The organism is Novispirillum itersonii (assembly GCF_014205675.1).
Classification (GTDB): domain Bacteria; phylum Pseudomonadota; class Alphaproteobacteria; order Rhodospirillales; family Rhodospirillaceae; genus Novispirillum; species Novispirillum itersonii_A.
Genome location: NZ_JACIIX010000001.1, coordinates 226,966 through 341,232, shown reverse-complemented (window position 1 = coordinate 341,232; position 114,267 = coordinate 226,966). Strand labels below are relative to the sequence as shown.

92 protein-coding genes, 1 pseudogene and 1 riboswitch (2 of these 94 cut by a window edge) are annotated in these 114,267 nt (G+C 66.9%); of the genes and pseudogenes, 43 read left to right on the top strand and 50 right to left on the bottom strand.

The features are described from left to right. Positions 1-3,448 carry the 5' portion of an alpha-2-macroglobulin family protein gene (locus FHS48_RS01515; RefSeq protein ID WP_184260537.1) on the bottom strand. 1,511 nt of this gene lie to the left of the window's left edge, so 3,448 of the gene's 4,959 nt are visible here — the first part of the coding sequence; the start codon lies at positions 3,446-3,448; its stop codon lies off the left edge, out of view. A 304-nt stretch (positions 3,449-3,752) separates the two neighbouring features. On the opposite strand from FHS48_RS01515, the gene FHS48_RS01510 reads away from it, so the two are divergent. The 3 genes from FHS48_RS01510 to FHS48_RS01500 all read left to right on the top strand — a co-directional run bounded on the left by FHS48_RS01510 (position 3,753) and on the right by FHS48_RS01500 (position 8,059). Next, positions 3,753-5,906 carry an AsmA family protein gene (locus FHS48_RS01510; protein ID WP_184260534.1) on the top strand — a complete coding sequence of 718 codons (2,154 nt, stop codon included), beginning with the start codon at positions 3,753-3,755 and terminating at the stop codon, positions 5,904-5,906. Between the two features lie 128 nt (positions 5,907-6,034). After that, complete coding sequence (locus FHS48_RS01505; RefSeq protein WP_184260531.1) at positions 6,035-6,751, top strand: ATP12 family chaperone protein; 717 nt, start codon at positions 6,035-6,037, stop codon at positions 6,749-6,751. 171 nt (positions 6,752-6,922) lie between these two features. Beyond that, positions 6,923-8,059, top strand: coding sequence for an ABC transporter substrate-binding protein (locus FHS48_RS01500; RefSeq protein ID WP_184260528.1), 1,137 nt, complete (start codon positions 6,923-6,925; stop codon positions 8,057-8,059). A gap of 7 nt (positions 8,060-8,066) precedes the next feature. Here the strand turns inward: FHS48_RS01500 and FHS48_RS01495 are convergent, their stop codons facing one another. Then, positions 8,067-8,744 carry an MBL fold metallo-hydrolase gene (locus FHS48_RS01495; RefSeq protein ID WP_184260525.1) on the bottom strand — a complete coding sequence of 226 codons (678 nt, stop codon included), beginning with the start codon at positions 8,742-8,744 and terminating at the stop codon, positions 8,067-8,069. A 388-nt stretch (positions 8,745-9,132) separates the two neighbouring features. Here FHS48_RS01495 and FHS48_RS01490 point away from each other — a divergent pair, with 388 nt between their 5' ends. The 5 genes from FHS48_RS01490 to FHS48_RS01470 all read left to right on the top strand — a co-directional run bounded on the left by FHS48_RS01490 (position 9,133) and on the right by FHS48_RS01470 (position 15,496). After that, positions 9,133-10,776 carry a helix-turn-helix domain-containing protein gene (locus tag FHS48_RS01490; RefSeq protein ID WP_184260522.1) on the top strand — a complete coding sequence of 548 codons (1,644 nt, stop codon included), beginning with the start codon at positions 9,133-9,135 and terminating at the stop codon, positions 10,774-10,776. Between the two features lie 131 nt (positions 10,777-10,907). Continuing rightward, on the top strand, positions 10,908-11,303 hold the full coding sequence (locus tag FHS48_RS01485) for a response regulator (RefSeq protein ID WP_184260519.1): 396 nt from the start codon (positions 10,908-10,910) through the stop codon (positions 11,301-11,303). 13 nt (positions 11,304-11,316) lie between these two features. Beyond that, positions 11,317-11,577, top strand: a complete 261-nt coding sequence (locus FHS48_RS01480) for a hypothetical protein (RefSeq protein ID WP_184260516.1) — start codon at positions 11,317-11,319, stop codon at positions 11,575-11,577. After that, positions 11,570-14,341 carry a sensor histidine kinase gene (locus FHS48_RS01475; RefSeq protein WP_184260513.1) on the top strand — a complete coding sequence of 924 codons (2,772 nt, stop codon included), beginning with the start codon at positions 11,570-11,572 and terminating at the stop codon, positions 14,339-14,341. The genes FHS48_RS01480 and FHS48_RS01475 overlap by 8 nt, the downstream gene beginning before the upstream one ends. Positions 14,342-14,611: 270 nt before the next feature. After that, on the top strand, positions 14,612-15,496 hold the full coding sequence (locus FHS48_RS01470; protein WP_184260510.1) for a protein phosphatase CheZ: 885 nt from the start codon (positions 14,612-14,614) through the stop codon (positions 15,494-15,496). Positions 15,497-15,511: 15 nt separating this feature from the next. Here the strand turns inward: FHS48_RS01470 and FHS48_RS01465 are convergent, their stop codons facing one another. Continuing rightward, complete coding sequence (locus FHS48_RS01465) at positions 15,512-16,654, bottom strand: cobalt-precorrin-5B (C(1))-methyltransferase (RefSeq protein ID WP_184260507.1); 1,143 nt, start codon at positions 16,652-16,654, stop codon at positions 15,512-15,514. A gap of 129 nt (positions 16,655-16,783) precedes the next feature. Here FHS48_RS01465 and yfcF point away from each other — a divergent pair, with 129 nt between their 5' ends. Beyond that, positions 16,784-17,401 (top strand): glutathione transferase, encoded by a 618-nt coding sequence (yfcF, locus tag FHS48_RS01460; protein ID WP_184260504.1) that lies wholly within the window; start codon positions 16,784-16,786, stop codon positions 17,399-17,401. A 4-nt stretch (positions 17,402-17,405) separates the two neighbouring features. Here the strand turns inward: yfcF and FHS48_RS01455 are convergent, their stop codons facing one another. Beyond that, positions 17,406-18,074, bottom strand: a complete 669-nt coding sequence (locus tag FHS48_RS01455; protein ID WP_184260501.1) for a DsbA family protein — start codon at positions 18,072-18,074, stop codon at positions 17,406-17,408. Positions 18,075-18,190: 116 nt separating this feature from the next. Between FHS48_RS01455 and FHS48_RS01450 the strand changes: the two genes are divergently transcribed. Further along, a complete protein-coding gene (locus tag FHS48_RS01450; RefSeq protein WP_184260498.1) occupies positions 18,191-19,090 on the top strand; it encodes a LysR family transcriptional regulator in 900 nt (299 codons plus the stop codon). Here FHS48_RS01450 and FHS48_RS01445 read toward each other — a convergent pair. After that, positions 19,050-19,985 (bottom strand): LysR family transcriptional regulator, encoded by a 936-nt coding sequence (locus FHS48_RS01445; protein ID WP_260402283.1) that lies wholly within the window; start codon positions 19,983-19,985, stop codon positions 19,050-19,052. The genes FHS48_RS01450 and FHS48_RS01445 overlap by 41 nt on opposite strands. 106 nt (positions 19,986-20,091) lie before the next feature. Here FHS48_RS01445 and FHS48_RS01440 point away from each other — a divergent pair, with 106 nt between their 5' ends. Continuing rightward, on the top strand, positions 20,092-21,297 hold the full coding sequence (locus FHS48_RS01440) for an MFS transporter (RefSeq protein WP_221443308.1): 1,206 nt from the start codon (positions 20,092-20,094) through the stop codon (positions 21,295-21,297). Between the two features lie 86 nt (positions 21,298-21,383). Here FHS48_RS01440 and FHS48_RS01435 read toward each other — a convergent pair whose 3' ends face one another. The 5 genes from FHS48_RS01435 to FHS48_RS01415 form a co-directional block, all read right to left on the bottom strand. Further along, on the bottom strand, positions 21,384-22,619 hold the full coding sequence (locus tag FHS48_RS01435) for an MFS transporter (protein WP_184260492.1): 1,236 nt from the start codon (positions 22,617-22,619) through the stop codon (positions 21,384-21,386). A gap of 111 nt (positions 22,620-22,730) precedes the next feature. After that, positions 22,731-26,090, bottom strand: coding sequence for a sensor histidine kinase (locus tag FHS48_RS01430; RefSeq protein WP_184260489.1), 3,360 nt, complete (start codon positions 26,088-26,090; stop codon positions 22,731-22,733). Then, the gene (locus FHS48_RS01425; RefSeq protein WP_184260486.1) at positions 26,087-27,187 is read right to left on the bottom strand and encodes a COX15/CtaA family protein; all 1,101 of its coding nucleotides are present in this window, start codon (positions 27,185-27,187) and stop codon (positions 26,087-26,089) included. Before FHS48_RS01425 ends, FHS48_RS01430 begins: the two co-directional genes overlap by 4 nt. Before the next feature lie 272 nt (positions 27,188-27,459). Beyond that, positions 27,460-28,149: a cytidylate kinase-like family protein gene (locus FHS48_RS01420; RefSeq protein WP_184260483.1), complete on the bottom strand. Its 690-nt coding sequence runs from the start codon at positions 28,147-28,149 to the stop codon at positions 27,460-27,462. A 309-nt stretch (positions 28,150-28,458) separates the two neighbouring features. Continuing rightward, the gene (locus FHS48_RS01415) at positions 28,459-29,241 is read right to left on the bottom strand and encodes a protein phosphatase CheZ (protein ID WP_184260480.1); all 783 of its coding nucleotides are present in this window, start codon (positions 29,239-29,241) and stop codon (positions 28,459-28,461) included. Positions 29,242-29,620: 379 nt separating this feature from the next. On the opposite strand from FHS48_RS01415, the gene FHS48_RS01410 reads away from it, so the two are divergent. Together FHS48_RS01410 and FHS48_RS01405 are read left to right on the top strand one after the other, a co-directional pair. After that, positions 29,621-32,275 carry a sensor histidine kinase gene (locus tag FHS48_RS01410; protein WP_184260477.1) on the top strand — a complete coding sequence of 885 codons (2,655 nt, stop codon included), beginning with the start codon at positions 29,621-29,623 and terminating at the stop codon, positions 32,273-32,275. A gap of 573 nt (positions 32,276-32,848) precedes the next feature. Next, complete coding sequence (locus FHS48_RS01405; RefSeq protein WP_184260473.1) at positions 32,849-34,543, top strand: methyl-accepting chemotaxis protein; 1,695 nt, start codon at positions 32,849-32,851, stop codon at positions 34,541-34,543. A gap of 63 nt (positions 34,544-34,606) precedes the next feature. Here the strand turns inward: FHS48_RS01405 and FHS48_RS01400 are convergent, their stop codons facing one another. Then, positions 34,607-36,598: a methyl-accepting chemotaxis protein gene (locus FHS48_RS01400; RefSeq protein WP_184260470.1), complete on the bottom strand. Its 1,992-nt coding sequence runs from the start codon at positions 36,596-36,598 to the stop codon at positions 34,607-34,609. A 297-nt stretch (positions 36,599-36,895) separates the two neighbouring features. Here FHS48_RS01400 and FHS48_RS01395 point away from each other — a divergent pair, with 297 nt between their 5' ends. Genes FHS48_RS01395 through FHS48_RS01380 form a run of 4 tightly spaced genes read left to right on the top strand, consistent with a single transcriptional unit; the run spans position 36,896 to position 41,644 of the window. Continuing rightward, positions 36,896-38,458: an ABC transporter substrate-binding protein gene (locus tag FHS48_RS01395; RefSeq protein WP_184260467.1), complete on the top strand. Its 1,563-nt coding sequence runs from the start codon at positions 36,896-36,898 to the stop codon at positions 38,456-38,458. After that, positions 38,446-39,405: an ABC transporter permease gene (locus FHS48_RS01390; protein WP_184260464.1), complete on the top strand. Its 960-nt coding sequence runs from the start codon at positions 38,446-38,448 to the stop codon at positions 39,403-39,405. The genes FHS48_RS01395 and FHS48_RS01390 overlap by 13 nt, the downstream gene beginning before the upstream one ends. Then, on the top strand, positions 39,402-40,217 hold the full coding sequence (locus FHS48_RS01385) for an ABC transporter permease (RefSeq protein ID WP_260402282.1): 816 nt from the start codon (positions 39,402-39,404) through the stop codon (positions 40,215-40,217). Before FHS48_RS01390 ends, FHS48_RS01385 begins: the two co-directional genes overlap by 4 nt. Then, a complete protein-coding gene (locus FHS48_RS01380) occupies positions 40,214-41,644 on the top strand; it encodes an ABC transporter ATP-binding protein (RefSeq protein ID WP_184260461.1) in 1,431 nt (476 codons plus the stop codon). The genes FHS48_RS01385 and FHS48_RS01380 overlap by 4 nt, the downstream gene beginning before the upstream one ends. A 60-nt stretch (positions 41,645-41,704) precedes the next feature. Here FHS48_RS01380 and FHS48_RS01375 read toward each other — a convergent pair whose 3' ends face one another. From FHS48_RS01375 to FHS48_RS01360, 4 genes are all read right to left on the bottom strand, one after another. Beyond that, positions 41,705-42,460, bottom strand: a complete 756-nt coding sequence (locus FHS48_RS01375; RefSeq protein ID WP_184260458.1) for a proteasome-type protease — start codon at positions 42,458-42,460, stop codon at positions 41,705-41,707. Positions 42,461-42,587: 127 nt separating this feature from the next. Next, positions 42,588-43,460, bottom strand: coding sequence for a transglutaminase family protein (locus FHS48_RS01370; protein WP_184260455.1), 873 nt, complete (start codon positions 43,458-43,460; stop codon positions 42,588-42,590). 22 nt (positions 43,461-43,482) lie between these two features. Next, a complete protein-coding gene (locus FHS48_RS01365; RefSeq protein ID WP_184260452.1) occupies positions 43,483-44,409 on the bottom strand; it encodes an alpha-E domain-containing protein in 927 nt (308 codons plus the stop codon). Next, the gene (locus FHS48_RS01360) at positions 44,390-45,853 is read right to left on the bottom strand and encodes a circularly permuted type 2 ATP-grasp protein (protein ID WP_184260450.1); all 1,464 of its coding nucleotides are present in this window, start codon (positions 45,851-45,853) and stop codon (positions 44,390-44,392) included. The genes FHS48_RS01365 and FHS48_RS01360 overlap by 20 nt, the downstream gene beginning before the upstream one ends. A gap of 264 nt (positions 45,854-46,117) precedes the next feature. Here FHS48_RS01360 and FHS48_RS01355 point away from each other — a divergent pair, with 264 nt between their 5' ends. Then, positions 46,118-47,080, top strand: coding sequence for an MBL fold metallo-hydrolase (locus FHS48_RS01355; protein ID WP_184260447.1), 963 nt, complete (start codon positions 46,118-46,120; stop codon positions 47,078-47,080). Positions 47,081-47,245: 165 nt separating this feature from the next. Next, a complete protein-coding gene (locus FHS48_RS01350; RefSeq protein ID WP_184260444.1) occupies positions 47,246-48,235 on the top strand; it encodes a hypothetical protein in 990 nt (329 codons plus the stop codon). 16 nt (positions 48,236-48,251) lie between these two features. Here the strand turns inward: FHS48_RS01350 and cobJ are convergent, their stop codons facing one another. The 8 genes from cobJ to FHS48_RS01310 all read right to left on the bottom strand — a co-directional run bounded on the left by cobJ (position 48,252) and on the right by FHS48_RS01310 (position 58,039). Continuing rightward, positions 48,252-49,958: a precorrin-3B C(17)-methyltransferase gene (gene cobJ / locus FHS48_RS01345; RefSeq protein ID WP_184260441.1), complete on the bottom strand. Its 1,707-nt coding sequence runs from the start codon at positions 49,956-49,958 to the stop codon at positions 48,252-48,254. A gap of 5 nt (positions 49,959-49,963) precedes the next feature. Further along, positions 49,964-50,704: a precorrin-2 C(20)-methyltransferase gene (locus FHS48_RS01340; RefSeq protein WP_260402281.1), complete on the bottom strand. Its 741-nt coding sequence runs from the start codon at positions 50,702-50,704 to the stop codon at positions 49,964-49,966. Next, the gene (locus tag FHS48_RS01335) at positions 50,701-51,327 is read right to left on the bottom strand and encodes a precorrin-8X methylmutase (RefSeq protein WP_184260438.1); all 627 of its coding nucleotides are present in this window, start codon (positions 51,325-51,327) and stop codon (positions 50,701-50,703) included. Before FHS48_RS01335 ends, FHS48_RS01340 begins: the two co-directional genes overlap by 4 nt. Before the next feature lie 148 nt (positions 51,328-51,475). Then, positions 51,476-51,681: riboswitch (cobalamin riboswitch) on the bottom strand. Positions 51,682-51,796: 115 nt separating this feature from the next. Beyond that, positions 51,797-52,528, bottom strand: coding sequence for a phosphate signaling complex protein PhoU (gene phoU / locus FHS48_RS01330; RefSeq protein ID WP_184260435.1), 732 nt, complete (start codon positions 52,526-52,528; stop codon positions 51,797-51,799). A 136-nt stretch (positions 52,529-52,664) separates the two neighbouring features. Further along, positions 52,665-54,077 (bottom strand): sensor histidine kinase, encoded by a 1,413-nt coding sequence (locus FHS48_RS01325; RefSeq protein WP_184260432.1) that lies wholly within the window; start codon positions 54,075-54,077, stop codon positions 52,665-52,667. Between the two features lie 132 nt (positions 54,078-54,209). Continuing rightward, the gene (locus FHS48_RS01320; protein WP_311769054.1) at positions 54,210-56,498 is read right to left on the bottom strand and encodes an NADP-dependent malic enzyme; all 2,289 of its coding nucleotides are present in this window, start codon (positions 56,496-56,498) and stop codon (positions 54,210-54,212) included. Between the two features lie 57 nt (positions 56,499-56,555). Further along, positions 56,556-57,068, bottom strand: a complete 513-nt coding sequence (locus FHS48_RS01315; protein WP_184260429.1) for a hypothetical protein — start codon at positions 57,066-57,068, stop codon at positions 56,556-56,558. A gap of 185 nt (positions 57,069-57,253) precedes the next feature. Then, a complete protein-coding gene (locus FHS48_RS01310; protein WP_184260426.1) occupies positions 57,254-58,039 on the bottom strand; it encodes an AraC family transcriptional regulator in 786 nt (261 codons plus the stop codon). 115 nt (positions 58,040-58,154) lie between these two features. Between FHS48_RS01310 and FHS48_RS01305 the strand changes: the two genes are divergently transcribed. After that, the gene (locus tag FHS48_RS01305) at positions 58,155-58,568 is read left to right on the top strand and encodes a DUF7709 family protein (protein ID WP_260402280.1); all 414 of its coding nucleotides are present in this window, start codon (positions 58,155-58,157) and stop codon (positions 58,566-58,568) included. 171 nt (positions 58,569-58,739) lie between these two features. Next, the gene (gene mutS, locus FHS48_RS01300) at positions 58,740-61,415 is read left to right on the top strand and encodes a DNA mismatch repair protein MutS (RefSeq protein WP_221443332.1); all 2,676 of its coding nucleotides are present in this window, start codon (positions 58,740-58,742) and stop codon (positions 61,413-61,415) included. Between the two features lie 10 nt (positions 61,416-61,425). Here the strand turns inward: mutS and FHS48_RS01295 are convergent, their stop codons facing one another. Both FHS48_RS01295 and FHS48_RS01290 read right to left on the bottom strand, forming a co-directional pair. After that, positions 61,426-62,367, bottom strand: coding sequence for a hypothetical protein (locus FHS48_RS01295; RefSeq protein ID WP_184260420.1), 942 nt, complete (start codon positions 62,365-62,367; stop codon positions 61,426-61,428). A 155-nt stretch (positions 62,368-62,522) separates the two neighbouring features. Further along, positions 62,523-63,290, bottom strand: coding sequence for a DUF2066 domain-containing protein (locus FHS48_RS01290; RefSeq protein ID WP_184260417.1), 768 nt, complete (start codon positions 63,288-63,290; stop codon positions 62,523-62,525). A gap of 102 nt (positions 63,291-63,392) precedes the next feature. On the opposite strand from FHS48_RS01290, the gene FHS48_RS19975 reads away from it, so the two are divergent. The 3 genes from FHS48_RS19975 to FHS48_RS01275 are packed head-to-tail and all read left to right on the top strand — an operon-like array spanning position 63,393 to position 65,811. Beyond that, positions 63,393-64,052, top strand: a complete 660-nt coding sequence (locus FHS48_RS19975) for a CGNR zinc finger domain-containing protein (protein ID WP_184260414.1) — start codon at positions 63,393-63,395, stop codon at positions 64,050-64,052. Beyond that, on the top strand, positions 64,049-64,750 hold the full coding sequence (locus FHS48_RS01280) for a DUF1007 family protein (RefSeq protein WP_184260411.1): 702 nt from the start codon (positions 64,049-64,051) through the stop codon (positions 64,748-64,750). The genes FHS48_RS19975 and FHS48_RS01280 overlap by 4 nt, the downstream gene beginning before the upstream one ends. Beyond that, positions 64,747-65,811, top strand: coding sequence for a nickel/cobalt transporter (locus tag FHS48_RS01275; RefSeq protein WP_184260408.1), 1,065 nt, complete (start codon positions 64,747-64,749; stop codon positions 65,809-65,811). The genes FHS48_RS01280 and FHS48_RS01275 overlap by 4 nt, the downstream gene beginning before the upstream one ends. Before the next feature lie 31 nt (positions 65,812-65,842). Here FHS48_RS01275 and FHS48_RS01270 read toward each other — a convergent pair whose 3' ends face one another. The 4 genes and pseudogenes from FHS48_RS01270 to thiS all read right to left on the bottom strand — a co-directional run bounded on the left by FHS48_RS01270 (position 65,843) and on the right by thiS (position 70,300). Then, positions 65,843-66,421: a DUF924 family protein gene (locus tag FHS48_RS01270; protein WP_184260406.1), complete on the bottom strand. Its 579-nt coding sequence runs from the start codon at positions 66,419-66,421 to the stop codon at positions 65,843-65,845. Between the two features lie 2 nt (positions 66,422-66,423). Next, the gene (locus FHS48_RS01265) at positions 66,424-67,614 is read right to left on the bottom strand and encodes a GNAT family N-acetyltransferase (RefSeq protein WP_184260402.1); all 1,191 of its coding nucleotides are present in this window, start codon (positions 67,612-67,614) and stop codon (positions 66,424-66,426) included. 95 nt (positions 67,615-67,709) lie between these two features. Beyond that, positions 67,710-69,002, bottom strand: coding sequence for a flagellar hook protein FlgE (locus FHS48_RS01260; protein WP_184260399.1), 1,293 nt, complete (start codon positions 69,000-69,002; stop codon positions 67,710-67,712). A 294-nt stretch (positions 69,003-69,296) separates the two neighbouring features. Continuing rightward, a pseudogene (thiS, locus tag FHS48_RS01255) lies at positions 69,297-70,300 on the bottom strand (sulfur carrier protein ThiS). A gap of 245 nt (positions 70,301-70,545) precedes the next feature. Here thiS and aroQ point away from each other — a divergent pair. From aroQ to accC, 3 genes are read left to right on the top strand one after another with little or no spacing between them, the layout of a single operon-like run. Beyond that, a complete protein-coding gene (gene aroQ / locus FHS48_RS01245) occupies positions 70,546-71,004 on the top strand; it encodes a type II 3-dehydroquinate dehydratase (RefSeq protein WP_184260391.1) in 459 nt (152 codons plus the stop codon). 44 nt (positions 71,005-71,048) lie between these two features. Next, complete coding sequence (locus tag FHS48_RS01240; protein ID WP_184260388.1) at positions 71,049-71,495, top strand: acetyl-CoA carboxylase biotin carboxyl carrier protein; 447 nt, start codon at positions 71,049-71,051, stop codon at positions 71,493-71,495. A gap of 23 nt (positions 71,496-71,518) precedes the next feature. Continuing rightward, a complete protein-coding gene (gene accC / locus FHS48_RS01235; protein ID WP_184260385.1) occupies positions 71,519-72,859 on the top strand; it encodes an acetyl-CoA carboxylase biotin carboxylase subunit in 1,341 nt (446 codons plus the stop codon). Positions 72,860-73,053: 194 nt separating this feature from the next. Here the strand turns inward: accC and FHS48_RS01230 are convergent, their stop codons facing one another. After that, positions 73,054-73,941 carry a LysR family transcriptional regulator gene (locus FHS48_RS01230; protein WP_184260382.1) on the bottom strand — a complete coding sequence of 296 codons (888 nt, stop codon included), beginning with the start codon at positions 73,939-73,941 and terminating at the stop codon, positions 73,054-73,056. A 162-nt stretch (positions 73,942-74,103) separates the two neighbouring features. On the opposite strand from FHS48_RS01230, the gene bla reads away from it, so the two are divergent. After that, entirely contained in the window at positions 74,104-75,033 is a 930-nt protein-coding gene (bla, locus tag FHS48_RS01225) for a class A beta-lactamase (RefSeq protein WP_184260379.1), read from the top strand. A gap of 11 nt (positions 75,034-75,044) precedes the next feature. Here bla and FHS48_RS01220 read toward each other — a convergent pair whose 3' ends face one another. Further along, positions 75,045-75,950 carry a LysR family transcriptional regulator gene (locus FHS48_RS01220; RefSeq protein ID WP_184260376.1) on the bottom strand — a complete coding sequence of 302 codons (906 nt, stop codon included), beginning with the start codon at positions 75,948-75,950 and terminating at the stop codon, positions 75,045-75,047. A gap of 157 nt (positions 75,951-76,107) precedes the next feature. Here FHS48_RS01220 and FHS48_RS01215 point away from each other — a divergent pair, with 157 nt between their 5' ends. The 4 genes from FHS48_RS01215 to FHS48_RS01200 all read left to right on the top strand — a co-directional run bounded on the left by FHS48_RS01215 (position 76,108) and on the right by FHS48_RS01200 (position 81,135). Next, positions 76,108-76,737: a glutathione S-transferase family protein gene (locus FHS48_RS01215; protein ID WP_416046493.1), complete on the top strand. Its 630-nt coding sequence runs from the start codon at positions 76,108-76,110 to the stop codon at positions 76,735-76,737. Positions 76,738-76,767: 30 nt separating this feature from the next. Next, the gene (locus FHS48_RS01210; protein ID WP_184260373.1) at positions 76,768-78,774 is read left to right on the top strand and encodes a 2Fe-2S iron-sulfur cluster-binding protein; all 2,007 of its coding nucleotides are present in this window, start codon (positions 76,768-76,770) and stop codon (positions 78,772-78,774) included. 76 nt (positions 78,775-78,850) lie between these two features. Then, on the top strand, positions 78,851-79,477 hold the full coding sequence (gene aat, locus FHS48_RS01205; protein ID WP_184260370.1) for a leucyl/phenylalanyl-tRNA--protein transferase: 627 nt from the start codon (positions 78,851-78,853) through the stop codon (positions 79,475-79,477). After that, on the top strand, positions 79,474-81,135 hold the full coding sequence (locus tag FHS48_RS01200; protein ID WP_184260367.1) for a glycosyltransferase family 4 protein: 1,662 nt from the start codon (positions 79,474-79,476) through the stop codon (positions 81,133-81,135). Before aat ends, FHS48_RS01200 begins: the two co-directional genes overlap by 4 nt. A gap of 30 nt (positions 81,136-81,165) precedes the next feature. Here FHS48_RS01200 and FHS48_RS01195 read toward each other — a convergent pair whose 3' ends face one another. Together FHS48_RS01195 and FHS48_RS01190 are read right to left on the bottom strand one after the other, a co-directional pair. Further along, positions 81,166-83,055, bottom strand: coding sequence for a monovalent cation:proton antiporter-2 (CPA2) family protein (locus FHS48_RS01195; RefSeq protein WP_184260364.1), 1,890 nt, complete (start codon positions 83,053-83,055; stop codon positions 81,166-81,168). 30 nt (positions 83,056-83,085) lie between these two features. Beyond that, positions 83,086-83,919 (bottom strand): universal stress protein, encoded by an 834-nt coding sequence (locus tag FHS48_RS01190; RefSeq protein ID WP_184260361.1) that lies wholly within the window; start codon positions 83,917-83,919, stop codon positions 83,086-83,088. Between the two features lie 213 nt (positions 83,920-84,132). On the opposite strand from FHS48_RS01190, the gene FHS48_RS01185 reads away from it, so the two are divergent. Together FHS48_RS01185 and FHS48_RS01180 are read left to right on the top strand one after the other, a co-directional pair. Next, positions 84,133-85,812 (top strand): ATP-binding protein, encoded by a 1,680-nt coding sequence (locus FHS48_RS01185; RefSeq protein WP_184260358.1) that lies wholly within the window; start codon positions 84,133-84,135, stop codon positions 85,810-85,812. After that, positions 85,809-86,414 (top strand): response regulator transcription factor, encoded by a 606-nt coding sequence (locus tag FHS48_RS01180; RefSeq protein WP_184260355.1) that lies wholly within the window; start codon positions 85,809-85,811, stop codon positions 86,412-86,414. Before FHS48_RS01185 ends, FHS48_RS01180 begins: the two co-directional genes overlap by 4 nt. Before the next feature lie 78 nt (positions 86,415-86,492). On the opposite strand, the gene FHS48_RS01175 is transcribed toward FHS48_RS01180, so the two are convergent. From FHS48_RS01175 to FHS48_RS01145, 7 genes are all read right to left on the bottom strand, one after another. Further along, positions 86,493-86,903 carry a HesB/IscA family protein gene (locus tag FHS48_RS01175; RefSeq protein WP_184260352.1) on the bottom strand — a complete coding sequence of 137 codons (411 nt, stop codon included), beginning with the start codon at positions 86,901-86,903 and terminating at the stop codon, positions 86,493-86,495. Between the two features lie 14 nt (positions 86,904-86,917). Next, complete coding sequence (locus tag FHS48_RS01170; protein ID WP_416046497.1) at positions 86,918-87,310, bottom strand: SUF system Fe-S cluster assembly protein; 393 nt, start codon at positions 87,308-87,310, stop codon at positions 86,918-86,920. 38 nt (positions 87,311-87,348) lie between these two features. Further along, entirely contained in the window at positions 87,349-88,605 is a 1,257-nt protein-coding gene (locus FHS48_RS01165; RefSeq protein WP_184260349.1) for an aminotransferase class V-fold PLP-dependent enzyme, read from the bottom strand. Continuing rightward, positions 88,602-89,933, bottom strand: coding sequence for a Fe-S cluster assembly protein SufD (sufD, locus tag FHS48_RS01160; RefSeq protein WP_184260346.1), 1,332 nt, complete (start codon positions 89,931-89,933; stop codon positions 88,602-88,604). Before sufD ends, FHS48_RS01165 begins: the two co-directional genes overlap by 4 nt. A 10-nt stretch (positions 89,934-89,943) precedes the next feature. Then, entirely contained in the window at positions 89,944-90,699 is a 756-nt protein-coding gene (sufC, locus tag FHS48_RS01155) for a Fe-S cluster assembly ATPase SufC (protein ID WP_184260343.1), read from the bottom strand. Between the two features lie 166 nt (positions 90,700-90,865). Further along, positions 90,866-92,314, bottom strand: a complete 1,449-nt coding sequence (sufB, locus tag FHS48_RS01150; RefSeq protein ID WP_184260340.1) for a Fe-S cluster assembly protein SufB — start codon at positions 92,312-92,314, stop codon at positions 90,866-90,868. 54 nt (positions 92,315-92,368) lie between these two features. Continuing rightward, positions 92,369-92,812, bottom strand: coding sequence for an SUF system Fe-S cluster assembly regulator (locus FHS48_RS01145; RefSeq protein WP_184260337.1), 444 nt, complete (start codon positions 92,810-92,812; stop codon positions 92,369-92,371). A gap of 195 nt (positions 92,813-93,007) precedes the next feature. Here FHS48_RS01145 and FHS48_RS01140 point away from each other — a divergent pair, with 195 nt between their 5' ends. Continuing rightward, on the top strand, positions 93,008-94,303 hold the full coding sequence (locus tag FHS48_RS01140) for a glycoside hydrolase family 2 TIM barrel-domain containing protein (RefSeq protein ID WP_184260334.1): 1,296 nt from the start codon (positions 93,008-93,010) through the stop codon (positions 94,301-94,303). A 21-nt stretch (positions 94,304-94,324) separates the two neighbouring features. Here FHS48_RS01140 and FHS48_RS01135 read toward each other — a convergent pair whose 3' ends face one another. After that, a complete protein-coding gene (locus FHS48_RS01135; RefSeq protein WP_184260331.1) occupies positions 94,325-96,283 on the bottom strand; it encodes a methyl-accepting chemotaxis protein in 1,959 nt (652 codons plus the stop codon). A gap of 288 nt (positions 96,284-96,571) precedes the next feature. On the opposite strand from FHS48_RS01135, the gene FHS48_RS01130 reads away from it, so the two are divergent. From FHS48_RS01130 to FHS48_RS01120, 3 genes are all read left to right on the top strand, one after another. Continuing rightward, positions 96,572-97,447: a CbiX/SirB N-terminal domain-containing protein gene (locus FHS48_RS01130; RefSeq protein WP_184260328.1), complete on the top strand. Its 876-nt coding sequence runs from the start codon at positions 96,572-96,574 to the stop codon at positions 97,445-97,447. Positions 97,448-97,577: 130 nt separating this feature from the next. Beyond that, positions 97,578-98,120, top strand: a complete 543-nt coding sequence (locus FHS48_RS01125) for a hypothetical protein (protein WP_184260325.1) — start codon at positions 97,578-97,580, stop codon at positions 98,118-98,120. A 279-nt stretch (positions 98,121-98,399) separates the two neighbouring features. Further along, positions 98,400-99,161 carry a hypothetical protein gene (locus tag FHS48_RS01120; RefSeq protein WP_184260322.1) on the top strand — a complete coding sequence of 254 codons (762 nt, stop codon included), beginning with the start codon at positions 98,400-98,402 and terminating at the stop codon, positions 99,159-99,161. A 115-nt stretch (positions 99,162-99,276) separates the two neighbouring features. On the opposite strand, the gene FHS48_RS01115 is transcribed toward FHS48_RS01120, so the two are convergent. The 4 genes from FHS48_RS01115 to FHS48_RS01100 form a co-directional block, all read right to left on the bottom strand. Further along, positions 99,277-99,735, bottom strand: a complete 459-nt coding sequence (locus FHS48_RS01115; protein WP_184260319.1) for a plastocyanin/azurin family copper-binding protein — start codon at positions 99,733-99,735, stop codon at positions 99,277-99,279. Between the two features lie 32 nt (positions 99,736-99,767). Then, complete coding sequence (locus FHS48_RS01110; protein WP_184260316.1) at positions 99,768-100,562, bottom strand: ABC transporter ATP-binding protein; 795 nt, start codon at positions 100,560-100,562, stop codon at positions 99,768-99,770. Next, positions 100,559-101,620: a FecCD family ABC transporter permease gene (locus tag FHS48_RS01105; RefSeq protein WP_311769053.1), complete on the bottom strand. Its 1,062-nt coding sequence runs from the start codon at positions 101,618-101,620 to the stop codon at positions 100,559-100,561. Before FHS48_RS01105 ends, FHS48_RS01110 begins: the two co-directional genes overlap by 4 nt. 85 nt (positions 101,621-101,705) lie before the next feature. Next, on the bottom strand, positions 101,706-102,842 hold the full coding sequence (locus FHS48_RS01100) for an ABC transporter substrate-binding protein (protein ID WP_184260314.1): 1,137 nt from the start codon (positions 102,840-102,842) through the stop codon (positions 101,706-101,708). 180 nt (positions 102,843-103,022) lie between these two features. Here FHS48_RS01100 and FHS48_RS01095 point away from each other — a divergent pair, with 180 nt between their 5' ends. Next, complete coding sequence (locus tag FHS48_RS01095; RefSeq protein WP_184260311.1) at positions 103,023-104,051, top strand: glycosyl transferase family protein; 1,029 nt, start codon at positions 103,023-103,025, stop codon at positions 104,049-104,051. A 777-nt stretch (positions 104,052-104,828) separates the two neighbouring features. Here FHS48_RS01095 and FHS48_RS01090 read toward each other — a convergent pair. Then, the gene (locus tag FHS48_RS01090) at positions 104,829-105,299 is read right to left on the bottom strand and encodes a RidA family protein (RefSeq protein ID WP_184260308.1); all 471 of its coding nucleotides are present in this window, start codon (positions 105,297-105,299) and stop codon (positions 104,829-104,831) included. Positions 105,300-105,492: 193 nt separating this feature from the next. Here FHS48_RS01090 and serA point away from each other — a divergent pair, with 193 nt between their 5' ends. Then, positions 105,493-106,728: a phosphoglycerate dehydrogenase gene (serA, locus tag FHS48_RS01085; RefSeq protein WP_184260305.1), complete on the top strand. Its 1,236-nt coding sequence runs from the start codon at positions 105,493-105,495 to the stop codon at positions 106,726-106,728. A gap of 85 nt (positions 106,729-106,813) precedes the next feature. Here serA and FHS48_RS01080 read toward each other — a convergent pair whose 3' ends face one another. Continuing rightward, the gene (locus FHS48_RS01080; protein ID WP_184260302.1) at positions 106,814-107,995 is read right to left on the bottom strand and encodes an acetyl-CoA C-acyltransferase family protein; all 1,182 of its coding nucleotides are present in this window, start codon (positions 107,993-107,995) and stop codon (positions 106,814-106,816) included. A 269-nt stretch (positions 107,996-108,264) separates the two neighbouring features. Between FHS48_RS01080 and FHS48_RS01075 the strand changes: the two genes are divergently transcribed. Continuing rightward, a complete protein-coding gene (locus FHS48_RS01075) occupies positions 108,265-110,460 on the top strand; it encodes a methyl-accepting chemotaxis protein (protein WP_184260299.1) in 2,196 nt (731 codons plus the stop codon). A gap of 92 nt (positions 110,461-110,552) precedes the next feature. Here the strand turns inward: FHS48_RS01075 and ppa are convergent, their stop codons facing one another. Beyond that, a complete protein-coding gene (ppa, locus tag FHS48_RS01070; RefSeq protein WP_184260296.1) occupies positions 110,553-111,086 on the bottom strand; it encodes an inorganic diphosphatase in 534 nt (177 codons plus the stop codon). A gap of 274 nt (positions 111,087-111,360) precedes the next feature. Here ppa and FHS48_RS01065 point away from each other — a divergent pair, with 274 nt between their 5' ends. Beyond that, complete coding sequence (locus tag FHS48_RS01065) at positions 111,361-112,374, top strand: glycosyltransferase family 9 protein (RefSeq protein WP_184260293.1); 1,014 nt, start codon at positions 111,361-111,363, stop codon at positions 112,372-112,374. A 137-nt stretch (positions 112,375-112,511) separates the two neighbouring features. Continuing rightward, positions 112,512-112,898, top strand: a complete 387-nt coding sequence (locus tag FHS48_RS01060; RefSeq protein WP_184260290.1) for a VOC family protein — start codon at positions 112,512-112,514, stop codon at positions 112,896-112,898. A 2-nt stretch (positions 112,899-112,900) separates the two neighbouring features. Here FHS48_RS01060 and FHS48_RS01055 read toward each other — a convergent pair whose 3' ends face one another. Together FHS48_RS01055 and FHS48_RS01050 are read right to left on the bottom strand one after the other, a co-directional pair. Further along, on the bottom strand, positions 112,901-113,554 hold the full coding sequence (locus tag FHS48_RS01055; protein ID WP_184260287.1) for a helix-turn-helix domain-containing protein: 654 nt from the start codon (positions 113,552-113,554) through the stop codon (positions 112,901-112,903). Positions 113,555-113,561: 7 nt separating this feature from the next. Then, a protein-coding gene (locus FHS48_RS01050) for a penicillin-binding protein activator (protein ID WP_184260260.1) crosses the window boundary here: on the bottom strand, positions 113,562-114,267 show its final stretch. Its footprint extends 728 nt past the window's final position; the window shows 706 of its 1,434 coding nt (coding positions 729-1,434); the start codon falls outside the window, past its right edge; its stop codon occupies positions 113,562-113,564.

Sequence of the window (114,267 nt, the reverse complement as noted above, 5' to 3'; positions counted from 1 at the left end):
CCGGCAGCATGCCATCCAGCACCGCCGGGGTCAGGGTTTCCGACTGGCCGGGGTGCAGGGCAACGGTGGTCTGCACGGTCTGCGGCAACTGGGGCGGCCGGATCTGAATCGGCCACGACCGGTCAACGGAGAAACCGCCGGGGCCGGACACGGCGAGGGAGACGGTCCCCAGCCCGCTGGCCCCACCGCTCAGGGGGACGGTGAACACCTCCCGCTTGCCCGCCGTCAGGGGGACGCTGCGGTCTTCCTTCAGGCCGGAAACGGCATCGCTGCCGGTCAGCCGGACCTGATAGTCGCCGTCGGCGCCGTCAATGTTGTGCAGCAGCACGGTGGCATGGCCGACATCCCCGGGGGCGAGGAAGCGCGGCAGAATCACTTCAGCCACCAGCGGGTCGCGCACGGTCAGGCGGGCCTCGGCGGACCCGACCTTGCGGGCGTCGAAGGCGACGGCCATCAGCCGCAGTTCTCCCTGAAAATCGGGGATATCCAGCGGGATGCTGGCAGTGCCATCGGCCCCCACCGCCACCACGCCGGAAAACAGCGCGACGGTGCGGGTCGGCACCACATCCAGCCCCTTGCCGCCGAACCCGTCCCCGCCCTGATCCTGCGACTGAGCGGCTTCGTTGCGGATCAGGCGGCCATAGTCATCGCGCATGTCCACCCCCAGCCGCCGCTTGGACAGGTAATGCGCGGCGGGGGACGGCGACGGAAAGCGGGTGAGTTGCAGGATGCCCTGATCGACGGCGGCCAGTGTCACAAAGGCCTTATCGCCGCCGGTGATGGTCACCGGCACGGTCAGGGTCTGGCGGGGGGTGATCCGGTCGGGGGCCTTGATCGAAACCCCAAGGGTCCGCTGCGCCGGGTCAAGGCCCAGCCAGGCCACGCCGACCGCCCGCACCGGGGCGTGATCGGCCTTGGTGGTCAGCGGGCGGTACAGGGTGACCAGCGCGTAGGCCCCGGCCCCCCAGTCGGCCTGAAGGGTGACCGGAATGTCGGTGCCCCCGGCCGGAACCGACAGGGTCCGGGTTTCATGGATCCGTTCGTTGGCGATCACCACCTGCGCTTCTCCGGCAAACTCGGACTCAATGCGCAGGCGGACGGTTTCCCCCACCGTGGTGGCGGGCTTGTCAATTGCCACCTTCAGGCGGTCAGGGCGGTCGGCGGCGGAGGTGCCGTACCAGCCGCCGGTGAAGCGGACCGAGGTCATGGCCCCGGACGCGTCATCCCGCACCAGCAGGCGGTAGCCGCCCCACTGGATGGCCTGCCGCAGGACGGCCGGGGCATCGGGGCCCGCCGACAGGGTGCCGGAGGTCAGTTCCTGTTCCCGCTCGATGCGTTCATAGCGCCACTGGTTGTCCCGCCGGAACCACTGCCAGGTCGAGCGGTCACGGAACAGCTGATATTTCAGGGCCGGGGCGGCCACCGGCTCCCCGGTTTCGTTGACGGCGATCACATCAAAGGCGGCGTCCTGCCCTTCGCGGACGCTGCCGTCAAAATGGGGGCGGATGCCGATGCTCAGTGGCCGCAGGGCCACCGGCAGATAAAGGTGGTCACTGGTCGGGCGGCCACCGGGTTCACGGATGGCAACCCGGAGGTCGGCCCGCAGCGGACGGGTGGAGGTGACGGCCTGCGGCACGCTGCCGGTGATGGCGGTGCGCCCGGCGCTGTCGGTGTCGGCCACCTCCAGATCGGTGCGGCTGCTGTCGAAGCGCTCGTCCGGAATCCCCCACAGGAAGCCCTTGTGGCGCGGGTAGGGGTTGGGATCGGGTTCCAGCGTCAGGTCAGCCTCGCCGCCAAGTTCGGCGGCCACGGCCCCGTAGAGGAAGCGGGCTTCGACCGGGATCGACAGACTGTCCCCCGGGTGCAGCACCTTGGGGCGGTCGCCGATGGTCAGGCCCAGCCGCTGCGGCACAAAGTCCTGCACGTCAAAGCTGATCCGCCCGACCGCCGGGCCTTCGGGGTCGATGGTGGCGACGGCTTCCCACAGGCCCCGGCTGGCGCTGGCGGGCAGCGGGATTGACAGGGCGGCAGCCCCCCGGCCCTGATCGGTGACGGTGAAGCGGCGGTATTCCTTCCCATCCGGGCGCAGGATCTTGATCACCGCGCTGCGGCCTTCCAGCGCCGTCACATCCGGGTCACGCAGCAGGGTTGTCAACTGAACGGTTTCGCCGGGGCGGTAGATCCCGCGTTCGGTATAGAGGAAGGCATCAACCGGCCCGGCCGGAGCCCGGCCATCAACGCCCCGGTCGGACAGATCGAAGGCCGGGCGGCGCAGGTCGAGGAAGGTGAAATCCCCGTCCGGGCCATAGGCCATCACCATCACCGGATGGCTGCCGCCTTCGCCGCGCATCAGCCCGGCCGGGAACCGGGCCTTGCCGTCGGCATCGGTGGTGACGGTTGCCAGTTCATCATTGTTGCGGGCGATCAGGCTCAGGCGCACCCCGGAAGACGGCTTGGCCGAACCGAGGGAACGGACCGTCAGGGTCAGGCCGTCGGCCCCGTCGAAGGAGGTGACGCCAAGATCAGACTGCACCACCCATTGCATGGCCTTGCGGGCACCGTAAGAATAGCCCCCGTCGTCTTCGTCCTGTGCGTCGCGGGCATTGCCGGCCAGCACGATATAGGCCCCGGGTTCCGGCTTGCCGATGGCCTCGGCCAGCGGGAACAGGCTGGTGACGGCGGTGTTGCGCGGCCCTTTGACCGGCATCGTGCCTTTCCAGACCAGCCGTCCGGTCTCGTTCTGGAACTCAGAGACGCTGTAGGACCAGGCGGTCCGCTCGTCGAGCAGGTCGCTGCGCATCTGCGACAGCAGGCGGTCGCCGACCCGGATCACCTTGATCTCCAGGGTGTCGACGTTGACGGTGGTGACCGGCAGCCCGTCGGCGGTTTCCCGTGGCAGGATGAAGCCGGACCCGAGGGCGACTGAGGGGGCACGGTCCCCGAAACTGAGGGGGAGTGCGGTGGATTCGCTGAGTTTCTCGCCTTTGGCCCCGGGCAGACCGGCCTTCAGCTCCAGCGTATAGTCGGCCCCGAAGCGCAGACCGGACAGGCACAGGCGGCTGCCATCCACCCGCACCACCGGGCGCAGGCCGGACGGCAGGGACAGATAATCGGTGTAACGGGTCGCCCCGGTGGCATCCAGCGGGGCGGAGAACAGCAGGCAGGCTTCCGGGGTGTCGGTCCCGGTTTCAATCAGGGTGCGACGGTACCGCAGCTCTCCGGCGGGGACGGCTTCCGCCTCGGTGTGCAGCGCCGTTCCGGCGGGCTGGACTTCGCCGGGTCTGGCCGGGGCCGCAGGCTGGGGGGTGGTTTTCGGCGCGGCCGCTGTGACAGCCGCCACCACCGGGGGCGTTGCCGCCGGGGCAGGCAGGCGGGGGGCCCCGTAAAACCCGGCAACCCCGGCCCCGATGGTGATGGCTGTGGCAAGGCCGATAACAAGCCGCTGCATGGTCTGACCCCTCATCGCGTTGTCCGCTGCTGTCGCACCCTGCGCCTGTAAGCGGGGTGAGGCAACGGAAATTTCTGCCGGTTTTCCGGCTGGCCGTGACGCCGCCGGATCGGGCCGGAGGACCCTTTTTTCTTAGGAGACACAAAGCGTTCTGCCGTCGCAAAACCGCCATTTTCTTCGGTTGAAAATGCCCTTTAACACGCCGGATCCGGGCTGTCTGTGATGGCGGGGGGATGCAATCCCCCGGGTGTGGTATAAGATAAACCGTGAATGCTCTGGGTTCAGATAAAGAAGGGGATCAGACATGCGTCCGATGACCGTGATCAAGGCCGTGGGAGGACTTCTCATCGCCTTGGTGCTGGCAGCCGTCGCTATTCTGCTGACGCTGGATGTCAACCGTTACAAGGGGACGATTCAGGAGGAAGTGCAGCGGCTGACCGGCCGGAAGCTGGTTCTGGAAGGGGACCTCAGCCTGTCGGTCGGGCTGACGCCGAAGCTGATCATCAACAAGGCCCGGTTCGCGAATGCCGCCTGGGGCAGCCGCCCCGATATGGTGACGGTGGAACGGGTTGAGGCGGCGATTGAGCTGATGCCCGCCCTGCATGGCGACATCCGCCTGACCCGCGTCGTGCTGATCAAACCGGATATCCTGCTGGAAACCGACCGCAAGGGCACCGCCAACTGGGATCTGGGCGGGGAGGCTGTTGCTGTGGCCGCCCCTGCGGCGACCCCGGCAGGAGGGACCGCCCCCGCTCCGGCCCCGGCTGTGGTCCCGGCTCCGGGCAAGACGACGGTCCCCTTCGTCGGGGCGCTGGATATTGAGAAAGCGCATATCACCCTGAAGGATGCCGCCAAGGGCACCACCACCACCTTTGATTTTGATGTGCTGACCCTGTCGGCCGCCTCTCCCGCCGCGCCGCTGGCGCTGACGGTCAAGGGGGCCTACAACGCCATTCCCTATCAGGTGGCGGGCACGCTCGGGCCGCTTCAGTCGCTGCTGGGGGCGGCGTCGGCACCGTTCCCGGTCTCGCTGAAGGGGGATTTCGGCGGGGTTGCGCTGTCGGCGGACGGGGCCATCAAGGATCCGAAGGCGGTGCAGGGGGTGGAGCTGAAGGTCAGCATCAAGGCTGACAGCTACGCCGGACTGAAGGGGCTGGTGCCGTCGGACGGCGTGCCGCCGGTGACCCTGACCGGGGATCTCAGCGGTGGCGGATCGGCGTGGAAGATTGCCGGGCTGAATGCCACCGTGGCCAAAACCGCCCTGACCGGGGCGGTGGCGGTGAACACCGCCGGGGCCCGCCCGAAGATTGATGCCACCCTGAAGTCGCCGTCGGTGGATCTGCGGGAGTGGCTGGGGGCGACGGAAACAGTTCCCCCGGCTCCGTCGAAGGGCGGCAAGCCGTCGCAGCCCTCCACTCCGCCCGGCGGGCAGGCCAAAAAGGTGTTCCCGTCCGATCCGCTGCATCTCGATGCCCTGCGCACGGTGGATGCCCGGGCAGACCTTCAGGTTGCCCGCCTGACCCTGCCCAACAGCATGGTGCTGGAAGCCGTTGCGGTGCAGGGAGGGCTGGACAATGGCCGCCTGAAGCTGACCCCGGCGCAGGCGAAAGTCGGCGATGGGATCGTTGCTGTGGCGCTGGACCTGACGGCGGCCCCGGCCGGATCGGCAGGCATCTCCGCCCTGACGGCGGAGGTGAAGCTGGATAAGGTCAGCCTTGGCCGCCTGTTCGAGCAGGCCGGAAAGGGCGATCTGCTGTCGGCGGTGCCGACCAATGGCACCATCACCGCCAAGGGGCAGGGCGCTTCGGTGGCGGCGGTGCTGGCATCGCTGGATGGGGCGGTCAACCTCTCCATGGGGCAGGGGCGGATCCATAATTCGGTCATTGACTGGATCGGCGGTGATATCTTCGCCCAGCTGGGCGAAGCGCTGGACCCGTCCAGCCAGCGCCCGCCCTATACCGAACTCAGCTGTGGCGAAATCCACATGAAGTCGGCCAAGGGGCTGATGGACTGGAACAAGCAGATCGCTTTTGAGACCACCCGGATGAACGTGGTGTCCTCCGGGTCGCTGAATCTGGGCACGGAAGGGCTGGACGTCGGCGTGCAGCCCTATACCAAGAACGGAGTCGGCCTGAGTGCGGGCAAACTGGCGGAGCTGCTGCGCCTTCAGGGCACGCTGGGCCAGCCGCGGGTCGGCATTGATGCGGCGGCGGCGATCGGGGCGGTGGCCTCGGTCGGGGCGGCTGCGGCCACCGGTGGCCTGTCCACCGTGGTCGGGGCGCTGATCGGCGGGGCCACCGCCGATACCGCGCCCTGTGCCACGGCGCGGGGCGAAAAGAGCAAAGGCGGCGCATCGCAGAATTCTTCTTCCCAGAGCGGGACTCAACCGGCTAAACAGGCGCCGTCAGGGCCTGCGGGCGTTCTGAACGGGATTGGCGGTCTGTTTAAATCGAACTGAGCCGGGGTGGAGACACCACTGGAATCAGATCCAAACCCGGGCAGGACCCTCCTGCCCGGGTTTTCTGTTCTGTCTGCCCCCTTCCGCTCAGGATCCGGCGGGGCTTTAGCGTTCACGGGAGAAGAGTGATGGCATCGCAGGCTCCGCGCCGCTTCTGGAAAGAGGTCAGTGTTGTCGAAGGGGGCTCCGGCCTGTTCACCGTGGCGCTGGACGGGCGGACCCTGAAGACCCCCGGCAAGCGCGATCTGGCGGTGGCGTCCCGCCCGCTGGCGCAGGCGGTGGCGGAGGAATGGGCGGCGGTCGATAAGACGGTTGATCCGTCGCTGATGCCGATGACCCAGCTGGTCAACACCATGATTGAACGGATCGGCGAGCAGCGGGCGGGCATCATCGATGAGCTGATGCGCTACGTCGATGCCGATGCCCTGTGCTACGAGGCGGCGGAGCCCGCCGATCTGGTGGCCCGCCAACAGGCGGAGTGGGGGGCGCTGCGGGGCTGGGTGGAAACCCGGCTGGCGGTTCTGCTGACCGTCACCTCCGGCCTGATGCCGCAGGACCAGTCCCCGGCGGTGCATGTGGCCCTGCGGCAGGCACTGGAGGCGATGGACGCCCCGACGCTGACCGCCTTTCAGGCGGTGGCCGGAGCGGTGGGGTCGTGGTGTGCGGCGCTGGGCTTTGTCTTTGGTTTCGGGGATGCCGGTCTGATTTTCCGGACGGCCCTGCTGGAGGAGCTGTTTCAGGCGGAACTGTGGGGGGAGGACTGGGAGGCGCAGGACCGCCGCGATGCGCTGTTGGCCGATCTGCTGGCAATTGAACGCTTTTTGACCCTCAGCCGTCAGGGTTAAGCCTGTCTGTGCCGGGGTGTGAACGTTTTCAGCGGGCAGGATCCCCGACTTTACCCCTGAAAATAGCCCTATTCTTTTAAATCAGAGCAATTTTTGCCGCGAAGCGGTATGCCTTTCTTCTGAAAATCCTCTAAGGTGGCGTCGATATTATAAAAGTTGAATGGACGGGTTATGATCACGCGCCGCCGTTTTCTGAGTCTGACGGGAGCAGCCGGTCTGAGCGGCCTGCTGCCCGGGGCTGTCGCCGGGGTGTCCCCCGTGCGGGCGGCGGGACGGCCCCTGCGGATCGGTTTCATCAATCCCGGCCGCAGTGATGAGGATTTCTGGGTCTCTGTCGGCAGGCTGATGGGCCATGCCGCCGCCCGGCTGGACATGACCCTGACCATGACGGTGTCGGAGCGCAGCCGCCGCCAGTACCTTCAGCAGGCGTCCGATCTGCTGCGGCACAGGCCTGATTATCTGATTGCGGTGAATGAGGAAGGCGTCGGCCCGGCGGTGGCGGAACTGGCCGAAGCCTCCGGTGTGCCGCTGTTCATGCTGCTGAATGCCATGCCCTTCACCGGCGGGAACCCCCGCATCGGTCAGCCCCGCTATCTCGGGGCCCTGCTGGCCGACAATGAGCAGGCCGGGTTTGTCTTGGCCAACCATCTGATCGGGGCCGCCCGGCGGCGGAAACCGGGCCGGTTTCTGCGTCTTCTGGCGCTGGACGGGGTGCAGGCGACCCCGGCCGCAGCTGACCGGGCCCGGGGGCTGGACCGGGCGTTGTCCCTGATGCCGGATGTGATGCTGCTGGACCGTCTGGAAGGGGAGTGGCGGCAGGACGTTGCCGAGCAGCGGCTGGAAGCGGCCCTGCGCCGGAATGCCGATGTCGATGTGATCTGGTGCGCCAACGATCCGATGGCGCTGGGGGCGGCAGCGGCGGTGATCCGGCGGGGGAGGGTTCCCGGCGAGGATGTGGTCATCGGCGGTTTCAACGGCAGTGTGGCGGCGCAGGCGGCGATTGCCGCCGGGCGGATGGAAGTGTCGATGACCGGGCACCTGTTTGCCGGGGCCTTGGCGCTGGTGATGCTGCGGGACCACGCCGACGGCCTTGATTTCGCAGATGCGGGCGGGGCGGTGCAGTCGGTGGTGTTCGGTGCCCTTGACCGCCGCACCCTGCCGGACTGGCAGACCCGTCTGGATCCGGCCAACGCCGGACGTCTGGGGTTTGAACAGCTCCGTGCCGCCGGACCGGCGGGGCCGGGCCGCAAACCCTATCCGTTTGTCGTGTCCGGTTCGACGTTGTCCACCATTCCGGTGAGTTCGTAACCCGCCCTTACAGCCCTGCGGACGTGGCCTGCCACCACTGCCGGGCTTCGCGGGCCGTCCACGCCGGGCCATGGCCGGAGAACAGCAGGGTGTCCGGGGGAGCGATCTCCAGAAAACGTGTGATTGAGGCCGCCAGAGCCCGACTGTTGCCGCCGGGAAAGTCGCTGCGCCCGATGCCGCGCAGGAACAGGGTGTCGCCGGTGAAGGCAACCCCGTCGAACAGATAGCACACCCCGCCCGGCGTATGGCCGGGGGTGGCGATCGCCCGTGACCGGCCAACCGTGGTCAACTCCGGCTCACCGCTGAAGGCTTGGACGGACGGCACCGTCAGCGGGCGGCCCAGCAGCATCTGCCCCCATTGTGGGGCGGCGTCGATGATCGGCTGTTCATCGGTATGGGCGAAAACCGGGGCAGCGGTGGCGGCAGCAACGGCCTCCAGCCCGGCAATGTGGTCCGGGTGGGCATGGGTCAGCAGAATCGCCCGCACATCCCCGCCCAGATGATCCACCACCGCCAGAATATCCGCCGCTCCGTCGCCGGGGTCGAGAATGGCAATCGCGCCGCTGGGCCGGTGCCGCACGATGTAGCTGTTCTCCCGGTATGGCGGGGCGGTGACCACCGGGCAGACGTCATAGTCGCCGCAGGTCAGAACCGGGAGCGGGGCGGTGGGAGGGCTGGTGGTCATGGTGCGGGGTCCGTTGGGCTGGTCAGGTCCGGGGGCGGTGGCCGTACGGCCTGCCCGGGGGGCAGAAACGAAGACACCGCACCCTTGCCGCAGCTCCGGTCCGCCGGGGCGGTCAGGAACGGTACGGTAAGGAAGCGGGGTCTCGGATCGCGGGTCCCATCTGGGAGGACGGCCGGTTGATTTGTCAACTCTTGCCGGGTCCTCCTGCACACGCAATGACGGTACTGATCCGGCGGCATCGGGTCAACGCATGGTGGCAGGCGGGTGAAAAGATTTGTAAATTTTATCGGGAAAACCATGTAAAAAAGTAAATCTGTAAACCGTTTTTCCCCGGCATGCCGCGCCCCTTGGGGCGGGTCAAGGATGCCGTAAGGAGGCAGGCCCGGCTATGACGCAGTCTTCTTCTCCCCCGTCCCCTCCATCCGGGGCGGGGGGCGGGCATCCGCACAGCCTGTCAGCCTCGGCGGCCCTTCAGGCCACCGGCCCGCGCATCCGGGCCCGGCGCAAGGATCTGGGGATCACGCAGGCGGCGCTGGCCGGGCAGGTCGGGGTGTCTGCCAGTTATCTCAATCTGATCGAGCACAGCCGCCGCAGCATCGGCGGCACCCTGCTGCTGCGTATTGCCGCCCATCTGGAAACCACGGTCGATGCCCTGTCAGGGCGTGAGGAAGGCCGCCTTGCCGCCGACCTGACCGAGCTGGCGGCGGATCCGGTGCTGTCGGCCAGCCCGTTGCCGGTGCAGGACATTCCGCATCTGGTCGGGGCCGCCCCGGATCTGGCGCGGGCAGCGGTGACGGTGTACCGCGCCTATCTCGATGCCCGCAGCCAGACGGAAACGCTGGCCGAGCGGCTGGCGCAGGACCCCTACCTGATGGAGACCAGCCACCAGCTGCTGACCCTGATCACCTCGATCCGCTCTTTCTCGGAAATTCTGGAGGACTACGGCGATATCGACGAGGTGCAGCGGCAACGCTTCATCACCGCCATTGCTGATGAAAGCCAGAAGCTCAGCGGGCTGACCGGGCAGATGTTCGACTTTCTGGAAGGCCGGACCTCCCGCCGCCCGCGCCAGAGCCCGGAGGAGGAGGTGGACGACCTGATCCACGACCACGGCAACCATTTTCCGGCGATTGAGCGGGCGGCGGAACAGGTGCGGGCCAGCCTGCACCCGGAACATACCGCGCTGTTTGCCGCACTGGCGGAACGGCTGCGGGACCGGCATGGGATCTCCATCCGGTTCTGCCCGGAAGCCGATCTTGGCGGAGCTGACAGTCAGTATGATCCGGCGGGCCGGACCCTGCTGCTGGCGGAAAGCCTGCCGATTGCCTCGTGGCGGTTCCATGCCTCCCGCATTCTCGGGCAGGAAGAGGCGGCGGAGCAGATCGAGGCGGTTGCCGGGGATCCCCGCCTGTCCAGCGACGCCGCCCGCGACCGGGCCCGCGATGCGATGACCCGCGCCTTTGCCGCCGCGCTGCTGCTGCCCTACCGCCCGTTTCTGGCGGCGGCGCGGGAGGTGCGCTATGACATTGAACGGCTGCAAAGCCGGTTCGGGGCCAGCTTTGAGCAGGTCTGCCACCGCCTGACCTCGCTGCGGGTGACGGAGGATGACGCGATCCCGTTCCACCTGCTGCGCACCGATATCGCCGGAAATATCTCCAAACGCTTTTCCGCCTCGGGCCTGCGCCTGCCGCGTTACAGCGGCACCTGCCCGCGCTGGGTCAGCCATACGGCGTTCCTCAGCCCCGACCGGGTGGTGACGCAGCTGGCCCGCCTGCCGGACGGGTCCAGCTGGCTGTTCATCGCCCGGGCCGCCTCCCGCTCCGGCGGGGGATACCGGGCGGCGCGGACCCATCACTGTGTGATGATCGGCTGTGATGCCTCCTATGCCCGCCACATGGTCTATGGCGACGGGCTGGATGTGGCCTCGGCCCAGACCGGCGATCCGGTGGGGATTTCCTGCCGCCAGTGTCCGCGCGGCGACTGCCGCCAGCGGGCGATGCCGATGCTGCGCCCGGACGGCGGGGCGGCCTGACCGGGCCGGTGTCCGCTTTTCCCGTTCCGTTTGATCGGGAAACCTTTTAGTCTGGGAAGCGGGGAGACCCGGGGGGGTATGCCAAGAAAAACAACCGGGGAGCGCTGACTGTCCGGCATGGAGGAACAGCCGTGACCCAGTTGATCCTGGTCGCGGAAGACGAACGCAATATCGTGGAATCGCTCAGCTTTCTGATGAAACGGGCGGGCTACGAGGTGCAGGTTGCCTATGATGGCCGCACCGCGCTGCGTCTTCTGGAAAAGATCCGTCCCGATCTGCTGCTGCTGGATGTGATGATGCCCGGCTGCGACGGCTTCGAGGTGGTGCAGGCGGTGAAGGCCAATCCGGCGCTGGCGTCGATGCGGATCGTGATGCTGACCGCCAAAGGGCGGGAGGTGGACCGCCGCCGGGGTCTGGAATTCGGCGTCGATGATTACATCACCAAGCCGTTTTCAACGCGGGATGTGGTGTCCCGGGTCAAGGCGCTGCTGGAAGGCCCGGCAGAGGCCGGACAGGTTCCGGCCTGACGGAACGGCGGCGATGGCGGCGGGACCGATCTATCAGCAGCGCAGTCTGGCCCTGACCCTGTCGGGGCTGGTGCTGTTCATGCCGCCGCTGGTGCTGCTGTTCATGACCGACCGTGTGCTGTTCGGGGTGCCGGTGGTGTACCTCTGGCTGTTTGGGGTGTGGCTGGCGCTGATTCTGGCCGGGCGGGTGCTGGCCCGGCGGCTGGACCGGGTGGCGCGCGGCACGCCCAAATCCGCCCCGAAACCGGCCCGCAGGACCGGCGCCGATGCTTGATCCGGCCCTGATCGTCCTGATTTCCCTTGGCTATGTCGGCCTGCTGTTCGCCATCGCCTGGTATGGGGACCGGCGGGCGGAACGCGGCCGCAGTGTGATCCGCAATCCGGCGATCTACACCCTGTCGATCGCGGTGTACTGCACGTCGTGGACCTTTTACGGCGCGGTGGGGTCTGCCGCCCGGCAGGGGCCGGAATTCCTGACCATCTACCTCGGCCCGACGCTGGTGTTTCTCGGCTGGTGGTTCGTGCTGCGCAAGATGGTGCGGATCACCCGGGTCCACCGCATCACCAGCATCGCCGACTTCATCGCCAGCCGGTACGGCAAATCAACCCGGCTGTCGGTGCTGGTGACGGTGATCGCCGTGGTCGGCGGCATGCCGTACATTTCCCTCCAGCTGAAGGCGGTGGCGGGCAGCTTTGCGGTGCTGACCGGCTTTGATGGCCTGAGCGGGCTGGATGCGATGTCGGGGGAGTTTCCGCTGCCGGACAGTCTGCCGCGCGATACCGCCTTCTGGGTGGCGGCGGCGATGGCGGCCTTTGCGGTGCTGTTCGGCACCCGGCATATTGATGCGTCAGAACACCATGAAGGGGTGGTGGCGGCGATTGCCTTTGAATCGCTGGTCAAGCTGCTGGCCTTTCTGGCGGTCGGGATCTTCATCACCTTTTTCCTGCATGACGGCTTTGCCGATCTGGTGGAGCGGGCGCGGGAGGTGTCGCTGGGCGGGCCGTTCATCCCGCCGGTGACCGGGGATTCCGCCGCCCGCTGGATCACCACGCTGGTGCTGTCGATGTGCGCGGTGCTGTGCCTGCCCCGGCAGTTTCAGGTGACGGCGGTGGAATGCGTGGATGAACGCCACCTGTCGACGGCGTCGTGGCTGTTCCCGCTGTATCTGCTGATCCTCAGCCTGTTTGTGGTGCCGATTGCGCTGGCCGGGCTGGTCCATCTGCCGACCGGGGCCGATGCCGACGCCTTCGTGCTGACGGTGCCGCTGTCGCAGAACCGCCCGGATCTGGCCCTGCTGGCCTTTCTCGGCGGGCTCAGCTCCGCCACCGCCATGGTGATTGTGGCGGCGATCACGCTGGCAACCATGGTCTGTAACGATCTGGTGATGCCGTTCCTGCTGCGGCTGCGCTGGCTGCGGCTGACGGAGCGGGGCGACCTGACCGGCCTGCTGGTGGCGGTGCGCCGGGCCAGCATCGTCGGGTTGATTTTCATGGGATATGCCTATTACCGCGTCACCGGCACGTCGGAGGCGCTGGCCTCGATCGGGCTGGTCAGCTTTGCGGCGCTGGCCCAGCTGGCCCCGTCGATGCTGGGCGGGCTGTTCTGGAAAGGGGCGACCAAAGGCGGGGCGATCACCGGGCTGCTGCTGGGGTTCTGCGTGTGGTGCCATACCCTGCTGCTGCCGTCGTTCGTGCGGGCCGGGTGGCTGGGGGCCTCAATCCTGACCGATGGCCCGTTTGGGGTGACTTTCCTGATGCCGGAGGCCCTGTTCGGGATGACGACCCTCGACCCGCTCAGCCATTCCCTGTTCTGGAGCTGGCTGGTCAATATCGGCGGATTCGTCGCGGTCTCCTTGTTCGGCAAGCAGCAGGCTCTGGAACGGATTCAGGCAACCCTGTACGTCGATACCTTCCGCCGCGCCGACAGTGCCACTCCCCGGGTGTGGAGCCGCACCGCCACCGTCGGCGATCTGCTGACGCTGGCCCAGCGCTTTCTGGGGAAAGATGCGGCGGGCGAGGCCTTCCGGGAGTTTTCCCGTTCGCGGGGGCTGCCGCTGCGGCGGCTGGCCGAGGCCGACCCCGATCTGGTGCATCTGACGGAGCGGCTGCTGGCGCGGACGCTGGGCGGGGCCTCGGCCCGGGTGATGGTGGAGTCGGTCGCCAAGGGGGAAATGGTCTCGCTGCGCGAGGTGATGACCATTCTGGAAGAAACCAGTCAGGTCATCGAATACAGCCAGCGGCTGGAACAGAAATCGGCGGAGCTGGAGCGGCTGACCGCCGACTTGCGCGAGGCGAACCGTCAGTTGCAGGAACTGGACCGGTTGAAGGATGACTTTCTGTCGACGGTGTCGCATGAGCTGCGTACCCCGCTGACCTCGATCCGTTCCTTCTCGGAAATCCTCAGCGATAACCCGGAGCTGGACAACGCCCAGCGCCAGCAGTTTCTGGCGATCATCGTGCGGGAGACCGAGCGCCTGACCCGCCTGATTGACCAGCTGCTGGATCTGGCGCGGCTGGAAGCCGGGCATGGCGACTGGCATATGGACTCGGTCGATGCCGCCGCCGCCCTGCGGGAAGCGGTGGCGGTGACCGCCTCCCTGTTCGCCGAGAAGAAGGCGGTGCTGGATGTGGAAATCCTGCTGCCGGAGATGCCGGTTCATGCCGATGGCGACCGCCTGATTCAGGTGTTCGTCAATCTGCTGTCCAATGCCGTCAAGTTTGTGCCGCCGCAGGACGGACGGGTGCGGGTGGAAGCCCGGGAACACGGGCGGACGTGGCTGTTCACCGTTGCCGACAACGGCCCGGGCATTCCGGAAGGCCAGCGCGATAAAATCTTCGGCAAGTTCGTGCAGGCCACCGGGGGCGGGCAGGACCGTCCGGCCGGAACCGGCCTCGGGCTGGCGATCAGCCATCAGATCATCGAGCATTTCGGCGGCAGCATCTGGGCCGATGCCAGTCCCGGCGGCGGGGCGCGGTTCTGCATTCTGCTGAACCGCCTGTCGCAGGCCCTGCCGGGGCGTCCGCCGCCGCTGGCGTAAGGCTGGTAAGACCTTGATCTTACGACCCGATACGGTTCTTTCGCACTGCTACCCCGGCGGCGTCATTTGCCGTAAGGTGTTGCGATGGGTATGGCTTTGGGCGGTGCCACCAATCTGTCCATAGGGGTGTGGACCGGTGGCTGCGGGCGCTGAAAGCTGGGGACAGGCTGCTGTGGCGGCTGTCCTGCAACGGGGGGCAGAATGATCCGTGTGGTGTCTGCCGTGGCCGTCCGGCTGCGGGGGCCGCCACCCTGTCCGATGAGGTTTTCGATGTCTTTTCGCAGCTATGCCGCTGAAACCCGCCCGGATCAGAAGAGCCGTCAGGATCTGGCTGATCTGACCGCCACCAGCCGCCGGATCGAAGATCAGGTCGGGGGACTGGCGACGGCGATTCTGTCGATGAGCGGCGAATTGCAGGAGGTGGTGAAACGGGCCATCCGCAATGAGGTGATGCGCATGGCCGAGGAAGGTCATCTGGCCGCAGGCCCCGCCGCGATGGCCCCTTCTCCGGCCCCTTCTCTGGCTCCTGACGCCGGTACGGCCCCGTCGGAAGATCCGTCTCCCGCCCTGCAATCGGCGATGCTGGCACTGGCGGAGCAGGGGGATGATCCCAGCCTGCTGAAGGTCGGCAACTTTGGCCTGATCCGCGACAGCCTGAAGGAGCTGGTGGACCGGATCGAGCTGACCCGGGATCATGTTTCGGCCCTGACGCCCGCCGCCGGGGAAACCGACCAGATTCTGGTCGCCACCTCGGAACTGGGGTCGGTGGTGGAGGCCACGGAACAGGCAACGCAGGTGATTCTGGAAAGCGCGGAAGCGATACAGGCGATGATTGACCTGTCGTCCAATACCGGGGATCTGGATCCGCTGCTGTATCAACAGCTGGCCGATCAGGTGATCCAGATCATGACCGCCTGTAGTTTTCAGGACCTGACCGGCCAGCGGATTTCCGCCTCGGTCAACACCCTGCTGCATGTGGAAGCCGAGCTGAAGCGTCTGGTCGAGCTGTGGGAGATTGAGGAGGGCACCGCCCGCGCCGATATCATCCGCAACCGCCCCGATGATACCCGCGAAGACAAGCACCTGTTGCATGGCCCGCAGGTGGATGGGGCGGGCATGTCGCAGGGCGATATCGACAGCATGCTGTTCGGCTGAGGGCGGACGGGGACTTCAGATCTGCGGCAGCCCGCTGTCGCCGACCAGCCGCCCCTTGCGGTCAAACACCAGCACATCAATCTGCACCGCAGCCGGGGCGACCACGCTGCGGGCCACGGTGGCGGCGGCGGCGGCAACGGCCCCGCCCAGCGGCAGGTTATGGGCCTGTGCCAGCTCCAGGATTTCCAGCGCGGTATTGGCCTGCCGGGCGTGATCGGTCACGCTGGCCGGGGCACCGAGGTCCGCCAGCCGGTCCGCCAGCCAGCCGCGATCAACCTGACTGCGTTTGGAATGCAGGTCGAGATGGCCACAGGCCAGTTTCGACAGTTTGGCGAATCCCCCGGCGATGGTCACCCGCTCCACCGGATGCTGGCGCAGGTACTTCAGCATGCCGCCGACAAAATCCCCCATGTCGATGATGGCCTCTTCCGGCAGGCTGCGCAGGGCGCGGGCGGCCTTTTCCGAAGTGTTGCCGGTGCAGCCCGCCACATGGGTCAGGCCGGTGGCGCGGGCGACATCAATCCCGCGCTGGATGGAGTGAATCCACGCCGAGCACGAATAGGGCACCACCACCCCGGTGGTGCCCAGCACCGACAGCCCGCCGAGGATCCCCAGCCGGGGATTCCACGTCTTTTCCGCCAGCCGGTCGCCGCCGGGGATGGAAATCTCGATCACCACATCGGCCGGTCTGCCGAACCGGGCCGCCAGCTCCAGCACTTCGGCGGTCATCAGCTGGCGGGGTACCGGATTGATTGCCGGTTCGCCCACCGGCAGCGGCAGGCCCGGCTTGGTGACGGTGCCCACCCCCGCCCCGGCGCGGAAGGTGACACCGCTGCCCGCCGGACCGGGGCGGACGGTGGACAGGACGGTAGCGCCATGGGTGACATCGGGGTCGTCCCCGGCATCCTTAACGATTCCGGCCCGGGCCCAGGGCCCCTGCGCGTCGGTGCCGCTGTCCTGCACCGCCAGTGGAAACACCGGCTGCTGGCCCTTTGGCAACAGGATCTGCACCGGGTCGGGGAAGGAGCCCCCGAACAGGGCGCTGACGGCGGCCCGGGTGGCGGCGGTGGCACAGGCCCCGGTGGTCCAGCCGGAGCGCAGCGGGGCACCGGTCTCGGGGTGAATCCCGGTTTCGGAGGGGGCAGAGGTCTCAGTCATCGGGCAGGCCGTCTGGCAGGGGGAACAGTGGCGGGTTTTTACCGCAGTTTGTCACATCCGGCATCCTGACAGGTCGGGCCGGACCTGTCACTGTCGGTGGGCAAGACACTGGTGTGATGTGAGGATGCCATGAAGCTGACCGTTGATTCCGGTTACCTGTCCCCGTGGGCGCTGTCGGCCTTTGCCGCCCTGACCGTCAAGGGGGTGCCGTTCACGCTGGAAACCATTGACCTGTCGGTGCCGCGCCGCCCGGAGTATGCGGCCAAATCGCTGACCGGTCTGATTCCGCTGCTGGAAGACGGTGACTTTACCCTGATCGAATCGACGGCGATCACCGGATATATCGATGAGACCGTTCCCGGTCCGGCCCTGTATCCGCAGGATGCCCGGCAGCGGGCCCGGGCCCGGCAGGTCCAGTCGTGGATCCGCAGCAGCCTGCAACCGCTGCGGAAGGAACGCCCGACCGAGGCGGTGTTCCTTGGCCAGAGGTTCGCGCCGCTGTCAGCGGAGGCAGAGGCCTGCGCCCGTCAGTTCCTTGGCATTGCCGGGCGGCTGCTCGGCCACGGCGGGGATCATCTGTGCGGGGACTGGTCTCTGGCGGATATTGATCTGGCCCTGATGATCAACCGCCTGCATCTGCATGGCGACCATCTGGACGGAACCCCTCTGCCGGAGCGCCTGACCGCCTATGCCGACCGTCAGTGGCAGCATCCGGCGGTGCAGGCGTGGCTGGCCCTGCGCGGCTGAGGACTCAGCCGGTCAGGGTTTCCAGATGGGCGAACAGGGCTTCCGGTCCGCCGTACAGGGCGGCCCCGGACACGGCATGGCGCTGTTCGCCCCGATGGACCAGCAGCTGCGGGACCCCGCTGCCCGGCATCAGCCGCAGCAGCTGCCGGGCGGTGGTGATCCGGCGGTCGGTGTCATAAATCAGGCTGGCGTCGTCTTCCAGCTGTTCCGCCAGCGCGGTGGCGTTCACCGTTATCCCGGCTGCCGCCGCAACCGTGGTGGCGATGTCTGCCAGCACCGCCGGGCGGGCGGTGTCGGCCCCGTCCTGATAGCGGCGGATCTGGATGGCGTGCAGGAACGCCGGTTCCAGTGCGCGGTTGAGTTTTCCCAGAAAGATCAGGGTCTTGGTCGCCGGTCCGGAATCAAAACGGATCTCCGGGGCCGCCAGCAGACGGGTGCGGTAGGCTTCGGAAAACGGCTGACCGGTCAGGGTCTGGATCCGCTGATCGTTGGTCCATGCGTATTCGGCAAAGGCGGGAGACAGCGGCCGGGCCCCTTCCCCCATGAACAGGCCGACCGGCATCAGGGTCAGGCGGGGACCGGCACTGGCCGCCAGCGCCCGCAGGGCCGGGGCGGCGGCATAGCACCAGCCGCACAGGGGATCAAAAAAGTAATCGAACGTGGTCTCGGTCATGGTCTGGGATCAATGTTCAGTGGGGTGAAGCGGGGGGAATGAAAACCCTATTGCAAACTGATCCGGCGCAGTAGCCTGTAGTATGCGACAGATTGTTGCATGGAATGGACGGACCAATGGACCGGATCACAGCGGCGCGGGTGTTTGTCGAGGCGGTGGAGCGGGGCAGCCTGTCGGCGGCGGCGGAGCGGCTGGGCCTGTCGCGGGCGATGGCCTCCCGCTATCTGACCCGTCTGGAAGACTGGGCTGGCGTGCGGCTGCTGCACCGCACCACCCGCCGCCTCAGCCTGACCGGGGCCGGGGACAGGATTTTGCCGCTGTGCCGCGAGATGCTGGCACTGGAGGGGGCGGTCACCGCGCTGGCGGCCCCGGCGGAGCAGCCGGAAGGACTGGTGCGGATCGCCGCCCCGCCGATGTTTGCCCAGACCCGTCTGGTGGCGGTGGTGCTGGAGTTTCTGCGGCGCTATCCGGCGGTGCGGGTGGATCTTCAGGTTTCTGATCAGGTGGCGGATCTGGTCGAGGAGCGGATTGATGTCGCGGTCCGGATCAGCAACCGGGTTGATCCGGCGCTGATTGCCCGGCCGCTGGGGTGGTGCCGGTCGGTGCTGTGTGCGGCCCCGGCCTATCTCCGGCGTTGCGGTATTCCGCAGAGTCCGCAGGATCTGCCCCGATACAGTTGCCTGTCCTACAGCGGCTTCGGCGGGAATCGCTGGACGCTGGACGGGCCACGGGGGTTCTGTACCGTTGATGTGTCGGGCGGCTTCAGTGCCAATGATTCGCTGACCGTGTTGCAGGCGGCGCTGGGCGGGGCAGGGATCGCCATGCTGCCGGTGTTTGCCGCCGCCGGTCCGGTGGCCCGGGGGGAGCTGACGGTGGTGCTGCCGGACTGGCAGCCGGAGGTTCTGGCAATACAGGCCCTGTACAGCAGCCGCCGCCATATGCCGGCGGCCCAGCGGGCGCTGATTGATTATCTGGTCACGGCCCTTGCCGATCTGACCGGGCCGCCTCAGGGGTGATCCTGGCGGTCTCCAGCGCGATCCGGCGGAAAGTGGCGGCGGTGACGGCGGGGTTGTGGGCCGGAATCACCACCGCCAGCCCGATCGTCGGTTCCGGGGCGGTCAGGCGGCGGTAGCGGACTCCGGCCACCCGCAGCTGTTCCACCGAGGCCGGGACCAGTGAAAACCCCAGTTCGGCGGCGACCAGCGACAGGATCGAGGCAATCTGCGGTGCCGGTTGGCCGAGGGTGGCGGTAAACCCGGCCCCGGTGCAGGCATCCAGCGCGGCCTTCCGCAGGCTTTCCCCCACGGTCGGCGGGGTCAGGATAATCGGGTGGTCCCGCAGGACCGGCAGGGACAGCGGGGTTTCCGCCGGGCACAGCACCTCGGCGGTGGTATCGGGCAGGGCGGCGATCAGCGGTTCGGCATACAGCAGATCCAGCTTCAGATCCGGTGCATCGCCGCCATTGGCGCGGATGATGGCAATGTCGAGATCGCCGGACCGGATCTGGTCCAACAACACCATCGAATTCTGTTCCTGCACCCGCAGGTCAACCCCGGGGTAGGACCGCCGGAAGGCACGGATGGTGCCGGTGGTGATCGGGTTGAGGGCGGCGGTGCCGGTAAAGCCAAGGCGGAGCTGCCCGGTTTCCCCACGGGCGGCGCGGCGGGCGGCCTCGGCGGCCTCGCTGACCCGGTCGGGCAGGGTGCGGACCAGATCATGGAAGGCTTTTCCGGCATCAGTCAGCTCCGCCCCGTGCGGCAGGCGGTAGAACAGCCGGGCGCCGATCTCCTCTTCCAGATCACGGATCTGGGTGCTGAGGGGCGGCTGACCGATGCCGATGCGCTCGGCAGCGCGGGTGAAATTGCGCTCTTCCGCCACCGCCAGAAAATACCGGATGTGCCGCAGATCCATTGCCATATCCAAAACAGATGAAGATTGCCGGTGCGATATATTAGACCCGTTCGCAGGCGCGGTATACACCGGAAGGACCTCCCCCACTCATCAGAGTGCTTCCAAAATGGCAACGATGACGGCAACCGCTCCCCAAGTTCCCCTGACCCGGTCCTCCTCCTTCGGCCGGACGCTGGTGGCGATGTTCTGCGCCGGGTTCTCCACCTTTGCCACCCTGTACTGTGTGCAGCCGGTGCTGCCGGACATCGCGGCGGAATTCCGGATCAGCGCCGCTCAGAGTTCGCTGGCCCTGTCGCTGTCGACCAGTTTTCTGGCGCTGGCGATCATGGCGTCCAGCGTGGTGTCGCAGGCGCTGGGGCGGCGGGGGCTGATGTTTACCTCGATGCTGCTGGCCTCGGTGCTGAACACGGCGCTGGCCCTTGTCACCGACTGGCCGCTGCTGCTGGTGATCCGGGCGCTGGAAGGGTTTGTGCTGGGCGGGGTCCCGGCGGTGGCGATGGCCTATCTGGGCGAGGAGATTGATCCCGCCCGGCTGGGTAAGGCGATGGGTGTGTATGTTGGTGGCACCGCGCTGGGCGCGATGATCGGCCGGGTCGGGCTGGCCCAGCTGACCACGGTGATGAGCTGGCATCAGGCGCTGGGCGTGATCGGGGTGTTCTGCATTCTGTCGTCGCTGGCGTTCTGGGTGCTGCTGCCGCCGTCGCGCAATTTTACCCCGACCAAGGGGGCCGGTCTGGCGGTGCACCTTGGCCTGTGGGGCGGCCGGCTGAAGGATCCGTCGCTGCGGGGCCTGTATTTTCTGGGGTTCGTGCTGACCAGCGTGTTCGTGTCGGTGTTCAACTACAGCACCTTCCGCCTCAGCGGTGCGCCGTTCGGGCTGGGTCCTCGGGAAATCGGGCTGGTGTTTCTGGCCTATGTGTTCGGGGTGTTCTCGTCGTCGCTGTCGGGGCAGGTCACCGCGCGGCTGGGGGTGATGCCGACCCTGCTGATCAGCTTCGGGCTGATGGGGGGCGGGGCGCTGCTGACCCTGCCATCCTCGCTGCCGCTGACGGTGACCGGGATTGTGCTGATCACCGCCGGATTTTTCATCGGCCATTCGGTGGTCAGCAGCTGTGTCGGGCGGCTGTCGCCGACCCACAAGGGGCACGCGGCCTCGCTGTATCTGCTGTTTTATTACATGGGGGCCGGGATTTCCGGCACCGGCGCCGGGTGGCTGTGGCAGCACGGCGGCTGGGAGGCGGTGGCCCTGACCACCCTGCTGTTCTCCCTTGCCGGGGCCGGGACGGCGGTGTGGATGCGGCGGCGGTTTTAAGAAGCAGGTCCTGAGACGGAAATGGGGGAGGTCATGGCCTCCCCCATTTTTCTGTTGTGCCGGGCCGGGTGTATCCCGCCGCAGGATCAGGCGGGAACCGCCTGTTCCTTCCGCGCATCGGCGATCGGCAGATGCAGCACGGCGGCAACCACCCCAAGGCCGATGGAACCCCACCACACCAGATCGTAGGACCCGGTGGCGTCAAACAGCAGTCCCCCGGCCCACACCCCGGTGAAGGACCCGATCTGGTGGCTGAAGAAGACGATGCCAAACAGGGTACCCATGTAGCGGGTGCCGTAGAGGGTGGCGATGATCTGGCTGGTCAGCGGCACCGTGCCCAGCCACAGCAGCCCCATCGAGGCGGCAAACAGGATCACGCTGACCTCGGTGGTCGGCAGGGTGATGAACAGCGCGACGACGATGCCACGCAGCAGATAGATCAGGCTCAGCACCTTGCGCGGGCGCTGGCTCTGGCCCAGAACCCCGCAGCCCCAGCTGCCGATGATGTTGAAGCCGCCGATGATCATCAGCGCGGTGGCCCCCAGCGCCGGAGGCATGTGGCACAGGGCCAGATAGTTGGGCAGGTGAACGCCGACAAAGGCCACCTGAAATCCGCAGACAAAAAAGCCAAGGGTCAGCAGCTGGAAGCTGCGGTCATTCCACGCCCCGCGGATGGCTGCCCCCATCGACTGGGTCGGTCCGGCCTGCGGATGGTTCAGGCTTGGCTCGGTCAGTGCCAGTGCCAGCGGCACCATCAGCAGGGCAACAACGGCAAGGATCAGCATCGCCTGCACCACCCCGACCGAGGCGATCAGGCCGGAGGCCACCGGAATCACCGCCATCTGGCCGAAGGAGCCGCCCGCACTGGCAATCCCCAGTGCCATTGACCGCTTTTCCGGCGGGGCGGCGCGGCCGATGACACCGAGAACGGTGCCGAAGGTGGTGCCGGACAGGGCCAGACCGATCAGGATCCCGGTTCCGGCAAAGGCACCCCCGGCTGTGTTGGCCCACGCGGTCAGGGCCAGACCGGCGGCATAGGTGACACCGCCGGCAATCGCCACGCGGTGCGCACCCCAGCGTTCCGCCAGTGCCGAGGCGAACGGCTGCGCCGCCCCCCACAGCAGGTTCTGGACGGCCAGCGCGAAGGAGAAGGTGGCCACCGGCCAGGCATTCTGGGCCGACAGCGGGCCGATGATCAGCCCGAAGCTCTGGCGGACACCCATGGCCAGACTGACAACAAGGGCACCGCAGAGCAGGATCACCAGAAACGGGCGGCCTGAAGGGGGCGCAGTACCCGAGGGAGTCGCAGCAGGGGAGGACATGACGGAACACTCCGGACGGCATCCGGCCGGGCCGGATGGAAACAGGGGGATTGTCAGCCACTATGCCTGTTGTCTGCCATCATTTCGACAAAACTATCCGAAGGCTTTGTATTATGAAAACTTGCCCAAAACAGGGGCTGCCGGAGGAACCGACCCGGCGGCATCTGTGCCGGAGACCTCTGCCGCCGGAACAATCAGCCGCTCCGGCGGGAACCACACCGTCACCGTGGTTCCGGTTCCGGGCGTGCTGTGAACGGACAGGATCCCGTCATGCAGGGCCACCAGTGCCTTGGTCAGGGGCAGGCCAAGGCCGGTGCCTTCCTGCCGCCGGGCCAGACCGCTGTCCACCTGCCGGAACGGCGTCAGGGCAATGGTGATTTCCGCCTCCGTCATGCCGATTCCGGTGTCGGTGACGGAAATTGACAGCCCGTCTTCCCTCTGCCAGTCCACGCAGGCGGTGACCGCCCCCCCCGGCAGGGTAAATTTGATGGCGTTGGACAGCAGGTTCAGCAGCACCTGTTTCAGGCGGCGCTGGTCGGCGTACAGGCGGGGCAGGGCGGATCCGCAGGACAGCGACAGGCTGACCGATCCGGTCATCGCCCGTTCCCGCACCAGCCGCAGGGACGCCTGTAAAAGATCTTCCAGATCGACGGGTTCTTCGGCCAGAACCAGCTGTCCGGCCTCAATCTTTGAAACGTCGAGGATATCGTTGATGATGTCGAGCAGATGGCGGCCCGACTCGTGGATGCTGCCAGCGTAATCCTTGTATTTGGGGCTGCCGACCGGCCCGAACATCTCGCTGGCCATCACCTCGGAGAAACCGATGATGGCATTCAGCGGGGTCCGCAGTTCATGGCTCATATTGGCCAGAAATTCGGATTTGGTGCGGTTGGCGGCGTCGGCGTGGTCGCGGGCGGTGCGCAGTTCGGTCTCCACCTGCCAGTGGGCCAGTTCCGCCCCGGTCCACAGGGCCATCAGCTTGATGATCTCGGCATCGGTGGCGGAGAACGGCCGGGGGCGGGCGGCGTCGGCACAGAACCCCAGCACCCCGTAGACGGTGTTGCGGACCATGACCCGCATGCCGATGTAGCTGCGGACCGGCACCGGCAGATTCTCCGATTCTGCCCCACAGGCGGCGGCGACCTGCGCCTGCCAGAACGGATCCAGCGTGTCCGGAACGGCGATCGGCTCCAGGGTTTCCACCGCATACTGGCACAGGGTCTCGGCCAGCGGCATGGACATCCCCCGGGCGAGGGATCCTGCCGGGGCCATCACTTCCTCAAACACCGCCTGATCGCCTTCCACCCGCATCAGGAAAGCGGTGGTCATGCCAAAGCGCTGATTGCCGAAGCGCAGCAGGGCCGCCAGCTTCTCATCCAGCCCCCGGTTGGGGGCGCTGGTGATGCGGTGCAGGGTCCGCAGGTCGGCTTCCGAAGCTGACAGGGCCATTTCAGCGGCTTTGCGTTCGGTGAAGTCGGCGTAAACGCTGACGGTCAGCCCATCGTGGGTGCGGCGTCCGGTCTCCAGAATATACCGCTCCTGCGGGAAGGCCAGTTCGCGCACCACATAGCCTTCGCTGGTGTGCTGCGACAGCCAGCGGCTTTCCAGCGCGCTGCGTTCGGACAGCGTAAATTCATCGGTTTCCGGCAGCAGGGCGGCACTGAGGAGCCGCAGGAAGTCGGTGTAGGGCAGGCCGGGATGGCAGTGGTCGGCCAGAAACGGCAGCAGATCCAGCAGGGCCCGGTTGTGCAGCACCAGCCGGTCATCCTCTCCCCACAGCAGGAACCCTTCAGAAATGCTGTCGATGGCGGTGAGGAGCCGGTTCTCGGCGGCGGAGGCCCGCAGCTTGCTTTCTTCCTGCTCGGTGATTTCGATGGCGATGCCGCGGTAGCCGAGGAAGGTGCCGGTGTCGCTGTAAAACGGTCTGCCACTGGTGCGGATCCAGCGGCGGCGGTTGTTGCGGTCAAACAGGAAGAAGGTCAGGTCCCGGAACGGGCGCTGGCTTTCCAGCACCGTCAGGTGGCTGGCGATCAGCTCCGGCGGGTTTCCGGCGGCGGCCATGATCTCCACCCGGGTTTTCCCAAGGGCAACATGGGGGTTCAGGGCTTCCACCGTCGTCTCGCGCAGCGAGAACCACGACAGCCGGTGATGTTCATCGGATTCCCAGAACCAGTCCGAGGTGGCAGTGGCGAGATCGCGGAACCGCTGTTCGCTGTCGCGCAGCTGATCGGTACGGGTGGCGACCTCCAGTTCCATCCGGTCGCGGGCGACCCGCAGATCGGCCTCCATCTGCCGCAGGGCGGTGATGTCGGTCAGCAGCAGGTGGTGGCGGGCTCCGGAGGGCACCCCGTCCGCCACCGGCGCGGGGGTCAGCTCCAGCCGCAGGAACCGCAGGCCGGTGGTCCGCTCATCGGTCAGCTCCACCGAGGCGGCCTTGCCCCCCTGCGCCAGAGCCAGACAGCGGCTGATCACCGCCGCATTGCCGGGAAAGTGGTCATGCAGCAGCACCGGCCACGGCGACAGGGGAGAGTCCGTTTCCCGGGCCGTGCCGGGGAACAGGAAGCGGCGGTAGGCGGCATTGGCCCACAGGCAGGCCCCGCCGCCGTCGATCACCGCCTGCATCGCCTGCTGGCTGTCCAGAATCTCCCATGGCGACAGGGGGGGCGTCAGCCCCGGCAGTGCGGTTGCGGCGGGGGCCTGTATCGGCACAGGGGCCCCCCGGGGGCCGTGCGGATCGGGCAGGCCGCAGGCCATCGGCTGTCCGGCGGTGCCCCGGGCGCGGGCGCAGAACCGCAGAAAGGCGGCGGTCAGCAGGGCGAGGAGGGCCCCGGCCAGAAACAGGCTGGCCCGGGTGGCCGGGCCGAATCCGTCCAGAACAGGCCGGAGGGCCGGGGCCTCGGCCGTCAGCGACAGCACCGCCACCGTCCTGCCGCCGCTGGTCAGCGGAACCATGATCAGCACCGACGGGGATTGACCGGCTGACGGGCCGAACAGCAGCGGCGTCCTGTCGGGCAGGTCGGCGACGATGGCCCCGGACAGGGCGCGTTCCAGCAGATCAATGCGGGCTTCCCGCTGTCCGTCACGTGGCCTGTCATTTTGGCTGTCTTTGTTTCCTGCCGTGGAGGCGCCGACCGTGCCGTCCGGCAGCACCAGCGCCGCCGCTGTCAGGTCAATCAGGACCGGCGGATGCGTCAGGTGAAACAGTGTCTCCGTCAGCAGGGCCGGGGGGAGGCTGCTGGGGGAGCCGTCACTGGCCCGGGGCACCGTTTTCAGGGCTTCGGCAACCAGCCTGTCGCCGACCGTGGCCAGCCGGGGCACCGCGTTATGGGCGATCGCCTCGCCATACCGGGCGGCGGAGGCCCGCACCTGCTGCGACCACTGCCACTGCGCCACAGCCGCCAGAACGGTCAGTCCGATGGCGGCCAGCAGAAGCAGGACGGGCAACAGGCGCCGGGGGCGGAATGGGGTCATCGGGCGCCCTCTTCATCGGTTGTCCGGCAGGTGCCTGACAGGTGCCGTAACACCAGCAGGCAGGTGACCAGCAGCAGGGCCCCGGTCTGGTGAGCAACCCCCAGTGGCACCGGGACCGCCGCCAGCAGGGTGGCGATGCCCAGGGCCATCTGGGCCACGGCAGCGAGGGCGGTGACCTGTGCGGCCCGGCGGACTGCCGGGGCCGGATGATGCCGCCACAGCAGCAGCCAGCTGAGGCACAGGCCGAGAACCGTCAGGACCGCCAGACAGCGGTGCACGAACTGGACGGTGGCCGGGTTTTCCACCAGCAGCAGGGCACCGGGGCCGGGGGGCCAGAGGGATGCCTGCGCCAGATCCGGCGGCAGAAGCTGCCCGTCCATCAGGGGGAAGGTGTTGTAAAACAGTCCGGCATCCAGTCCGGCGGTGAACGCCCCCCACAGCAGGGTCAGGGTGACGGGGACCAGCAGGGCGTTGGCAACCGGATCGCCCGGCCGTGGCGGCATCAGCGTGGCCCGGCCATCGGGGCCTGCCGTCAGCCGCAGGGCGGTGGTCAGGAGCAGGCCGTACAGCAGCACCGCCATCAGGAAATGGGCTCCCAGCCGGAAATGGCTGACCTCCGGCCGGTCGTTCAGGCCGCTGGCGACCATCAGCCAGCCGAGTCCGCCCTGTGCGCCCCCCAGCACAAACAGCAGGCCCATCCGCCGCAGCAGCGGCGGGGCCAGCCGCCGCCGCAGGGAGAAGACGGCCAGCGGTACCAACACACAGGCCCCGATCATCCGCCCCCACAGCCGGTGGACGTATTCCAGCCAGAAGATCCCCTTGTACTCCGACAGGGTCATGCCGGTGGTCCGGTGGCGGTATTCCGGGCTTTGCTGATATTTGCTGAAGTCAGACTGCCAGTCGGCATCGGTCAGCGGCGGCAGGACGGTCAGGGGTTTCCATTCCACCATCGACAGCCCGGAGTTGGTCAGCCGGGTGGCCCCGCCCAGGGCAACCATCACCAGCAGGGCAGCACACAATCCATACAGCCACAGCCTGACCCCCGGCGGAGCCGGGCGGTGGAGGCTGGGGGGCAAGGGGATGACGGCAGACGGCATGACGGCATCACTCTCCGGCATACGGGCAGGATTGTCCGATCAGGATGCCATGCTTCCGGGGGAGGCGCGAACAGGAAGTTACCGGTAAGATGCAGAAGACAGCGGTTTTTTTGCCCTGAACACCGGGTTCAGACCAATGAACCGGAACCGTAATGATACCTCCGGGCAGGGGATCCGTCGGGTGGCCCGGCGGGAGGCCCAGCGGGAGGGAGGTGTCCCGCCGGGCCGCCTGACAGGCTGTCAGGGCGCCGTTGATTGCCTGCCCGGAACGGTCAGGCCGACAGCCGGGCGGTGGAGGCCTCGGCGAGGGCGGTATAGGCGGCAAGAATGCTGTCCACCGCCTTGTCCGGATCGTCGATCCGGTCGGTGTTGAGGACCATGTCGAAGGTCGTGGCGTCACTGTTCCGGGCGTGGAACAGCTCCCACACGAAGCGCCCACGATTGTGGTTGATGGTCTCGATCTGCTGGCGGGCATCGTCGAGGCTGACGCCGTAGCGGGCGGCAACCCGGCGGGCGCAGACATCCGGCGATGCGGTCACCCGCAGCCGCAGGGCGCAGGAGGTCGACAGAATGACGTTCGATCCCCGGCCGAGAATGATCCCGCCCACCCGGGCCAGACTGAGCACGACGTCAATCAGGCACCGCCGGTAGGCGTCTTCCGACAGGTCCTTGCCGGTAAACAGGCGCATCAGCCACATGTCCCGCGCCCGGGCGTTGGACTCATCCAGCTGCTTCAGGGTTGCCGGGTCGGTTTCCAGCCGCTTGGCGATATGGTCAAGGATTTCACGGTCATACACCGGGATATCCAGCCGTTTCGACAGGGCAACCGCAATCTGGCGGCCAAGGGCACCGTGATCGCGGGAGATGGCGATCACCGGCTTCGGGGGGCGGATCAGTCCGCCGTCTCCGGGCAGGCCGGAGGCCATCATCAGGGCCTGCATGGCAGAATGAAGGGTGGTCATGGGTGCCTCCCGCAGTTCTGGCTCTCAACAGCGGCGATGTCTGTCTGACGGGGCGCAAAGCCGGATGAAACCGGCTGTCGGGGCGTCTGACCGGTGGGGGCTGGCGGGAGGTCTGTCCCGGGGCCCACCCCGGAGTCCGCTCCGTGGTCCGGAGCCTGTTACCTGCCTACAGTATACCACAGACGGCGTCCGTCCGGTACGTCCGTCACGGCAGAAGACCTAAATCTTTTGTCGGTATCCGCAACGGAAAACCCCGCCGGAGGGGCGGGGCTTTCTGCGGAAACCGGACAGAGGAGCCAGACCGGCTTATCAGCCGAACAGTTTGTCGATTTCGTCCTGCGAAATCCCATGATTTTCGAGCTGGGGACCGTTGAGCAGGCGGCGTTCGTCGTCCTGCGTATACTCTTCCGGCAGTTCGGCGATCAGTTCCTGGAACGTCTCCTGACCCCAGATGCTGATCATGCGGTCCACCCGGTCCTCAACAAACTTCAGGGTGTTGACCACTTTGGTGATGCGCTGGCCGGTGATGTCCTGGAAGTTACTGTGTTCGTAGATCGACATGATGTGATCGCTCAGCTCTTCAGCCTGCTGCTTGACGTAGCTGTCCGGGCTGGCCCGGAGGGTGTGGGCGATATTGTCGATCTTTTCCGCGGCTTCCAGAATGCCGTGGGTGGCGTTTTCGGTGGCACCGACCACCGCATCCAGCTCCCCGGCCACCACTTCAAGGCGGTCGGTATCAGCATCCCGGGCGCGCAGATGGGCGATTTCGCGCTTGGTTTCCTGAATCGAGTTGGCCAGAGCCCGCAGCTCCATTTTCAGGACCCGCACCTCGGCCCGCTGGCGTTCATATTCCGCCAGCAGCGGGTCTTTCTCGGCTTCTTCGGATTCCTCGGTTTCCTCCGGCGGCAGCACATGGTTGCGCAGCAGGTGCGACAGGACCCGCACCTCATCCCGCAGGGATTCGACCTCGGACAGAACCCGCGGGTCCCCGCGCAGGGGTTGCCCGTCTCCGCCGCCGCCGTCCAGCCCCAGTTTATGAAGTCTCTGGAGTTCGGCGGTGTAGGTCTTGCGCGACTGTGGCGTGGTGGTCATGCCCGAAACCTCTTCCTGTCCCCTCTGGCCCCGGTGGGGCAATCCGTCCGGTTCCTGCCGGGAGATCCGATCTGTAATCAGGCGTTCTTCCTGTGTAAGACCCGGATATTTTTCCCTAAAACCGTATGTATGGCAGCATAAATTTTCATCGCGTACGGGGTGCCCCGTCGGCGGATACCTTTCCCCGGAACAGGGACTATATCAAGACGGGTCCGGGCGGCAAGGCGCAGTTGATGGCAACGTCCGGTTTCTGCCGTGCGGACGGGCTGCTTTTTGCTTCAACCCCTGTGGAAAGTATGGTGATCTGTGCGGGCTGACGGGTTGGGCCGCACCTGCCGGACCGTCAGCTCTTTCCTGCGACCGCAGCCCGGACGGAGCCATGACGTCGGATCCAACGCCTGAGACGCCTGCCGCCGCATCGGTTTCGCCGGGGCTGATCCTGACCCTGCTGGAGTCGGCGGGCGGGGCCACCGGGGCCGCCGCTGCCTTTGACCCGGCGGGGCATCTGCTGGAGGTGTCCTCCCGTCTGTCCACGCTGTGGGCCCAGAGTGGGTTGCCGTCGGTGCCGGCAGGCGCGCCGCTCTCTGACTGGCTGGCCGCCCTGCCGCTGACCGTGCGCCAGACGCTGGAGACGATCGGTGCCGCCGATTCCGTCGGGATCACGCTGCGGCGGCAGACGGCCGCCGACGGATCCTGCCTGCTGACCGTCCAGCCCCTGTCCGGCGCGGTCGATATCGCCCAGACCCTGCACGAAGCCCGGCGTCACGCCCGCACGCAGGAAGACCGCCTGCTACAGGCGATTGAGGTGATGAACGACGGTTTCGCCCTGTTTGATGATCAGGACCGTCTGGTGGTGTGCAACCGCCCGTACCGCCGCCTGCTGAAACGGATTGAGGCATGGATCCGGCCCGGGGTGTCCTTCCGCGAGATCATGCAGGCGGTCATTGATGCCGGCCTGATTGATCTGACGGGAAAATCGGCGGAAACCTGGATTCAGGCCCGGCTGATTTCACACCGCAATCCGCGCGGTGTTCTGGAGGTCCGCCTGAATGACGGGCGGATTCTGGCGATCTGGGAAGCCCGGACCCCCAACGGTGAGACGGTGATGATTCTGTCCGATATCACCCTGCGGCGGCGGGCCGAGCGGGCGGTGGCACAGAGTGAGGTCCGTTACCGCCAGCTGGCGGAGGTGTCGCCGAACCTGATCGCGGTCACGGTCGGGGGGTTCCTGCGCTATATCAATCCGGCTGGGCTGGCCCTTCTCGGGCGGACCGAGGGCAGCGTCCTCGGTTACCGTCTGGCCGATTTTGTCAGTCCCGACCACGAGGCGGAGGTCAACCGCCTGACCGAGGACGGTGCGCCGGAAGCCCGGCCTGACTGGGATGTGACCGGGGCCGGTCCGGTTCAGGGCAGCAGCTGGACCATGGTGCCGGTGCTCCGCCCGGGGGGGGAACTGGCCTATATGGAACTCGCCGGAGTGCCGTTCCATGACGGGACCCGGCAGGGGGTGATGCTGGTCGGGCGCGACCTGACGGCGGAGCGGCAGGCGCGGGAAGCCGCCCTGCAACGCCAGCAGCGCCTTGAGACCATTATGGAAGCGGTGGTGGACGGCATTGTCACCACCGATGACGCCGGACGGATTGAACACCTGAACCGGGCGGCGGAGCAGATGTTCGGCTATGCCTCGGCGGAAGTGGCCGGACGGTCGTTGTCTGATCTGGTTGACGGCATCCCGATCGGCAGCGGCGACTGGATGGTGGGGGCGATTGAGGAAACCATGGGGCGGCGGGCGACCGGCACCACCTTCCCGGTGGAGCTGTCAGTGTCCGGCGTTCAGCTCGGGGGGCAGATCGTCTATACCGTGGTGGTGCGGGATATCAGCGAGCGCCAGCGGGCGGAGCGGGCCCTGCGCTCCAGCGAGGCCCGCTATGCGCTGGCGGTCAGCGGCACCAACGAGGCGATCTGGGACTGGGATATCCTCAGCGACCGGGTGTATTTCAGTCCGCATGCCCGCGATCTGCTGGGGGTGGATATTGCGGCGGTGCCCCGGGCCCGGGACTGGCCGCTGGTGATCCATCCGGAGGACCGCCCGCATTTCCGCGACCAGATGATCCGCCATCTGCGCGGCGAGGAGCCTTATTTCTCCTGCGAATACCGGCTGATCGGCAATCTGGATGGCCGGGAACGCTGGGTGCGGCACCGGGGGATGGCCCTGCGCGATACCGTCAACCGGGCGTGGCGGATGGCGGGGTCGGTCGGGGATATCAGCGCCTATCACGCGGCCCTACAGGATCTGCGGGTGGCCAAGGAGCAGGCGGAGCTGGCCAGCCGGGCCAAGACTGAGTTTCTGGCCAATATCGGCCATGAACTGCGGACGCCGCTGAATGCAATCATCGGTTTTTCCGATGCTATCCGCTCCGGCGTGTTTGGTCCGGTCCAGCCGCCCCAGTATGGCGAGTACGCCCGCGATATCATGGACAGTGGGCGTCACCTGCTGGATATCATCAACGATATTCTTGATGTGTCCCGCATTGATGTCGGGATGATGGTTTTGCAGCCGGAGGCGGTCGATCTGGCGCAGATCGCTGACAGCGCTCTGCGCCTGATTTCGGTGCGGGCGGTGGCAGCAGGGGTGACCCTGCACAGCGAGATTCCGTCCGGTCTGCCGTCGTATTGGGGGGAAGGACGCCGCCTGAAGCAGGTTCTGGTCAACCTGCTGGGCAATGCCGTTAAATTCACCCCGGAGGGGGGATCCGTGACCCTGCGCCTGTGGCAGGAGGAACCGGACGGCACCCTGTGTCTGTCGGTCCGGGATACCGGCATCGGCATGCGGCCGGAAGACATTCCGGTGGCGCTGACGCCGTTCCGGCAGGTCGACAACCGGCTTGCCCGCCGCTATGAGGGGACCGGTCTGGGGCTGCCGCTGTCCAAGGCCTTTGTCGAACTGCATGGGGGAACCCTGACCCTGCACAGTGCCCCTGATCAGGGGACCGATGCGCTGGTCCGGCTGCCCCGGCGTCAGCCGGACCCGTAAATCCCGGATCCCGCCGGACGGCAGGAATATGCTGTACCAACCCGCCGGGAGGCCGGACGGGGCGTAACCCCCTGAGGGGCCTCCGTCGTATTGGAGTACCCATAACGTTGGTATAGGAATTTTGAATTGGTTTTATCTGTAACCCTGGGGCACCATTCTGATGCCCATAACGGGCGCAGGGGTTCTTTGTGTTGAAAATCTGTCTCCGCCGCCGCCCCGCAAGGCGTGTGGCGCGGTTCCTGCTGGCACAGGCAGGGCCTTGGCGCGGACAGTCAACACACTGCGGGGAGTGTTCCGCAGAAAGGGCCCGCACGGGCAGAATGCCATTCAGAGACCGTACCGGACCTTCCCGCCTTTCGGTGGGGAGGATGTCCGTGCAGTCTGGCCGAGGGGGTGGCGCGGCTTCCCCGTCAGCCGGTTTATGGTGGGTGTGAATAACCGGCCGCCGCCGACAGGGAAAACCCTGCGGGATAATCAGGCGGTCTGGGGTGTGACGGAATAACGGTTCAACATCTGTCGGCTCTGCGGCAAAGGCAGGGGGCGGGTCAAGCCAACTCCGTACAGGGGGAAACAATGCAGCTGTCCAACCTGCGGATCGCCACGCGCGTATCCGCCAGTCTGGTTATTTTTGCCATTTCCATGGTGGTTCTGGGCGGTGTCGCGGTCTGGATGGATTACCGCGCCCAGATGGCGGAGCGGCAGGCCATGGTCCGCACCGTGGTCGAGATGGCAGGCAACCTGACCAAAGATCTGATCCGCAAGCACACCGCCAACGGCAGCGTTGACCGGGCGGCGGTGCTGGAAGATCTGCGCGGGTACATCCACGGGGCCTGGGCCAATGGGCGTCAGGATTATCTGTTTGTCTATGATTATAACGCCGTGGCGCAGGCGGTCGGGGCCGATCCGTCCAAGGTCGGCGGCCGGATGCTGGATTATCAGGATCCCAACGGAAAGTTCCTGTTCCGCGAGATGATCGCGCTGGCCAAGGGGGCCGGGGCGGGAGAGGTGAAATACGTCTTCCTGCATCCGGCCCGGAAAGTGGTGGCGGATAAGATTTCGTGGATTCAGGGCTTCCCGGAGCTGGAGGTGTTTGTCGGCTCCGGCGTCTATGTCGATGATGTTTACGACTCGGTGCGGGTGTTCGCGGTGAAGTTCGGTCTGGTGGCGCTGGCGCTGCTGCTGGTGGCCGGGGGCTTTTCCATCGTGCTGTCGCGGTCGATCACCCTGCCGGTGCGGCGTCTGGCCGATGACCTGCAACAGATGGCGGCCCAGCACTATGACCATCCGGTGCACGGGCAGCGGCGGGGCGATGAAATCGGTGCGATGGCACGGGCGGTGGAGATTCTGCGGCTTCAGGGCATCAAGGCGCGGGAGCTGGAAGCCGAAAAGCAGGCGACGCAGGCCCGGCAGGACGAAGAACGCCGCCGTCAGCAGTTGCAGATGGCCGCCACCTTCGAGGCCCGGGTGCAGGGCATTGCCAACGGGGTTGCCGATGCCGCCAGCAGCGTCAACAGTGTGGCCGCCGACCTGACCCGCTCGGCAGAGGATGCCTCGGAGCGGTCGGGCAATGTGGTGGCGCTGTCGGATCAGTCGCAGGCCTCGGTGCAGACCGTCTCGGCGGCGGCGGAAGAGCTGTCGGCCTCGACCCGCGAAATCGCCAGCCGGGTGCAGCAGGCGGCGACACTGGCCCATGAGGGCACCCGCAAGGCGGAAGAAACCGTGCGGGAGATGCAGGGGCTGGCCGAGGCCGCCGGACGGATCGGGCAGGTGGTGGAACTGATTGCCGCCATCAACGCCCAGACCAACCTGCTGGCCCTGAATGCCACCATCGAGGCCGCCCGCGCCGGAGAGGCCGGAAAGGGGTTCGCCGTGGTGGCCAACGAGGTCAAGTCGCTGGCCAATCAGACCGCCCGGGCGACGGCGGATATCTCCAGCCAGATCGACGCGGTGCAGCAGTTTGTGACGGCCACCACCGAAGCGGTCTCCACGCTGTCGGAGATTGTTGGCCGGGTGGATACCATTTCCGGCTCGATCGCCGCCTCGGTGGAGCAGCAGGACGGGGCCACCCATGAAATCGCCGAAAGCATGCAGTTGATCGCCCGGACCTTTGTCGCCCTGCATGAAGACATGACGGTGCTGAACCGGGCCTCGGAACGCACCGGCGAAGCGGCGATGGCGGTCAGTGATTCGTCCCTGGTGCTGCGGCAGCAGTCGCATGACTTGTCGGCAGCGGTGGATACACTGGTGCAGGATCTGCGGTCGGCGTAACCGTGCGGCTGATCCGGTAAGGAAAACCGCCCCGGAGTCCCATCTCCGGGGCGGTCTGTGTTTTTACAGGCTGCGGATGCGGTCGAAAAAGGCGCTGACCTCACCGCGCATCTGCTCGGACTGCCGGGCCAGTTCCCCGGCGGCGGCCAGCAGCTGCGAGGCGCTGTGCCCGGTTTCCTGCGCGCCGAGAGTGACATTGGCCACACTGCCCGCCACCTCCTGCGTGCCCTGCGCCGCTTCGGCGACGTTGCGGGCGATTTCGCGGGTGGCCTCGTTCTGGCGGTCAACCGCGCCGGAGATATCATCACTCAGGGCGCTGATGTCGCCGATCACCGTGACGATCTCGCGGATGGCGACGGCCACCTGATCGGACACCTGCTGAATTTCGCCGATCTGGGCAGAGATTTCGCCGGTGGCGCGGGCGGTCTGGTTGGCCAGAGATTTCACTTCATTGGCGACGACGTTGAAGCCTTTTCCGGCTTCTCCGGCGCGCGCCGCCTCGATGGTGGCGTTCAGGGCCAGCAGGTTGGTCTGGCTGGCGACATCGTTGATCAGGCTGACGATTTCGCTGATCTTGGCGGTGGCGGCGACCAGCGACTGCACAGTGGTTTCAGTGGTGCGGGCGGCCTCGCGGGCGGTGGCGGCCACCGTCTGCGACCGGCTGGCGCGTTCGGTGATATGGCTGATCGAGGTGGCCAGCTCTTCGGTGGCGCTGGAAACGCTGCGGACGTTGACCGAGGCCTGCTCGGTGGCCGCCGCCGCCGTTGTCGCATCCTGCGCCGAGCGTTCGGCGGTGCCGGACAGCACGCGGGCGGTGGCTTCCAGTTCGGTGGAGGCCGAGGTCACGGTTTCCAGCACATGGACCATTTCCCGGTCGAAATCGATCAGCAGGGTTTCGAGGGCGGCGGTCCGGCGTTCCCGGGCCTCGGAATCGGCCTGCTGCGCCAGCTCCAGCCGGTGGCGTTCCTGCCCGTTGTGACGGAACACGCCGACGGCATCCGCCATGGCACCGATTTCATCGCGGCGGGTCAGGCAGGGGATTTCCGTTTCCAGATGCCCGTCCGCCAGCCGTCGCATGGCGGCCGTCATCGACCGCAGCGGGCGGGCAACCAGCCGCAGCAGCGACTGCTGCATGACCGCCACCAGCAGCAGGGCGGCGGCAATGCAGGCGGCCAGAACCGACAGGCGGTACTGCACCAGCGGGGCAAACACCACTTTCTTGTCGACGGCGGTCACCACGTACCATGTGGTGCCGGCCAGGCTGACCGGAAACAGCCGGACCAGTTCCTCGCGGCCATTAGCGGCAACGTCCTGCACCTGTGCGGTCAGGGTCGGGGTATGGTCCGGATAGGCGGCGGACAGGGGTTTGCCCTGAAGGGCGGCATCGGTATGCAGCAGGATTCTGCCGCTGCCGTCGACCAGAAAGGCCCGGCCCCGTCCGCCCAGCGTAAAGTCGGACAGGGTATCGGCCAGAACCGTCGCCGGAAAATTGGCGGCAACCACGCCGGTGGCCTTGCCGTTGCGGATCACCGGGGCGGCGGCGGTCATCACCAGTTTGCCGGAGGAGGTCTGGATGAAGGGCGGGGTCAGGATGGCCGACCGCTCCTTCATCGCCAGTGTGTACCACGGCCGGGTGCGGGGATCGAAATCGGCCGGCATGGTGAGGTCGGGCCAGCGGATGAAGCGCTTGTCTTCCTGCCCCAGATAGACCGCGTCGAAATAGGTGTTCAGGGCCGGCATCGCCATGATGCGGGTGATGTCTTCGGCGGAGTCAGATGTGCCTTCCAGCCCGTTGGCGATCACCGCCGCCATGGCGGTGCGGGCATCCAGCCAGTTTTGCAGGGTGGCGGCAATCGACTGGCCGGAGACCTCCAGATCCTTGCGGACATCGGTGTCGATGGCCGTACGTTCATAAGAGTCGGCATAGATGGCGAAGGCGGCGAACACCACCAGAACTGAAGCCGACAGCACCTGAAGGATGCGGGTCATCAGGCTGCGGTCACGGTCAATGGGGGCGGCCCGCCCGGGTGGGGCGGTCAGGAGGACTGAGGTCATTCTGGTCTCGGAAACGGCCTTCTGGCTGCTGGCGCGCAGATCCAAAAAGTGGGGGATGAAAAAGGGGAGGGGCCGGTCAGTGCGGCGGGGGCTGTATAGTCGTGGATGTGAATAAAACGAAATACTAAATACGAAGATCAGGGTTACAGTTTTGTGTGTAACCCATTCGTCTTATTTTTACGGCGGGGGAGGGGGGTGAGGAAGGATATTGCGACTCGCTCGCATAAAAATCTTGCACTGAAAAAGTTATGTTATAACGTAGCAAGCCCTAAGTTTTTCAAGCTGAGAGACCCCCTGATGCGCCGAGTCGCCCTTCTGCCCCCCCGTCTGCGTCGGCCGGTATCGGCCCTGCTCCTGTCGCTGGGGCTGGCCCTGCCCGCTCCGGCGGCTCTGGCCGATGCCCCGGCCGGAATCCTGACCGTCACCGCCCCGTGGGAGGTCAGCAGTCTTGATCCGGCCCGCCATGGCTATGTTTTCACCCGGTTGCAGATTGCCGAGACGCTGGTGGATGTGGACAAGGCCGGGGGGCTGGTCCCCGGGCTGGCCGAGGGCTGGCAGGTTGATGCCGCCGGTGTGGTCTGGACCCTGACCCTGCGCCGGGGGGTGCTGTTCCACGATGGTACCCCGATGACTGCCGAAACCGTTGCGGCGGCGCTGCGGACGGCGGCGGCCAAGCCCGGTCCGCTGGCCTCGGCGCCGCTGGAGAGCATTGCGGTGGGTGGGCCGGAGACGGTGGTAATCCGCCTGAAGGAACCGTTTGCGCCGTTGCTGGCGACACTGGCCGGGACCGCTGCCCAGATTCTGGCCCCGGCCTCCTACGGTCCGGATGGGACGGTGACGCAGGTGATCGGCACCGGCCCGTTCCGGCTGACCGAGGTCAAGCCGCCGCAGTCTCTGGCCGCCGAGCGGTTTGACCGCTACTGGGGTCAGCCTGCCGGAGTCGGGAAGATGACCTATCTGGCCGCCGGGCGCGGGGAAACCCGGGCGATGATGGCGGAAAGCGGGGATGCCGACGTGGTCTACACGCTGGATCCGGCCAGCCGCCAGCGGTTGCAGCGCAATCCGGCGGTGACGGTGCAGGCCCTGCCGCTGCCGCGCACGGTGTCGGTGAAGCTGAATGCCGGGGATCCGGCGCTGTCGGACCTGCGGGTGCGGCGGGCTCTGGCGCTGGCGGTGGACCGGGGCGGCATTGCCACCGGGCTGCTGCGCGAGCCGGGATCGGCCGCCGGGCAGATGTTCCCGCCCGGTACCGGGGACTGGCCGCTGCCGGAGGGGCTGCCGCTGCGGGCGGACCTGACGCAGGCCGCCGCTCTGCTGACGGAGGCCGGATGGGTTCCGGGCAGCGACGGGCTGCGCAGCCGGGACGGCAAACCCCTGAAACTGACCCTGCGCACCTTCCCCGACCGTCCGGAGCTGCCGGTGATCGCCACCGCCCTTCAGGCGCAGTGGCGGGAGATTGGCGTTGATGTGGCGGTATCGGTCGGCAATTCCAGCGATGTGCCTGCCGGGCACCGCGATGGCACCCTGCAAATGGCGCTGATGGCACGGTCCTTCGGGCTGGTGCCGGATCCGCTGGTCACCGCCCTACAGGATTTTGGCCCCGGCGGCGGCGACTGGGGGGCGATGAACTGGTCGTCCCCGGCGATGGAACAGGCGCTGGCCACCCTGAAACGTGGCACCGACCCGGCCACCGCCACCGGCCTGCGGCAGACGGTTTCGCGGATCCTGCTGGCCGAGCTGCCGGTGATCCCGGTCAGCTGGTACCAGCAGACCGTGGCGGTGTCGAAGCGGGTCAGCGGGCTGACGCTGGATCCCTATGAGCGCAGCTACCGCCTGTCGGAGGTGACATGGGTGCGCTGATCAACGGGCCGCTGCCCCGGCTGCTGCTGGCGCGGGCCGGGCAGGCGGTGCTGGTGGCGGTGATGGTCGGGGTCCTGACCTTTGTGCTGGTCCGCGCCCTGCCGGGGGATATGGCCTACCGCATTGCCGCCGGACGCTATGGCTTTGACTGGGTCTCGACGGCGGCGGCAGAGGCGGTGCGGCAGGACCTGGGGCTGGATCAGCCTGCCCCGCTGGCCCTGCTGGCGTGGCTGTGGGACCTGTTGCGGCTGGATCTCGGTCAGTCGCTGGTGACCGGGCAGACGGTGGCCGAGGAGGTCGGGCATCAGTTCGGCCATTCCCTGCTGCTGGCGGCCTCGGCTGCCGGTCTGTCCCTGCTGATCGGCCCGCCGCTGGGGGCGCTGGCCGGACTCCGCCCCGGGGGAGTTCTGGACCGCGGCCTGTTGCTGGTGGCGGTGCTGATGCGGTCGGTGCCGCCGTTCACCGTCGGGGTGGTGCTGATCCTGCTGCTGTCGGTGCAGGCGCGGCTGCTGCCCGCTGCCGGGTCCGGCAGCCTTGCCCACACCATCCTGCCGATGCTGACACTGGCCCTGTGTCTGGCGGCGGTGTCGGCGCGGGTCAGCCGCGATGCGGTGGCCGGTGTGACCGCCAGTGCCTTTTACACCTTCGGGCGGACCAAAGGGCTGGGCGGGGGGCTGGTGTTCTGGCGGCATGGCCTGCGCAATGCCGGGGTGCCGGTGCTGACCTACTTCGGGGTGCAGTTCGTCGGGTTGGTGGAAGGCATGGTGGTGATCGAAACCCTGTTTGCCTGGCCGGGCATCGGCCATGCGCTGGTGCATGCCGTTGTCGCCCGCGATGTGCCGATGATTCAGGGGGCCGCGCTGGCGATGGGACTGTTCGTGGTGGCAATGAATACGGTGATTGATGTGGTGTGCGCCCTGCTGGATCCCCGGGGAGGTCCGTCATGATCAGGACTGTCGCGGGGATGACCGCACAGCGGTGGATGGGGGCGGCGCTGCTGCTGACCCTGCTGGGGTTCGGCTGGGGGGTGCCGCTGGTATGGTCGGTGGATCCGGCGAAACAGGACCTGATGCTGTTGCTGACACCGCCTGATTTTGACTGGGCCGATGGCGTCACCCTGCTGGGCACCGATCATCTGGGCCGCAGTCTGTTGACCCGGCTGGCGTCGGCGGTGCGGCTGTCGCTGGGGCTGGCCCTGATCGGGGTGGTGACGGCGGCGGTGCCGGGGGTGCTGCTGGGGATGGTGGCCGGATGGTCCGGCGGCTGGGTGGACCGGGGGCTGTCCCTGTTGGCCGATGCGGTGTTTGCCCTGCCGGGGCTGCTGCTGGTGCTGCTGGTGCTGGCTATCGCCCCCGGCAGCTTCATCGCCCTGTATGTCGGCATTGCCCTGCTGCTGTGGCTGGAGTTTTTCCGGGTGGTGCGGGCGCAGGTCCGGCGGCTGCGGCAGGCCCCGGCGGTACAGGCCTCGCTGCTGCTGGGGCTGGGGCCGGTGCTGCTGGTGCGGCGGCATCTGTGGCCGGAACTGGCCCCGGTGGTGCTGACGCTGGCGGCCTTCGGGGCGGCGGCGACGGTGATGGCCACGGCGGCGCTGGGGTTTGTCAGCGTTGGTCTGCGTCCGCCGGTGGCGGAGCTGGGGCTGATGATGACCGAACTGCTGCCCTATTACGAAGAGGCCCCATGGGCGCTGGCCCAGCCGGTGGCGGTGATGGTGCTGCTCGGGCTGTCCCTGACCCTGCTGGCCGGAAAGGATCCGCGATGACGTTTCACTCCCTTGAAGCCCAGTCGGTCCGGGTCCGGTCCCGGCAGACCGCATCACCGGGCGGGGCCGACAGTCTGCTGGTGCAGCCGGTCAGCCTGACCCTGCGGCCCGGGCATGCGGTGACGCTGCTGGGCGAAACCGGATCGGGAAAATCGCTGCTGGCGCAGGCCCTGATCGGCACCCTGCCGCCGACACTGGTCGCCGAAGGCGAGGTGCTGCTGAACGGGGTGTCCCAGCTTGATCAGCCGCCCGCCGCCCGCCGGGCCCTGTGGGGCCGGACGGTGGCGGTGCTGCCGCAGGAACCATGGCTGGCGCTGGATCCGACCATGCGGGCCGGGGCGCAGGTGATGGAAACCCGCTGGCTGGTCGGCGGACTGTCCCGCCGCCGGGCGTGGCAGGCAGCGCGGGAGGCGTTACGCGGTCTGGATGTTCTGGCGGCGGACTCCCGGCTGCCGGGGCAGCTCTCCGGTGGGATGGCGCAGCGGGTGGCCTTTGCTGCCGCCCAGACCGGCGACGCGCCGCTGCTGGTGGCGGACGAACCGACCAAGGGGCTGGATGTCAGCCGCCGCGATCAGGTGACGGCCCTTCTGGACCGACATGTGCAGGCCGGTGGGGCCCTGCTGACCATCACCCATGATCCGGCGGTGGCGCGGGCGCTGGGCGGCACGGTGGTGGTGATGCGCGATGGCGCGGTGCTGGAGCAGGGACCGGCGGCGGAGGTGCTGTTCCGCCCGGCCCACGCCTTTACGCAGGCGTTGCTGGCGGCAGATCCCGAGGGGTGGCCCCGCCGGGAGAGCGCCGGGGCTCCGGCCGGTCAGCCGGTGCTGACGGCGCGGGAGGTGGCGGTGGCGCGCGGCGGGCGGACCCTGTTTTCCGGGCTGTCGCTGGATCTGGCGGCGGGGGAGGTGGTCGGTCTGTCCGGCCCCAGCGGCTGTGGCAAAAGCTCGTTCGGGGATGTCTGTCTGGGGTTGCTGGAGCCGGAGTCCGGCACCGTGCAGCGGCCCGCCATGGCCCCTTACCGCTGGCAGAAGCTGTATCAGGATCCCCCGGCCGCCTTCGCGCCGAAGGTGTCCCTGCGGACCGCGCTGATGGATGTGGTCCGGCGTCACCGCTGCGATCCGGCGGCGATTTCGCCGTTGCTGCGGCGTCTGGGGCTGGACGAAGCACTGCTCGACCGCCTGCCGTCACAGGTCTCCGGTGGCGAGTTGCAGCGGCTGGCCCTGCTGCGGGTGCTGCTGCTGAAGCCGGTGTTCCTGTTCGCCGATGAACCGACATCCCGGCTGGATCTGCTGACCCAGCAGGAAACCATCGGCCTGCTGACGGCGGCAGCGCGGGAACAGGGCTGTGCGGTGCTGCTGGTCAGCCATGACCGCACCCTGCTGGACCGGGTCTGTGATCGGGTGCTGACGCTTCCGGCGGCGGCCTGAGGCCGGTCCCCGCTGTCCGGATGGGCGGCGGGGAAACCCGGCGGTCGGTGATCCGGTGGGTCAGCTCAGGCCGTCAAGGCCGCCGACCACGGCGGCAGGATCCGGCAGATTGACGAACAGCGACCGCAGGCCCTCGCCCCAGCGGCGGCGGATGTCGAGGAAGTAGGGGTCGTCTTCGGTGATCCGCCAGCGCACCTGGGCCTTCAGGCTGTCGGTCGGCACGATCACCATGTCCAGCGGCGGCGCCACCGACAGATTGCTTTTGATGGTGGAGTCAAACGACACCAGCGCACATTTCGCGGCTTCCACCAGCGGGGTGTCCATGGTCACCACCCGCTCGATGATCGGTTTGCCGTATTTGGTCTCGCCGATCTGGAGGTAGGGGGTATCTTCCCCGGCTTCGATGAAGTTTCCGGCAGCGTAGACGTTGAACATCCGCATCCGCCGCCCGCGGATCTGGCCGCCGACAATCATGGTGGCGTTGAATTCGGTGTTGTGCTGGCGCAGCGACTCGGCGTCTTCGGCGTGTACTTCGCGCAGAGTGTTGCCGACGATGCGGGCAATCTCGAACATCGACGGGGCAGCATACAGGCTGCGCTTGGGGTCGCCGCCTTCGGCCCGGTCCTCCAGCAGGCTGATCACCGACTGGGTGATTGCCAGATTCCCGGCGGTCAGGATGACGATGATGCGGTCTTCGGCCTGATCAAACACAAAGCATTTGCGATAGGCGGAGATGAAATCCACCCCGGCATTGGTCCGGGAGTCGGAGACGAACACCATCCCGGCGTTCAGGCGCAGGCCAAGGCAATAGGTCATGATGCGGATACCGGGCTCTTAAAGACGTAGGGTGGAATGCAGACGCAGCGGCATCCCCGGCAGCGGTGGCCGCCGGGGATGCCGTGCAGTGTACACGAAGTGGCAGGATTTTAACGGGGAAACAGACCTATTGCTGACCGGACTGCCACCCGGGCAGCGGGGCAATGGTGACGGAGACATCCATCGACTCTCCCCCGCCCCCGGCGCGGATTCCGGTCACCGGGCAGGCGTCGGCGTAATCGAACCCCACCGCCAGCCGCACGTAGGCGTCGGTGGCAGACTGCCGGTTGGCCGGATCAAAGCTGACCCAGCCAAGGCCCTTCACCCACGATTCGGCCCAGGCGTGACTGGCCATTTCCGTATGCTCCGACCACAGATAGCCGGAGACATAGCGGGCCGGGATGCCCATGGCCCGGCTACAGGCGATGAACAGGTGGGCATGGTCCTGACAGACGCCATAACCGTGTTTCAGCACTTCCGCCGCCGTGCTGCCGACATCGGTGTGTCCGGCACGGTAGGCGACGCGGTCGGCGACCAGCCCCATCAGGCGGTGCAGGGTCGGCACCTCGTCCCCCACCGGGGCCAGTGGCGGCTGCGCGGTGGCCTCCGCCGTGGCCTCTATACCAGCGGCGGCCTCTACACCTGCGGCCTCCGCCGCAAGCGCCAGAATTGCCGCATCGGCATGGGTGCGCGGGGTGTCGCGCAGGAACATCATCGGCGGCAGGCCATCGTCCAGCGGCAGCACGCCGCAGGTGTCCATGGTCTCAATCTCGCCGTCGACGGTAAACACCAGTTCGCTGTGGGCTTCGCCCTCGCTGGCGACATGCACGCGGTTGCCGAAGCCGTCGGTCCACGGGGCGACGGTTTCCGGGCCGGTGATGGTCCAGCGCAGCACCTGCTGGCAGCGGTCCAGCCGTGGGGTCAGGCGCAGGTACTGCACCGACCGCCGGGCCGGATGGTCAAGGTGGTAGCGGGTTTCATGACGGATGTGCAGACGCATTGTGGTTCCTCCCCCCGTTTCCTTACTGCGCCATCATGAACTGGCGTTGCAGGCTGGTGGACAGTGCCGACAGCTGCGTGGACATGTCATCAAGGAACCATGTCAGGCCGACGCGGGTCAGGTCGGCGACCTGCACCGTATCCAGCCGGTGACGCAGGGCCCGGACCTCGCGCAGCACCGGGCTGCCGGGGTCAAGATCGGTGACGGTGTTTTCGATTTCCCGCACGCTGTAGGCCAGCGAGCGCGGCATATCGGGGCGCAGCAGCAAAAGATCGGCGATCTTGTGCAGCTCCAGCCGGGCCGAATAGACCTCGCGGTAGGCCTTGAAGGCCGACAGCGCTTCCAGCAGCACGGTGGCGCGGTAGTAATCCGGGCCGAACCGGCTGTTCTGGTCCGATGCCAGACTGTCCCAGCGGGCGCGCAGCAGGCGGGCGGTGTTGTCGGCCCGTTCCATCGCGATGCCCAGACGGGCGAAGTGGAATCCTTCCGACCGCAGCATGGAGCCCTGCAAGGCCCCCCGGAACAGGTGGGAGCGGAAGCGCACCCATTCCAGATGTTCGCTGACCCCTTTCTTGGTCAGGTCCGGCCAGGTCATGTCAGCGATGGTCAGCCAGCTCTGGTTCAGGCTTTCCCACAGCTCGCTGGTCAGCAGGTGGCGGGCGGCGCGGGCATTTTCGCGCGCTGAATACAGCGAGGTGCGGATGCTGGCGATGTTCTGCCGTTCCAGAATCATGAAGCTGAGCACGCGGCCGTCGCTCAGGTCCTCATGGCAGCGGTAGTAGTCATCCAGCGTGCCGGTCATCGACAGCGGGATTTCCCATTCATTAACCGTCTGGTTGTGCGGCAGCATGGCAGAGCGCAGCGACACTTCCAGCACACGGGCGGTCTGTTCGGCCCGCTCCACATAACGGGCCATCCAGAACAGGGTATCAGCGGCGCGTGCGAGCATGGCGGCCCCCCTGAGCGGAACGCGGGGTATCATCCAGCACCCAGGTATCCTTGGTGCCGCCGCCCTGCGAGGAGTTGACGACAAGCGAGCCTTCGCGCATGGCGACGCGGGTCAGGCCGCCGGGCACCACCCGGGTTTCCCGCCCGGACAGCACAAACGGCCGCAGATCGACGTGGCGCGGGGCAATGCCCTGATCGACATAGGTCGGGCAGGTTGAGAGGCTGAGGGTCGGCTGGGCGATGAAGCGGGCCGGTTCAGCGATGATCCGCTGCCGGAAGGCCTCGATCTCCGCCTTGGTCGAGGCGGGGCCGACCAGCATGCCATAGCCGCCGGAGCCGTGGACCTCCTTCACCACCAGATCCGGCAGATGCTCCAGCACATAGGCGCAGTCATCCGGGCGGCGCAGGTTCCAGGTCGGAACGTTGCTCAGGATCGGTTCCTGCCCCAGATAGAAGCGGATGATGTCGGGCATATAGGTGTAGATCGCCTTGTCATCGGCCACGCCACCGCCGATGGCGTTGCAGATGCTGACAGTGCCGAGGCGGTAGGCCGCCAGCAGACCGGGCACGCCCAGCATGCTGTCCGGATGGAACGCCAGCGGATCAAGGAAATCGTCATCAATGCGGCGGTAAATCACGTGTACGGCGCGCGGGCCACGGGTGGTGCGCATGAACACCTTGCCGCCGTCCACGAACAGGTCCTGCCCTTCGACCAGCTCAATCCCCATCTGCTGGGCAAGGAAGGCATGTTCGAAGAAGGCGCTGTTGTACTGGCCCGGCGTCAGCAGGACCACGCAGGGGTCATCCACCCCGCGCGGGGCGACGGAGCGCAGCGTCTCCAGCAGCAGTTCCGGGTAATGTTCAACCGGGGCAATGGCATGGCAGGCAAACAGTTCCGGGAACAGACGCATCATTGTCTGCCGGTTTTCCAGCATGTAGGAGACACCGGACGGGGTGCGGGCGTTGTCTTCCAGCACATAAAAGGTGTCTTCATCAACGCGGACGATATCGACGCCGGAGACATGGGCGTAAACATCCTGCGGCACGCGCAGGCCCAGCATCTGCGGGCGGAAGGCGGCATTGGTCAGCACCATGTCGGCGGGGACCACACCGGCCTTAAGAATGTCCTGATCGTTGTAAACGTCATTGAGAAAGGCATTCAGCGCATCAACCCGCTGAATGACGCCGCGCTCGATGGTCCGCCATTCTCCGGCGGACAGGATACGCGGTACCACGTCGAAGGGGATCAGGCGCTCAACCCCGCCCTCATCGCCGTATACGTTAAAGGTGATCCCCATGCGGCGGAAGATAACGTCCGCTGCCGCATGACGGCGCCCCAGCTCGCTGATATCCAGCGAATGCAACCATTCGCCGTAACTGGAGTATGGCTCGCGGATGATCTTGCCGCTGCCATGCATTTCGTCAAAGGCACGTTTTGACCCCATAGTGCCTCCCTTGTTTCTGTTTCCCCTAAAGATCCTACGCAAGCCTTGGGCCAATTGGGAACCCCTTAAAAATCAGGGCTTTGCATATCAGGGAACGCTGTTTATGGCGAAAAAATAGGCTTCCGCAAAAGTTGTGTGCAAAAAATCGCCATAAAAAGTCGTTTCAAATGAAACTAAAAACGCGTTACTCTGGAACCATACTCAGAAAAAACGGTCCGCCGGGGCCCCGTTCCGGCCGGACAGACACCACTGGAGAGGACCGTCATGACCAAGGCCGCACCCACCTTTGCCTCCACCGGCGATCTGGGCGAAAAAAAAATCACCTTCGCCAAGCTCGGCGACGGGGCCTATGCCTTTACGGCGGAAGGAGACCCCAACACCGGCGTGATCATCGGCGATGACGGTGTCATGGTGATTGATACGCAGGCCACCCCGCTGATGGCCCAGCAGGTGCTGACGTTCATCCGTGAGATCACCGACAAGCCGGTGAAGTATGTGCTTCTGTCGCATTATCATGCGGTGCGGGTGCTGGGGGCGGCGGCCTATCAGCCGGAACACATCATCGCCTCGCAGCTGACCTACGAAATGATCGTCGAGCGTGGCCAGCAGGACTGGGAAAGCGAATTCGGCCGCTTCCCGCGCCTGTTCCGGGGCCATGAGAGCATTCCCGGCCTGACCTGGCCGACCATCGTCGTCGATGGCAAACTGACCGTCGATCTCGGCAACCGCAAGGTGGAGATCTGGTCGCCCGGCAAGGGCCACACCCAGGGCGACACCATCGCCTGGCTGCCGGACCAGAAGATCCTCTACGCCGGGGATCTGGTGGAATACCACGCCACCCCCTACACCGGCGATGCCCATCTGCGCGACTGGCCGGCCACGTTGCAGGCCCTGCGCGACCTTCAGCCGGAAAAGATGGTGCCGGGCCGGGGCGATGCCCTGACCTCCGCCGCTGCCTGTGAAGAGGCCCTGAAGATGACGCAGGCTTTCATCACCGACCTGTATGGCGCGGCGCGGGAAGGGGTGGAGAAGGGCCTCGACCTGAAGGCGATCTTCGCCCTGTGCAAGGAACGGATGGATCCGAAGTATGGGCAGTGGGTGATTTACGAACACTGCATGCCGTTTGACGTCGCCCGCGCCGTGGATGAGGCGAAGGGGCTGATCCGCCCGCAGATCTGGACCGCCGAGCGCGACCGCGAGATGTGGGGGGCGCTGAACAACGGCTGATCGCCCGGTCTGCTGTCTTCTCGATGCGGGGCTGTCCGGTGGGCGGCCCCGCTGTCTTTTGGGGGATGGCGCTTCCGGCCTATTGGCAGGATGGTGAAAAAAGGGGCAGTGTGGGGGAAAATCCACCACCGGTTTTCTGCCGGGCGGGGAAACGAGGAGACTGTGATGTCCGCTCCGGTCCGTGTCCGGTCACAGGTCTGGGGCCTGCCGGGCGTTCTGGCGCTTGCCGGGCTGTGTCTGCTGGTGCTGCTGCCGCAGGCATGGGCCGGGCAGGCGGAGATGGTGTTTTCCTACCGTCCCCGCCCGGTGCCGGAGGGGCAGGAGCGGGATTTTGAGGAGGCGCTGATGCGCCTTGCGCTGGACCACACGGTGGCGGCGGAAGGCCCGTACCGGATGGAGGCCGCCCCGGACCGGGTGACGACGCCGCGCGTTGTGCAGGATCTGCGCCGCCGGGCCTATCCCGGGCAGATCGTGGTGCAGACCGCCACCGCCGCGCTGATGCAGGAGCTGCTTTATATTCCTTTCCCCACCGACTCGGGGATCACCGGCCTGCGGCTGGCCCTGTCCACCGGGGTGGTGGCGGATATGACCACCGAGGTCCGGACCCTTGCCGACCTGAGCCGGTTTTCCTCGGTGCAGGGGTTGGGGTGGCAGGATGTCGGTATTCTGCGCGACCATGGCCTGCCGGTGGAGGAGATCAGCTCCCGCGAGAGCATGGCCCTGATGGTGGCCCGGGGGCGGGCCGATCTGTACTGGCGGGGCATCAACGAAGTGTCCCGCGATATCGCCAAGGCGGCGGAAGCCAATGCGGCGGGGCTGACCGTCGCGCCCGGGGTGGCGCTGTTTTATCCGTTACCGAAGTTTTTCTTCGCCCACCGGTCTGATGCCGCCCATCTGCGGCGGCTGGAGCGGGGGTTGATGGCAGCCTGGGCCGATGGCAGTTTTCACGCCCTGTGGCAGCGGTATTTTGCCGCCGCCGTCACGGCTGTCGCCTTTGAGGGGCGGACGGTGTTTGTCCTGTCCAACCCTGACGCCGGGCCGGTGCAGGACAGTCTGCGGCGTTTCGAGCTGCCGGAGGTTTCAGCCCTGCGGAGGCGGGGCCGCTGGATCACGGTGCAGCCCCTGACGGCGCAGGGGGAGCGGATGCAGCCATAGCTCCCCCTCCCTCCGGTCATTTCACCGGCTTCTCACCGTACCAGCGCGGGGCGTACAGCCACCGCCCGCCATCGGCCCGGGGGAAGGTGCGGCTGTGCGAGGATCCGACGATCACCACCGTCCGCATGTCCACCTGATCCGGCGTGACCGCGCCCAGTGTGGTGACGGTGACGGTTTCCGCCGGGCGTCCGATGTCGCGGCCCAACAGCACCGGGGTCTCCGGGCTGCGGTGGCGGCGCACGGTGTCAAAGGCTTCGGCCAGCTGCCACGGCCGGGCTTTGGAGATCGGGTTGTAAAAAGCCATCACCAGATCGGCGGCGGCGGCATGATCAAGCCGGGTGACGATCACCGGCCACGGTTTGAGGTTATCCGACAGCGAGATCACGCAGAAATCATGGCCCAGCGCCGCCCCGGCCCGGGCGGCGGCGGCCTGTGCGGCGGTGACACCGGGCTCAATCCGCAGGGCGACCGCATGCCACGCCGGATCGGCGCTGTCCTCCAGCGCCTCCAGAACGGCGGCGGCCATGGCGAAGATGCCGCCGTCGCCGGAGGACACCACCACCACCTGCCGCCCGCTGGCGGCAAGGCTGAAGGCGTGGCGGGCACGGTCCAGCTCCACCCGGTTGTCGGAGGTATGCAGCGCCTGATCGGGGCGGTAGGGCCCGGCCAGATCGACATAAAACTGATAGCCGATCACATCGGTGGCGGCGGTCAGGGCCGCCTTCACCGCCGGAGTCATCCACTCCCGGCTGCCGGGGCCGGTGCCGACCACGGTGACGCTGCCGCGCGGCTGGCCAAGCGACTGCACCGCCCGCGGTGTGGACCCGATCAGCAGGCTGACGCCGTCGTCGTGATGTCGGGTCAGGCCGTCTCCGAGGCTGTCAGCGGTCAAACCCGCCGGAAGCACCCGCTGCGGGCAGTCCAGCGCCGCCGCCAGTGCCAGCACCTCTGCCGCTCCGGCGTCTTCTGGCGGGGTCAGGACGCAGGCCACCGCCTGCTCTGACAGGCCGCGCCGGGCGAGAACCGCCCGGGCCGAGGCGGCACTGGCCGCGGTGACGGCGACGGCCACCACCTGCGGGCGGATCAGCAGTTCATCCGGGGCCGGGGCCCGGGCCTCCGGGCTGACGGTCAGGCGCAGCGGACCATCGGGATCATCGGTCAGACGGCTGTCAGCCAGCCAGTCGGCCCCCCAGTCAGTATGGCCGTCGAGACGGACCCCGACCCCGGCCAGCAGATCCGACATGAAGCGTTTGCTGTCCTGTGGGTTGGCGGCCCGGAACCCCGGGGGAAGCTGCTCCAGCGTCAGGGTGAAGCGCAGCTCGCCGCTGGTGGTGATCGCCGCCGGACAGTCCAGCGCCGCCGCCATCTGCCGGGCCAGCGCGTTGACGCCGCGCAGGCCGCCCAGCAGGGGCACCACGGCGCTCCCGTCCTCGGCCACCGCCAGCACCGGCGGTTCCGCCCGTTTGTTGCCCAGCAGCGGTGCCAGTGCCCGGATGACGATGCCCGCCGCGCACAGGGCGATCACCGGGCGGTCCCGCCCGAACAGCAGGCGCAGGGTATCCCCGAAGGACTCGCAGGGGATCACGTCTTCGGCGCTGACCCGGGAGGTCAGGCCGAAAATCTCAGCCCCCGGCAGGGTATCGCGCAGGCGGCGGGCCACCGGCAGGCTGCCGGTGCCAAGAATGACCACCGCCGGGGCGGCGGGCCGGGCGGAGGATAGCATGCGGATCAGCCTTCCCAGCGGGTGCCGGGCAGCAGCACCATGGCAAAATACGGGACGGTGGCCGGGTCAACCTCGGCGAAGGGGGCGGTGCGCTGGTTGGCCATGGTTGCCCGCTCCACATAGACGGCGCGGTCGGTCTGGCCGAGGGCGTCGATCACCCGCTTCACCTTGGCGAAGTTGGTGCCCAGCTTCATGATGGCGGCGGCCTCGCAGCCGCGCAGCCGCTCCAGCAGTTCCTCTTCCGGCAGCACACCGGACAGCACGGTCAGGCTCTGGTTGCGGTAGACCAGCGGTGCCCCGGCGACGGAGGCACAGGCGACGATGGAGCAGACCCCCGGCACCACCTCGGTCGGGAAATCCTCGGCCAGCCGGTCATGCAGATACATGAACGACCCGTAGAACATCGGGTCCCCTTCGCAGACCACCGCCACATCGCGCCCGGCCTTCAGGTGCCCGGCGACCTCAACCGCGCAGTCATCGTAGAAATCCCGCAGGGCGGTTTCGTAATTAAACGGCGGCGGCAGCTTTTCGGTGGTGACCGGATAGATCAGCGGCAGCAGGGTCTGGTCCGGCTTCAGGTAGGATTCGACGATGCTGAAAGCGTTGCCTTTCTTGCCCTTGGCGGCCAGATAGGCCACCACCGGGGCGCTCTGAAGCAGGCGCAGGGCCTTCAGGGTCACCAGCTCCGGGTCTCCGGGGCCGACGCCCAGTCCGAACAGGCGGCCGGGTGCGGGTGCCAGCATCATTCTTTCTCCGTCCCAAGGGCGTTGACCGCCGCAGCGGTCATGGCGCTGCCGCCACGGCGGCCGCGTACGGCGACAAACGGCACGCCGCGCGGATTGGCGGCCAGTTCGTCCTTCGATTCGGCGGCACCGACAAAGCCGACAGGGAAGCCAAGGATCAGCGCCGGTTTCGGGGCTCCGGCGTCCAGCAGTTCCAGCAGGCGGAACAGGGCGGTCGGGGCATTGCCGATCGCCACCACCGATCCTTCAAGGCGCGGTAGCCACCAGTCCAGTGCGGCGGCGGTGCGGGTATTGCCGATCTCCTGCGCCCGTTCCGGCACGCCGGGTTCCGGCAGGGTGCAGAGAATATCGTTTCCGGCGGGCAGGCGGGCCCGGGTCAGGCCTTCGGACACCATCCGGCAGTCGCAGAAAATCGGGGCTCCGGCGGCCAGTGCGGCCCGCCCGGCGGCCCCGGCCCCGTCGGAGAACATCAGGTCATCGACCACATCGGGCATGCCGCAGGCATGGGCCACCCGTACTGCCAGTTTTTCCAGATCAGCGGGGATCCGGGCCAGATTGGCTTCTGACCGGATGATGGCGAAGGATCGCCGGTAAATTTCCTGGCCGTCGCGGATATAGTCCAGCATCCGGTCTCGTCCTCCCGTCAGGGCCTGTTTTTTTGACGGTCCGGCATGGGGAAACTCCGGGCGGCGGATGCGGGGTGCGCAGTCCTGCTGGGTCTGCCGGTTCGCCCCGCCCGGTATGGCCCGCCGCCGGTGGTTCCCTGTCCGGGCACGTCACCGTGGACCAACGGCCGGTCTCCTGGCTGGCGGGTCGGGGGTGATAGCGGCCTTCCCGGGGTATCCCAGTGGCACGATGATATCACCTCGCCGCGTACAGTTGCGGGGGCAGCCACGGTTTTCCGGCGCCGGTCTGCCCGGCTTCCGTTCCGTGTTCCCGTCTTGCGGCCCATGGCGGGCACCGTCGGTCAGACCGTTTCTTACACCATCATGACCGTCGGTGAAAGAACGGAACCGCAGATTTATTGCATGTGCGAAAAGCAGCGGCCCGCTTTCGGGACAGAAAACGGGCCGGGTCTCATCTGTCGGCAGGGGCTCAGGCGTCGGCTTCCGGCGAGCCGGTGCCGATGGCGTAGGTGTCATCCGACTTGGGGCGGCCGGATTTCAGCTGGCTGCCCTTGACCACAAACCACGTCACTTCCGCCAGATTGGTGGCGTGGTCGCCGACCCGCTCCAGATTCTTGGCGATGAACATCAGGTGGGTGCAGGGGGTGATGTGACGCGGGTCTTCCATCATGTAGGTCAGCAGCTCGCGGAACAGCGAGGAGTACAGGTCGTCCACCTCCTGATCGCGCTGCCACACCTTCAGGGCGCGGTCGCAGTCGCGGTGCAGATAGGAATCCAGCGCTTCCTTCAGCAGCGACAGCACCAGCGCGCCGAGACGGCCGACGGTCTTCACCGCCGGGATCGGGGCTGATTTGTTCAGGATTTCCACCCGGTGGGCGGTGGAGGCGGCATGGTCCGCCACCCGTTCCAGCGCACTGGCGATCTTCAGCGACGACATGATGACGCGCAGGTCCTCGCCCATCGGCTGGCGCAGGGCCAGCAGGCGGACCACCTGTTCGTTGATGTTGTCTTCGACGCTGTCGACGGCTTCGTCGCCGGTCACCACCTGCGAGGCGAGGTCCAGATCCCGCTGGCTCAGGGCCTGCAGGGCCGAGGCCAGCTGCGACTCCGCCAGTCCGCCCATGCGGCCGATGGTCTGCCCAAGGCGATCCAGTTCACTGTCAAAAGAGCGGACGGTGTGCATTTCCTCTTGGGGAGCCATGGTGATCTCTCTGGCTGGTGCGCCCGGTATACGGCTGGGGTTGCGCTGTACGGGGCGGTCAGGTGGTCGGCAGAAGGGACAGTTGATCCGCTAAACTGAAACGGACGGCAAGGGAAAAAATAATGAAATATGACACTCAGGGGCCGGGCCGGTCACAGCGGGGCAGGAACACACTGAAGGCCGATCCTTCGCCGACAACGCTGTCAATCATCAGGGCACCACGGTGGCGGTTGACGATATGCTTGACGATGGCCAGCCCCAGCCCGGTGCCGCCCAGTTGGCGGGAGCGGGCGGTATCGACCCGGTAGAAGCGTTCGGTCAGGCGCGGCAGGTGTTCCTTGGCGATGCCCTCGCCCTGATCGCGCACCGTCAGCATCACGCAGTCGGCGCGGGTGGCCTGTGGCATCGCCGCCGGGCCGCGCTCCGCCTGCCGGGCGGTGATGGTGACGGTGGTGCCGTCCAGACCGTATTTGACGGCATTGGTCAGCAGGTTCTGCACCACCTGCGCCAGTTCGTCAGGGTCCCCCAGCACCGGCGGCAGGCTGTCGGGAATATCGGTGACAAGGGTCATGCCCTTGTTCTGGATCTGAAGCTGCATGCCTTCGGCGATGCCCTGCACCACTTCGGCCAGATCAACGCTGTCGGTCGGCTGGGTGTGTTCGTGCAGCTCGATCCGCGACAGCGACAGCAGGTCCTCAATCAGGCGCTTCATCCGCACCGCCTGCTGATACATGATGCCGAGGAAGCGTTCGTGCGCCTCGGTGTCATCGCGGGCCGGACCGCGCAGGGTCTCGATGAAGCCAAGCACGCTGGTCAGCGGGGTGCGCAGTTCGTGGCTGGCGTTGGCGACAAAATCCGCCCGCATCTGCTCCGCCCGCACCAGCGGGGTGACGTCATGCAGCAGGATCATCGCCTGACGGCCCTCGCCGGTGTCCGGCAGCGGCTCAACGGTGACATCAAAGGCCCGCTCCACCGGTCCGCCGAGGGTCAGGTGCACGGTCTGGCGCTGGCCGCCCTCCAGCACCCGGTCCACCGCCTCCAGCGCTGCCGGATCACGGATGATGGTGGCGAGTGCCTTGGTTTCCGGTTCCCGCCCCATGACGGCGGCGGCGGCGGCATTGGCCCGCAGCACCACCCGGTCCGGCGAGACGATCAGCAGCGGAATCGGCAGGTTACGGGCAACCGCCCCATGGAAGTCGGCCAGCGCCTCGGCCTGCAACAGCCGGCGGCGCAGACGGGCCCGCAGGGTATAGGCGGCAACCACCACATCCCGCCCGGTTTCGGAAAAGCGGATTTCCGGCGGGCGGGTCAGAACGTCGTCGTCGGCTTCATTGCGCAGATAAAAGGCCACGCCCATCAGATCGCCCATCAGCGGCCGCAGCAGCAGCAGGACGACGGCATAGGTCAGCAGAAAGGCGCAGAAAGCCGGGGCCACCGTCAGCCAGCCGCCAAGGACCAGCCCGATCAGCACGGCGGCAAACGGGGCAGAGACCACCGCCCCCAGCCGCATCACCCGGGGCAGGGGAACATGACGCCGCAGGTCAGCCATACCCGCCCCCCAGCGTCAACCCCGGAACGGGGACGTGGCAGGGCCGGGCAGAAAACCGGATCCCGGGGGAACCGCAGAACACAGGGCGCATGAAACCTCCCGTTGCCCGCGGTTCCCCCGGCAACACCGGGATCAGCGGGTCTTGATGGCGTCGTGGGCGGCCAGAACCGCCATCGTCACCAGATTGCTGACATTGGCATCCAGATGCACGATCTGCACCGGGGCCTGTAGGCCGATCAGCATCGGGCCGATGACGGTGGCACCGCCCAGCTTGTCCATCAGCTTATAGCTGATGTTGGCCGAATGCTGACCCGGCATGATGAGGATGTTGGCCGGTCCCGACAAGCGACAGAACGGATAAACTTTCAGGAATTCAGCATCAAGGGCGACATTGGCCCCCATTTCGCCGTCATACTCAAAGTCAACATTGCGGCTGTCGAGGATCTTCACCGCTTCCCGCGGGGTGGTGGTTTCCATCGCCATCGGGCTGCCGAAGGTCGAATAGGACAGGAAGGCGACGCGCGGTTCATGCCCCATCTGGCGCACCTTGGCGGCGGCCCCGACGGCGATGTCGGCCAGCTGCTCGGCGGTCGGCAGCTCGTGGATGGTGGTGTCGGCGATGAACACGGTGCGGCCCCGGGACAGCAGCATGGTCATGCCGAACACCCGCTCGCCGGGGCGGGCATCCACCACCTTCTGGATGTCGCTGACCACCACCGCATGGGTGCGGGTCAGGCCCGACACCATCGCATCGGCCTGACCATGGCTGACCATGCTGGCGGCAAAGACGTTGCGGTCCTGATTCACCAGACGCTGGCAGTCGCGGTACAGGTGCCCCTTGCGGCCCAGCCGGGCGTAGAGGGAATCGGTGTAGTCCTTGGTATGCGACGACTTGGCGGCGTTGTGGATCTCCACCCCGTCCAGCGAGCCGAGGCCGAGCGCCTTGGCGGTGCCGGCGATGCGGTCTTCCCGCCCGACCAGAACCGGCTGACCGTAGCCGGAGTTGCGGAAGGCGATGGCGGCGCGGATGGCCTTTTCCTCTTCCCCTTCGGCGAACACCACCCGCTGCGGGTTGGCGGCGACTTCGTCGAAGATGGTCTGCATCGACGCCGCCATCGGGTCAAGGCGCGCCGCCAGCTCGTGGCGGTAGGCATCCATGTCGATGATCGGGCGGCGGGCGACGCCGGAGGCCATGGCCGCCCTGGCCACCGCCACCGGGATGGTGGAGATCAGGCGCGGATCAAACGGCACCGGGATGATGTATTCCGGCCCGAAGCGCAGGCGGCGGCCGGAATAGGCGGCGGCGACCTCATCGGGCACGTCTTCCCGCGCCAGTTCGGCCAGCGCCCGGGCACAGGCGACCTTCATCTCTTCGTTGATGGTGCGGGCCCGCACGTCCAGCGCGCCGCGGAAGATGTAGGGGAAGCCGAGGACGTTGTTGACCTGATTGGGATAATCGGACCGGCCGGTGGCAACGATGGCGTCCTTGCGCACGGCATGGACCTCTTCCGGGGTGATTTCCGGATCGGGGTTGGCCATGGCGAAGATGATCGGGTTGGGGGCCATCCCGGCCACCATCTCCGGCGTCACCGCGCCCTTCACTGACAGCCCGAAGAAGGCGTCAGCCCCGGTCATCGCCTCTTCCAGCGACCGCGCCGGGGTATCCACCGCATGGGCGGATTTCCACTGGTTCATCCCTTCGGTGCGGCCCTTGTAGATCACGCCCTTGGTGTCGCACAGGGTGACGTTCTCGTGGCGCACGCCCATGGCCTTCACCAGTTCCAGACAGGCGATGCCCGCCGCCCCGGCGCCGTTGACCACCACCTTGACGTCGGCGAGGTTGCGGCCGGTCAGCTCACAGGCGTTGATCAGCCCGGCGGCGGCGATGATGGCGGTGCCGTGCTGGTCATCGTGGAACACCGGAATGTCCATGATCTCGCGCAGCTGCTGCTCGATGATGAAGCATTCCGGGGCCTTGATGTCTTCAAGGTTGATGCCGCCGAAGCTGGGGCCGAGGAAGCGCACGCAGTTGACGAATTCGCTGACCTCGCGGGTATCGACTTCAAGGTCGATGGAATCGACGTCGGCGAACTTCTTGAACAGAACGGCCTTGCCCTCCATCACCGGCTTGCCCGCCAGCGCCCCGAGATCGCCGAGGCCCAGCACGGCGGTGCCGTTGGAGATCACCGCCACCAGATTGCCCTTGGCGGTGTAGTCATAGGCCAGCGACGGATCGCGGGCGATTTCCATGCAGGGGGCGGCCACACCCGGGCTGTAGGCCAGCGACAGGTCGCGCTGGGTGGTCAGGGGCTTGGTCGGGACGATCTCGATCTTCCCCGGACGGCCGCTGGCGTGCATCAGCAGCGATTCACGTTCAAGACTGATCTTGGGCGATTCGTCGGAGGGGGTGTGGCTGGACATGGACGTTGGTATCCGGAAGACAGGGACAGGATGATATCAGGGCGGGGTGACCGGCGGTCACTCCTCGCCGTGGTGGAGATGGATGTTGCGGGCCCCGTGCTGGGCCAGCAGGCCCCGGGCGGCGGTTTCGCCTTCCGGCGAGTCGACGGACACCCACAGCACGATTTCCCCGGCGGAGACCGCGCGGGCGAAGGCCCCGGTGTCGGGATGCGACACCACTTCGGAGATGATTTCCTTCAGGGCGGCGGCCCCGACCCCGGCGGCGGCCAGACCGGCAATCAGTGCCCCGGTCGGGCCGGTGGCCAGCGCGATCAGGGTGCCCGCCACCAGCGGCACGTCGTACCGGGTTTCGGTCAGCAGTGGCAGCAGGCGGTCGCGCCAGCTGTCCCCTTCCGGGGCGGCGGCTTCAATCGCCTGATGGCTGGACAGCAGCGACAGGTCGTCGTGATCAAACCCGGCGTCGAGCAGGTCGGTGATGCAGGCTTCCAGCGCGGCGGGGGTCTGGAACAGGCCGACCAGTTCACGCGGGGCGAAGGGGTCGTGGGCGGAGGAGGAACGCGATTTGGACACGGGGATGCTCCCGGTTGCGGGTATGACCCGGATAAGGAAGGGTAATTATACTGCCGCAGCTGTGCCCGTCTGCCTAGAGGGTTTGTTTGAAAATTGCGCGAATCACCAATCGTTTTGAATTATTCGGTCTTTGGTCAGGCCGGGGGCGGTATCAGGGCGCTGCGGGTCAGACCAAAAGTGTCCGGTCAGGCGGTCGGACCAAGCCCGCCGGAGGTGCGGAACCGGGCCGGGGACTGCCCGAACTGCCGCCGGAAGGCCGCGCCGAACGCGCTCAGGCTGTCGTAGCCGACACTCAGGGCCACTGTCAGCACGGGTTCCCCGTCGGCCAGCAGCTCCAGCGCCCGGAACAGCCGGGCCTGTTGCCGCCACTGGCCGCAGGTCTGGCCGGTTTCGGCGGTGAAGCGGCGGGCCAGCGTGCGTTCGGTCATCGCCAGCCGGGCTGCCCAGTCCGCCAGCGGGGTCTTGTCGTCAGGCGTTTCCAGCAGCGCCTGCGCAAACCGCAGCAGCCGGGGATCCTGCGGCAGCGGCAGGCCGTTGGGCAGGGCCGGGGCGTTGGGGAGTTCATCCAGCAGGACCTGCAACAGGCGCTGGCGGGCGGGGTCAATGACCGGGCCGGGGACCCAGCCGGACATCCGGTCCAGCAGGGCGGCGGTCAGGGCGGTCTGGGCAACAATCCGCGCGGTGCGGGGCAGCGGGCCGCACAGCTCCGGCGGTAAATGCAGCCCGAAGCCCCGGACCGGACCGTGAACGACCGCGGAGTGGACCACCCGTGGCGGCATCCAGCCGATCTGTCCCGGCATCAGGCACCAGTTTCCGGGGGACATCACGGTTTCTCCGTCAGGATCATCCGCCCCAAGGGCCGTGGTGCGGACCAGCCCCCGTTCAATCACGAACACCTGCCCGGTGATGTGGGAATGCGGATACAGCTCCACACTGTTGTCTTTATCGAGGCGGTAGATATCCAGATGCATGGCAGCGGTCCGGGGATGTCTGTTTTGCGATACTCTATGGCATTTTGGCGCAAGAGTGACAGTGCAGATCCGGGTTAGAGTGACGTCATGCTGCAATTCTGCCATGGAGCGTCCGATGTCCCATCTTCTGTCCCATCTTCCCGTTGGTTCCGGCTCTCTGGTTTCGCCCCCGCCTGAAGGCTGGTCTCCGGCCGGAACCGAGGCCCTTGCCGCGATCAACCGGTCGGCGATTGCCCCCGGAGAGACCCTGCCGGTGGTGACGCTGGCCGATGGCACCCGGGTGCAGACCGGTACGGTTGCCACCCTGCTGCGGACCATCGCTGACTATGATGCCGCTGTTGCCGCCGGGGTGGAGGCTGTGGCGCTGGAGACGCTGGAAAGCCGTCTGGCGGCGGCGGTGCCGACCCTGCTGCACATCGGCCTGTTCGGCCTGTTCCCCCCGTCGGAATGGCAGGCCGGGGCCTCGGCCGGGCGGCGCTGGGTCGGCGATGTGGCGGCGGCCCTGCTGGCTGATGCGGTGGACGGGTGACAGGGCCGGGCAACCGTTGGTATGGTCCGGGCTGTCTGTCCCCCGCCCTGATTCCCCCGAGGCCTGTCCGTGACCGAAGCTGCTGATCTGCCTGAAACTCCAGATGCCGTTACCGAAACTGCTGTCGATACGGCTGATCTGACCCCCGCCGTCAGCGGCGAGGTGACGCCGATGATGCAGCAGTATCTGGGCATCAAGGCCGATCATCCGGACTGTGTGCTGTTTTACCGGATGGGGGATTTCTACGAGCTGTTCTTTGACGATGCGGTCAAGGCGGCGGCGGCGCTGGATATCGCCCTGACCAAGCGCGGGATGCATCTGGGCGAGCCGATCCCGATGTGCGGGGTGCCGGTACACAGCCACGAAGCCTATCTGTCCAAGCTAATCCGCAAGGGCTTCAAGGTTGCCCTGTGCGAACAGATGGAAGACCCGGCGGAGGCCCGCAAGCGCGGCGGCAAGGCCTTGGTGCGGCGCGAGGCGGTGCGGATCATCACCCCCGGCACCCTGACCGAGGACACCCTGCTTGATGCCCGCCGCCATAACTTTCTGGCGGCGGTGGCCGATGTCGGCGGCGACTACGGTCTGGCGTGGGTTGATGTCTCGACCGGGGAATTCTGCGTACAGCCCTGTACCGACCGGGGTCTGGCGGCGGCGCTGGCCCGCCTGTCGCCCGGCGAAGTGCTGCTGCCCGACCGCCTGACCCAGAAGCCGGACCTGTTTGACCTGTGGGCGGAGTGGCGGGATTGCCTGTCGCCGCTGCCGTCCTCGCGGTTTGACAGCGTCAACGCCCGCAAGCGGCTGGAAGCGCTGTACGGGGTGCGGGATCTGGATGGGTTCGGCAGCTTTACCCGTGCCGAGGTCGCCGCCGCCGGGGCGCTGGTGGATTATGTCGAGCTGACCCAGAAGGGCCGTCTGCCGCGTCTGGAGGCCCTGAAGCGGCTGGCCGACGGGGCGACGATGGAAATCGACGCCTCCACCCGCCGCAATCTGGAACTGTTGCAGACCCTGTCGGGGGAACGCCGGGGCAGCCTGCTGGCGGCGATTGACCGCACCGTCACCGGGGCCGGGGCGCGGCTGCTGTCATCGTGGCTGTCGGCACCGCTGACCGATCCGGCGGCCATTGATGCCCGGCTGGATGCGGTGGAAGCCCTTGTGGCCGGTGATGCGGTGCGGGCCGACCTGCGGGAGGCGCTGCGCCGCTGCCCGGATATTGAGCGGGCGCTGTCGCGCCTGTCGCTGGGCCGGGGTGGCCCGCGCGATCTGGCGGTGATCCGTGATGCCCTGCGGGAAGCGCCGTCGCTGCGCCTGCTGGTGCAGCGGGCCACCGGCGGCGGGCTGGGGGCGCCGCCGGATCTGCTGATGGGGCAGGCCCGGGCGCTGGGCAGCCATGACACGCTGGTCGATAAGCTGGAGCGGGCGCTGGCCCCGGATCTGCCGCTGCTGGCCCGCGATGGCGGCTTTATCGCCACCGGCTTCCACGCGGCGCTGGATGAGCTGAAGGCCCTGCGCGATGAAAGCCGCCGTCTGATTGCCGGGTTGCAGGCCCGGTACTGTCAGGATACCGGCATCGACAGCCTGAAGGTCAAACACAACAATATTCTCGGCTATTTCATCGAGGTTCCGGCCAAGCGGGCGGATACGATGCTGGCCGCCCGCAAGGACGGCGACAGCCCCTATATCCACCGCCAGACCATGGCCAGCGCGGTGCGTTTCACCACTGTCGAGCTGTCGGAGCTGGAAGACCGGATCCGGGGCGCGGGGGATAAGGCGCTGGCGCTGGAGCTGGAGCTGTTTACGGCGCTGGTGACCGATACGCTGGCGCAGGCGGCGGAGATCGCCCGGGCGGCGCAGGCGCTGGCGGCGCTGGATGTGCTGTCAGGGCTGGCGGAACTGGCCTCGGAACGCCAGTACAGCCGCCCGGTGCTGACCGGCGACACCCGCTTCCTGATCACCGATGGCCGTCATCCGGTGGTGGAGGAGGCCTTGCAGCGTGCCGGGGGCGGTCCGTTTGTCGCCAACGGCTGCGATCTGTCCGACGGGCAGCGCCTGTGGCTGCTGACCGGCCCCAACATGGCCGGTAAGTCCACCTTCCTGCGCCAGAACGCCCTGATCGTGCTGCTGGCGCAGATGGGTAGTTTCGTTCCGGCGCGGTCGGCGGAAATCGGGGTGGTGGACCGGCTGTTCAGCCGCGTCGGGGCCGCCGACGATCTGGCCCGGGGCCGCTCCACCTTCATGGTGGAGATGGTGGAAACCGCTGCCATCCTCAATCAGGCCACCGAACGGTCGCTGGTGATTCTCGACGAGATCGGGCGCGGCACCGCCACCTTCGACGGCCTGTCGATTGCCTGGGCGACGGTGGAAAACCTGCACGAGGTCAACCGCTGCCGGGCCCTGTTTGCCACCCACTATCACGAGCTGACGGCGCTGGCGGCCAAGCTGCCGCAGGTGTCCTGCCATTCGATGAAAGTGAAAGAGTGGAAAGGCTCGATCATCTTCCTGCATGAGGTGATCGCCGGGGCGGCGGACCGGTCCTATGGGATTCATGTTGCCCGTCTGGCCGGGCTTCCGGCGGCGGTGATCCACCGGGCGGAAGACGTGCTGAAAACGCTGGAAAGCGGGGAACAGGGCAGCGCGGTTGCCCGTCTGGCCGATGATCTGCCGCTGTTCGCGGTCGCCCTGAAGCGGGCAAAGCAGCCTGAACCGCCGGTGGAACCGGTGGCCCCGGCGCTGTCGGCGGCTGAAACGGCCGCTTTGCAGGCCCTGCGCACGGTCAACCCCGATGATCTGTCGCCCCGGGCGGCGCTGGAGCAGCTGTATGCCCTGAAGGCAGCCCTGTCCGGAGGCTGAGGCGGCGGGGTCAGCCGAAGGGCCACCAGCGTCGGCGCAGTCCGGGACGGGGGATGGTGGCCGGGGGGGGCAGGTCCAGATTGGCGGCGTAAAGGACGGCCTGATTTTGCAGGTTCCGCAAGGCGGCCCGCAGGCCGGACCAGTCGCTGACCTCGTCATCGGTCATGGTGGCGGCACAGTCCGGCCCTCCGGGACCGGGGGACAACTCCCACAGGGTCTGGGCACAGGCCAGAAGCTGCCGGGCCCGCAGGGTGTCCGCCGTACAGAGCGCGGCAGGAAACAGGTCCGGGTAGGGCAACCCGACTTCCGGGGTCTGCGAGGTGAGCTTCCGCAGGGCCAGATCAAAGCCGGTGACGGCATGGGCCTGATCGTGGCGGTGGGCCAGATCCTGACAGCGGCGCAGCGTCTGGCTGAAGGCCTGTGCCAGCCGGTCCGGATGGATCAGGTCTCCCGGTGGCGGGCGGAAGCCGGTGGCGATCCGGCCATAGGTGACGGACCAGATCTGCCCGCTGCTGGGCAGAATGCCCGCCTCTGCCGGTTCAGCCCGGTGCCAGCGGGCCTGCCAGATATCGGACCCCTCGGGCCGAACCGCTTCGATCAGCCAGCGTTCCGCGTGCAGGAGGTCCGGGGGCAAGGTTTCGGCCCCGGCTGCTGCTGATGCCTCCGGATTGAGAAAAGGGTCGGAGGCATCGACGCGGTGCAGGCGCAGGTGGCGGATGCCATCGTCGTGCAGCCGGGCCAGCCAGTGGTCCGGAGTTTCGGCGCAGGGGTGCTCCTCCCAGCCCGCAGGGGTCTGCCTGAGGGTGATGAAACGGACACTGGCGCAGGCGCGCAGCGTACTGTGCTCTGCCGGAAACATCGGCAGACCCGGGGCCAAACCGGAGACTGTCGACGGAAAACCGGCGTTGCCCCAGATCGTCAGGGCGACACTTTGGAACAGAGGGCCTTGCATGGAAGGTCCGTTGACAGAGAATGGATGTCTTTTTCTGGTGGTTTGTTTTTTACTGAACCCGCTCAGGTTGTGACAATAAACCCTGTCAAGGGCAACCGGAAGAAAAAAATTCTCCGGCGGTATGGCTCACGGTTGATCTGTCCCGGTTTGGCGGATCAGCGGCGGCCGGAGGGGCTGAGGGTGCGGGATGTTTCTTCCAGTCCGTCGGCGATGGCACGGTCAAAGGTTCCGGGCTGACTTTCCCAGCGCACCGGCTGCGGCAGCACCGCTGCGGTCAGGGTCCAGGCGGTGGTCCAGCCCCCTTCCGGGCGGATCACCATATCGCCGGTCAGGATGGCGGCGGCGGGCGGCGGCGGGGCCTGATCGCCGGACAGTACCACCGGCAGGCCAAGGCGGCGGGCGACATCGGTGACCACCTCCCGCTGGCCGGTGCCGCGCGGGCTGTCCTCCGCCAGCAGGAACGGGCCGACCGAATCGGTGATGCGCAGGGCCACCCGCACCGTTGGCCGGGGTTCTGGCCATGGCTGGCGGCCGCTGGCGCGGATCAGCCGGTCCACCGCCGCCGGATCAAACTGCACGGTCATCAGAAAGCTGCGCTCCCGGGTGCCCTGTTCATCCATCAGTTTTTTCTTAGCCAGCCGGTCGATGAAGCTGACGTCGCGGACCAGAGCATCCGCATGGTCAAGGGCGGCCTGTACAGCCGGGCTGTCGCCGAGGCGGCTGTCCCCGGAGACTTTTGCCACCACCCGGGGCAGGGCCATGCGGTAGCCGCGCAGACGTTCGGCGGGAATATCCCGCCCGGTGATGATCGCCTCTCCGGTGTAAAAGGCGGAGGACGGCGGGGCGGCGGTGGCCGGAGTGGCCAGCACGCAGGCCATAAGACAGGCAGGCAGGAGGGGGCGGAGGCGGGAGAGGGCTGACATCGGCGGACACTCCATCCGGAAGACGCTGTATAAACAGTGTATCGAAAATGGGATAACCGTTAAAATGCTTTTTGATGGTTACTTTAACAGAGGCATTCCGCGATGACGACAACCGGTCACTCCCCGGGGAACGGTCCGCTGGCGCATCCGTCCCGGGCGGGGACCCTGCATCTGCTGGGCAATCACCCGGTGCTGGATTTCACCAACACCAGCAGCGGCCGGGGTGGAGAGCAGTGGCTGGATCACCTGCAACAGCCGGATCATCTGGCGGACTGGGCGATTCATGCCGGAATTTTGCCACAGGGCTGTGCGATGCCCGCCCTGACGGTGGCGGATCTGGACCGGGCGGTCCGGCTGCGCGAGGCGTTGTACCGCACGCTGGCACAGGTTTCCCGGCGCGGGGATCCGGCCCGGGAGGACGTGGCGGTGATTGTGGCGGAACACGGGCGGTGCCTGTCGGTGGCCGGACTGGTGGCTGCGGCGGGGTCCCCGGCGGACCCGGCGTTCGGCTGGCGCTGGCCGCAGGGCGGGGTGGCGGCTATTCTCGGCCCGCTGGTGACGGCGGCGTTGCCGTTGCTGACGGCGGTGCCCCCGGACCGGTTGCGCTGCTGCCCCGGGCAGGATTGCGGCTGGCTGTTTCTGGACACCACCCGCAACGGCCGCCGCCGGTGGTGTGATATGGCGGTCTGTGGCAACCGTGCCAAGGCCGGGCGGCACCGGGCCAGCCGGAAAGCCGGGGCCGGACAGGAGAAGGCAGAATGATGAGGGTGTGGCGGTCTGGTGTCTCAACCGGTGCGGTGCTGCTGCTGGCAGTGGCCGCCCCGGCGGCAGCGCACCCGCATGTGTGGATCGATGCCCGGTATGACCTGAAGGTCGGGACAGACCGTCTGGTGCGGGCGGTGGCGGTGGAATGGACCTTTGACGAGGTCTATTCGCAGGCGTCGCAGGAGATCATTGATACCAATCAGGACCATACCGTCTCGCCGGAAGAGCTGGACGAGCTGATTGACGGGGCGATCCGCCGCCTGAAGGACTGGCACTATTACCTCGACCTGCGGCAGGACAGTGGCGGCAAGGAGCGGCGGATCGGTGTCGGGACGGTGACGGACCGCAAGGCGACGCTGGAAAAAGGGCAGATCGTGTTCCGGTTTACGGTTCCGCTGGCGACGCCGGTGGCGCTGGAGGGCGGGCGGCTGCGGTTGCGCGGCTACGACCCGACCCTGTTCATCGGCGTTGACCCGGTGGAGCGCCATCCGCTGACCCTGTCGCCGCCGCAGCCCGGCTGTCTGGCGGAAACCAGCCTGCCGCAGGAGCCGCCGAGCCGCCCGCTGATGGGCGGGCCGACTCTGGTGCCGGACAAGAATGTGCCGAAAGACATCAAACCGGGGACGGAGGGCATCGGCTTTGCCTTCGCCCGGGTGATCACCCTGACCTGTGGACCGGGAGCCGCTGCACAATGAACCGTTACCTGTTTCTGCTGCCAGTTGCCCTGTGTGCCCTGTTTCTGTCCGGCCCGGTGCTGGCCCAGAGTGGGGTGGACCCGGGATCAGGCCCCGGCCTGCTGACACAGGCCCTGTTTGCCATCGCTGACCTTCAGCGGTCCCTCCACAGCGATCTGGCGGCGGCAGTCCGGGGACTGACGGCAGACGGGGGTGGTCTTGCCGCCGCCCTGACCCTGATGGCGGTCAGCTTTGGCTATGGGGTCTTCCATGCCGTAGGCCCCGGCCATGGCAAGGCGGTGATTGCCACCCATGCCGCCGTGTCCGGCGATGCGCTGCGGCGGTCGCTGTGGATGGCGATGCTGGCGGCGCTGGTGCAGGGCACCTCGGCGGTGGTGCTGGTCGGTGGGGCCTTCCTGCTGCTGCACAATGGGGCCCGCTGGGCAGCGCGGGAGGCGGAGGCGATGATGGAGCCGGTCAGCGCCGCCGCTGTCGCCGGGGTCGGTCTGCTGCTGCTGTGGCGCTGCTGGCGGAACCGCCCGGGACAGGGGGAACCGGTGGGCTGCGGTCACCATCACCATCACCATGATCACGGCGATCATCATCATAGTTCTTGCCATCACGGTCATGGAGCTGACCATGACCATGACCATGACCATGACCATGACCATGACCATGACCATGGGCACGGGCACGGTCCCGGGGCCTGCGGCCATGTTCCTCTGCCGCCGCCGGATCTGACCTCCTCGCCCCTACAGGCGGCCGCCGCCGCTGTGGCGGTCGGGCTGCGCCCCTGCTCCGGGGCGGTTCTGGTGCTGGTGCTGGCCTTTGGGCTGAACCTGTGGGGGGCGGGGATTGCCGCCGTGTATGCGATGTCGCTGGGCACCGGCCTGACCGTCGCCCTTCTGGCGGCACTGGCACGCGGATCCCGCCATCTGGCGGACCGGCTGGCCGCCGCCGGGGCCGGATCGGCGGCCCGCTGGGGCTGGGGGTTTGGTCTTGCGGGCGGGGTGCTTCTGTTGGTCATCGGCGTCAGCCTGCTGGCCGATGCCCTGACCCGCCCGGTCCATCCGCTGCTGTAAGGGGCTGCTGTCCGGTTACCCGGCGATCCGGTTAAAACGACGATCCCGGCTCCCGCAGGAAGGCCTCTTCCTCGGCCGTACTGGGGCGGCCGAGGGCAGCATTGCGGTGCGGGTAGCGCCCGAAGCGGGCGATAATGTCAGCATGACGGCGGGCGTAGTCCAGCAGATCATCGTTGTTCAGGCTGGCGAACAGCCGCAGCGAGGCCCGCTGGATCGCCGGGTCTTCGCTATGTTCATAAGGCAGATAGAAAAACATCCGCTGCGCTACCGGGAAAATCCGGTCGAAGCCGTCGGCCACCGCCTGCCGGGCCACCGACAGGGCTTTGGCATCGCTGGCAAAGGCCCGGGCGGTGCCCCGGTACAGGTTGCGCGGAAACTGGTCGAGCAGGATGCACAGAGCCAGCGCCCCGTGCGGGTCCGCCATCAAACCATCCGCCGCCCCGGCGGCAGCCTGATCCACGGCGGCCCCGAAACGCCCGGCAATGGCGGCATCAAAGGCGGGGTCCTTGGTGAACCATGCCGGATTGAAGACCTCCGGCTGGCCCTGAAACCAGAACTCCAGAACGGCATCCCGCAGGGACGGAAGATCGCGAAACGGCGTCAGGGGCATGATCAGGACTCCGGTATGGCGGGGGACTGGCGGAACGGGCTGTCGTCCTCCATCTCCTCCAGGGTCTGGCGGATGGCGGCGTGTTCCTGCCGCAGGGCCCGGCTGACGGCGGCCTCCAGCCCGGGGTGGGCGATCCAGTGCAGGGAATGGGTCAGCACCGGGCGGTAGCCGCGCAGCAGCTTGTGTTCGCCCTGTGCCCCGGCTTCCACCCGGGTCAGGCCGTGGGCGATGGCATAGTCGATGGCGCGGTAGTAACAGGCCTCGAAATGCAGGAACTTCGCCCGTTCCGTGGCCCCCCAGTTGCGGCCATACAGGGTGGTGTTGCCGCGCAGGTTCAGGGCGCCGCACACCAGTTCCCCGGTCTGTTCGTCCTCGCCCATCACCAGCACCACCCGGTCGGCCATCCGCTCCCCCAGCAGGGTGAAGAACCGTTCGGTCAGGTAGGCGTTGGACCATTTGCGGTCAACCGTCGCCAGATAGAAGCCGTAGAAGGCCTGCCAGTGGCGCGGGGTGATCGCATCGCCGCTGAGGGTCAGGAAGCGGACCCCCTGAGCGTTGGCCTTTTCCCGCTCCTTGCGCAGGGTTTTGCGCTTGCGGGAGTTCAGGGCGGCGAGGAAGTCGTCAAAACTGCCGTAGCCGTCGTTGGTCCAGTGATATTGCAGGCCGCTGCGGTGCATCAACCGGTGATGGCCGGACAGGGCCGTGGCCTCTTCCGCCGTCGGGAAGGTGATGTGGACGGACGACGCCCCGTTGGCTTCCGCCAGCGCGATCATGCCGTCGGTCAGGGCTTTCTGCAGGGCCAGCCGCCGCGCCCCGCTGGCGGAACCGGTCAGCAGGCGCGGGCCGGTGGCCGGGGTGAAGGGCACCGCGCACTGGAACTTCGGGTAATAGGACCCGCCTGCCCGCTGGAAGGCCTCAGCCCACGACCAGTCGAAGACAAATTCGCCGTAGGAATGGCTTTTCAGGTACAGCGGAGCGCAGGCAACGACCTGACCGGCGGCATCGGTCAGGGTCAGCGGGCAGGGCTGCCAGCCGGTTTCGGCGCAGGCGGAGCCGGAGTCTTCCAGAATCGACAGAAAGGCGTGGCTACAGAACGGGTTGTCGTCTCCGGCGCAGGCATCCCATGCCACCGCCGGAATGTCCTGCATCGAGGCATGAACGGAAAGGGTCAGCGGCGCGGTGCCATCAGCCATCAGTCAGATCCGGATCCTGAAAACAAAACTGCCCCACCAAGGTGGGGCAGTCCTGCGGGTCGGGCAAGGGGGGATCAGGTCCCCGGGGAAGACGGTCAGCCGAACAGGTCGCGGGCGGTCTGGCTCATTTCGTCGGTGGTGCGGAACACCGTGGCGGCGGAGCTGTAGGCCCGCTGGGTGACGATCATCTTGCTGAACTGGTCTTCCAGATCGACGTTGGACATTTCAAGGCTGGAGCCCAGCACTTCCGCCCGGGTGTCCCCGGCCTTCAGCGACAGCAGGGTGGGGTCCCCGGCCTCCGGGCTGCCACGGTAGCTGTTACCGGCAATGGCTTCCAGCTTCTCCGGGTTCACGAAGGTGGCCAGCGGCAGCTTGTACAGGGTCTTTTCGGTGTTGTTGGAAAAGCGCCCGACCAGATCCCCGGACTTGGTGAAATAGGTCCCCTGAAGGGTCCCTGCGGTCATACCGTTGTTTTCCATCCGGCGGATGGTGATGTCGGTATCGCCGCTGTACTGGGTGAAGTCCGCCATGTTGACCTGCACGCTCTGCGACGTGCCGTCAGCATAGTTGACGGTCATCGAGATGGTGTCGGTGCCGGTTCCGGTGGCGGAGGTATCCAGCTTGCCCTGACCGTCAAACACCAGCTTGGTCGGATTGGTGGTGACCGAGGTGACGCCGTTGCCGCCGGAGGTCAGCAGATCCCACGACCCGGCGGTCCCGGAGGTCGGGCTGAAGGTCAGGTTGACGGTTTTGGTGTCGCTGGCCGGGATGCCGCTGCTGTTGGTGACGGTGCGCACCACCGGCAGGCTGGTCTGATAGGTGCGGGTCGAGCCGTTGGCCGACGGCAGGTTGCCGTGCATCACGATCTTCGACGTTGACCGCCCGGGATCAATGGCGTTGTTGGCATAGTCGATCGACGACAGGCTGGACGAGAACGTGCCGTCATCGTTAGCCTTGTAGCCCATGACATAGTCGCCGTTCAGGGTGACCAGACGGGTCCCCTGATCCAGCGCGCCGCTGCCGTTGGTGCTGCTGTCCAGCGTATAGGACTCACCGGTGAAGGTCCCGGCGCGGGTATACCGGGTTTCCCCGGTGCCGTCGGCCTGCGTGTTGGTGACGAAGAAGCCCTGACCGTTGATGGCGGCATCCATCGCCCGGCCGCTGGAGACGATCGAGCCCTGATCGTTGGTGCGCCGGACATCGACGGTGTTGACGGCGAAGAAGCTGTAGCGCGGGGCCACATGGTTCCTCATCGTCTGATACAGCGTCTCCACCTTCTTATAAGAGGTGGTGTTGACGTTGGCGATATTGGTGCCAATGCTCCCGATGGTATGGCTATGCGCATTCATAGCCAGAGCGGATGTGTTCATTGCGCCGAAGATTGCCATGGTCACTCTCAGGGCGGAAAAAGAGGTGACCGTCTCATGCGAATAGCATGCCAGTTATTAGAATATTGAAAATAAAGGATTTTAATTAAAACCCGGAGGCCGTGACGCGGCAGGAAACGCCGGGGCCGGGATTGATACGGCAAAAATTGCCTGATCAGGCGCTGTTTTTTGAGGGGTGACGCAAAAAAGGATCGGGGCGCTTCCCGCCTGAAACCGTCTCCGGTTCCGTGGCGGAAAACGCCCCGTGCCTCTGTGATGCATCGGGCCTCTCCGGCCCGACCAGATACGATACGGTCAGATCAGTCCGGCCAGCGGCGAGGACGGATCGGCGTACATCTTCTTCGGCATCCGTCCGGCCAGATAGGCCAGACGCCCGGCTTCCACCGCCAGCTTCATGGCCAGCGCCATCGCCAGCGGGTCCTTGGCCCCGGCGATGGCGGTGTTCATCAGCACGCCGTCGCAGCCCAGTTCCATCGCCGCAGCGGCATCAGAGGCGGTGCCGAGACCGGCATCGACCAGCACCGGAACGCTGGACTGTTCCTTGATCAGGCGGATGGTGACCGGGTTGAGGATGCCGTGGCCGGACCCGATCAGGGAACCCAGCGGCATGATGGCGACGCAGCCCATGTCTTCCAGCATCTTGGCCTGAATCGGATCATCAGAGCAGTAGACCATCACCTTGAAGCCGTCGCGGATCAGGGCTTCGGCGGCCTTCAGGGTTTCCGGCATGTTGGGGTACAGGGTCTTCTGGTCGCCCAGCACTTCCAGCTTCACCAGATCCCAGCCCCCGGCCTCGCGGGCCAGCCGCAGGGTGCGCACGGCATCGTCGGCGGTGTAGCAGCCGGCGGTGTTGGGCAGATAGGTGTACTTTTTCGGGCTGACGTAATCGACCAGCATCGGCTGGCTGGGGTCGGAGACGTTGACGCGGCGGACCGCGACGGTGACGATCTCGGCCCCGGAAATCTCGATGGCGCGGGCGGTTTCCTCAAAGTCCTTATACTTCCCGGTGCCGACCAGCAGGCGGGAGGAAAAGGTCTGTCCGGCAACGGTGAAGGTATCCGCCCCGGTGGCGGCCACGGTCGTTTCGGTCATGGCTTTCAGCCGCCCCCGATAAAGTGAACGATTTCGATGACATCCCCGTCGGCCAGCGCGGTGGTGACGAAGGTGGACTTGGGCACGATTTCCCGGTTGCGCTCCACCGCCACCTTGCGCGGATCCAGCCCGATGGAGGTCAGCAGACCTTCCACCGTCATCCCGGTTTCGCAGGTGCGCGGTTCGCCATTCACGGTCAGTTGCATGGATCAATCCGACAGCATTGTTCAACGGCCGGGAGTATGGGGCGGCCCCGGCGCGACGACAACCCTAATGTCTGCATCCCTGCCGTTCCCCGCCATGTCCGGGCTGCGGGGCACCGGGGGCGGGCGCAAAAGACCGTGGAAAAACAGAAGTCTGGCCCGTGGTCCTCAGCCAATGTTGCGCCCACCCCCGGTTTGCGCTATGGGTAGGTCCCATTTCGCCCGTCAACTACCGTAACGGCAGGTTCGTGCACACCTCGATCCTCATTCTCAACGGTCCCAACCTCAATATGCTCGGCACACGCCAGCCGGAGGTCTACGGCCGGGAAACCCTGAGTGATATTGAGCATGCCTGCCGGGCCCACGCCTCGTGGCGCGGCCTGGAGATGGACTTCCGTCAGTCCAACTCCGAAGGCGAGCTTGTCACCTGGATTCAGCAGGCCAAAGGGCACTACGCCGGCATTATCATCAATGCCGCCGCCTATACCCATACCTCCGTCGCCATTCTCGATGCCCTGCTGGCGGTCGAGCTGCCGACGGTGGAAGTCCACCTGTCCAACATTCATCAGCGCGATGCCTTCCGCCATCACTCCTATGTGGCGAAAGCGGCGCGCGGCATGATCTGCGGCTTTGGCAGCCATGGCTATATTCTGGCCATTGATGCTCTCAGCCGTCTGCTCGGAGACCCCGGTGTTGCGTCTGCCTGAGTGCGGCGTGACCAGAAAGGGCTAGGAAAGAGATACGGAAAACCATGACCAAGACCTCCATCGACAGCGAAGCGATCCGCCAACTGGCCACCCTGCTGGGTGAAACCGGCCTCAACGAAATCGAGTATGAGACCGAGTCCCTGCGGATCCGTGTCGCCAAGGGTGCCGCCGTGGCCCATGTCGCCGCCGCCCCGGCCGCCGCTGCCGCTCCGGTGGCTGTTGCGGCCCCGGCTGCCCCGGCCGATGCCGCCAGGCATCCGGGTGCGGTGAAGGCCCCGATGGTCGGTGTGGTTTACATGTCGCCGGAACCGGGTTCCGCCGCCTTCATCACCGTCGGTGCCAGCGTCACCGAAGGCCAGACCCTGCTGCTGATCGAAGCCATGAAGACCTTCAACCCGGTCAAGGCCCCGCGCAGCGGCAAGATCGCCGCCATTCTGGTGGACGATTCCCAGCCGGTTGAATATGGCGAGCCGCTGGTCGTCATCGAGTAAGCCTGCGACGACCGGAGACGCCGATGTTTGAAAAAGTCCTGATCGCCAACCGAGGCGAAATCGCGCTGCGCATCCACCGTGCCTGCCGCGAAATGGGCATCAAGACCGTTGCGGTGCATTCCACCGCCGATGCTGAAGCCATGCACGTGCGGCTGGCGGACGAGGCCGTGTGCATCGGTCCGGCTCCGGCGCGGGAAAGCTACCTGAACAAGGCGGCGATCATTTCCGCGGCCACCATCACCGGGGCGGATGCCATTCACCCCGGCTACGGCTTCCTGTCGGAAAACGCCGACTTCGCCGAAATGGTGGAAGACCACGGGATCGTGTTTATCGGCCCGACCCCGGCCCACATCCGCATGATGGGCGACAAGGTGACGGCGAAAAAGGCCGCCATCGAGGCTGGCCTGCCGGTGGTTCCGGGGTCGCCGGGCGCGGTCAATTCGCTGGAAGAGGCCGAAGAGGTCGCGGAAAAGGCCGGGTACCCGGTGCTGATCAAGGCCTCCGCCGGGGGTGGCGGCCGTGGCATGAAGGTGGCGCGTTCCCGCTCCGAGTTGGCGGAAGCGTGGTCGACCGCCCGCACCGAGGCCCAGAACGCCTTCGGCAACCCCGAAGTGTACATGGAAAAGTACCTCGGCAACCCGCGCCATATCGAAATCCAGATTCTGGCCGACAACCACGGCAACGTGGTGCATCTGGGCGAGCGTGACTGCTCCCTCCAGCGCCGTCACCAGAAGGTGCTGGAAGAAGCGCCGTCGCCGATCCTGACCGCCGAACAGCGGGCGGCCATCGGCGAGGTGGCGACCACCGCCATGCGCCGGATCGGCTACCGCAACGCCGGGACCATCGAATTCCTGTATGAAAACGGCGAGTTCTTCTTCATCGAGATGAACACCCGCCTGCAGGTGGAACATCCGGTGACGGAAGCGGTGACCGGGCTGGATCTGGTGCGCGAACAGCTGCGCATCGCCGCCGGGCAGGAACTGGGCTACAGCCAGAAGGACATCTCCTTCTCCGGCCATGCCATCGAATGCCGCATCAACGCCGAAGATCCGGAAACCTTCCGTCCGTGCCCCGGCACGGTGGTGGATTACCATCCGCCGGGCGGTCTGGGGGTGCGGGTTGACTCCGGCCTGTTCGCCGGGGCCAAGGTACCGCCGCATTATGACAGCATGATCGCCAAGCTGATCGTCCACGGGCCGAGCCGGGCGGAATGCCTGAACCGCCTGCGGCGTTCGCTGGGGGAATTTGTGGTCGGCGGTGTCGACAGCACGATTCCGCTGCACAAGCTGCTGGTGGAAAACCCGGACTTTATGGCCGGGGACTATGATATCCGCTGGCTGGAAAAGTTCCTCGCCAAGGACTGATCCGGTTTACGCTGTGTTTGACAGGGCCGCCGTCCGCAGGGACTGGCGGCCCTGTTGCTTTTGGGGCGAAGCGCCCCCTTTTTGGTATTCTGAAAAAAGAAAGGGGGTCCGGGGCATTGGCCCCGGTCGGGTCCGGGCGGAAGCCCGGGAAGAGTCCCGGACCGAAGGCCCCGCGATGTTCGTCCTCCCCGCCGTCACCCGGTGGCGCTGTCCCCGGCCCGGATTTCTTCCAGCAGCCAGTGATGGAACGCCTGCATCACCGGGTTTTCCTCCCGCGATTTCAGCCACGTCAGCCAGTACCGTCCGGTGGTGACAGTCTGGGGGAAGGGCTGGAGAATCCGGCCTGCGGCGATATCGTGGGCGAACATCCGTACCGGCACCAGCCCGACCCCGGCATTCTGGGTGACGGCGGCGACCATGCCGACGGAGGAATCAAACATCCAGCCCCGGGGCGGCGGGGCGGTCAGCCCGGCGGCGGTGAACCACAGCGCCCATTCATCGGCACGGTAGGACCGTAACAGCGGTTCCCGCAGCAGGTCTGCCGGGGTTTGCAGGCGGCTGGCGGCGGCGGGGGAGCAGACCGGCGACAGCGGGGCATCCAGCAGCGGCACCGCATTGGTGCCATGCCACGCCCCATCGCCGAACCGCAGGCAGTAATCGAGACCGTCGGCCAGAATATCGGCACGGTTGTTGTTGGTTTTCAGGCGCAGGTCGATACCGGGGTGGGCGGCGCTGAACCGGGGCAGCCGGGGCAGCAGCCAGCCGTTCAGCAGGGTGCCGACCACCCCGACGGTCAGGATGTCGCGGTAACTGCCGTTCTGGAAGTTGGCGAGCATGGTGCTCATCCGCCGGAAGGCATCGCTGAGGACCGGCAGCAGGGTCTGGCCTTCATCGGTCAGCACCACCCCGCGCGGCAGGCGGGTGAACAGGGTGACGCCCAGAAGGTCTTCCAGCAGGCGCACCTGATGGCTGATGGCGGTCTGTGACACGCACAGCTCCAGACCGGCCTTGGTGAAACTGTTGAGCCGGGCGGAGGCCTCGAAGGCCCGCAGGGCGTTCAGCGGCAGCTGGGAAATTTCCATATGGGCACCGGTCAGGGGTGAGGGAAAGGCCAAGATTGGTTCATGTCTAATCGCAGAATTGATCGTTTGTCGATGGGCATCGCTCCCGGCATGGTGGGGCCACAGACAGGCCGGCTGTCGGTGTTCTTCCCCTTACAAGCCCTTCAGATAAGGATGATAACGATGCGGAACCGACGCAGCGGACTGCTGGCGCTGGCTGTGGCCATGGCCGGAATGATGGTGATGGCGGCCCCGGCGGGTGCCGGGCAGGCCAGCGGGCAAACCCCCGGACAGAAAAGCGGGCTGAACTTTGCGCCGCTGGGCAAACAGGCGATGGCGGTGGAACGCTCCCTCGGGGCGCGGGTCGGGGTGGCGGTGCTGGATACCGCCAGCGGTCAGGTGTGGGAATACCGGGGGACCGAACGCTTTCCGCTGAACAGCACCTTCAAGGCGCTGGCCTGTGGGGTTCTGCTGGAAAAGGCCCAGCGGCAGGAGGCTGACCTCGCGCAGACCCTGCCGGTGGAGGCGGCCAAACTGGTCAGTTACTCCCCGGTGACGGAAAAGCGGGCGGGAACGGCGATGTCCCTGACCGATCTGTGCGCGGCGGCGATGACCTACAGCGATAACACCGCCGCCAATCTGGTGCTTCAGGCGATCGGCGGGCCGGGCGGGCTGACGGCGGCGCTGCGGCGGATCGGGGACCCGGTGACGCGGATCGACCGCTGGGAGCCGGAGATGAACGGGGCAACTCCGGGCGATCTGCGCGATACCACCACGCCGTTGGCGATGCTGCGCACCCTTCAGGCGCTGGCCTTGGGGCCGGTGCTGGGGGATCCGGCCGGGGCGCAGTTCCGGCAGTGGTTGGTCGACAATCAGGTCAGCGGTCCGCTGCTGCGGGCCGGGCTGCCTGCTGACTGGCGGGTTGGCGACCGCACCGGGGCCGGGGGCCATGGGTCACGCTCGGTGGTGGCGGTGGTGTGGCCGCCACAGCGTTCCCCGCTGGTGATCACCGCCTATCTGACCGGCACCAAGGCTGATATCGACCGGCGCAATGCGGCGCTGGCCGGGCTGGGGCAGACGCTGGCGCAGGTGGTGGCGGCAGGATCCCGCTGACGGTGTCTGGCTCAGGCGGGCACCGGCAGCGGATGGGCGGCGAACTGCTGCCGGGCGGTTTCAATGAAAGCGCGGACGGCGGGGGAAACCCGGCCCCCGCCCTGAAACACCAGACTGACCGGCACGGGCGGCGGACTGGTGCCCGGCAGCACCGGCACCAGCCGTCCGTCGGCCAGTTCCGCCGCCACCTGATAGGACAGAACCCGCACGATCCCCAGACCGTGGACGGCGGCGGTGATGGCGGCATCCAGACTGTTGACGCTCAGGCGGGGGGTGATGTGCAGGGTGTGGCCGGTATCCCCGCCGAACCGCCAGTCCCGGGCCGGGCCGCTGGCCCCTTCGCTGGCGATCAGCCGGTGTGCGGCCAGATCCTGCGGGCTGTCCGGGGTTCCGGCGGCGGCCAGATAGGCCGGGCTGGCCACCAGAAGCCGCTGCACCGCCCCCAGCCGCACCGCCCGCAGCGCACTGTCCGGCAGCGGGGCAATGCGGATGGCGATATCGACCCCTTCCTCGACCATCCGCACCACCCGGTCCAGCAGCAGCAGCCGGATATCCAGATCGGGATAGGTCCGGAGCAGGGTTTCCACCACCGGCAGGATATGCAGCCGCCCGAACATCACCGGGGCGGTCACCACCAGTTGCCCCCGGGGGGTGGTCAGGCGGCCCCGCACCTGCGCGTCGGCTTCGTCCAGATCGGCGAGGATGGCCCGGCAGCGGTCCAGATACAGGCTGCCGTCGCCGGTCAGCCGGACGGAGCGGGTGGTCCGGTGCAGCAGGGTGACGCCGAGGCTGGCTTCCAGCGCGGCAACGGCGCGGGTCACCCGGCTGGGGGACAGCGACAGGCGGCGTCCGGCCTCGGCAAAGCTGGCGGCGTCGGCGACAGCAATAAAAACGCGCAGCAGATCAAGGCGGTCCATGGCGGCTCCGGGGTGCGGGAACGGTAGAGTATTGCTGATTTTGACAAGAGTGAACTGCAATAGCGGTGGATTATCGCTTTCACAGTGTTGTGCGACAGTCCGGGGGACATCAACAGCCGCCCGGTGTGACCGGCGGCACGGATCGGAGAGACCCCCCATGAAAGAGACCCCGATGAAGCTGTATTATCACCCGCTGTCCGGCCACGCCCACCGGGCCCACCTGTTCCTGTCGCTGGCCGGGGTGCCGCATGAGCTGGTGCCGATTGACCTGAGCATCAAGGAACAGAAATCCGACTGGTTTCTGGCCCTGAACGCTTTCGGGGAAATCCCGGTGCTGGATGACAGCGGGGTGATCGTCGCCGATTCCACCGCGATCATGGTCTATGCCGCCCGCAAAGTCGGCCCGTCGCACTGGCTGCCGCAGGATCCGGCGCAGGAAGCGGAAGTGCAGCGCTGGCTGGCGGTGGCGGCGGGCAAGATCGCGTTCGGCCCGGCGGCGGCGCGGATTGCCGTGCTGTTCAACCGCACGGTCGATATGGACGAACTGCACAGCCGGTCCCATGCCGTGCTGGGGGTGATTGATCAGGTGCTGTCAACCCGCCGCTGGATTGCCGGGACCGATCAGCCGACCATCGCCGATGTCGGGCTGTACAGCTACATCGCCCGCTGTCCGGAAGGGTTCGTTGACCGCTCTGCCTATACCGCCATCACCGCGTGGCTGGAACGGGTGGAGGCCCTGCCGGGCTTCGTGCCGTTCGTCAAAACCCCGGTTGGTCTGGACGCCTGACCTCAGACCCCTGACGGAGAGGAGAGCGGCATGAGCGGACACCCATCCCCGTGGCATCCGGGGGAAATCCAGATGCAGCGCACCATCGGGGCTGAAGCGGAGCTGGAGGCGATCGGGCGGCGGGTGATGCGCGATCACCTGCTGGATCAGCACCGTGATTTTTATCCGCTGTTGCCGTTCGTCCTGCTGGGGGCGGTGGATTCGGACGGATGGCCGTGGGCGACGGTCCGCGCCGGAGTGCCGGGGTTCCTTGACGCCCCGGACCGCTGGCACCTGACCGTGCAGGCCCGGCAGGATTCCGGGGATCCGGCCAGCGCGGGCCTGCGGAAGGGGGATGCGGTCGGGCTGCTGGGGCTGCAACCGCACACCCGCCGCCGCAACCGGCTGAATGGAACGCTGGCGGCGGTGTCGGCGGACCATCTGCACATTGCCCTGTCGGAGTCCTTCGGCAATTGCCCGAAGTACATTCATGGCCGGACGGCGGTGTTCACCCGGGATCCGGCGGTGCCCCCGTCGGCCCCGCCGGAGATCCTGCCGGGGCTGGACCCTGCCGCCCGGGCGCTGATCCGGGCGGCGGAGACCTTTTTCGTCGCCAGCTTCTACGACGGGCCGGACGGCCGCCGGGTCGATGTCTCGCACCGGGGCGGGTCTCCCGGTTTTGTGCGGGTGGAGGCCGATGGCACCCTGACGGTGCCGGATTTCGCCGGGAACCGCTTCTTCAACACCCTCGGCAATATCGTTGAAACCGGGCGGGCCGGGCTGCTGTTCCTCGATTGGGACAGCGGCGACACCCTGCAAATCAGCGGGGAGGCAGCGGTGCTGCTAACCCTGCCGGAAGACCCGGGCGTGGCGGGGGCGGAACGGTACTGGCAGGTCCGGCCCCGGCAGGTGGTGCGGCGCCGGGGCATGATGCCGCTGCGCTGGCAGGAAACAGAGGAGGCCCGTTCGCCGTTTCTCGCCGGAACCGGGGTGTGGCCGGACTCCTCCGGCTGGCGGCGTCTGCGGGTGCAGGCGACGCGGCAGGAGAGTGCGGTGGTGCGGTCCCTGATTCTGACGGCAGCGGACGGCCCCCCCTTGCCCCCCGCCCGGCCGGGCCAGCACCTGCCGCTGCGGATCCCCCTGCCGGATGGATCGGTGCTGACCCGGGTCTATACCCTGTCACGGCTGGCCGATGCCGACAGTTACCGCATCAGCGTCAAGCGGGAGGGGCAGGCCTCCGCCGCCCTGCACGGTCTGGAACCGGGAGCGGTGGTGGAGGCGGCGGCCCCGGCCGGGCAGTTTGTGCTGGATCCGGCGGAGACCGGTCCGGTGCTGCTGCTGGCGGCGGGGATCGGCATCACCCCGATCCGGGCGATGCTGGAGGCGGTGGTGACGGCCCCGCAGCCGCGCCCGGTGTGGCTGTTTTACGCGGCGCGGTCTGTGGCGGACCGCGCCCTGATGGCGGAACTGACGGATCTGGCCCGGCGCTCCGCCGCTCCGGTCCGGCTGATCCGCCTGCTGTCCGATCCCCTTGGGGCGGTGGCCGGGCAGGACTACGACGGCATCGGGCTTCTTGACGCCGCCGTGCTGGCCGGGGCCGGGCTGCCGGACCTGACACAGGGCGATGTGACCGCTTATCTGTGCGGGCCGCCCCCGTTCATGCAAGGGGCCTATGATCTGCTCCGGGCCGCCGGTCTGGCGGATGCGGCGATCCGGGCGGAAGCCTTCGGTCCGTCGGCGCTGATCCGGTCGGGGCAGGAGGATGCCAGAGTGATGTCCTCCCCTGCCGGGGGGCCGGTGGAGGTCCGCTTCAGCCGCAGCGGGACCGTGGTGACGTGGACGCCGGAGGCCGGAACCCTGCTGGAGGTGGCGGAGCGCGCCGGTCTGTCGCCGCCTGCCGGATGTCGCGGCGGATCCTGCGGCAGTTGTGCCACCCGTCTGGAGGCAGGGGCCGTCAGTCCGGTCCGGGCGATGACGGCGACGGCCATGGAAGGGGAGATCCTGCTGTGCAGCACGGTTCCCGCCGCAGGCTGCACCGGGCTGACCGTCGCCCTGTAAGCACAGGCGTTTCCGGAAGGGCCGGGGCGCGTTCTCCCCCTTTTCCGGGGGCGCGCCCTGTGCCACTGTCAGCGGCATGACTGATCGCATTACCCCTGATCTGCTGTTGCGGGCCTATGCCTGCGGGCTGTTTCCGATGGCCCGCACCCGCGATGATCCGCACCTGCACTGGATTGACCCGGATCTGCGGGGCATCCTGCCGCTGGAGACGTTCCACGTTCCGCGCTCCCTGCAAAAAACCCTCCGCCGGGGCGACATGATCACCACGGCGGACCGGGCGTTCCCGGCGGTGATGGAAAACTGTGCCGCCCCCGCCCCCGGACGGCAGGAAACCTGGATCAACCCGGAGATTGTCGCCCTGTTCACCGCCCTGCACCGGGATGGCTATGCCCATTCGGTGGAGACCTGGCAGGACGGTGAACTGGTCGGTGGCCTGTACGGTCTGGCGCTGGGCGGGGCCTTTTTTGGCGAAAGCATGTTTTCCCGCCGGACCGATGCCTCGAAGGTGGCGCTGTGCGCCCTGATTGACCGGTTGCGGGCCGGGGGGTTCGTGCTGCTGGATACCCAGTTTATCACCGGCCATCTGGCCCGGTTCGGGGCGGTCGAGATTCCCCGGGCCGAGTATCACCGGCGGCTGCGGGCGGCGCTTGCGGTGCCTGCCCGCTGGCCGGACGATCCTTGGCCGGAGCACGGGACCGGATGACAGCGGCAATCCATTATGCCCCCGATGGCTATATCACCGCCCGGCAGGATCTGAAGGGCCGCCATGCCGCCGGATACGGCTTCCTGCGTGGCATGGCCCGGTGGTCGCAGGGGCCGCTGCTGCTGGCGGCCCGCAACGTGGAAGAGGCCCGGCAGGGGCTGGGGCTGGTGGCGGCGGATCTTGGGGACCGCCCGGTCGGCTGGCTGCCGCTGGAGCGGATGCAGGCCCTGCGCCCGCCGTCCGGCCCCGGCTGCCTGTTCACCCCCGGCCCGGTGCTGGCGGCGCTGGCCCGGACCCGGCAGCGTCTGGATGGCGGGGCGGGCTGGTCCCTGTGCGGGGTGACCCACACCACGGCGTCGGCGCGGGCGATGGAAGCGCTGTCGCTGTCGCTGTTGACCGCTCCGCTGGAGCCGTGGGATGCGGTGATCTGCACCTCGTCGGTGGTGCGGGCGACGGTGCAGCGGATGCTGGAGGCCCTGGGGCAGGACCTGCATCAGCGGCTGGGGGCCAGCCGGTTTGTGGTGCCGCAGCTTCCGGTGATTCCGCTGGGGGTACACTGTGATGACTATGCCGGACTGCCGGAGCTGCGCCCGCAGGCCCGGGCTGCGCTGGGGATTGCCCCGGCGGATGTGGCCCTGCTGTTTGTCGGGCGGATGTCCTTCCACGGCAAGGCCAACCCGCTGCCGCTGTATCTGGCGGCGCAGCGGGTGGCGGAGACCCTGCCGCCGGGCCGGACCCTGCATCTGCTTGAGGCCGGTTGGTATGGCGGCGAAAAGCAGGTCAACGGCTTCGCGCAGGCCGCCGCCACCCTGATGCCGGGGGTGCGCCGCCAGCCGCTGGAGGGGCGGAATCCGGACACCCTGCGGTCGGCGTGGGCGGCTGCCGATGTGTTTGTGTCGCTGTCCGATAATGTGCAGGAAACCTTCGGCCTGACCCCGGTGGAGGCGATGGCCGCCGGGCTGCCGGTGGTGGTGACCGACTGGGACGGCTACCGCGACACCGTGCGCGATGGCGTTGACGGGATCCGGGTGCCGACCCTGATGCCGCCGGGCGGACTGGGGGAGGATATCGCCCTGCGCCATGACCTTGACCTCGACAGTTACGATCAGTATTGCGGCACCGTCAGCCAGAGTACGGCGGTGGATACCGGGGCGGTGGAGCAGGCCCTGCGGGCACTGGTGCTGTCGCCGGAGCTGCGCCGGAGGATGGGGCAGGCCGGGCAGCAGCGGGCCCGGCAGACCTTTGACTGGAAAACGGTGATCGGCCAGTACGAGGCCCTGTGGGCGGCGCTGGCGGAGCGGCGGCGGGCGGCGGCGGACAAGCCCCGGCAGGCCCCGCCGCTGCGGCTGGATCCGTTCGCCCTGTTCGCCGGGTATCCGTCGGGCCTGCTGCGGGATGACCTTCTGGTCACCCTTGGCCCCGGTCCGGACCCGCTGGCGGCGTTCCGGCAGCGGCGGGCCTTGACGGTGGCCGCCATTGCCCCGCAGGTGCCGCCGACGGAGGCGGAGGCCGCCGCGCTGTTCGCCCGTCTGCGGGCCGGTCCCCTGACCGTCGGGACGGTACTGGCGGAGACCCCGCCGGAACGTCAGGCGGCACTGGCCCGTGGGCTGGTGTGGCTGATGAAGGTGGACCTGATCCGGATCCGGGCGTCTTCCTGATCCTGAAGAACCGCCCGGTCTCTGCCCCGGTTACGGGGCGTCCGGCAGCGGTCCGGTCTCTGCCACCATCACCCGGGGGGCGGGCAGGGCCGGAACCGGCGGAAACAGATGGCCGCAGATGCCCCGGGCGATTTCCCGTTCGCCCATGATCACCGTATCCGCCCCCAGACCGCGCAGATGTTCCACCTGTGCATCGGAATGGGCGCGGGCAATGATCGGCAGGTCCGGGTTCAGTAACCGGGCCTGACGCACCACCTGACCGGCCTCAATCGCGTTGGGGATGGCAACCACCATGCAGCGGGCGGCCCCCAGATTGGCGGCACGCAGCACCTCGGCCCTGGCGGCGTTTCCGGCGATCACCTCCAGCCCGTCCTGACGCAGGTCATCGACGGTGGTGTCGATATCCTCGATCACCAGAAAGGCGCTGTCGCGGTCCCGCAGGCTGCGGGCGACCAGACTGCCGACCCGGCCATGCCCGACCAGCACCACATGCCCGGACAGCCCGGTTTCCTGCGGCGGGGCCTCGGGGTCCGCCGAAAGCCCGGCGGTGGAGGGCAGCGGGGCACAGTCGACATCCCCGGGTACGGCGGTGCGGCCTGCCGGGGCGGCGGCGATGGCCGGGGCCACAGTCTGGGCCGGAACCGGGGCGGGCGACGGCGGGGTTTCGGCGGTGCCGGTGTCTGCCGGGGCGGAGCCGTCAGGCTTTTCGACCCGGCGCAACACCCAGTCGGCGATGGCAAACATCAGCGGGTTCAGCAGGATCGAGACAATCGCCCCGGCCAGCACCAGCCCGCGCGCCCGTTCCGGCACCAGATCAAGGCCGATCCCCAGTTCGATCAGGATGAAGGAAAACTCCCCGATCTGGGCCAGACTGGCGGAGATGGTCAGGGCGGTGCGGATCGGGTAGCCGAAGGCCCGCACGATCAGGAAGGCGGCGATCGACTTGCCGACCAGAATGATGAACAGGGTGACCAGCAGCGGCAGCGGCTCCCGCAGCAGGATGCCGGGATCAAACAGCATGCCGACCGACACGAAGAACAGCACCGCGAAAGCATCGCGCAGCGGCAGGGATTCCTGTGCCGCCTCGTGGCTGAGATCGGATTCGCTCAGCACCATCCCGGCGAAGAAGGCCCCCAGCGCCAGCGACACCCCGAACAGTTTGGCCGCCCCGAATGCCACCCCCAGCGCAATTGCCAGCACCGCCAGCCGGAACAGCTCCCGCGAGCCGAGGCGGGCCACCGCCTGCAACAGCCACGGAATCACCCGCCGCCCGACGATCAGCATCACCGCCACAAAGGCCGCCACCTTCAGCAGGGTGATCAGCAGGGCGCCGAGGATGCCGGGGTTGAGTCTGGCGGTCAGCCAGTCGTGGGGCACCACGGTGCCGTCGCCGCCGGTCAGGCTGGCCAGCGCCGGCAGCAGCACCAGCGCCAGCACCATGGCCAGATCCTCGACAATCAGCCAGCCGACGGCGATCCGCCCGCGCCGGGTATCAATCTCCCGCCGGTCCTGCAACGCCCGCAGCAGCACCACCGTACTGGCCACCGACAGCGCCAGACCGAACACCAGCCCGGAGGCCACCGACCAGTCCAGCGCCATCGCCAGCAGCAGGCCGAGGATGGTGGCCACCGCAATCTGGGCAATGGCCCCGGGGATGGCGATCCGCGCCACCGACAGCAGATCTTTCAGCGAAAAATGCAGCCCGACCCCGAACATCAGCAGGATCACCCCGATCTCCGCCAGCTGCGGGGCCAGTGTCTGGTCGGCGACAAAGCCGGGGGTGAACGGCCCGGCGATGATCCCGGCGATCAGATAGCCCACCAGCGGCGGTACCCGCAGCCGGGCGGCGATGGCCCCGAAGATGAACGCCAGGACGATCCCGGCGACGATGGTGGAGATCAGGGGTGTGGCATGGGGCATCGGCGGTGTCCTCCGGGGGGGCGAAGAGGCTTAGGGCTGGGCGGATTCCTTGACCAGAAGCAGGTCACGGGCCGGGGCATCGGCGGGGGCGCGTTCGACCACATCATGGGCGACGCTGCCCAGCAGGGCGCGGCCGACGCCGCTGCGGGCGGTGGTGGCCATCACGATCACCTGCGTCTGGTCGCTGATGCGGGCGGTGTTGAGGATGGTCGGCACCGGCGATCCGGACAGGGCGAGGCGGGTAATCAGATGCTGGCCGGTGGGAAGGCCGTGCAGAAGGCGGTCAAAGTCGCCGGACAGAGTTTCGGCATCCACCGGCTGGGTGCGGTCCAGCCCGGGCAGGTCGCAGACGTGCAGCAGGTCGAGGGTGCCGTCGGGAATCAGCGCCATCGCCGCCAGCACGGAGGCCCGCGAGGCCGGGGTGAAGTCCACCGCCACCAGCGCCCCGGCGTAACGGCCGAAGGGGCGGGCACCGACCGCCAGCAGCGGCACCGGGCTGGCAATGTTGATTTTCTCCACCGTGGTCACCGAAAACGGGCCGTCAGACGGCCCGGTGTGGCCGACCACCAGCAGATCGGCCCCGGTCAGGGCGGCCTGATCGGCGACGGCCTCCTCAACCGGGCCGCGCACGGCAACGGCGGTGGCGGGGATCTCTGCCGCGCCGGGCACCTGATCCAGATGGCGGCGGATTTCCGCTTCGATAAGGTGCGGCGGCAGATTATCCAGCATGCCCTTATCCACACCGCTGCGGATGGCGTAGAGAGCGGTCAGGGTGGCCCCGAACTGGGCGCACAGCTGCACCGCCCGCGCCATGGCGCGGTCAGAGCGGGGGGCCAGATCGGTGGCCAGCAGGATCCGTTTCATGTCCGGGCCTCTTCTGGGGTGACTGGGAACAGTCCGATGCTGTCAAAGATGGGGGAACCGGGGCCGGGCGGCCATCCGCATGAATACGGACCGTCCGGGGCCTGTTTTGCTAACTGTATGGTTGTGTTGATGAATTGGATCGGGCCTCCGTATCCTTACGGAGGGGGCCGGACTGGTCTGTCCGCTGCGGCGTGCTATGCTGCGGGAATGATGATGTCTGTCCCCGCCGTCCGGATTCCGTTGACCCCGCTGCGCCTGACCGCGCTGTCGGCGGCCTATCTGCTGGCCCATCTGTTCCTCGACTGGATCAGCTTTTTCAACGAAGTGGCCCCCCTGAACATCACCCCGTGGAATCCGCCGTCCGGGCTGGTGATGGCGGTGGTGCTGGTGGCCGGGGCGCGGGTGCTGCCGGCGGTGTGGCTGGCGCTGGTGCTGGCGGATGTGCTGGTGCGCGGCATGCCGGTCGGGCCGGGGGCGATCCTGCTGTCCAATGCGGTGATTGCGGCGGTCTATGGCGGGGCGGCCCTGTTTCTGCGGATCCGGTTCCAGATCGGGCCGGGGCTGGCGCGGCGGGGAGATGTGGCCCGCCTGCTGGGCGTCGGGGCCGGGGCGGCCGCCGTGGTCGGCGCGCTGTACATCGGCCTGTTCACGGCGCTGGGCCTGTTCCCGTGGGGCCAGTTTCCGACGATGCTGCTGCGTCACTGGACCGGCGAGGTGATCGGGATTGCCGTGATCACGCCGTTCCTGCTGGTGTGGGGCAAGCGGCTGCCCGCCCTGCTGCTGTCGCGGCACTGGCGGTGGCCGCCGCCGGGGCGGATCGCCGAGGCGGCGGCGCAGGCGGCGGCGGTGGGGCTGGCCCTGTGGGCGGATTTCGGGCCGCTGTCGTCGGACCGCTATGAGTATTTTTACATCCTGTTCCTGCCGCTGGTGTGGATTGCCTCCCGCCACGGGTTGCCGGGGGCGGTGCTGGGGGTGCTGGCCACCCAGACCGGCCTGCTGGTGGCGATGCAGGGGGTCGGGGTGGACGCCGACCGCATGATGCACTTCCAGATGCTGATGCTGGCCCTGACCGTCACCGCCCAGCTTCTGGGAGCGGTGGTCAGCGACCGCTGGCGGTCGGAAGCCTGGGTGCAGGAACGCCAGACCGATTTTGCCCATGCCTCCCGCCTGACCGAAGCCGGGGAAATGACGGCGGCGCTGGCCCACGAGCTGAACCAGCCGTTGACCGCGACGATGAGCTACACCCGGGCCGCCCGCAAGATTGCCCGGCGGGATGGGGTGTCGGACCAGCTGGCGGAAACGCTGGACAAGGCGGTGGCGCAGGCGGAGCGGGCCGACCGGGTGATGCGCAGCCTGCGCGACTTTGTCCGCAAGGGGGAAAGCCGCCGTGACCGGCTGGAGGTGGCGGACCTGATCGCTGACAGTCTGGATCTGGCCGGGCCGGTGCTGCGGCAGAAGGAGGTCAGCGCCGCAGCGGATGTACCTGCCGGGCTGCCGGCGGTGCGGGGCGATGCCATCCAGTTGCAGCAGGTGCTGCTGAATCTGCTGCGCAATGCGGCGGAGGCGGTCAGCTCGGTCCCCGGCGGAGTGGTGTCCGGCGGGGTGAAGGGGCCGCAGATTATGGTCTCTGCCAGAATCGACGCCGACTGTGTGGCGGTGACGGTCCGCGACCGTGGGCCGGGCCTGTCGGAGATTGTTGAGCGGCATCTGTTTTCGCCGTTCATCACCACCAAGGACACCGGAATGGGGCTGGGACTGTCGATTGCCCGCTCGATCCTTGATGCCCATGGCGGCACCCTGTCGGCCCAGCGGCTGCCGGAAGGGGGGACCGCGTTCCGCTTTACCGTGCCGCTGGCCGCCGCGGAACAGGACCGGGAAGGAGACGGGGAATGAGCGAACCGACCGTTTTTGTGGTTGATGATGATGAAGGGGTCCGCGATGCGCTGGCCCTGCATCTTGAGCTGGCCGGGCTGCGGGTCCGCACCTTTCCGTCCGCCGATGCCTTTCTGGCGGTGGTCGGGGCCGGGGACCGGGGCTGTGCGGTGCTGGATATCCGCATGCCGGGTATGGATGGCCTGACCTTGCAGAAAGAAATGGTCCGGCAGGGGATCACCCTGCCGGTGATCATCATCACCGGCCATGGCGATGTGCCTGCCGCCGTCACCGCCTTCCGCGCCGGGGCGGTGGATTTTCTTCAGAAGCCGTTTGACGAGGACCGCCTGATTGACCGGGTACGGGAGGCGATGGAACGCGATGCCCGCGACCGCCGCCAGCGGCAGGAGCAGGACGACGCCTGCCAGCGGGCCGCCGCCCTGAGCCCGCGGGAGCGGGAGGTGATGCTGCTGATTGCCGAGGGGCTGTCCAACAAGCATGTCGCCCTGCGGCTGGATATCGGGGTGCGGACCGTGGAAACCCACCGCGCCCGGGTGATGGAGAAAATGGGGGTCGGCAGCGTGTCGGAGCTGGCCCGGCTGGCCCTGCTGCTGGCGGACTGAAAAAGAAAACCCCCCGTTCCACCGCAGCGGAACAGGGGGCATCAATAGCGGCGTACCGCTGCCGGATTTTGCCGGGGATCAGGCCTCGACGGTCGGATCGACCGAGAAGCTTTCGCCACAGCCGCAGCGGCCGGTTTCGTTGGGGTTTTCAAACACGAAACTGGCGGCGAACTTATCGACCCGGTAATCCATGGTCGCCCCCAGCAGGTACATGAAGGCGGCGGGGTCGATCAGGATGGTGACTCCCTTGTCCTCCACCGCATCTTCAAACGGCAGCTTTTCCTCGGCGTATTCCACCACATAGGACAGGCCGGAACAGCCCCGGGTGCGGACGCCGACCCGCAGGCCGACCACCGGTTTGTCCGATTTTGCCATCAGCTCCTTCACCCGGTCGGCGGCGGCGTCGGTCAGGGTCAGGATCTTCGGGGCCTGCCGCACCGGCTTGGCCGGAGAGGTGGGAGTGGGGGTGGGGGGAGAGGCGGTTGCCATGGCGGAGTTCCTCCTCAGAACATGTCCAGCGCGACGCGGGCCACTTCGCTCATCCGCTCCGGGGTCCACGGCGGTTCCCACGTCAGCGAGACGCGGACCCGGCCAACCCCCTCAACGCGGGCAACGGCATGGGCCACTTCGTCCGGCATTTCCCCCGCCACCGGGCAGGCCGGGGCAGTCAGGGTCATGGTGACGGCGACATCACCGTTCTCGGCGATCTTCATTTCGTAGATCAGGCCGAGGTCGTAGATGTTGACCGGGATTTCCGGATCGTGGACCGACCGCAGGGCGGCCACGATATCTTCTTCGGCCGCGATCGGCAGGCCGGGATCCAGCGGGGATCCGGCTTCAGCTTCCATCTCTTCGGCGGGCGGCGGCGGTTCGTAAGCGTACATCGGGGGGCGCATCGTCATGGTTGGGGGAGCCTCTTCACTCTCGTCGCCGGTCAGCCGAACAGCGTCTGCACGCTGCGCAGGGCCTTGACCAGCGCGTCAATGTCGGCGGTGTTGGTATACATGCCAAAGCTGGCGCGGGCGGTGGCGGGCACGCCAAGGCGCTCCATCAGCGGCTGGGCGCAGTGGTGCCCGGCGCGGACGCAGACCCCCTGCCGGTCCAGCACGGTGGCAATGTCATGCGGATGGGCATAGGCCATGGAGAAGGAGATGATCCCGCTCTTGCCCGGGGCGGTGCCATGGACGGTCAGGCCGTCGATGTCGGCCAGACGCTCCATGGCGTAGGCCAGCATCGCCTCTTCATGGGCGTGGATCTCCCCGGCATCGAACTGCGCGAGGTAGTCCAGCGCCGCCGCCAGACCAATCGCGGAAACGATCGGCGGGGTCCCGGCCTCGAACTTGGCGGGCACGGCGGCCCATTCGCTTTTCTCGTAAGTGACGGAGGAAATCATGTCGCCGCCGCCCATCCACGGCGGCATCCGCTCCAGCATGTCCAGCCTGCCGTACAGCACGCCGATGCCGGTCGGGGCATACAGCTTGTGCGGGGCAAAGACGTAAAAGTCACAGCCGATCGCCTGCACGTCCACCGGGCGGTGGACCACGCCCTGACAGCCGTCGATCACCACCACCGCCCCGGCGGCATGCGCCTTGGCGGTGATTTCGGCGACCGGCAGCACCGTGCCCAGCACGTTGGAGACATGGGCCACCGACACCAGTCTGGTGCGGTCGGTCAGCAACGCCTCAAACCCGGCCATGTCGAAGGACCCGTCGTCATGGATCGGGGCGATCTTCAGCACCAGTCCCTTCTCGTCGCGCAGCATATGCCACGGCACGATGTTGGAATGGTGCTCCAGCGCCGAAATAATGATCTCATCGCCCGGCTGCAAAGCCGTGCGGCCATAGGTCTGGGCGATCAGGTTGAAGGCTTCGGTCGCGCCGTGGGTCAGCACGATTTCCCGCTCATCCGCCGCATTCAGGCGGGCACGGATTTTGCCGCGCACCGACTCGTAGTTGGCGGTGGCGCGCTCCGACAGCCAGTAAGCGCCCCGGTGGACGTTGGCATATTCTTCCGAATAGGCCCGCATCACCGCATCCAGCACCATCTGCGGCTTCTGGGCCGAGGCCCCGGAGTCGAGATAGGCCAGCGGCTTGCCATGCACGGTCCGCGACAGGATCGGGAAGTCACGGCGGACGGCCTCGACATCAAACGGGCGGTGGTTCAGCAGGGGGGCGGCGACAGGGGCGTTCATGACCGGGACTCCAGCCACTGGTGGATTTTTGCGGTCAGGGCGTCGCGCAGGGCGTCGTCGCTGACCAGTTCAACCACGTCATCAAGGAACCCTTCGATCAGCAGCGACCGGGCGGTGTCAGGATCCAGACCCCGGGCCTGAAGATAGAACAGGGCGTCTTCGTCCAGTTCGCCGGTGGCGGCCCCGTGGCTGCACTTGACGTCATCGGCGAAGATGGTCAGTTCCGGCTTGGTGTCCACTTCCGCCCCGCGCGACAGCAGCAGCGCCTTGTGAAGCTGATGGCCGTCGGTCTTCTGGGCGATGCGCTGCACGTTGACCCGGCCCTGAAACACGCCGCGCCCGGTGCCGTCCAGCACCCCTTTCAGGGTCTGGGCAGAGGTGCAGTGCGGGGCGGCATGGTCGATGAAGCTGGTGGTATCGACATGCTGGCCGGTTCCGGCGGCATAGGCCCCGTTCAGGCGGGCTTCGGCACCGGGGCCAAGCAGCTCCACCCGCAGGTCGGCGCGCACCAGCGCCCCGCCGAGGGTCAGGGCGAAGCCGTCATACACCGCGCCGCGCTGGATCCGCGCCTGAAGGGCAGTCAGCAGGCGGGCCTGCCGGCTGTCGTTGTGCAGGCTGATGTGGGTCAGGCGGGCGTCATCGCCAAGGGTGATGTCGCTGACGCGGTTGGTCAGGCTGTCCCCCCCGGTGTCCCCCCCGGTGGCCCCGACCTGACTTTCGATCAGGGTCAGGGCCGCCCCCCGGCCGATTTCCACCAGCAGGCGCGGCTGCACCAGCACGGCGGCCCCGGCGGCGGCATCGGTGATCCACAGCAGGTGCAGCGGGGTGGCCGCCTGCGGGGTGGCGGAAACCCGGATCACCAGACCATCGGACAGGGCGGCGGTGTTGAGGGCGACGAACGGATTGTCGGCCAGCGCCAGCGCCTGCCCCAGCCCGGCCTTGACGGCGGCGGCATCGGTGGCGATGGCGTCCGACAGGGTCTGGATGCTGACACCGGCCTGTGTCAGGGCGGCGGCATCGGACAGGTCAGGGCGCAGGCGGCCGTTGACCAGCACCAGACGCAGGGCTCCCGGCACGTTCAGCGCCTGCTCCTCAGCGGTCTGGATGGCGGTGGCATCCCCGCCGGTGGGGGCGGCGACGAAGGACACTTCGGCCAGCGGGCTGACCCGGGTGTACTTCCAGCGTTCGTGAGTGCGGGTCGGCAGTCCGTGGGCGGCAAAGGCGGTCAGGCCTTCGGCCCGCAGGGCGGTCAGGGCGGCATCCGTCAGCGGGGCGGCGGCCTGCGCCGCTTCCGTGACGGTGACGAGGGAGAGGGCAGATGCGGTCATCGGATCCCCCTTACGCCGCAGCGCCGGTGTAATCGGCGTAGCCCTTGGCTTCCAGTTCCTCGGCCAGCTCCGGCCCGCCGGTGCGGACGATGCGGCCCCCGGCGAACACATGCACCACATCGGGAACGATGTAGGACAGCAGGCGCTGGTAATGGGTGATGACGAGGAAGGAGCGGTCCGGGCTGCGCAGGGCGTTGACGCCGTCGGCCACCACCTTCAGGGCGTCGATGTCGAGGCCGGAGTCGGTTTCGTCAAGGATGGCGAAGCGCGGGGTCATCAGCGCCATCTGGAGGACTTCGGCGCGCTTCTTCTCGCCGCCGGAGAACCCGACGTTGACCGGGCGCTTCAGCATGTCATCGCGCACGCCCAGTTCCTTGGCCTTGGCCTTGACCAGCTTCAGGAATTCCATGGCGTCGATCTCGCCCTCCCCGGCGGCCCGGCGGCGGGCGTTGATCGCCGCCTTCAGGAAGGTGGAGGTGGCGACCCCGGGAATTTCCACCGGGTACTGGAACGACAGGAAGATCCCGGCCAGCGCCCGGTCCTGCGGTTCCATCTCCAGCAGGCTTTGCCCGTTCAGCAGGATGTCGCCGTCGGTGATGGTGTAGCCGTCGCGCCCGGCGATGATGTTGGACAGGGTGGATTTGCCGGTGCCGTTCGGCCCCATCAGGGCGTGGACCTTGCCCGGCTCGATCACCAGATCGACACCCTTCAGGATGTCCTTGCCATCGACGGAGGCATGCAGATTGCGGATTTCAATCAGGGCCATGGGAACTCTCTCTTTTTTGTCCGGTGCGGAAGGCGGTCAGCGGGCGTTGGGCCTCAGAGCGTTTTCAGCAAAAGTGGACACCGGTTTTGCGGTTGAAAACGCTCTAACTTTTTAAAAAGAGAGCATTTTCTTCGATTGACAGGATTCCACTCAATCTGAAAATGCTCTAGCCGACGCTGCCTTCCAGCGAAATGGCGACCAGCTTCTGGGCTTCGACGGCGAATTCCATCGGCAGGGTTTGCAGCACTTCCTTGCAGAAGCCGTTGACGATCAGGCCGACGGCATCTTCCGGGTTCAGGCCGCGTTGCAGACAGTAGAACAGCTGGTCTTCGGAGATGCGGCTGGCGGTGGCCTCATGCTCGGTGCGGGCGGTCGGATTCTTGGTCTCAATGTAGGGCACGGTGTGGGCCCCGCACTGATCGCCGATCAGCAGGCTGTCGCACTGGGTGAAGTTGCGGGCCCCGTCGGCCCCCGGCTGGATGCGGACCAGACCACGGTAGGTCTGGTCAGAATGCCCGGCGGAAATCCCTTTCGAGATGATCTTTGACCGGGTGTTCTTGCCGATGTGGATCATCTTGGTGCCGGTATCGGCCTGCTGGTGATTGTTGGTGATCGCCACCGAGTAAAATTCGCCGACCGAGTTTTCCCCCTGAAGGATGCAGGACGGATATTTCCAGGTCACGGCGGAGCCGGTTTCCACCTGCGTCCACATCACCTTGGAGTTACGGCCCCGGCAGGCGGCGCGCTTGGTGACGAAGTTGTAGATGCCACCCTTGCCCTCGGCATCGCCGGGGTACCAGTTCTGGACGGTGGAATACTTGATCTCGGCATCATCGAGGGCCACCAGCTCGACCACGGCGGCGTGAAGCTGGTTCTCGTCGCGCTGCGGGGCGGTGCAGCCTTCCAGATAGGAGACATAGGCACCGTCGTCACAGACGATCAGGGTGCGTTCAAACTGCCCGGTGTTCTTCTCGTTGATGCGGAAGTAGGTGGACAGTTCCATCGGGCAGCGCAGGCCCTTCGGCACGTAAACGAAAGAGCCGTCGGTGAACACCGCCGAATTGAGGCAGGCATAGAAATTATCGCCCGGCGGCACCACGGAGCCCAGATATTTGCGCACCAGATCCGGGTACTTCTTCACCGCTTCGGAAATGGCGCAGAAGATCACGCCCATTTCCTCAAGGCGCTTTTTATAGGTGGTGGCCACCGAGACGGAATCGAACACCGCATCGACGGCGACTCCGGCCAGCGCTTCCTGTTCCCGCAGGGGGATGCCCAGCTTTTCGTAGGTGCGCAGCAGCTCGGGGTCGACCTCCTCCAGACTCTTCGGCGCAATCTTCTGGCGCGGGGCGGCATAGTAATGCGCGTCCTGAAAGTCGATGGCGGGGTAGCGCACGTTGGCCCAGGTCGGTTCCGTCATGGTCAGCCATTGACGGTAGGCCTTCAGGCGCCATTCCAGCAGCCACTCCGGCTCCTCTTTCTTGGCGGAGATGAAGCGGATGATGTCTTCGTTCAGACCCTTGGGCGCCAGTTCGGTCTCGATATTGGTTTCGAAGCCGTACTTGTAGCGCTCCAGTTCCTTCACCGTTTGTGCGGTGCTGTCGGTGGCCGCCATTGGAAGGGGTTCCTTTTACCGTGCTCTCTCGTTTTCTTGCGGTCTGGTGCGGTGTCACGCCGGAAGCGTGGCCGGAACCGGCGGGCGGAACGGCTGCGGATCACTGACCATCTCCGCCAGCGTCAGGCTGGACAGGGCGTCATGGACCGCACGGTTCACCCGGTTCCAGTGGCCATGCATCGGGCACAGGCTTTCGATGCCGCAGTCATCCTCCGCCGACTCGACGCAGGAGGTCAGGGCGATCGGCCCCTCCACTGCCTGAATCATGTCGGCGACGGTGATACGCACCGCATCACGGCCAAGCCCGTAGCCACCGCCCGCGCCCCGGGTGGAAACCACCAGCCCGTCGCGGGCCAGCAGCTTCAGCACCTTGGCAACGGTCGGCATCGGCACCCCGGTGTCAGCCGCAATCTGCTGGGCAGACCGCTGGCCGCCGTGGCGGGCCATGTCGACCAGAAGAACGACTGCATAATCGGTGAGCTTGTTGATGCGGAACATCGACCTTACCTGTAAACCCGGTGCCGCTGTTTCTGCGCGCAGCTGGTATGCTGCTGCTGGACAGGGCCGCCGGTGCGGAATACCGTACCAAATCGGTACCCTTTTTAATAAGACCAAAATGGTCCTGTTTCAAGCTGCAATCCTCGGGTCTCCCATGCGCTGTGCGGATGGGGCCCTGCAAAACCGGAATATCGTATGTCGCTCCGCCGCTCCGTTGCCTGCGTGTCTGCTGCCGTTCTGTCCTGCCTTGTGGCCTCGGCCGCTCCGGCCGGGGCGGAGGAACCGTTGAAACGCAGTGATATCAGTGCTGATGCGATTGCCCCGGCGTTCCGGCTGGTGGCGAAGCGGCTGATGCATTCCGGGGTCGCCTTTGAGGGTACCCGCGCCGATCTGATCGCCGCCGCCGCCGCCGGGGTCAAGGTGGTGCGGGTCTACCGCGAATCGGATGCCTGGGTGCTGGACGCGGCGGAGCCGCTGGGCCTGAAGGTGGTGATGGGCCTGTGGCTGGCCCACCCGCGCCATGGCTTTGATATCACCGATACCAAGGCGGTGGCGGAGCAGGAACAGCGCCTGCGCGCTTTCGTCCGCACCCATAAGGATCACCCGGCGCTGCTGGCGTGGGGCGTGGGCAACGAGGTGGAGACCGAGGTGGCAGACCCGGCCCCGGTGTGGACGCTGGTGGACCGCATGGCGGCGGCGGTGAAGGAAGAGGACCCGGATCACCCGACGATGATGGTGGTGGCGGATACCGGCATGGACCGGCTGACGCCGCTGGCGGCCTGCTGCCGGTCGGTGGATCTGCTGGGGATCAATATTTACGCCGGGGCTTACCGCGATCTGCCGGACCGCCTGACCACGGCAGGCATCCGCAAGCCGGTGGTGATCACCGAGCTGGGGGCGCTCGGCCAGTGGCAGGCCGGACGCAAGCCGTGGGGGGCCCCGGTGGAGCTGACCAGCCGCCAGAAGGCGGAGTTTTTCACCGAGTCGCTGCCATGGCTGCGGCAGCAGTCGCAGATTGTCGGGGTGTTCCCGTTCCTGTGGGGCGAAAAGCAGGAACAGACCGCGACATGGCACAGCCTGCTGATGCCGGACGGGGGCCTGACGGCGATGACCGATGCGCTGACCCGGCAGTGGCAGGTGATGGACAGCGGTCTGCCGCCAGCCGCCCCGGCCCCGGACCTGACCGGGGTCGGCATCAATGCCGATGTCTTTGCGCCGGGGGCGGAGGTGTCCTCGACGCTGGCGGTCACCGACCCGCAGGGGCAGCCCCTGACCACCACGTGGGAGGTGCGGGAAGAGGCCACCGACCTCCGCAAGGGTGGCGATGCTGAGGCGGTGCCGCCGCCGGTGGCGGTGACGGTGCTGGAGCAGGGTCCGGCGGTGATCCGCTTCCGGGCTCCGGAGAAACCGGGGGCTTACCGCCTGTTTGCCACCGTCCGCAATCCCACCGGCAAGGCCGCCACCGCCAATCTGCCGTTTCTGGTCCGCTGAGCTTCTGCCGGGGGGCCGATCTCAGGCCGAGCGGATATAGCGCAGGAAGTCGTTGATGCGGCCCTGAAGATCCCCGGTGCGCTGCCGCAGGTCGCCGATGGCGGTGTTCAGGCTGTCGGTGGCGTCGCTGGTGGTGCGGGCCAGCACCGTCACATCCTCCACCGCCGTGGAAACGCCCCGGGTTGCCCCGGCGGCATCATGCACATTGCGGGCGATTTCCTGCGTTGCCGCCCCCTGCTGCTCCACCGAGGCGGCGATGGCGGCCATGTTCTCGTCAATGCGGTGCACATTGGCGGCAATGGTGTTGATGGCCGCAACCGATGACGCTGTCGCGGTCTGCACCGCCCCGACCTGCCGGGTGATGTCCTCGGTGGCGCGGGCGGTCTGGCTGGCCAGCGTCTTGACTTCGTTGGCGACGACGGCGAATCCCTTTCCGGCATCCCCGGCCCGGGCCGCCTCGATGGTGGCATTCAGGGCCAGAAGGTTGGTCTGATCGGCGATGGCGGTGATCAGCGCCACCACTTCCCCGATCCGCCCGGCAGCCTGCGACAGGCTCTCGACCCGCGACAGGGTGTCGCGGGTGACGCCGGAGGTCTCGGCGGCCAGCCGGACGGACCGGTCCACCTGCGCCGAAATTTCGCCGATGGCGGCAGACAGTTCCTCGGCAGCGGCGGCAACGGCCTCCACATTGGTGGTGGCGTCGTTGGCAGAGAGGGCGGAGGCCCCGGCTTTCGCCAGAACGTCCTGCGAGTCGCGGGCAACCGCGCCCACCTGCGCATCGAGCGAGGTGGAGACCGTGATCAGGGCCTGCATCACGGTGCCGGTGGCCTGTTCAAACTCTTCGGCCAGCCGGTCCATCATCGCCTTGCGGTCGGCGGCGGCCTGCTGCCGGGCGGCTTCGGCCTGCTGATTCAGGCGGGCGACCTCTTCGGCGTTGGTCTTGAAGACCGCGACGGTTGCGGCCATCTGGCCGATGGCGTTCTTCCAGCCGATGGCGGGGATCTCGATCCGCAGATTGCCGTTCGCCAGATGCTGCATGGTACTGGCCATCGCCGCCAGCGGCCGGGTCAGGCCGAGGGCGATGATGACGACCACCGCCACCATCACCGCCAGCACGGTGATCAGCACGGTGGTCACCGCTGTTGCCGCCGTCCGGGTGACCTCTGCCAGATTGGCGTCAGCGGCGGCCATCCGCTGGGTGGACCGGTCCCGCAGGGTGGCCAGCGGCGGCTCTGCCCGGGCAAAGGTCTGCGACAGACCCGACAGTTTGCCCGGCAGGGCAAGGCGGACCGTGGCGTAGCGCTGGAAGGCCTTTACGTAATCGCCGACGTACTGCGTGATCGCCTGTTTGTCGGAGTCGGACAGGGCGCTGTCCTGCACGGCGGCCAGAAGCCGGGTGCTGATGGCGGTCAGGCGGGTGGCATCCTGCTCTTTCGGGTCGGCGATAAACATCTTCTCCCGCAGCCGCATGTCGAGCATCAGGACGTTCAGGCGGTCATCCTGCTGGGACCGGACGATCCCCTCAAAGACCGCAACCGCATTGCGCAGGCTCAGGCGCAGGCCGTCAGCATCTGTCAGCCCCAGTTCTTTCCAGTCGGTGACAATGGCCGTAAACTGGCGGCTGTAGTCCTGGAGCAGGGTTTCCGTTTCCTTGGCCAGCGCGAGATCTTCTCCGGACAGGCGGCCTGTCAGCCCGTTGATCTGGTCGATGGTCGCGGTAAGGGTGGCGGCATGCTTGTCTGTCTCCGTCAGGCTCAGGCGGAGCAGAAAGTCCTTCTCGTTGCGGCGGGCATTGAGGAACCCCAGCTGGATAGCGTTCAGGGCGGAACTGATGCGGCTGCTGTCCTCTTTCTGTTGCGCGGCGGCCTCGCTGACCGTGCGCTGCCAGGATGTCACGCCCCAGATCGGAAGGAAGCCGATGATGACGATCGCCAGGATCAACCCCATCTGGAATTCGATTCTGGTTTTTCTGAGAAGCATGGCCGTTCTCCCGGGCAGAGGGACAGGGTGGGGACGCAGACAGGAGTGGGTGGCAAGAACCATGCCGGTTCTGTCTCGGGTGGTGGATGCATCTTCAAAAATGCTATCAAAATGCAAAGCATGTAAATATTGATATGTTTACTATCAAATTTTGAAAAGATGCACGGGTCTGGCGGAGACCGCTCCTCAAACGGCGAGGCGAAATGCAATGCGGGACGCTATCGCTGTCACAGACCTGCTATACTTTATGGGGGATCCTGTTGACGTGCTGCTCTGGAGATCGCCGCAATGACTGACCTGCATCATGGTGTTCCGGGGGAGGGGGGCTGTTCGGTTCCATCGGGAACAGACCGGCAGGGACGCCTACAGGCCCTGTGCACGGTGGAAGACGCCCCGGCCTTGCTGCTGGTCGGGCATGGCTCGGCCAGAACGGAGCGCGCCCGCCTGCCGACTCTGGCTCTGGCAGAGCGGTTGCGCCAGCGGGGGCCGTGGTGCACGGTGGCGGTGGCCTTCTGGAAGGAGCCACCGTTTATCCGCGAGGCGCTGGCCGCCCTGACCGCCCCCCGGGTGATTGTGGTGCCCAATTTTGCCTCGGACGGGATTTTCACCCGGGAGAAAATCCCGGCGGAACTGGCGGCGGCCGGATATCCCGGGCAGGTGATTCTGACCGGGGCGATCGGGGCTCATCCGCTGGTCGAGCAGATCATGGTCCGCCGGATCGATGCGGCTCTGGCCCGTATCCGCGCGGCAGGGTGGCCACCCGATCAGGTCACGGTGCTGCTGGTCGGCCATGGCTCCCGCCGCCCGGGCGGGTCATCGACCACGATTACCCAGCTGGCGGACCGTCTGGCGGCGGCGGTGCACGGCCCCCGGGTCCATGCCTGCTTTATCGAGGAGGCCCCGCTGGTGACTGACTGGCGGGAGCTGACGGCGTCCCCGGTGGTGATCGTGATGCCGATGCTGATCGCCGAAGGCATGCATGGCAGCGAGGACGTTCCCCCCCAGTTCGGCCTGACGGCGGAGGATGTCGCCCCGTCCGCCCCGGATCTGACCGGGCCGGTGGCCTGCGGCGACCGTCAGGTGTGGTATTGGCGGGGGATCGGAAGCTCTCCTGATCTTATTGATATTATTGAGGATATGGCGTTTCCGCATTTAACCCGGTGATCGGGGCGGATGGCCCGGTATACCAAGGAACATCGGCGATATGCTGTGGAGCAGGTGGCAAGGGCGGTGTCTGGCCGTATGCTTGGTCCGGTCCGGAAATGGGTTCGGTGCACGGCATGGGCAGGATGGTATGGCGATCCTTGGTCCCGATTTCGGTGGCTTGCCGTTCCGGTCGCAGATGTCTGCCGGATCGGCCCCCCGTCGCTTCTGCGATCTGGGCGATGCCGTCCGGGTGGTGGCTGACCGGCTGCGCCGCCTGAACCGCTGCGCCTCCGGCTCCGGGCTCTCCTGCATTGTTGACGGGCATTTTCCGATCCTTGATCCGTTCGGAGATGCCGAGCGGGTGGTCGAGGCGCTGCTGTCCACCCTTCTGCACTGCCGCTATTCCATGACCCCGGATATGCCCGGCCGGAGCGGTGGCCTATCCCCGGTCTATCTGGAAGTCCTGTCTTTTGTGGATGCGCGGGGGGTGCGTCAGGCCCGCCTGATGATGGTGGTGCAGTCGCCCTGTGCCGCCTCTCTGGCCCAGCTGGCGCGGGGGCATCTGATTGAGACCAGTCTCCCCGAGCGGATTGATGCCCTCCGGGGCGTTCTCCAGATTTCCGATCTCGGATCGCGGATGATCGTCCGTCTGGATTTCCCGCAGCAGCATCCGGTTGAGGCGGCGCTGTGAGCCCCTCTTCCTCCTCTCCCCAAAGGATTACCCCCTCCGGAGTAAATTTTTCTGCGGAGACATATTCATTTTGGCTTTGCGGGGGTAGATCTTAATGCTATTCGCGGTGTGGGGAAGAAGAGCATTCTTCTAGAATTGGAATAATAATAAGATAGAGTACAGGGGGAGTATCGTCCGATGGGAGCCGTTCCGATGATGAACGTCCAGACCGCGTCCGTGCTGCCGGGCAGCAGCACTGCTTCCGGCCCGTCTTCAGCGTTTGGGGGAGGGACAGGCGCGATGCAGGGTGTCACCCACCGCCTGCCGGAAGACCTGAAGACCAAACACTGGTACTGCGATATTCATCACGCCATGTTCCTGATTCTTCTTGAGCGCGGCTCGACCGCAGCTGCACAGGAGAACATGGAGCTTGCCCGTTACTTCGTTGATACGATTACGGTCTACTGGCTTGTGCACTGCATGGTCGAAGAAGAGGGCATGGCGCTGGAGCTGTCGCTGGGCCTGATTTCGGCCGATACGGCCCGCGCCCACGCGGAAAGCCATGTCGGGATCGCTAAATGGTGGAACGCCAACGTGTTTGCCCCTCTGGTCGAAGGGCGTATTTCCGGGGCTGACCTGTCGGCGATCCTGAAGAAGTTTCTGGGCTTTGTGATCAAGCACATCACCGAAGTCGACCAGAACAGCTATGGCACCGGGGCCGGGCTGGGCGAAGAGGCGATGATCCACGAGATGGCCCATCTGGGCCTGTCCGGACTGCCGCTGTCGCCGCAGATGGGCGGCTGTGCTGCTCTGGCCCGCGATCTGGCCCCGTTCATGTCCCAGCATATCAGCGCCGCCTCGCTGCCGCCGTCGGCGCAGGGGCCGCTGAAGACCCTGCATCTGTCGGGATGGACTGAACCGCTGTGGACCGGTGGCAAAGGCGCGTTCCGCGATGTGTTTATTGCCAAGAACGGTACGGGCAGCGGGCGCAGCGGCGTGATCCGCTCCGGCAGCCCCTCCCTCGTGGTTCCGGCCCGCCCGTCGCTGGTCCGGGCCGCCTGAGGTCTGATCCGGACTGAACAGTCCGGCGATGTAAAACCCCCGGGCCATCGGCATGGATGGTCCCGGGGGTTTCCTTTTTCGGGCCGGAGTCTTTCCGTGCTGCCAGCCGCAGCCCTTATTTCCCGACGCGGGACAGATACTGCTCCAGACGTTCGCCCTTCATCACCAGCTTGGGCCGCAGGCGATTCGCTTTTTCGGTGACGGCGTCCAGATTGGTGGCGGCCCCGGTCTGGATCACGCCGATCATTGCCATCATCAGGTGCGGTGGGCAGACGTAGAGATAAACCCCTTCCTTCTCCAACGTCACGGTGAATGGCTGATCGGCAGCGCTCTTCCACGGGGTGACGCCGTCCGGGGTGGCGTAGGACTGCACAAAGTGCCCGCTGTTTTCCGGAACAAAAGTGACGGTATCGCCGACGGCGGTTTTCAGGAATGGCGGGTCAAACACCATACTGCCATCGGGGCCATAGTTCAGCATGCGGATGGTGTGCTCTGCTGCTGTGGCGGTCAGGGGGGCCGCAGCGGTGGTTCCGGCGATCAACAGCGCGGCGAGGAGAGGGCGGAAACGGGTCATCGGGGGCCTCAGGAATAAAAAAGGAAGACAGATCAGGCGGACCGGCGGCGCAGCGGCTGTACCAGCGGTCTGCCGTGGCGGTCGGACAGCACATCGGCCTCGACGCCGTAGGTATCGGCGATCAGGGCCGGGGTCAGGATCTGCGCCGGGGGGCCGAAGGCCTTCAGGCCACCGCCGCCCAGCACGATCAGGGCATCGGCATATTGGGCCGCCAGATTCAGGTCATGCAGGATCACCACGCTGATCCACTGATGGCGGCGGGTCTGGTCGGCCAGATGGTCCAGCAGGGCCAGCTGGTGCGACAGATCCAACGCGCTGACCGGTTCATCGAGCAGCATCACCCGGGGGTCCCGCATCAGGGTCTGGGCAAAGAAGGCCATCTGCCGCTGCCCGCCGCTGAGGGTGCCGATCAGCCGGTCGGCCAGCGGCAGAATGCCAGTGGCGTCCAGCCGGTGCAGGGCCTGATGCAGGGTGTCGTCATCAATGTGCAGGTCCAGCGCCTTCAGGCGGCCCATCACCACCACCTCCAGCACCGTCATGGCGATGTCGGCGGTGTTGTCCTGCGGCATATACGAAAACAGGTCGTGCCAGTCGGTGCGGTGGCTGCGGCCAAGGGTGGCCTCGCCCAGTGACACATGGCCGCTGTCCAGCGGGATTTCGCCGGTCAGGGCCCGCATCAGCGAGGTCTTGCCGGTGCCGTTGGGGCCGATGATGGCATAGAGATGCCCGGGAGTCAGGCTCAGGGACAGGTCGCGGATCAACGGCTGCCCGGCGATCGACAGGCCGACGCTCTTCAGGATCAGAGGAGAGAGAACGGGAGCGGTCATCGCCGGTGCCCTCCGAAGATCAGCCACAGCAGGAACGGCACGCCGATGACGGCGGTGACGATGCCGACCGGAAACAGCGCCCCGGGAACAATCGATTTTGACAGCACCGAGGCCCCGCCCAGCATCACCGCCCCGGCCAGAACCGACATCGGCAGAAAGAAGCGCTGATCCTCGCCGACCAGCATGCGGGCAACATGGGGGGCAACCAGACCGACAAAGCCGATGACGCCGACAAAGCTGGTGGCGGTGGCGGTCATCAGCGCCACCAGAATCAGCACTTTCAGGCGCAGGGCGCGGATGTTGATGCCAAGGCTGCGGGCCCGGGCTTCCCCCAGCCGCAGAGCAGCCAGCTGCCACGAGTCGCGCAGCAGCAGCAGGCAGCAGACCAGCGTGACGGCGGCGGTGATCAGCAGTCCGGTCCAGGTGGTTTTGGTCAGGCTGCCGAACAGCCAGAACAGGATCTGCTGCGACAGTTCCGGCGAGGCGACAAACTGCACCAGCGACAGCAGGGACTGGAACAGGAACAGCAGGGCGATCCCGCCAAGAATCAGGGTTTCACTGCTGACCCGGCGCAGGGACGACAGCAGGAACAGGAACCCCGCCGCCAGCATCGCCATCAGGAAGGCCCCGGCCGGGACCGCGACCAACGGCGGCAGGCCGAAGCCGCCGAAGGACAGCGCCAATGCCGCCCCAAATCCGGCGGCGGCGGCCATACCCAGGGTATAGGGGCTGGCCATCGGGTTGTTCAGCAGGGTCTGCATTTCCGCCCCGCCTGCCCCCAGCGAGGCCCCGACCACCAGCGCCATCAGCGCCATCGGCAGGCGCAGGCCGATGACAATGGCATCAAGGGCGGTGTCGCGGCCTTCGCTCTGGAGCAGGGCATCAATCACCGCCAGCGGATGCAGCATCGCCGGGCCGGTGGCGATATCCAGAATGCCGACGGCGAGGGAAAGAGTGGTGAACAGCAGCACCATCCGCCAGCGCCGCCCTTCGCGGGCGCGGTGGCGGCCGATGGCCTGATGATAGGAGCCGGGGGCGGCCGGGGGAGACTCGGGCACGGACGAAGTCCTGACAGGCTGTACGGTAAACGGAAAGAGGGGCCGGTCAGCAGACCGGCCCCAGCGGAAACCACACGGTGGCGGATCAGTCCTTCAGGGAGACCGCAAAGGTGCCCTTCGGCTGCACCGGCAGGTAGCGGGCGTAGTAGTCGAGGTAGTTCTTCACCGGATCGATATCCTTGAACTGCGCCGGATACAGCTGCTTGGCGAAGAACTGCACCATGGCGAAGTCCGACAGGGTGCGGCTGGCGCCCTGATAGACGGCATAGACCGCGCCGGATTTGACCGCCGGCAGATCGGCCCAGCCCTGACGGCTCAGATAGCCTTGCAGGCGGGCTTTGGACTCGGCGGCATCAACGCCGTGGCCCATGCGGATCGAGGCCGGGTTTTTCTTCGACTCATTCCCGGACAGGAAAATGGCTTCCGGCTTGGAGGCCAGAACCTGTTCCGGGTTGATCGGCCCCCACCATTCCACGAACGGGGCGGCGATGTTGTCGCCCCCGGCGGCGGTGGCAATGGCCCCCCACATGTTCTTACCATAGGTGAAGGAATATTCCGCCGGGCCCTTGTTGCCGAACTCGACATACACGCGCGGCTTGGCCTGCTTGGCGGCGGCAACGCGCTTCTGCACGTCTTCGACGGCGGTCTTGTAGAAGGCGGCGATTTCCTTGGCGCGGGCGCTCTGGCCGGTTACTTCGCCCAGCACCAGCGTGCTGGCGACGTGGCGTTCCAGCGTCTGGGCGTTGTAATCGACCACGATCACCGGGACACCAGCCTCTTCCAGCCGGTCGGCGTCAAGGCCAAGGGCCTTGTACTGCCAGTCGGCCAGCACCACGGCATCCGGCTTCAGGCTCAGCACCTTCTCGACGGAAAAGCTCTGGACCTCCACTTCCCCGACGTCGGCAATCTGGGCCAGAGACGGGCGGTGCCCGGTGTGCATCGCCCAGTTGGCCGGAACCCAGCTTTCCCACGCCTCGCGGGAGATGCCGACCACCGAATCATAGGCCGCCGGAGTGCCGACCGCCATGAAGTCCTCGAAATAGAAGCCAAGGACGATCCGCTTCAGCGGGGCGTTGACGGTGACGGTGCGGCCCAGAACGTCGGTGATGGTCTTCTGTTCGGCGGCGGCCTGCCGGGACAGCCCCGACAGGGCGGTGACGGTGGCGGCAACGACGGTGGCGGCGACGGTCAGCCGCCGCAGGGTGGGGAGAAGTGACAGCATCATGTGATCCGAAAGCCCATAGAAAACAGTGGCGGACCTATAGCAGGGCTAAAAGTGAGAATCAATCGCATTCGCAATTGAGAGTGTGCGTCTGACCCACCTCCTGGGAGACCCCTGCCATTGTGTCGGCGCAGAAAATGCGGGACATATGCAGGACCTGCTCTTTTCCGGAGAAACACCATGACATCCACGCTGGTTCCGCCCTCTGGCGGGGCAGACCACCCGTTCGCCCCGTTCGTGCGGGCGCTGGGGAAGGGGCCGAACCTGTCGCGCCCGCTGACGGAAGCCGAGGCCGAACAGGCCTTTACGATGATTCTGGACGGGCAGGTGGATCCGGTGCAGCTCGGGGCGTTCCTGTGCCTGCTGCGGGTGAAGACGGAAACCCCGGCGGAACTGGCCGGGATGATCCGGGGGATCCGCTCGCGGCTGGTCAATCTGCCGTCGCCGCGGCCTGTGGTCGATCTCGACTGGGCCAGCTGGGCCGGAAAGGCGCGGCAGGAGCCATGGTATGTGCTGGCGGCCCTGCTGCTGGCCGCCAATGGCGTCCGGGTTTTCATGCATGGGGCGGAAGGGCATACCGCCGGGCGGACCTATACCTCGCAGGCGCTGGCGGCGCTGGGCGTTCCGGTCAGCCGGACGCTGGGGCATGTCTGTGCCGATCTGGCTGCCCGTAATTTTGCCTATGCGCCGCTGCCGGTGATTGATTCCCGGCTGGATGCCCTCATGGCCCTGCGGTCGTTGCTGGGGGTGCGGTCGCCCCTGCACACCGCCGGGCGGGCCCTGAACATCTTTTCGGCGCCGCATCAGTTACTTTCAGTATCGCACCCACCCTATCTTCCGGTGCACCGCGAAACCGCCCGCCTGCTGGGGCAGCCGTCCTTGGCGGTGTTCAAGGGCGAAGGGGGAGAGGCGGAGCGGCGTCCGACCAAACCCTGTGTGGTGCATGGTCTCGAAAATGGCCGGGAAATCGAGACGGAATGGCCGGTTCTGCTGCCCGGCGTGGTGCAGGCAAAGGAGGAGTCTCTGGATCTGACCCGTCTTCCGGCCCTGTGGTCTGGGGGGTGGGAGAATGACTATGCGCAGCTGTCCGTCACCGGGACTGTCGCTATCGTTATAAAACTTATTGGCCGTGCGGAGACAGTTGCCGCAGCGCAGGACATGGCAGATCTCTGGTGGAAAAATAGAGACAAATCCCTTTATAAGGGTTAATGAACTGATACTGGATCTGGTTTAACCTAATGATTAAAAAGGATTTTAAGATTTCAGTCTGAAAAACTTCAGAACCGTGAAGTTTGTGGTTTGACAAGATGTGTCAGATTTGAGAAATCTCTTTCCACAGACAAACGCTGCGGCAGCGCAGCAAGCCTGAAAAGCCGATGAGCCGACAGTCCGGGTAAGACTGAGGGTTCGATAATAAAAGTCGGTTCAGGCCGCGACAGCGGTTCTGACAGGTTATAAAAAATACGGGAGGTCCAAGGGCGCAGGCCTGCGGAATGTGGTTCGATCCCCGGCGGTTCCGCCGGTCAGTCGCAAGGGGCCGGATGGTCTGGCCCACCGCACCGAATGGGAGATGTGGAATGCTCGGTCCCAGTGACCTCGAGGAGTTCTTTGAAGAACAGGACCGGCGCAGCGGCGAAGGGTAACGCCAAAGCGACGGTCGCGGGGAAAGCCGCACCTGCCTGATAAAGAACAGCCCCCGGTACCGGATCCTGACGGGATCCGGCGTTGGTAACGGTAAAAGCACCGCCCGGACACGGCGGTGTCTCTGACGACCGGGCATTTCGATCCTGCTGCCGAAACCGCAGCCTCTGGGTAAGAGGCTGCGGTTTCTGCTTTTGCGCCGCCTGTTCCGGTCCTGCCGTGTCCCGGGGCACCGGCAGGTGTGGGGCACAAATACAAACGGGGGAAAGCGTCTGCCTTCCCCCGTGCTGCGGTTTGGCCTGCATTGGCCCTGCGGCCGCGTCAGGCCGGTATCCGGTGTTTGGCTCAGTCGCGGATCTCGACCAGCGCATCCACTTCCACCGCCGCGTTCAGCGGCAGGGACGGGCAGCCGACGGCGGCGCGGGCATGGCGCCCGGCATCGCCGAACACGTCCACCATCAGGTCCGACGCGCCGTTGATCACCTTCGGGTGGTCGGTGAAGTCGGGGGTGCAGGCCACAAAGCCGCCGAGGCGGACGATGCGCACCACCTTGTCCAGATCGCCACCGCAGGCGGCGCGCAGCTGGGCAATGATGTTGATGCCGGACTGGCGGGCGGCAACGGCGGCGTCCTCAACGCTGACATCGCGGCCCAGCAGGCCGGTGGTGGTGACCTTGCCGTCCTTCAGCGGCAGCTGACCGGAAATGACGACCAGATTGCCGGTGCGGACCCAGCCGACGTAATTGGCCACCGGGGCGGCGGCCTGCGGCACGTCGATGCCGAGTTCAGCGAGGCGGGAGTCGATCTGACCACTCATGTTTGAAGCTCCGAGCTTGTTGGTTACAGCGCCAGCCATGTGCATAGGGCGCATGATGTATACCGTCATGCCGAAAGATAATGCTCCCGGCGACGGCGGGGGTGTGCTAATGCTGCCACCACATCGGCCCACCTGTGCAGCCATTCCCGGACTGGGTCCGGCCACGCTGCCTGTTTTCGACCAAGAGGCGCCCGTGAGCAAGCTTTCGATGCCGAAGGACAAGATTAAAGTCCTGCTGCTGGAGAACATTCACCCCAACGCCATCGCTCATTTTTCCAATCACGGCTACGTGACGCTGGAGACCCACAAGGGTGCTCTGGATTCCGATGCCCTGAAGGAAGCGATCCGCGACGTGCATATGATCGGTATCCGGTCCCGCACCAAGCTGACCGCCGAGGTGCTGGACTGTGCCCAGAAGCTGATGGCGATCGGCTGTTTCTGTATCGGCACCAATCAGGTGGATCTGTCCGCCGCCCAGAAGCTGGGGATCCCGGTGTTCAACGCCCCCTATTCCAACACCCGGTCGGTGGCGGAACTGGTGCTGGGCGAAGTGATCATGCTGGCCCGCCGCATTCCGGAAAAGAGCTGGTCCACCCATGAAGGCGGCTGGCTGAAGGCGGTTGACGGTGCCTGTGAGGTGCGCGGCAAGACCCTTGGCATCGTCGGCTACGGCCACATCGGCACCCAGCTGTCGATTCTGGCCGAGGCGGTTGGTATGCGGGTCCGCTATTACGATATCGTCGAGAAGCTGGCGCTGGGCAATGCCCAGTCCTGCGCGACGCTGGATGAGCTGCTGGCAGACTCCGATTTCGTCAGCCTGCATGTGCCGCAGACCCCGAAGACCCGCAACATGATGGGGGCGGAGCAGTTCGCCCGCATGAAGAAGGGGGCGCTGTTCATCAACGCTGCCCGTGGCACCGTGGTGGATATCGACGCGCTGGCGGCGGCGCTGACCTCCGGCCATCTGGCCGGGGCGGCGATCGACGTGTTCCCGAAGGAACCGGCGGCCAACGGGGATGAATTCCTCAGCCCGCTGCGGGGCCTGCGCAACGTCATCCTGACCCCGCACATCGGCGGCTCGACGCTGGAGGCTCAGGCCAACATCGGCACCGAAGTGGCGGAAAAGCTGGTCAAGTATTCCGACAACGGCTCCACCCTCGGGGCGGTCAACTTCCCCGAAGTGCAGCTGCCGCTTCAGGAAGTCGGCTCGCGCTTCATGCACATCCACCACAACCAGCCGGGGATCCTCAGCCGGATCAACGAAGTGCTGTCGGAACGGAACTGCAACATCACCGGCCAGTATCTGCGGACCGAAGGCGATGTCGGTTACGTGGTGGTCGATGTCCAGCAGTCGCTGGAAGAAGGGCAGGGCGTGCGCCGGTCGCTGGAAGCGATTCCGGGCACCATCCGCACCCGCTTCCTGCTCTGACCGCCGCTGTGGTCTGCTGAATGCGAAAACCCCCGCCGGAGCGATCCGGCGGGGGTTTGTGCTTCCGGAAGGAAGATGTGGAGCTTTACAGCCGCTCGACAATCAGGGCGATGCCCTGACCGCCGCCGATGCACATGGTGATCAGGCCGTAGCGGCCACCGGTGCGGTGCAGCTCGTACAGGGCCTTCAGCACCAGAATCGCCCCGGTGGCCCCGACCGGATGCCCCAGTGCAATGGCCCCGCCGTTGGGATTGACCTTCTCGGCAGGCAGCCCAAGGTCGCGCGACACGGCGCAGGCCTGCACGGCGAAGGCTTCATTGGATTCAATCACGTCCAGATCGGCGACGGTCAGACCGGCGCGGCTAAGGGCGTTCCGCACCGCCGGGATTGGGCCGATGCCCATCACTGCCGGATCTACCCCGGCGTGGCCATAGGCGACGATCCGGCCCATCGGCGTCAGGCCGCGCTGGCTGGCGACAGACTCCGCCATCAGCACCACGGCGGCGGCGCCGTCGTTGATCCCGGAGGCATTCCCGGCGGTGACGCTGCCATCCTTCTTGAAGGCCGGGCGCAGCTTGGCGAGGGTCTCGGTGGTGGTGTCGGCCTTGACGTGTTCGTCGGTGTCAAACACCACCTCGCCCTTGCGGGTCTTGGTCACCACCGGCACGATCTGGTCCTTGAAGCGTCCGGCGGCAATGGCGGCGGCGGCCCGGCGCTGGCTTTCCACCGCGAAGGCGTCCTGCTCGTCGCGGGTGAAGCCGTAACGGTCGGCGACGTTCTCGGCGGTGATCCCCATATGCCCGCCGCCGAACGGGTCGGACAGGGCCCCCAGCATCATGTCAACCACGGCGGTATCCCCCATGCGGGCGCCCCAGCGGGCGGCGGGCATCAGGTATCCGGCCCGGCTCATCACCTCGGTGCCGCCACCGACGGCGGCGGTGCAGTCCCCCAGCATGATGGTCTGGGCGGCGGAGATGATCGCCTGAAGGCCGGATCCGCACAGACGGTTGACCGTCAGGGCCGGGGCTTCCTGCGCGATCCCGGCGTTCAGGGCGGCGACGCGGGAGACGTACATGTCACGGGCTTCGGTATGGATGATGTTGCCCATCACCACATGGCCGATGTCGGCCCCGGTCACGCCGGACCGCTTCAGGGCTTCCCCGATGACCAGTGCGCCGAGATCGGACGGGGTCTGGTCTTTCAGGCTGCCGCCAAAGGTACCGATGGCGGTGCGGGCACCCCCGAGGATAACGACGGATTCAGTCATGGCGGACTCCTGTGAAGCCGGTTTGGCCTGTTGTGATGCTATGATCGTTAAAGTGAACTGTAAGTACGGGGAGTATGCCTGATTGGGCCGGTGGATGCAATTCGCGCTGCTGAAAAAGGCGGCAGGGGCGTGGCATGAGATTTGCTGAATTTGATGCAAACACGGTCAGAAAGGCCGTGCAACAAACCAGAATAATCATTGCTCAGTGACGGTCATGACCCGCGGGGACACGGTGCGGGATCCGTTGCTCTTGTAAGGGACACAAGAGTATGAAAGTGCTCAGAAAAATATCGGTCTCCACACAAGTCGCGCTGTTATGTGCGGCTTTTGTGGTGCCGCTGGTGGTCAGTCTGGTGGCGCTGATCGGTAAGTATCAGGAGCAGCTCGATTTTACAGTCGCGGAAAGCGAAGGATTGACCGCTGTTTCACCGATGCGGCAGATGGCGGTGCGGGTGCTGTCCGGTCAGGATCCGGATGCGGCGGCCGGTCTGGCGGCGGTGCAGCGGTCGGATGGGGGCAAATATCTGACAGGAAAAGGTTTTTCCGACCTTAAGGCGACCCTTGGGCGGTCGGATCCGGCGGAGCGGCTGGCAGCGCTGGCAACCGCCATTCTGGCGGTGTCGGATGCCTCAAATTTGACACTTGATCCAGAAGTGCCTACTTTTTATGCAATGGATCTGACCATCAATGCCATGATTTCGATGGGCCGGAACACGCAGGCCCTTCAGGCGGGGGTGGCGGCGCTGACGCAGGGCAATACGGAAGCCAACCGGATGGCGGTGGCCATGGCCAAGGGAGCGCTTCAGGCGGATGTGGCCCGCATTGAAACCGCCCTTGCCAACGGGCGGACCCCGGCCAGTGCCACCGTGTTTGACGGGACTTTAAACCCGGCACTGAAGCCGGTGGTGGCCTCGGCCACCGCCCTGCTGGAGCGGCTGGGCGGCCCCCCGGACCCCAGCGTGCAGGCCGAGCTGGCCCGCCATGCCACACGGGTGGCGGATGGCTGGGCCGCTGCGGAAAAAGGACTGGATGTGATGCTGCGGGACCGCACGGCGGCCCTGGAGGCGGAATACCGGCTGACGGTTGGCCTGTGTGCCGGTCTGGCGGTGCTGGCCCTGCTGGTGGCGGCGGTGATGGCGCGGGGGATCAGCGGCTTCCTGCGGCAGCTGCGGCTGTGGATGGGGCAGGTGGCCGCCGGACAGCCGGTCTCCCTTCAGGGGTGGCCGGAAGACCGCAGTGAGGTCGGACGGGTGGTTGCCACGGTCGATAAGCTGAACAGCGATGTGCAGCGGGCGTTCCGGCTGATGCAGATGGTGGAGGATATGACCAGTCCGGTGATCACCGTTGATCCGGCCAGCCTGCGTCTGGTCTATCTGAACGGGGCCGGGCGGGCGATGATTGCCGGTCTGGGGCTGCCCGATGCCGCCGGGGACTGGACCGGCCGGGCTCTGTCGGATCTGTACGCCTTTGATCCGGCAGACCGGCAGGCGATCGCGCAGGGCACCGGCCTGCCGCGCGAATGCCGGGTCAGCATTGGGGCTGAGGTGTTCGCGGTGCGGATCTCCGCCGTACATGGGGCCGGTGGCGGCTATGACACCGCCATGATGATCTGGCAGCCGGTGACCCGGCAGGTCCGGCTCGCCAACCGGTTTGAGGCGACCGTCAAGCGGGTGGTGGAAACCGTGGCCGATGGGGTCAGCGCGGTGGATACCGGGGCCGGACGCCTCAGTGATACGGCGGCGATGGCGCTGGACCGCAGTACGGCGGCCCTTGAAACCACCGAGGAGGTCAACGCGGCGGTGCAGACGGTGGCGGCGGCGGTGGAAGAGCTGTCGGCCTCGGCGCTGAGCATTTCCGACCGGGTCCGCCATGCGGCGGATGTGGCGGCGGAGGCCACGCGGGAGGCGGATGCGACGGTCGGGGTGATTGCCTCGATGGAGGATGTCGCCCGCAATATCGGGGCGGTGGCCTCGTTGATTTCAGGGATTGCCGACCAGACCAACCTACTGGCCCTGAACGCCACCATTGAGGCCGCCCGCGCCGGAGAGGCCGGGAAGGGCTTTGCCGTGGTGGCCGGAGAGGTGAAAAATCTGGCCACCCAGACCGGCCGTGCCACCAGTGACATTTCCCGCCAGCTGGTGGAGATGGAGCAGGCTACCCATGCCTCGGTCCGGGCGGTGGCGGCGATCCGCGCGGTGATTGCCGCCATGGATGGCACCACGGCGGAGATCGCGGCGGCGGTGTCGCAGCAGACGGCGGCGGCCGAGGAAATCGCCCGCACCATGACCGGGGTGGCCCGGGGCAGTCAGCAGACCGCCAGCCATGTTGACGGCCTGCGGATGGCGGCCGGATCGACCAGCGGCGAGGCAACGGCCCTGAAGCAGGTTTCGGAGAGCCTGACGGCGCAGGCCAAGACCCTGTCGCAGGAGGTGGATGCCTTTCTGGCGTCTGTGCAGACCGGATAAGGCGACAAAAAACCCGGCTCCGCTGGGCGGGGCCGGGTTTTCTGTACGCACAGGCTGAGCAATCAGCCACCTATAGGACTGGGGCTGATTCTTCAGCCCTGGGCCTTGGCGCGCTCGATGGCGTCCTCAATGGCCTTTTCGGCGGCGGCGGCATCGCCCCAGCCGGAAACCTTGGCCCACTTGCCTTCTTCCAGATCCTTGTAGTGGACGAAGAAGTGTTCGATCTGACGCAGCAGAACTTCCCGCAGGTCGGTGTAGTTCTTCACGTCGTCGTGGTACGGGTGCAGCTTGGAATGCGGCACGGCGAGGATCTTTTCGTCGCCACCGGATTCGTCTTCCATGAACATCACGCCGACCGGGCGGACGCGCATCACCGAGCCCACGGCCACCGGCATGTTGCCGACCACCATCACGTCGACCGGGTCACCGTCGTCGGACAGGGTGTGCGGAATGAAGCCGTAGTTGCACGGATAGTGCATGGCGGTGTGCAGGAAGCGGTCGACGTACATGGCGCCGCTTTCCTTGTCGACTTCGTACTTCACCGGATCGCTGCGCAGCGGAATCTCGATGATGACGTTGACGTCGCGCGGCGCATCCTTCCCGATCGGGATCTTCTTGATATCCATGGACATAGCCCTCTAGACATTGCATCCCGGCCCCGGTTCGGGCGGGTCTGCTTGATTGGCGGCGGGTCCGGGGGTGGGAGACGGGTCCGCCCCGGTTCGGCGGCGGTATCCTAACGGTATCGTCCGCCGGATGCGACGGCGAATTTGCAGCCCCTGTAAAATTGCCGGACCCGCAAAATTCGCCTCTTTCCCGGCGGCGGCCTGTGGTAGGGGAGTATCCCTGAAGGGTGCCTCCGCCGGTCCGGCGGCAGGGGGCGGGACAGGAGAAAAACGGATGCGGACAGCGGAGTTTCAGCCGCGCACGGTGTTGGTGCATGTCGGGCTGGATCTGATCGGGGACGGCCTGCTGAAGATGCCGTTCCTGCGGGCGCTGCGGGATCTGTGGCCGCAGGCGCGGGTGACATGGGCCGCCAGTCAGGGCCGGTCGGTGTTTGCCGGGGTGCTGGCCCCGGCGGTGGCGGGCCTGATCGACGAGGTGATCGAGCAGGCCGATGTGCCGACCCGCTGGGGGGATCTGCTGCGGTCCCGTCCGCTGGACGGGCGGGGGTTTGACCTGATCATCGATACCCAGCGCGGACCGGCGGCGACGCTGGCCCTGAAGCGGCTGCCGCACCGGCGGCTGGTGTCCCCGGCGGTGCGCGGGGCGCTGTCGTCGTGGGGTTGCCGTCCGGCCAAGGGCAAACGCCCGGCGGCGATGCTGCGCCAGATGCTGGACCTGCTGGAGCAGGCTGCCGGGGTGCCGGTGCCGACCCCTGACCAGTCCCTGATTCCGGTCCCGGAGGAGCTGCGGGCGGCGACGGCGGCGGTGGTGCCGCAGGGCGTGCCGCTGGTCGGTCTGGCCCCGGGGGCGGGGGGGCGGCATAAGTGCTGGCCGCAGGACTCCTTTGTGGCGCTGGCCCGCCGGCAGGCGGAGGCCGGGCGGGTGCCGGTGATCCTGCTGGGCCCGGCGGAACTGGAGTGGCAGACGGCGTTGCAGGAACAGGTGCCGCAGGCGCTGTTTCCGTTGCAGGATCCCCGGCTGATTGACGGGCGGGGGCTGACCCCGTTTGTCACCATTGCGCTGGCTGGGCACCTGCATGCGGTGGTGTGCAACGATGCCGGGGTCGGGCATCTGGCGGCGGCGTCCGGGACGCCGGTGGTGGTGCTGTATGGCCCGACCAGCCCGAAGAAGTTTGCCCCGCTGACCCGGCGCGGCTGCGTCATCACCGCGCAGGAGTGCGGCGGCAGTGCCATGGCCGACATTCCGGTGGCGGTGGTGGCGGACCGGATCAACGCCCTTCTGGCCTGATCCCCCCGCCCCGTGCTGTCGCCTTTCTTCAAGACCGGATCCGGACGGATCGGGAATGCTGGCCCCTGTTCACAGAACTCTCTCCGGTAAACCGGAATTTCCCGCCGGAGAGAGTGTTCCCGCAACAGGAGCCTGACATGCAGTTCCGCTATACGATCCTTTTTGTCGAGGATGTTGCCGCCTCTCTGGCGTTTTATGAACGGGCCTTTGGCCTGACCCGCCGCTTTCTGCACGAGGGCGGCGATTATGGGGAACTGGCGACGGGGGAAACCCGGCTGGCCTTTTCCTCGGTGCGGCTGATGCGGGATCTGGGCAAGACGCCGGGCCGTCCCCGCCGGGAGGCCCCGGTGTTTGAGATTGCCTTTGAGACCGACGATGTGGCGGCGGCACTGGACCGTGCCCTTGCTGCCGGTGCGGCAGCGGTCCAGCCGGTGCGGCAGGAGGACTGGGGGCAGACCACAGCCTATGTCAGTGATCCTGACGGTTATCTGGTGGAACTGTGTTCCCCGGTGCCCGGAGCCTGATCTTAGGCCCTGAGGTCCCAGTTCCCGAATCCCGGCTCCGCCAGCACCGCCAGCATCGTGGCGTTCCGGCGCAGGGCGGCGGGGGAGCAGCCGAACCAGCGGGTCAGATCGCGCGTCATGTGGGCCTGATCGCTGTATCCGCACAGCCCGGCCAGATCGGCAAGGGGGATGTGTGGCTCCGTCCCCAGCAGCCGGGCGGTGTGGCGGGCCCGGCCCAGTTGCCGCCACAGGCCCGGCGGCGGCAGGCCGAGGGCGCGGAAGTGCCGTTGCGCCGTGCGTTTGCTGCGGTCATTACCGGGCAGCAGGCGGTCGCCGCCGGGAAGAAGTCCGTCAAGGTCGGGCAGGAAACGGGCCTGATCGGCGATGGCCTGTTCCACCGCACAGGAGCCGGTGCGGTGGAGGTCGGCGGCCAGAACCGCCAGCAGGGATGGTGGGATGCTGACACCGGGGCGCAGCCGGTGGCCGGTCACCCGGGTTCCGGCCTCCAGCCGCACCGGGCGCGGGCCGAAATCCCAGTCCGTCAACGTTACGCTGACCTGCCCCTGCGGCGACTGACGGATCAGAATATCGCGGCAGCCGTCAGGCAGGACCACAACAGTCTGATCCTGCCTGACCGTATGGCTCCAGCGGACGGACAGGCCGGAGGATGAGGTCATCCGCCGGTCAGAACGCCGGTTTGGCGGCGTCAGCGGCGGTGAAGCTGCTGACCGCTTCCCCGGCCACCACCGGCCCATTGGCGGTGTTTTCCATCATCACCAGCGCCCGTTCGTTGCCGCCGTCGGGGCGGAAGCGGAACAGGCCGTTGGCCCCGGCGAAGCCGCCGGACTGGGTCAGCACCGAATCGACATAGGCGCGGCCACCGCTCTGGCGGGCCAGCACCGCCGCCAGCGCGGTCAGGTCATAGCCAAGGGCGCTGAGGACCGACGGCTGTTCGTTGAAAGCCTGCTGATAACGCTGGGAAAACGCCTTGAAGGATGCCTGCGGCACCGCCGGGAACCACGCCCGGCTCAGGCCGGGATCCCGCAGCAGGGCCGGGTCGTTCCACAGCATCGGCCCCATCAGGCGCACGGAACGGCCATCAGCGTTGAACACCGACAGCACCGCCAGCTCTTCCTTCAGCGGGGTGCCGCTGGCGGTCATCAGCAGGGCCTCGAACGGCAGCGGGCCGGTGGCGTCCTGCGTCTGCAGGCGGGCCATGGCTTCCAGAGAGGCCGGATCGGTCTTGCCTTCCAGCGCCTTCTTCTGGGCGGCCAGAGTGGCGGCGCGGGTGTCGAAATCGGTGAAGGCCCTCAGCTTGGTCTGAAGGTCCTCGCCCGGGGCATGGAACAGGGTCTTCACCAGCGTTCCGCCAGAGGCGATCACCGCCTGT

Excerpts from the sequence above, each read along its gene's own strand:
- FHS48_RS01510 (WP_184260534.1), top strand. The coding sequence starts at position 3,753 with ATGCGTCCGATGACCGTGATCAAGGCCGTGGGAGGACTTCTCATCGCC.
- FHS48_RS01505 (WP_184260531.1), top strand. The coding sequence starts at position 6,035 with ATGGCATCGCAGGCTCCGCGCCGCTTCTGGAAAGAGGTCAGTGTTGTC.
- FHS48_RS01500 (WP_184260528.1), top strand. The coding sequence starts at position 6,923 with ATGATCACGCGCCGCCGTTTTCTGAGTCTGACGGGAGCAGCCGGTCTG.
- FHS48_RS01495 (WP_184260525.1), bottom strand. The coding sequence starts at position 8,744 with ATGACCACCAGCCCTCCCACCGCCCCGCTCCCGGTTCTGACCTGCGGC.
- FHS48_RS01490 (WP_184260522.1), top strand. The coding sequence starts at position 9,133 with ATGACGCAGTCTTCTTCTCCCCCGTCCCCTCCATCCGGGGCGGGGGGC.
- FHS48_RS01480 (WP_184260516.1), top strand. The coding sequence starts at position 11,317 with ATGGCGGCGGGACCGATCTATCAGCAGCGCAGTCTGGCCCTGACCCTG.
- FHS48_RS01475 (WP_184260513.1), top strand. The coding sequence starts at position 11,570 with ATGCTTGATCCGGCCCTGATCGTCCTGATTTCCCTTGGCTATGTCGGC.
- FHS48_RS01470 (WP_184260510.1), top strand. The coding sequence starts at position 14,612 with ATGTCTTTTCGCAGCTATGCCGCTGAAACCCGCCCGGATCAGAAGAGC.
- FHS48_RS01465 (WP_184260507.1), bottom strand. The coding sequence starts at position 16,654 with ATGACTGAGACCTCTGCCCCCTCCGAAACCGGGATTCACCCCGAGACC.
- yfcF (WP_184260504.1), top strand. The coding sequence starts at position 16,784 with ATGAAGCTGACCGTTGATTCCGGTTACCTGTCCCCGTGGGCGCTGTCG.
- FHS48_RS01455 (WP_184260501.1), bottom strand. The coding sequence starts at position 18,074 with ATGACCGAGACCACGTTCGATTACTTTTTTGATCCCCTGTGCGGCTGG.
- FHS48_RS01450 (WP_184260498.1), top strand. The coding sequence starts at position 18,191 with ATGGACCGGATCACAGCGGCGCGGGTGTTTGTCGAGGCGGTGGAGCGG.
- FHS48_RS01445 (WP_260402283.1), bottom strand. The coding sequence starts at position 19,985 with ATGGATCTGCGGCACATCCGGTATTTTCTGGCGGTGGCGGAAGAGCGC.
- FHS48_RS01440 (WP_221443308.1), top strand. The coding sequence starts at position 20,092 with ATGGCAACGATGACGGCAACCGCTCCCCAAGTTCCCCTGACCCGGTCC.
- FHS48_RS01435 (WP_184260492.1), bottom strand. The coding sequence starts at position 22,619 with ATGTCCTCCCCTGCTGCGACTCCCTCGGGTACTGCGCCCCCTTCAGGC.
- FHS48_RS01430 (WP_184260489.1), bottom strand. The coding sequence starts at position 26,090 with ATGACCCCATTCCGCCCCCGGCGCCTGTTGCCCGTCCTGCTTCTGCTG.
- FHS48_RS01425 (WP_184260486.1), bottom strand. The coding sequence starts at position 27,187 with ATGCCGTCTGCCGTCATCCCCTTGCCCCCCAGCCTCCACCGCCCGGCT.
- FHS48_RS01420 (WP_184260483.1), bottom strand. The coding sequence starts at position 28,149 with ATGACCACCCTTCATTCTGCCATGCAGGCCCTGATGATGGCCTCCGGC.
- FHS48_RS01415 (WP_184260480.1), bottom strand. The coding sequence starts at position 29,241 with ATGACCACCACGCCACAGTCGCGCAAGACCTACACCGCCGAACTCCAG.
- FHS48_RS01410 (WP_184260477.1), top strand. The coding sequence starts at position 29,621 with ATGACGTCGGATCCAACGCCTGAGACGCCTGCCGCCGCATCGGTTTCG.
- FHS48_RS01405 (WP_184260473.1), top strand. The coding sequence starts at position 32,849 with ATGCAGCTGTCCAACCTGCGGATCGCCACGCGCGTATCCGCCAGTCTG.
- FHS48_RS01400 (WP_184260470.1), bottom strand. The coding sequence starts at position 36,598 with ATGACCTCAGTCCTCCTGACCGCCCCACCCGGGCGGGCCGCCCCCATT.
- FHS48_RS01395 (WP_184260467.1), top strand. The coding sequence starts at position 36,896 with ATGCGCCGAGTCGCCCTTCTGCCCCCCCGTCTGCGTCGGCCGGTATCG.
- FHS48_RS01390 (WP_184260464.1), top strand. The coding sequence starts at position 38,446 with ATGGGTGCGCTGATCAACGGGCCGCTGCCCCGGCTGCTGCTGGCGCGG.
- FHS48_RS01385 (WP_260402282.1), top strand. The coding sequence starts at position 39,402 with ATGATCAGGACTGTCGCGGGGATGACCGCACAGCGGTGGATGGGGGCG.
- FHS48_RS01380 (WP_184260461.1), top strand. The coding sequence starts at position 40,214 with ATGACGTTTCACTCCCTTGAAGCCCAGTCGGTCCGGGTCCGGTCCCGG.
- FHS48_RS01375 (WP_184260458.1), bottom strand. The coding sequence starts at position 42,460 with ATGACCTATTGCCTTGGCCTGCGCCTGAACGCCGGGATGGTGTTCGTC.
- FHS48_RS01370 (WP_184260455.1), bottom strand. The coding sequence starts at position 43,460 with ATGCGTCTGCACATCCGTCATGAAACCCGCTACCACCTTGACCATCCG.
- FHS48_RS01365 (WP_184260452.1), bottom strand. The coding sequence starts at position 44,409 with ATGCTCGCACGCGCCGCTGATACCCTGTTCTGGATGGCCCGTTATGTG.
- FHS48_RS01360 (WP_184260450.1), bottom strand. The coding sequence starts at position 45,853 with ATGGGGTCAAAACGTGCCTTTGACGAAATGCATGGCAGCGGCAAGATC.
- FHS48_RS01355 (WP_184260447.1), top strand. The coding sequence starts at position 46,118 with ATGACCAAGGCCGCACCCACCTTTGCCTCCACCGGCGATCTGGGCGAA.
- FHS48_RS01350 (WP_184260444.1), top strand. The coding sequence starts at position 47,246 with ATGTCCGCTCCGGTCCGTGTCCGGTCACAGGTCTGGGGCCTGCCGGGC.
- cobJ (WP_184260441.1), bottom strand. The coding sequence starts at position 49,958 with ATGCTATCCTCCGCCCGGCCCGCCGCCCCGGCGGTGGTCATTCTTGGC.
- FHS48_RS01340 (WP_260402281.1), bottom strand. The coding sequence starts at position 50,704 with ATGATGCTGGCACCCGCACCCGGCCGCCTGTTCGGACTGGGCGTCGGC.
- FHS48_RS01335 (WP_184260438.1), bottom strand. The coding sequence starts at position 51,327 with ATGCTGGACTATATCCGCGACGGCCAGGAAATTTACCGGCGATCCTTC.
- phoU (WP_184260435.1), bottom strand. The coding sequence starts at position 52,528 with ATGGCTCCCCAAGAGGAAATGCACACCGTCCGCTCTTTTGACAGTGAA.
- FHS48_RS01325 (WP_184260432.1), bottom strand. The coding sequence starts at position 54,077 with ATGGCTGACCTGCGGCGTCATGTTCCCCTGCCCCGGGTGATGCGGCTG.
- FHS48_RS01320 (WP_311769054.1), bottom strand. The coding sequence starts at position 56,498 with ATGTCCAGCCACACCCCCTCCGACGAATCGCCCAAGATCAGTCTTGAA.
- FHS48_RS01310 (WP_184260426.1), bottom strand. The coding sequence starts at position 58,039 with ATGCATCTGGATATCTACCGCCTCGATAAAGACAACAGTGTGGAGCTG.
- FHS48_RS01305 (WP_260402280.1), top strand. The coding sequence starts at position 58,155 with ATGTCCCATCTTCTGTCCCATCTTCCCGTTGGTTCCGGCTCTCTGGTT.
- mutS (WP_221443332.1), top strand. The coding sequence starts at position 58,740 with ATGATGCAGCAGTATCTGGGCATCAAGGCCGATCATCCGGACTGTGTG.
- FHS48_RS01295 (WP_184260420.1), bottom strand. The coding sequence starts at position 62,367 with ATGCAAGGCCCTCTGTTCCAAAGTGTCGCCCTGACGATCTGGGGCAAC.
- FHS48_RS01290 (WP_184260417.1), bottom strand. The coding sequence starts at position 63,290 with ATGTCAGCCCTCTCCCGCCTCCGCCCCCTCCTGCCTGCCTGTCTTATG.
- FHS48_RS19975 (WP_184260414.1), top strand. The coding sequence starts at position 63,393 with ATGACGACAACCGGTCACTCCCCGGGGAACGGTCCGCTGGCGCATCCG.
- FHS48_RS01280 (WP_184260411.1), top strand. The coding sequence starts at position 64,049 with ATGATGAGGGTGTGGCGGTCTGGTGTCTCAACCGGTGCGGTGCTGCTG.
- FHS48_RS01275 (WP_184260408.1), top strand. The coding sequence starts at position 64,747 with ATGAACCGTTACCTGTTTCTGCTGCCAGTTGCCCTGTGTGCCCTGTTT.
- FHS48_RS01270 (WP_184260406.1), bottom strand. The coding sequence starts at position 66,421 with ATGCCCCTGACGCCGTTTCGCGATCTTCCGTCCCTGCGGGATGCCGTT.
- FHS48_RS01265 (WP_184260402.1), bottom strand. The coding sequence starts at position 67,614 with ATGGCTGATGGCACCGCGCCGCTGACCCTTTCCGTTCATGCCTCGATG.
- FHS48_RS01260 (WP_184260399.1), bottom strand. The coding sequence starts at position 69,002 with ATGGCAATCTTCGGCGCAATGAACACATCCGCTCTGGCTATGAATGCG.
- FHS48_RS01240 (WP_184260388.1), top strand. The coding sequence starts at position 71,049 with ATGACCAAGACCTCCATCGACAGCGAAGCGATCCGCCAACTGGCCACC.
- accC (WP_184260385.1), top strand. The coding sequence starts at position 71,519 with ATGTTTGAAAAAGTCCTGATCGCCAACCGAGGCGAAATCGCGCTGCGC.
- FHS48_RS01230 (WP_184260382.1), bottom strand. The coding sequence starts at position 73,941 with ATGGAAATTTCCCAGCTGCCGCTGAACGCCCTGCGGGCCTTCGAGGCC.
- bla (WP_184260379.1), top strand. The coding sequence starts at position 74,104 with ATGCGGAACCGACGCAGCGGACTGCTGGCGCTGGCTGTGGCCATGGCC.
- FHS48_RS01220 (WP_184260376.1), bottom strand. The coding sequence starts at position 75,950 with ATGGACCGCCTTGATCTGCTGCGCGTTTTTATTGCTGTCGCCGACGCC.
- FHS48_RS01215 (WP_416046493.1), top strand. The coding sequence starts at position 76,108 with ATGAAAGAGACCCCGATGAAGCTGTATTATCACCCGCTGTCCGGCCAC.
- FHS48_RS01210 (WP_184260373.1), top strand. The coding sequence starts at position 76,768 with ATGAGCGGACACCCATCCCCGTGGCATCCGGGGGAAATCCAGATGCAG.
- aat (WP_184260370.1), top strand. The coding sequence starts at position 78,851 with ATGACTGATCGCATTACCCCTGATCTGCTGTTGCGGGCCTATGCCTGC.
- FHS48_RS01200 (WP_184260367.1), top strand. The coding sequence starts at position 79,474 with ATGACAGCGGCAATCCATTATGCCCCCGATGGCTATATCACCGCCCGG.
- FHS48_RS01195 (WP_184260364.1), bottom strand. The coding sequence starts at position 83,055 with ATGCCCCATGCCACACCCCTGATCTCCACCATCGTCGCCGGGATCGTC.
- FHS48_RS01190 (WP_184260361.1), bottom strand. The coding sequence starts at position 83,919 with ATGAAACGGATCCTGCTGGCCACCGATCTGGCCCCCCGCTCTGACCGC.
- FHS48_RS01185 (WP_184260358.1), top strand. The coding sequence starts at position 84,133 with ATGTCTGTCCCCGCCGTCCGGATTCCGTTGACCCCGCTGCGCCTGACC.
- FHS48_RS01180 (WP_184260355.1), top strand. The coding sequence starts at position 85,809 with ATGAGCGAACCGACCGTTTTTGTGGTTGATGATGATGAAGGGGTCCGC.
- FHS48_RS01175 (WP_184260352.1), bottom strand. The coding sequence starts at position 86,903 with ATGGCAACCGCCTCTCCCCCCACCCCCACTCCCACCTCTCCGGCCAAG.
- FHS48_RS01170 (WP_416046497.1), bottom strand. The coding sequence starts at position 87,310 with ATGCGCCCCCCGATGTACGCTTACGAACCGCCGCCGCCCGCCGAAGAG.
- FHS48_RS01165 (WP_184260349.1), bottom strand. The coding sequence starts at position 88,605 with ATGAACGCCCCTGTCGCCGCCCCCCTGCTGAACCACCGCCCGTTTGAT.
- sufD (WP_184260346.1), bottom strand. The coding sequence starts at position 89,933 with ATGACCGCATCTGCCCTCTCCCTCGTCACCGTCACGGAAGCGGCGCAG.
- sufC (WP_184260343.1), bottom strand. The coding sequence starts at position 90,699 with ATGGCCCTGATTGAAATCCGCAATCTGCATGCCTCCGTCGATGGCAAG.
- sufB (WP_184260340.1), bottom strand. The coding sequence starts at position 92,314 with ATGGCGGCCACCGACAGCACCGCACAAACGGTGAAGGAACTGGAGCGC.
- FHS48_RS01145 (WP_184260337.1), bottom strand. The coding sequence starts at position 92,812 with ATGTTCCGCATCAACAAGCTCACCGATTATGCAGTCGTTCTTCTGGTC.
- FHS48_RS01140 (WP_184260334.1), top strand. The coding sequence starts at position 93,008 with ATGTCGCTCCGCCGCTCCGTTGCCTGCGTGTCTGCTGCCGTTCTGTCC.
- FHS48_RS01135 (WP_184260331.1), bottom strand. The coding sequence starts at position 96,283 with ATGCTTCTCAGAAAAACCAGAATCGAATTCCAGATGGGGTTGATCCTG.
- FHS48_RS01130 (WP_184260328.1), top strand. The coding sequence starts at position 96,572 with ATGACTGACCTGCATCATGGTGTTCCGGGGGAGGGGGGCTGTTCGGTT.
- FHS48_RS01125 (WP_184260325.1), top strand. The coding sequence starts at position 97,578 with ATGGCGATCCTTGGTCCCGATTTCGGTGGCTTGCCGTTCCGGTCGCAG.
- FHS48_RS01120 (WP_184260322.1), top strand. The coding sequence starts at position 98,400 with ATGCAGGGTGTCACCCACCGCCTGCCGGAAGACCTGAAGACCAAACAC.
- FHS48_RS01115 (WP_184260319.1), bottom strand. The coding sequence starts at position 99,735 with ATGACCCGTTTCCGCCCTCTCCTCGCCGCGCTGTTGATCGCCGGAACC.
- FHS48_RS01110 (WP_184260316.1), bottom strand. The coding sequence starts at position 100,562 with ATGACCGCTCCCGTTCTCTCTCCTCTGATCCTGAAGAGCGTCGGCCTG.
- FHS48_RS01100 (WP_184260314.1), bottom strand. The coding sequence starts at position 102,842 with ATGCTGTCACTTCTCCCCACCCTGCGGCGGCTGACCGTCGCCGCCACC.
- FHS48_RS01095 (WP_184260311.1), top strand. The coding sequence starts at position 103,023 with ATGACATCCACGCTGGTTCCGCCCTCTGGCGGGGCAGACCACCCGTTC.
- FHS48_RS01090 (WP_184260308.1), bottom strand. The coding sequence starts at position 105,299 with ATGAGTGGTCAGATCGACTCCCGCCTCGCTGAACTCGGCATCGACGTG.
- FHS48_RS01080 (WP_184260302.1), bottom strand. The coding sequence starts at position 107,995 with ATGACTGAATCCGTCGTTATCCTCGGGGGTGCCCGCACCGCCATCGGT.
- FHS48_RS01075 (WP_184260299.1), top strand. The coding sequence starts at position 108,265 with ATGAAAGTGCTCAGAAAAATATCGGTCTCCACACAAGTCGCGCTGTTA.
- ppa (WP_184260296.1), bottom strand. The coding sequence starts at position 111,086 with ATGGATATCAAGAAGATCCCGATCGGGAAGGATGCGCCGCGCGACGTC.
- FHS48_RS01065 (WP_184260293.1), top strand. The coding sequence starts at position 111,361 with ATGCGGACAGCGGAGTTTCAGCCGCGCACGGTGTTGGTGCATGTCGGG.
- FHS48_RS01060 (WP_184260290.1), top strand. The coding sequence starts at position 112,512 with ATGCAGTTCCGCTATACGATCCTTTTTGTCGAGGATGTTGCCGCCTCT.
- FHS48_RS01055 (WP_184260287.1), bottom strand. The coding sequence starts at position 113,554 with ATGACCTCATCCTCCGGCCTGTCCGTCCGCTGGAGCCATACGGTCAGG.